The organism is Providencia huaxiensis (assembly GCF_002843235.3).
GTDB classification, from domain to species: domain Bacteria; phylum Pseudomonadota; class Gammaproteobacteria; order Enterobacterales; family Enterobacteriaceae; genus Providencia; species Providencia huaxiensis.
The window spans coordinates 3,460,293-3,575,635 of sequence record NZ_CP031123.2; the positions used below are offsets into that span (position 1 = coordinate 3,460,293).

The window sequence follows — 115,343 nt, forward strand, 5'->3', positions numbered from 1 at the left end:
ATCGATAGATACCGCTTCTAATAATACCGTTCGTACCGCTTGATAAATAAAATCATGTACCAGACGTGCTTGGTGAAAACGAACCTCATGTTTTGCAGGGTGTACGTTAACATCAACTTGTTTTGGGTCAATGGTTAGATACAAGACATAAGCAGGCTGCTGGTTTTCGTCTAAATGCCCTTCATAAGCTTGACGGATCGCATGATTAATCAGGCGGTCACGCATCATGCGGCCATTAACATAGCAATATTGTGTTTCGCTGCCCGATGTCATTGATGGAGAAACGACCCACCCTTTGATTGCAAGATCTCTATGTTCCCAAGACAACGCTAAAGCGCCTTGCATGAAGCCTGTCCCACAAATCGTACCGAGTCGTCTCTCTTGCTGTGCCTCATCATGAGCAGCACGGTATTGTTTCACCAATTTGCCATTATGAGTCAGATTGATAGCGACATCAGGACGAGACAGCGCAATTCGACGAACAATTTCATCAATGTGGCCGAATTCGGTTTTTTCTGTGCGCATAAATTTACGGCGAGCTGGCGTATTATAGAATAAATCTAATACCTCAACTGTTGTCCCATTGGGATGAGCGGCTGGTTTAACCATCACCTCCATCTCGCGCCCTTCTGCGTATGACTGCCACGCTTCGCTTTGCTCTGCTGGTTTTGATGTCAACGTTAAACGTGAAACGGAGCTAATACTCGCGAGTGCTTCACCGCGAAACCCCATACTCATGATGGCTTCAAGGTCATCCAATGTGGCAATTTTACTGGTCGCATGGCGAGCTAAAGCCAGAACAAGTTCATCTTTACCGATGCCACAGCCATTATCCCGAATACGGATCAGTTTTTCTCCACCACGTTCAATGTCGATATCAATACGAGTTGCCCCGGCATCAAGACTGTTCTCTACGAGCTCTTTAACCACTGACGCAGGCCTTTCGACCACTTCACCTGCCGCGATTTGGTTGGCTAGTTGTGGGGAGAGAATATGAATTGCCATGTCTCCCCCTTATTGTGGCGCTGCTTGTATTGGATTTGCCAAGAAATATTGACGTAATCCTAAATGAATTGCTTCTGCAACTTTGTCTTGGAATTCATTCGATTTTAGCAACTGCTCTTCTGCGGTATTACTAATAAACCCAGTTTCCACTAAAATCGATGGGATATCAGGGGAACGCAATACACCTAAGCTTGCATGTTCAGGTGTTTTTTTGTGAATATTACCGACTTTTCGCAGCTGTTCGATCACTTTAACCGCAACATCATACCCAACACGTTGAGAGTGACCGAATTGCAAATCTAAAACGGCTTGGCTCAAATAAGGGTCCGCACCACTGAGAACATCACCCGCCCCGCCTAATAATTCTGATTGTTTTTCACGTTGTTCAAGCCAACTACCCAGCTCACTATTTGCACGTCGATTAGACAATACCCACACTGATGCACCCCGTGCGCTGCTATTCGGGGCCGAGTCAGCGTGAATAGACACCAACATATTAGCCCCTTTCTTACGTGCCACATCAGAACGACCACTAACGGAAATAAAGTAGTCTCCGTCACGTGTCATCGCGGGCTTAAACATCGGATCGGCTTCAAGGCGTTGGTATAACTTACGTGCGACACTGAGAGTCACATCTTTTTCTTTATAGCCATTCTTACCTATCGCACCAGGGTCTTTACCACCGTGACCCGCATCAATGGCAATCACGACCTGCTTACTGCCTTTTGGCATACTCTTATATTTAGTCGGTGTTGGTGTAGCAACAGGCGCAGGCTCACTCATCTTCAACGGTTTATCTTGAGTGCTATTTGCTGCTGGTTTAACCGTATTATTAGTTCGATTAAAAGAGGTAGAACCGGATGAATTTCCAGTCGATATTGTTAACACCAACTGATATTCACCTGAAACCTGTTTAAGTACCGCTTTCGTTTTCGCCGCTCGAGATAGCTCTAAAACTAAGCGCTTGTGTTGGTTATCAGAAGGTTGGCTTGTTCGTACTAATTTCACAAGGTCCCCTGCAGGAACTTTAAGGGGTAACCCCATAATCTCACCTCGTTGTTTGATATCAACAACAAGGCGCTCAGGTGAATGCAATGGAAAATAGGCGTAATCGGGCTTTCCATCAATAAAGCTTAGCACCACTTCTGCTTGTGATGGGCTATTATTAACTTGAATATTCGATAATGTTGCCGCTTGTGCTTTTGCAGCAAACAGCCACATGACTGATACCATAAACAAGACGAAAACAGTAAAAAAACCCTTTTTTGTTATTCTGTGCATTGATGCATTCAACATGAGCAATAGCTTCCTTAGAGTAGGGGTAATGCTTCTAACAACGACTCCCCATTGGCAGAAAAAGCAACAAAGTGAGCCTGACGCCCTTCGCCTTGATAGGTCAGATGGAGCTCAAGATCCGCTTCAGGTAAAAAACCTTTACCTTGTTGCGGCCATTCGACCAAACAGATCGAATTTCCAGAAAAATAGTCACGAATTCCCATAAATTCAAGTTCTTCAGGATCGGCTAACCGATAGAGATCAAAGTGAAAAACTTGACGATCTGCTAATTCATAGGGTTCAACCAAGGTGTAAGTTGGACTTTTTACGTGACCTTGATGGCCCAGCGCTTGTAAGAAACCTCGGCTAAAGGTGGTTTTCCCTGCTCCGAGATCACCATATAAGTGAATAATTGTGCCTTGATGGCAAGCCTTAGCGATAGCATTACCTAACGCAACAGTTTGCGCTTCGTTGGCAAGTTGTATTGTACGTTCTTTCATATTGTTCTTTTATTATGTCATTAATAGGCAGTGTCGCCTGTTTATCCTTTAAATGCATAGTTTATATCGCTGTTCAAAATGCATAAAGAGATATCAACAAACATCAATATTGCCGTTTATCTTAACCTAAGATGGGGCTTTTTTCTTAATTAACATTACTTGAATGATGAGTTCAGAAATATCCTATAATTGCTCTCAATACTGAAGGCATTTTTCATCCGTTTTGATGAACAACGCTGGCCATGATAAAGTGCCTGCCGTTTTACCCTTTATCAATATAGGATCTGATGGCAAGATACCTCGATCTCGATCTTCTCGCTCAAAATATTAAACAATGGGGCGTTGACGCAGGCTTCCAGCAAGTCGGGATCTGCGATACTGACCTTTCCGCGGAAGAGCCGAAATTACAAGCGTGGCTAGATAAACAATTTCATGGCGAGATGGAATGGATGAGTCGCCATGGGATGATGCGAGCCAGACCACACGAACTGCACCCGGGCACGTTGCGTGTCATTAGCGTGCGCATGAATTACTTGCCAGCCAAAGCCGCATTTGCCAGCACACTAAATAACCCTGAATTAGGTTATATCAGCCGTTATGCGCTAGGACGAGACTATCACAAGCTGTTAAAAAAACGCCTAAAACAACTTTCAGATCGTATTTTAGACTATTGTCGTGAATTTAATGGGATGATACTGCCCGATGGTACCACCATCGATGATCTCAATTTTCGACCTTTTGTCGATTCCGCTCCAATCTTAGAGCGTCCTCTTGCGGTAAAAGCAGGTTTAGGATGGACAGGAAAACATTCATTGGTCTTAAATCGTGAAGCAGGATCTTGGTTTTTCCTTGGGGAATTATTGATTAATTTACCCGTTCCTGTCGATAAACCTATCGAAGAAGATTGTGGCCGCTGTGTTGCCTGTATGACAACTTGCCCAACAGGTGCAATTGTCGAACCTTACACTGTCGATGCAAGGCGCTGTATTTCTTATCTCACCATCGAGCTGGATAGCGCTATCCCTGAAGAATTTCGCCCGCTAATGGGAAATCGGATTTACGGTTGTGATGACTGCCAGCTCATTTGCCCGTGGAACCGTTTTTCCCAGCTCACTGATGAAGACGATTTCAGCCCAAGAAAGGAGTTGCATACACCAGAGCTGCTTGACTTGTTCTCATGGGACGAAAAAACCTTTTTGAAAGTTACCGAAGGCTCTGCGATCCGCCGCATTGGCTATATCAAGTGGTTGCGAAATATCAGTGTGGCGCTAGGCAACGCACCTTACCAAGATAGCATTGTTGTCGCATTACAAAACCGGCTTGGAATTAACGCTATGTTGGATGAACACTTCCAATGGTCTATACAACAACAGCTTAAGCAACGCAATACAAACCAAGTTACAATTCAAACTTCGCAACAAAAACGCCTTGTACGAGTTATTAACAAAGGTTTACCGAGAGACGCCTAGAAAAAAGCCTGCCATATATCTGAAATCAAGAATTGTCAAATCAATGTGAATAAAATAAAAAATGCTTAGCTGACAATAGGTAAAGAATTTGCAAGCTGTGCTAGCCTCATTTTGACAAAATAACCCACAAACTAAAAAAATCAACAAGTTACAATAATGCAACTTAAACGCTAGAATTAATTAGCACAACAGAAATTTGTTAATTACCCTGTGGATAACTCTGTGTAATAAGTTATTTCAAATCGCGATGAAAACCGAGGCTGATTAAGCCAGCTGTGGATAACTTTCTAATAGCATATTAACAAGAAAGGTACTGATTTTATATTAACTCGCAATATAAAAGTGACCAAAATGCAAGGTTAAAATGAAAAACTAATCGAAGTAAATAAAAATCATATTTTTGTTTATTATTTAAACTTCGTATTTTCATCTTAGAGACGGAAGTAAAACACCCTATTGCTAAGGGGTGGCTATTCTATGGTGCCCTGAAAATGAATGCAAGCACAAATCTGGATATGATCCAAAAAAGATCGCGAAGCCCGCACTGATCCTAGCATTCAAGGTAAAAAAAGATGAAAATAGTAAACAAGTACAATTTATATTCACTAAGTGAATTCACTTAATAAAATAAAATTAAAAGCTGCTATATGAGATTTAGTAAAAAAGGAAGATTAAGAGAAACTAAAAATATTGGAGCGGGAAACGAGACTCGAACTCGCGACCCCGACCTTGGCAAGGTCGTGCTCTACCAACTGAGCTATTCCCGCATTTGGTGGGTACTACTGCCTAGTCAGAATACTAAGGCATTTAACTAAAACACTAAGAAAGTTTGGAGCGGGAAACGAGACTCGAACTCGCGACCCCGACCTTGGCAAGGTCGTGCTCTACCAACTGAGCTATTCCCGCATCACGAAAATAGTGCTTTAGTTAAAACATCAAGAAAATTTGGAGCGGGAAACGAGACTCGAACTCGCGACCCCGACCTTGGCAAGGTCGTGCTCTACCAACTGAGCTATTCCCGCATCACATTTCTGGATGTTTCACGTGCCGACTCAATCACAAAAACTTCATCGGTACGGGGAGCGCATTATACGAAAAATTCAGATACTAGCAAGCCCTTGCGCTCAAAATTTTTATTTTTTTATCCGTTTGCCGACAAAACAATCACAATGGTGATTTTATCGACAGCCATTGTAATAAGCTGATTTCAATACGTTAACATTGTTAACTTATTGAGAAAAAACCGCGAATGAAAGTCGCCAATGGCGACTTTCATAACGAATCATTTATTCTTTAATAAATGTCTCTCGATAATAAGCCAGCTCAGCAACTGATTCACGAATGTCATCAAGAGCTTGGTGGGTATTTTTCTTCGAAAAACCCGCTAAAATTTCAGGTTTCCAGCGACGAGCGAGCTCTTTTAGTGTGCTAACATCAAGATAGCGATAATGAAAATAGTTTTCTAATTCAGGCATATAATTGAATAGAAAACGCCTATCTTGCCCAACACTATTCCCACAAATGGGTGATGCCCCCTGTGGAACCCATTGCTCTAAAAATTCAATAGTGGCTAACTCAGCTTCACGCTCACTTACGGTACTTTTGCGTACACGCTCAACTAAGCCGCTGTTGGTATGAGTGTTTACATTCCACTCATCCATTAAAGCGAGTTGTTCATCCGTTTGATGTACTGCAATTACAGGGCCTTCTGCTAAAATATTAAGATGACTATCTGTTACAATGGTCGCTATTTCAATAATACGATCACGAACAGGATCGAGCCCCGTCATTTCTAAATCGATCCAAATTAAATTATTCTCATTCTTTTGCATGATATACCCTAACCGCATTCTATGAAGTTAAGGTATGATAGCACTCTTCATGCCATCAGTGACAGGCGTGAGTAACCCTAAAATACCGCCCATAGTAAAGAGAGGACAGGTGGCTAAACAGAAACTTTCGAAAGGCCAACAGCGCCGAGTTCAAGAAAATCATCAAAAAAGGCTCAAAAAACAAAAAACAGTTGAGATTGATGATAGCCAATTAGGTGAAGCACTAGAAGGCTTAGTCATCAGCCGTTTTGGGCAACATGCTGATATTCAAGCAAGTGACGGGACTATCCAGCGCTGTAACTTACGCAGAACCATTTCTTCCCTCGTTACAGGGGATAACGTGGTGTGGCGGCCTGCCCTGAACACACAAAGCGATATCAAAGTAAATGGCATTGTTGAAGCGGTTCATGAACGCCACTCTGTTCTGACTCGTCCCGATTATTATGATGGCTTGAAACCGATTGCCGCTAATATTGACCAAATTGTCGTGGTTTCCGCTATTTTACCTGAGCTTTCGCTGAATATTATTGACCGTTATTTGGTTGCCTGTGAAACCACGGGGATTAAGCCTGTTATCGTTCTTAATAAAGTCGACTTACTCGACGACGAAAACCGCGAGTGGGTAAGCGATTTGATGACGATTTATAGTGATATTGGTTATCAAGTTCTCGAAGTTTCAAGCCATACCAATGAAGGCATGGAAGCACTTACTAACGCGCTAGCAGGTAAAGTGTCAGTGTTTGTTGGGCAGTCTGGTGTGGGTAAATCCAGTTTATTAAACGCATTGCTTCCACACAATGAAGAAGCCATTTTAGTCAATGACGTTTCAGACAACTCAGGGCTGGGGCAACACACAACAACAACAGCCCGCTTATACCATTTCCCATTGGGTGGTGATGTGATTGACTCCCCTGGTGTGCGTGAGTTTGGTTTGTGGCATTTAACCACGGAACAAGTGACCAAAGGATTTGTCGAATTTAAAGATTACCTTGGTGGCTGTAAATTCCGTGACTGTAAACATTTGGATGACCCAGGTTGCCTGTTACGTGAAGCCGTAGAAGCAAATAAAATTGCTGAATCACGTTTTGAAAACTACCATCGCATTTTAGAAAGCATGGAACAAATCAAACCTCGCGGCAATTTTACGGCAAAAGAGAAATAATGTTAGTGAGTACTTACAAAATAACTCACTAACGTTAAACCAGCTCTAAATAATTTAATCACGGTTAGTCAGTTACGCGACCGTTTGAAATATGACGAGTAAACTGTGTACAATAGCCGCCCTTTTGCTAACATACCTTTAAAAATCAGAGGTTAACGTGCTAGATAAAATTAAAATTCGCTTGCAATATATGCTTCCAAAACAATGTCTTACTGAATTTGCAGGCTGGTTCGCAAGTCGCAATGCGGGTTTCATGACGCAATGGGCAATTAAACTGTTCGCAAAAGTCTATAAAGTGAACATGAACGAAGCACAAAAAAGCGAGCTTACGGCTTATGCCACTTTTAATGATTTCTTTATCCGCCTGCTAAAAGAAGGCGCTCGCCCGATTGTCGAAAAAGAGCATCAACTTGCTCAACCTGCTGACGGTGCCGTGAGCCAATTAGGCCCGATTAATGATGACCTTATCTTCCAAGCTAAAGGCCATAATTACACCGTTGAAGCATTACTTGCTGGCCAATACCAATTAGCAGAACGTTTTCGTGGTGGTGACTTTATTACCACTTACCTCTCCCCTAGTGACTATCACCGTGTACACATGCCATGTGATGGCTTACTCAAAGAGATGATTTATGTGCCAGGTGATTTATTCTCTGTAAATCCATTAACGGCACAAAATGTTCCCAACCTGTTTGCACGAAATGAACGTTTGATTTGTGTCTTTGACACCCCTGTTGGCCTAATGGTACAAATCCTTGTAGGTGCAACCATCGTTGGTAGTATCGAGACAGTTTGGAGCGGTTGCGTTAACGCCACGCGTGAAGGTGTCATCAAGCGTTGGGTTTACCCTGAGCTGGATTCTGAAGGTGCTGTTTTCTTGAAAAAAGGTGAGGAAATGGGGCTGTTTAAACTGGGCTCAACGGTGATTAATTTATTTGAACCGAATAAAGTAACCTTTAATTCATCACTGATCCCTGGTTATGCAACTCGGATGGGTGAATTACTCGCTGAAACTGTTACAAGTACAGTGGCAGAAGAGTCCGTTGACGCTTAATTAAATTATTATCCCTTGAAGGAGCTCCTCACTGTGCGTGTGATTATCAGTTTTTTTCTTAGCCTGTTAATCGTTTTCTCTTCCGTTGCAGCGCCGACTGCAGCGCAGGACGAAGCACAGATTAAGCAGGAGCTCAAACAACTCGAGTCAAGCACCAATCCTAAAGATGCAGAGATAGCGCAAGCATTGCAAGGTGCGCTAAATTGGATGAGTGAGACACGCGATTCCGATGCAAAAGCCAAGTCTTATCAAGAAGCAATTGATAACTTCCCTAGAATTATCAAAGAAATAAGACAAAAAATACTCAATGAAAGTGATGAGCCCGCCCCTATACCGGTTGGTATCAGCTTAGGTGAACTTGAACAACGCATTATTCAGCTTAGCAGCCAATTACTTGATCAAAGCCGCTTAACTCAACAAGAGCAAGATAAAGGCCGCGAAATCAGTGAATCACTCAGTATTCTGCCACAACAACTTTCTGAAGCCAGACGTTTACTCACTGATGCCTCCTCGCGTTTTCAGTCTCTGAGTACACCATCAACGCCATTAGCCGATGCCCAATATACGTTGGCTCAAGCCGAAGTAAGCGCTCGCAAATCAACAGTTAATGAACTAGAGATGGCGCAGCTTTCGGCGAATAACCGCCAAGAAATCTCACGCCTTACGTTGGAATTATACAAAAAACGCTATCAACGTATGGAACTTGAGTTGCAAAACCTGCGTGATTTCCAAAATACCCAACGCCAACAAAAAGCAATTTTAGCGTTAGAACATACAGAAATGTTGGCTGCGCAAGGTGAGCTGACCCCATTTTTAACTGAGCAGCTTGATATTAATCGCAAAATGTCTCAGGAATTAACCGCTCAAGCACAGCGTATGAGCGCAATTACCAATAGCCAAGCCGAAATATCAACGAGTATCCGTGATGCTCGCCAAGCACTCACAACTATTCGCGAGCAAGCTCAGTGGATAAGCAGCTCAAGTACATTAGGGGAAGCACTCCGAACACAGCTTTCTCGTTTACCGGATATTCCAAAAAGTCAGCAACTTGATCGTGAAATGGCTGATTTACGTGTTCAGCGCTTAAATTATGAAGATAGCCTCGATAGACTAAGTAAAATAGATACAACCGAGCAAGAAACGGCTAATGAGCTCAATACAGCTCAAGTGCAAGTTTATCAGTCATTGATTAAAACTCGTCGTGAGCTGCTAACCTCTTTAATTTCGGGCCTCGATGCCGAAATGTTAGAGCTAACGAAACTCAATGTCGCTACAGGGCAATTGACCGATGCATTGAAAGAGGTCAAAGACGCTTCAAACCGTTATCTTTTCTGGGTTGCAGATGTTCCACCAATCAGCATCAGCTACCCGGTCATGTTAGTAACTGATATTACTCAATTACTCTCACTGGATACTTTATCTCAACTGGCTGGCGCACTGCGTATTATGGTAACGACCCAAGATACCTTTTTGTATCTTCTCGGTTCAATAGCCTTAGTCATTTTCAGTATCAGTACTCGCAAGCACTACCAAGCATTTCTTGACCGTTCCAGTTTACGTATTGGTAAGGTGACACAAGACCGGTTTTACTTAACCATTCGTACTATTTTCTGGTCAATTATTGTCGCACTTCCTCTCCCTATGATGTGGTCCGCCATCGGTTATGGCTTACAAAGTGCCTGGCAGTTCCCGATGGCCGCTGCCATTGGCTATGGCGTTAGCGCCACGACACCGTTGCTGTGGCTATTTATGATCAGCGAAACGTTCTCTCGCCCTACAGGGTTGTTTATTTCTCACTTCGGTTGGGATAGAGACTCTGTTAAACGTGCGATGCGCTATTACCGAATGGCTATTTTTGTCATCGTCCCATTAGTCATGGCAATTATTACTTTTGAACATTATAGCGACAGAGAATTTGCAGCCAGTATTGGCCGTTTCTGTTTTATCTTTTTATGTGTCGCACTTAGCTTAATTACCAATAACTTACGTCGCTCACAGATCCCTCTCTATTTAGATAGACATGGGTCCGGTGAAAATATTGTTAATAAAGCATTGTGGTGGATGATATTACTCGCACCTATTGTTGCTGGGTTTTTCTCCATTTTAGGTTATTTTTCAACCTCACAAGCCTTACTAGCGCGCTTAGAAACCTCTGTCGCCATTTGGTTTGTCATTCTTATCGTTTATCATACAATTCGCCGTTGGATGTCGATGCAGCGCCGTAAATTAGCCTTTGAGCGGGCAAAACAGCGTCGTGCTGAGATATTAGCGCAACGTGCTAAAGGTGAAGACGATAACCAGCAAGCAAACGCTAGTAGTGAAGGGAATATTGATATCGAAGAGCAGGTTATCGACTTAGATGCCATCAGTACCCAATCCGTTGGGTTAGTTCGTTCGATTTTAACTATGATTGCCTTGGTTTCATTGATTTGGCTGTGGTCCGAGCTACATACCGCATTCTCTTTCCTTGAAAATATTCGCTTATGGGATGTAACATCAACGGTTAATGGCGTTGATACCGTACAAGCTATCACCATGGGCTCTATTTTCATTGCCATTTTGACTATTATCGTTACCGCCCAATTAGTTCGTAACTTACCCGCTTTACTTGAGCTGGCCGTACTCCAACATTTGGATTTAACACCCGGTACCGGCTACGCCATCAGTACATTAACAAAATATACGATTACTATTATCGGAACCATTGTTGGCTTCTCTATGTTAGGGATTGAGTGGTCAAAACTACAATGGCTTGTTGCGGCAATGGGGGTCGGGCTTGGTTTCGGTTTACAAGAAATTTTCGCCAATATTATCTCAGGGTTGATGATCTTATTTGAAAAACCGATCCGAATTGGAGATACCGTAACTATCCGTAACTTAACGGGGAGTATTACCAAGATCAACACCCGTGCCACGACGCTGACAGACTGGGACAGAAAAGAAATTATTGTGCCAAATAAGGCGTTTATTACTGAACAGTTTATTAACTGGTCACTTTCTGACACGATCACTCGTATTGTAATGACCATTCCTGCCCCTTCTGACGCCAATAGTGAACTGGTAACAGATACCATTTTACGGGCAGCTAAACGCTCTACCATGATCTTAGATAACCCTGCACCAGAGGTTTATCTAGTTGATTTACAACAAGGTATTCAAATTTTCGAATTACGGGTCTATGCTGCTGAGATGGGCCACCGGTTACCTGCGCGCCATGAAATTCACCAAAACATCTTAGTTTCCTTTGCTGAACAAGGGATTACCTTGCCATTCCCACCATTCCAAGCAAGGGTGGATGTCCGTGATAATTCGCTACAAAGTGCGACAAACAATCTTTCAGGACGTAATCCAAGTCGTAAATCAGGGGAACTGTAAGCCGTATTATGCCATTAAAATCAGATGATAAAGATGAGTTAGTGATGTTAAAGATCACCCAACTTGAACGTGTTGGGTCGATTTTATTCTTTTTAATTCCATTAATTATCTTATTAATTGTTGGGAAAGCTTTTGCATTTAATACACTGTACCTCTGGCAAGTATATTGTGCAGTTTATATCGTTGGGTTTCGTGTACTTTGTGGCAAGCTATCATCGCAACAGCAACAGCTAGCTATTCGTCGAGGCTGGGGAAACAACCGTTTTTATCGGCTTTCTTGGTGCTATCTTGTACTGTCTGTTGTCATACTAGTGGGATACAAAATCGTATCCCACACATCCGCTTAATCATTAGCTGGCTTTAAAACCGTACGATTTAATATAATCTTCTGCTAACTTTTGTGCTTGCTGTAATTCTTCAGGACTTAACTGAGCCGCTATCTTATTTTGTAGACGATGACTTTCTGCGTTGCCACTGAACACTGCAGTTGCAAGCCATGCGTAGGCTTGCTGCAAGTTTTTCTTCACGCCGCGTCCTTCAGAGTACATGACGCCTAAGCGGTCTTGAGACTTCGCATCTTTTTGTTTTGCGGCTTTTCTAAACCAAAACACCGCCTTTTCATCATCTAAATCAACGCCACTGCCAATCGAGTACATTTGGCCTATTTGGAATTGAGCAAGTATATTTCCGCCTTGCGCTGCTTTTCTAAACCAAAATGCCGCTTTTTCTAAATTTTGAGTGACACCTAGGCCTTGCGCATACATCATCGCCATATTGGTTTCAGCTCGGGTATCACCTTGTTCTGCGGCTTGCTCATACCATAGCATCGCTTTGTCATAATCACGACGTACACCAAAACCATTTACAAACATAGTGCCAAGACGGAATTGCGCATCTGAATTCCCTTGGTTTCCTGCCTTGATAAACCACTCAGCCGCTGCTTTAGAGTCTTGAGAAACACCTAACCCTTTAAAATAACGTTCACCTAGCTGGAATTGGGCTTTAGGATCACCTTTTTGTGCTAACTGCGTAATTTGTTCAATCGAGGGTTCTTGTGCTGCTGTTGCCGGTGCTGGCACAGGGGTAGGTTTAGCGGTTAAAACGGAACTATAACAAATCGAGCCCAACAACAATACTAACGCAATTCTTTTCATCCTAAGGAACCCTCAACAGTGCAATATGCAAACTGTGAAAACAGTGCTATCCATTAATATCGACCTAAACACTCATCCCCCTAGTTTAAATTTACTTTTTGTCAGAAAAAATAGGAAAAATGGCCTAAATTTCACAAAAAGCACGTTTCGCTGCATTTTCGCTATGGGAACTTACGTTTTTCATCTAATTGAGATAATAAAAAACCAGATAAACATATTGCCTATCTGGTTTCTCTATTTCAAATAACAAAATAAATTATGCGTTATTAAGGTATTTATTTCTCAGATAACGAGCAACAGCATCATCACTATTCGAACCAATGACTTCCATGTGCGGTAACGCATCTTTTAGCAATTGATGAGCATTTTGCATGATGCAGCCTTTTCCAGCCATCGTCAGCATTTCTTTGTCATTCATGCCATCGCCAAAAGCAATACTATCACTCGGGGTATAGCCATGTAGTGCCGCAACTTGCTTCAGAGCCTCACCTTTAGAAACAGCACCAGCCATAACTTCTAAGCAGCTACGCAGTGAAAACGTGACATTCACTTTATCTTGCCAACGTGCTTGAATGCGCTGCTGTAAATCCACCAGCAAGTCATGGTCTTCACTAGTATAGTAAACCTTGCAGACCTCAGAAGTGACAAAGTCATGGCGCTCAAATAACTGATAGTTAAATACCGATTCTTTAAAAAATTCTTTTTGTTCAGGGCTTTCACGGTTGATAAACCAATCATCACCATGGTAGTAGTTAGTGATAAGTTCAGGGTTATCAAATTCCATCAAACACAACTCGTGAGCAATTTGAGGATCAACATTGTGCTCAAAAATTAAATCACCGCGAGTATTATGGATCCGGGCGCCGTTAGATGTGATCATATACGCGTCGATGCCTAAACCATCACGGATTTGAGCAACATCCACATGGTGACGGCCTGTTGCAAACACAAAATGCACATCTTGCGAAGTCACTAGTTGTTTCAAGGTGTCTTTTGTATAAGACGTTAAGTCATGATTGGGAGATAACAGTGTCCCATCTAAATCGGAAGCAACTACAGGATATTTCATATTCAAACCCTAACTAATACTGCTCAAAAAAATCACAGATAGCATTGAGCGCCATCGCTCTTAATGCATCCACTTCAAATAGGATTTCATGGTGTGCCCCTTCAATAATGAGAGGTAATTTTTCTTCTCGTCCTATTTGCGCTTTTTGCCTGCTTTGACAAAAAGCTTGTAGCTCTTTATTGCTGACCACTTTTTCTTCACTGGCTTCCAGCACCATCAGTGGTACATCAATTTCTCCCGCTTTCGCAATTAGCTCATCGCCAATCACAAAACTTTCACGTAACCAATGGTAAGTTGGCCCACCTAAGCGCAATTCGGGATAATCGGCATAATAGCGTAAGTAACGCCGATAACGCTCCGGGCTGTGTGTTAATACGTTGATTAAATAAGGTAACGGCTGCCATTTCCCCGTAGAAGCCGCATAGTCATTACGGACACTTTCGCGAGATTCGGCTCTATCAACAATAAAGCTCGCCATCCAACGAGGCATCGGTAGATTAATTCCAATCATCGGTGCACATAAAGTTGCTGCATCAAATGTGACGCTATCTCGCAATAAATACCCTGCTAAGATAGCGCTCCCCATTGAGTGAGCTAACGCGTAACATTTTGGATAATGCCGATATTTAACTTCAAGCTCAATGAACTTTTCAAAATCATCAATGTAATCAGTGAACTTTTCAACATGGCCTTTTTGAGGATCCGCTAACATTCGCCCTGATCGGCCTTGGCCACGATGATCAATAATAAAAACATCATAGCCTAAATGATAAAAATCATAAGCCACTTCCGGGTACTTTACATAGCTTTCACTGCGCCCTGGTGAAATGACAATTGCTTTGTGATGCTTGGGATGAATAAAACGGACATAGTGAATGGGAATATCATCAACACCTATAAATTGAGATTCTTCACGGTGTTGCCAGAAATCTAAAAGTGGGCCATTTGTAAAAGCAGAAAATTGAGTTTCTCGATTCAGCCAACTCTCTTTTAGGTATTCAGGCGTCATCCAACAGCTTCCTTATTTATTCATTCATAACCTTCAAGATGGTCTTGGATAAGTGCCATAAATGCCACCCCAAAACGTTCGAGTTTGCGTTCGCCAACACCATTAATTAACAATAATTCAGCTGGTGAAGTCGGAGTATGCTCAGCCATTTCAATCAATGTTGCATCATTAAACACCACAAATGGCGGAATATTTTCTTCATCTGCAATGGATTTACGCAGTTTACGCAGTTTCGCAAAGAGCTTTTTATCATAATTGCCATGATAGATTTTGTTTTGTTGATTACGGCTTTTTACCACTAAAACACGCGGAACGGCGAGTTTCAGTGTCGCCTCACCCCGTAAAATAGGCCTTGCAGCCTCAGTTAATTGAAGCGCTGAAAAATGCGTAATATTCTGGGTGATCATTCCCAAATGGATCAGTTGACGGATCACGCTGACCCAGTGCTCATTCGTTTGCTCTTTACCAATACCGTAAACAGGTAATTTATCATGACCTAATTCGCGGATACGCTGATTATTCGCACCACGCAATACCTCTACAATATAGCCGATACCAAAGCGCTGACCAACACGATAAATGCAAGACAGCGCTTTTTGCGCATCCACTAACCCATCGTACTGTTTTGGTGGATCTAAGCAAATATCACAGTTACCACAAGGTTGCTGGCGATTTTCACCAAAATAATTAAGTAGCACCAAACGACGGCAGGTTTGCGCTTCTGCAAAAGCCGCGATAGCATTCAGCTTATGTCGTTCAATATCTTGCTGCATACCCGCTGGTTTTTCTTCAAGACAACGACGTAACCATGCCATATCTGCTGGGTCATAAAATAAAATGGCTTCGGCTTCAACACCGTCGCGCCCTGCTCGCCCTGTTTCTTGATAATACGCTTCGATATTACGCGGAATATCGAAATGAGCGACAAAGCGAACGTTTGATTTGTTAATTCCCATTCCAAAAGCGACTGTCGCCACAACAACTTGTAAGTTATCTTTTAGAAATGCGTCTTGTACCCATTCACGTTGTGCAGCGTCTAACCCTGCATGGTAAGCTGCGACACTTAAGCCGCGTTTTTGCAAGCGCTCTGTCGTTTCTTCAACCTTATTGCGACTATTACAATAAACAATACCCGCTTTACCTTTTTGGCCTTTAATAAAAAACCAAAGTTGGTCTAACGGCTTATATTTTTCGACTAAGGTATAACGAATATTTGGCCTATCAAAGCTACTCACATGGACGAGTGGCTCATGTAGCTCTAATAAACGAATAATATCTGCACGAGTGGTTTCATCCGCAGTCGCGGTTAGCGCCATCACGGGTACATTGGGCAATGATTGCCGTAATTGGCCTAGTGCGCGATATTCAGGGCGAAAATCATGTCCCCATTGGGAAATACAGTGGGCTTCATCCACCGCTAGCAAGGTGATATTCCATCCTGCTAATTGGCTTAGAAAATAGTCAGTTAACAACCTTTCAGGGGCAACATACAGTAGTTTTATTTCCCCTTGGCTGCACATTTCCATGATTTGGCGCTGCTCTTGTGACGTTTGCGATGAATTTAAACACGCAGCATTAACCCCATGTAACCGCAATTGGTCAACTTGGTCTTTCATTAATGATATTAATGGCGAAACGACCAGTGTGACGCCCTCTTTAACTAAAGCAGGAACTTGATAGCAAAGGGATTTCCCGCCCCCAGTTGGCATTAACACTAAGCAATCACGGTTATCCAGGATAGCCCCAATGACGGCATCTTGCCCAGGGCGAAATGACTGATAACCAAATGTACTATTGAGCACATTTTCAGCCAATGAAAGTTGGTTAATGACGCAAGCAGTGGACACAAACTTCCTCAATCGATAAAACAAGTCGCTGCCCAATTGAGCAGCGAATTTGTTGATTTATGACTTGGTATACAACTCAGAACTGAATAGAGAACTGAGTTTTTCTTCCATTACAACATATCGTTTAGCATAACACCGATACCAAAACGTGTTTGGCGATAATTGTAGTCTATCATCGACTCGCCATATCCGCTAAACAACTGGGTATAAAAACGCACATGTTTACTAATTGGATAGCTCCACCCCAACTCGGCGCCACCATAACCCGTATTCCAGTTATAACGCCCAGTTGTAGTAAATACGCTGTCTCCCAATGCATACCCTACTTTTAAGCGATAGTAGCCCATATATTTGGTAATATCGGAATTATCATCTCGCCCTTCACTTTCATGAATGCGGTACCAAGGTTTAAGGTCAACTTGCCAGTTACCATTTTGCGCCATCGCTCTCACATATACTCGGTTCCAGCTGCGAGAGGTTGGTTCTGAACGCCCATTTGACTCGTGGTTAAAGCCCGTTTCAAACTCACGTAACGTCCAACCCGCAAATTGGTAATCGGTTAGCCAGCCAACAAACACTTGAGGCTCATAGTTGGTTTCTCTAAATGGTGAAGACTCTTTTTTATTACTTAACTGCCACCAAGAACGTTGAGTATAAGAAACGGCTAAAATAGAGTCATCACCAGCAATACCCGCCCATAAAGGAAAAGCTAAACTTAATTGAAATTTAACTTCATCCTTTAACGCATCATCACCCCAATTGTAGCTAGAAATCGCATTTTTATTCATCGATGAAGTATAGGTATAAATGATGTAATTCGATTCATACGGGTACAATACAAATGGGTTATCGTGGTGCTGTAGTAACCCTGAAATGATGCTACCACGAATTGGTAGGGTATTTTTTACATCGTCAACAGGCTGAATATCTGTATTTTCGGCTGCAAACAGTGAAGCAGACCAAAAGCTGAGCACTGCACTTAACAAAATCGGTAAAGCGCGCATTAGTCATTCCTATTTTCAACATCGTCCAAAAAAAAGTTTGTCCTATTTTACACACAAAACTAAATAACTGTTGAAAGATTATTCATTCGTTTGTTAGAGACATCATTTACACATAATGTTAACTTATTATTTACATATTTTTAAAGGATGAAAACGATGAATGACCGTACTTATACTTTAGAAGAAGCCAGTGAGTTAATGAGCCATGCTTTTATTTATAAAATGCCATTTAACCAGCTACTTGGTATTAAATTAATGAGTCTAAATGATGATTTTGTTCAGCTTAGCATTGAGAATCGTCAGCAATTAATTGGTAATTTCACTCAAAACATCCTACATGGCGGTGTGATCGCTTCGATTTTAGATGTTGCAGGGGGCATGGTGTGCATTAACCGTATTTTGCAGCGAATTAACCCATTAACCCATACTGAGATTGTCGACAAAATGTCCCGTATGGGGACAATTGACCTACGAGTTGATTATTTACGCCCCGGTCGAGGCCAACTTTTTACCGCCAGTGCCAGCTTATTAAGAGACGGTAATAAAATAGCCGTTACCCGCTGTGAGCTTCATAATGAAAATAATCAACATATTGCGACAGCAACGGCAACTTATCTAGTTGGGTAGAAATAGAATATAAATAATTAGTCACCTGCTAAACTAATAACTTGTAAAAAAACCTGAGCAATGTCACATTAGTGGTATCAAAAATCGAGCCGCTTAAGTCGGCTCGGTCTCTCTGTATAAGTTTCTTTTAGTCTTTAATTCAATTTCAGAGCCAACAATGAGCCAGCAAAATACTACCAAAGGCGTGTTATGTGCCTTAGGCGCCTATTTTATTTGGGGTGTCGCACCTATTTATTTTAAAAGCATCCAAGAAGTGCCCGCAGAAGAAATTCTGACTCATCGTATTATTTGGTCATTTTTCTTTATGATTTTATTATTAACCGTTTCAAGGCATTGGAGCTATGTCCGCCAAGTACTGAAGCAACCAAAGAAAATATTAGTTCTTGGTGTGACTGCAACGACGATTGCTTGTAACTGGTTAATTTATATTTGGTCAGTTAATAATGGTTATATGCTACAAGCTAGCTTAGGCTACTTTATCAACCCACTAGTTAACGTACTGTTTGGAATGTTATTCTTACAAGAACGTTTTCGTCGTATGCAGTGGATTGCTGTTGGTCTTGCATTAACGGGTGTCTTGATCCAGCTATGGCAATTTGGCTCAGTACCTGTGATAGGGCTAAGTTTGGCTGTTACATTTGCCACCTACGGCTTATTACGCAAAAAATTAGGTGTCGATGCACAAACAGGAATGACATTCGAAACACTTTGGCTTCTTCCTGTCGGTATAATCTTCTTATTATTTTTTGCAGATAGTCCAACTAGCGATATGGCAATGAATGATTGGCATTTGAATGCCCTGCTAATTGCCGCAGGGGTAATTACTACGGTGCCACTGTTACTCTTTACAGAAGCCGCTAACCATTTAAGACTTTCAACTCTAGGCTTTTTCCAATATATGGGGCCAAGTATTATGTTCTTACTTGCCGTCTTTGTGTACGGTGAAGTCATGACATCTGAATTGTTAGTCACTTTTGGGTTTATCTGGGTTGCATTAATTTTATTTACATTAGATGCTTTATATACTCAGCAAAAACTGAGAAGAAAATAACGGATAATGGTTTTCAGAAATTCAGATAGCCGATAAATAGCGCTAATATTAAATACCGACTCTCGTTTTATATTTTAAACGAAGTCGGTGTTTCATTATATGGAACTTAAATAGTTAAATTAATTAATGCAAACAGGCTATTTAATTAAATACTCAATTCCTCATCTACCTTGTACTAAATTAAGCTTAAATTAAATCTCTTTGTTCTTATCTATATATGTCATTGAAGATAAATAAATTTAGTCAAAATAATCAACAAGTTAAACAACAAAATTTCATCTTGATTTTCTATACATAATGGCTATCATTTAACTTATCTTAAATCCACTTCAATTAATAAACATATCCATCAAACAACCCTTTGAAATAAAAGTAGTTGTTTATTTTTTTCAATTAATGATTGCTTAATAGGAACTTGGTAATTATATTGTACGCCGCTTGTATTCACCCCAGCGGATGGTGATGGTCCGATTCATCACTGACGTTTCATTAAAGTGCGCACGATGACATTTCATTTGAAAAATGTCCTGGTGCGAGGTTTTCTGAAATTGAATGCAGACGGTTCTAAAATTTAATTTTATACAATCATGTAGCGTTAAGACTCTAAATAGTTCGAAAACATAACTAGGCGGCGAGCAAAGCCAACAACGTTGTAATTCGAAGTATGACGAGTACGGCTGCATTTTAGGTTCACTCGGCCTGAACATTCAGACAGAGTTGACGTTGTTAAAGGCTTTTGGGAAGGGCTTAAAAATGCAACAGAATACCGTTCAAATGAAACGCGTACTGACCGTGCCTGCGTTAGTTTTTTTCGGGCTGGCTTATATGGTGCCACTCGGAATTTTCACCACCTATGGACAAGTGACTGTATTAAGTGAAGGCCATCTGCCTATCGCTTATTTAATTACATTAGCTGCTGTCTTTTTCACTGCCATGAGCTATTGCCGCATGACAAGCGCACTTCCGCTTTCAGGATCTGCTTATTCATATGTGCAAAAAACCTTTGGCGGCACACTCGGTTTTTTAGTGGGTTGGGCACAACTGCTAGATTACCTCTTTCTACCTATTATTAACTACATTGCGATTGGGATCTTTGTTCACGAAGCGTTCCCTGATATCCCAATGTATGTGATTATTTGCAGCACAATTACAATTGTTAGCATTATGAATATTTTGGGAATTAAATTAGTTTCCTCAATGAATATGCTAATCATTTTAATGCAATTTATCTTTATTGCCGTGTTCCTATACTTGAGTTTCAAAACTTCATTTGTATTGGATACTGATGCTTTATTAGCACCGATTACGGTCATGTCAGAACAAGTATCTGGGTTATTTGCAGGTGCTGCGGTACTCTGTTTAGCCTTCCTTGGATTTGATGCGATCTCCACCATGGCAGAAGAAACCAAAGATGCGCGTAGTGCGTTACCCAAAGCTATCTTATACACCGTGTTTATCGCAGGTACCCTGTTTGTCGTCATCTCCTATGGTGCGCATCTGGTTTACCCAATGTGGCAGGATTTTATTCCTAATACCGATATTGCTAGCCTTGCGGTAATGAAACAAGTGGGTGGTGCGATGATGGCATCTAGCTTTATCACCGCTTATGTTATTGGTGTATTTGCCTCAGCAATGACCTCACAAGCCAGTATTGTGCGTATTTTCTATGCGATGGGCCGTGAAGGCGTGTTACCACGTTCGCTGTTTGCCTATTTGCATCCAAAACTCAACACACCGATTTACTCGATTATTTTTGTTGCGCTAGCGTCATTACTTTCATTGGTGCTTTCACTCAGTATGGTCGCCTCAATGATCAGTTTCGGGGCCTTAATTGCGTTTACTTTTGTGAATTTATCGGTCATTAAACATTTTTATATTGACCGTAAAGCACCGCTGGATAATACAAAAATTATCACTTGCCTGATTATGCCTTCTATTGGTGTTATCCTAACATTATGGTTATGGACAAGCCTTGATAGCGAAGCCTTTAAAGTGGGTTTATGGTGGCTAGCCGCAGGTGCAATTTACTTGGCACTGCTGACCCATGGTTTTACTCGTCGTCCACCTGCAATCTCTGACGATGAAACTGAAATGATTATTAACTAAGCATTTCAAGTCTTATAAATGATTACGGGGGAGCACTTGCCTTCCCCGTTGTTTTTTTAGCTCTGGTGCCACCAAAGCACCACTGATACAGACGGTTTACAATGAATAATCAATTAGCTGACGTTATTTATTTTAACGGTTATATATATACTGCGGATGATAAAAATCGCGTTGTCGATGCGGTTGCTGTTCGTGATGGTTACATTCTTGCCACAGGCACCTCTGATGAACTTCATCAGTATGTTGGCCCTGAAACAGAGAGTATCGATCTCGAAGGCAAAATGATGATGCCTGGCATCATTGATGGTCATATGCACCCTTTTTGGGGCGGTATTCAACTCTTCGGTTGTCATTTAAATTATGAATCGTTAACTATCGACCAAATTTTAGCGCGTGTACAAGATCACCTCGATAAAGACCCTCGTACAGGGGAAAATGATTGGCTCAAAGTCACAGCATGGCTACGCCAAGGTATGATCCCTGCGGGTGTTGATATGTACCGTGAAGATATGGACAAGCTCAATACAAAACGCCCTGTCGTATTATTTTCAAATGACTGCCATACATTGCTCGCAAATAGCCGTGCACTCGAATTATTTGGTATCACCAAAGATACGCCTGAGCCACCCGATGGTAAGATTGGTAAATACGAGAATGGCGAGTTGAACGGTATCCTTGAAGACGCGCCAGCTATGCGTGCTGCCGATAGCATTCCTTCAATTCGTGACGACCAAGCTATTGAAGTTGCTGAATTAGTACAGAAAGTACTTAATCAGCAAGGTGTGACTATGGTGATGGATGCCCGCGTTTCAGAACAACAGCTTGAAGCCTTTTCTCAATTACAGCAACGTGGCGACTTGACGATCCGCTTCCAAGCAGCTCGTGAAATTACCCCAGATGAAACACCTGATGTTGCCTCAGTAGCAGCAGCTGTGGATAAAGCCGTTGCATTTGCCAAAAAATGGCACCAAGCCGATTGGATACCAACCCCAGGTATTGGCTTAAATAATATTAAAATGTTTGTTGATGGTGTCATGCAATTTCCAACGATGACAGCGTCGTTATTGCAGCCATACCGCATCAATCAGGGCACGGATGACGCGCCAAATTGGGTAGAAACCGATAACTACGGTGATTTGTATTTCACGGCTGAGATTCTTGATGAATTAATGGAAAAAATTGCCGCAGCGGGCTATGACCCTCACTTGCATACTGTAGGTGAAGGCGCCGTTTCCATCGTTTTAGATGCGATAGAAAAAATGCGAGCTGCACACCCAGAAAAAGATATTCGCCCAGGACTCGCTCACAATGAATTAGTCCATGCCGATGACTATGCACGTTTTGCGCGTTTGAAAACCATCGCTTGCTTATCTTTCCAGTGGGCCGCTCCAACGCCAGAACTCGCCGCTTTTGAGAAAAAAATGCTCGGTGATGAACGTTTTGAGCAACTTGAACCCATCGCTAAATTTGTTGACGCGGGCGCGGTTGTTGCATTTGGTAGTGACTGGCCAATCGATGATTTCGACGAGTGGTATGACTTAAAAGTGGCAGCAACACGCCGTGGCCGTGATATTAATGGCCAAAAAGCACCGAGGCTGGATAATGACCGAGACTTAACGGTAATTGAAGTTTTGCGCTCTGCTACGATAGACTCCGCTTATGCACAACACCGTGAAGATGTACTTGGCTCATTAGAAGCTGGAAAATTTGCAGATATGATCGTGCTAGATCGTAATGTATTTGAGATCCCAGCTGATGATATTGAGAATGTAAAAGTATTACGCACAATTATTGGCGGAAAAACTGTACATATTGCTTAATAATTTAATTATTCAAATAATTAATTAAATAAACACCCCAAAGATTAAATAATATCTTGGGGTGTTTTTAATTGGGCACTTAATTCCAAACCTTAATACTCACAATTAAATCGGGAAATTACGAGGGAATAAATTCCCTCGTAAAGCAACATTACTCTTCGTAAGAAAACGTTGTTTGAACAACTGTATTTCCATGACTAATGACAATTAGACAAAGTCTGTCTCGCATTAGTACTGAAATACTAAACACGGTAATACACGCTGAAACAAACGCAATCACTGCGAACTTGCTCATTTCCCTTGACCTCTTAATGGTTAAGAGGCACAATCCTAACTGTCGGGTTAGGTTTGGGCCTCGTTGGTTAATAATAACTAACGGGGCTTTTCCATTTCTAATCCAAATATTTTATCCAACTTAATATGCTTGAACCAGAAAGGCTCAAGCACCCGCAAAAATAATAACAAACTTTTATATTTCACTCACGCTTAATTCCATTAAAATAAATAAAAATATAAATCTAATCATCTAATTATTTATTTGAAAATTATTAAATAAAATATCATTAATAGATTTAAATTATTTGTTTCTATATTGTTTTTATATATTAACTTCAGAAAAAGACTAAAAATCCGCAATTTTAAAAATTGCGCTTGCAAAAGAAAAAAGTTACCGTTAGTATCCGCAACGTTTTCTATTCATCTACTAACTGCAAGGAGGTTTACCATGACAACAACTAATCAAACTCTTTGCGGGCACACTCAGAAATAACCACTCTCGTTAGTTAATCTATTTTCTTAATTTTGCCTGCTAATTCACCTTATTTTTCAATTAAAAATGAGTTAATAGCTTATGGGCAATACCTTACATACTGTGGATCAGCAAGTTAGCTATATCGCCACAGGATCTACATGGATTGAAAGTAAAGCAATCCAACAATTACAAACAACTGCAAGCTTACCTGATATGGTATCTGTTGTCGGCATGCCTGATCTTCATCCAGGTCGAGGATACCCGATTGGCGCGGCATTTTTCTCTACCAAGCGCTTTTATCCCGCGTTAGTTGGCAATGACATCGGCTGCGGAATGGCGCTGTTCCAAACTGATCTTAAAAAATCGAAAGTTAACCTCGATAAGCTCGAAAAACAACTTTCTGAGATGCCAGATCATGCGCCTTTATCATGGCTTGAAGAGCATGTTCCAAATAACATGCAATCACATGATTTTATGTCATCATTAAGTTCTATTGGCGGTGGAAATCATTTTGCTGAATTTCAATCTGTTGACGAAATATTAAATACAGAATTATTCAGTATGAGTGGCTTAGATAAACAACAATTACTGTTATTAGTTCACAGTGGCTCTCGTGGTTTAGGCCAATCAATCCTTCGCCAGCATGTAGAAAGTCATAGCCATAATGGGCTTATAGACAGTACTCAAGATGCAAAAGATTATCTGGAAGCACATCAGAATGCCTTGAATTTTGCCCAGCTAAATCGTCAGATGATCGGTTTACGTATGCTGCAGCAAGTTAAATCTAAGGGTAAACGCATACTCGACCTCAATCATAACCTAGTTGAAGCTTGTAAAATTAATGGTATTGATGGATGGATACACCGAAAAGGCGCCACACCATCAGATCGCGGGCTAGTCGTTATCCCAGGTTCTCGAGGTGATTACAGTTATCTGGTTTCCCCACAGCCGAATGAAGTTTGTCTGAATTCTCTTGCTCACGGCGCTGGGCGTAAATGGATGCGAACTGAGTGTAAAGGGCGTTTATCGCATAAATATACACCAATTCAATTATCAAGAACGGCTCTAGGTAGTCGTGTTATCTGTGCAAACAAACAATTGATTTACGAAGAAGCACCACAATCTTATAAATCTATTGATACTGTCATTGAAAGTATGGTGAATATTGGTGTCATTCAAGTGGTTGCACGCCTTAGACCCATCATCACATACAAAACCAGTGGAGAATGTTAATGATCTTATTACAATTCTCCTCAGCTCAAGGGCCGGAAGAGTGCTGTATTGCTGTCGAAAAGGCTCTTGCCTGCTTTCTGCAAGAGGCTAAAAAATATCATGTCACTTATGATGTCTTAGAGTCTTTTCCATCTAAAAAAGGGCTGAGGTCTGCCCTAGTTTGCTTAGAGGGTGCAGGTGCTGAACCTTTAGCAAGCAATTGGTGTGGTACGATCCAGTGGCAATGCCAAAGCCCTATTCGGCCACGGCATAAACGAAAAAACTGGTTCTTAAGTGTAACTCAATTTTCCCCTGTTCAACCTATCGAAGAAAGTGAAATTGAATTTGAGTTTACCAAAGCGCAAGGGGCTGGGGGGCAGCATGTTAATAAAACGTCCTCTGCGGTTAGAGCGAAGCATGTAGCCACGGGGATCACTGTCAAAGTGCAATCTGAGCGTAGCCAACACGCTAACAAAAAGCTCGCAAAACAATTAATACAATGGAAACTGAATGAGCACCAGTCACAACAACTTAATGATCTGGATAAACAACGCCATCATTCTCATTATCAAATAGAAAGAGGAAACGCAGTAATTACTTTTTTAGGAAATGAATTCAAGCGATTGATGTAAAATTAGTGCCACCTCTTATTAGGGTGGCACATAATTTAATGCAATATTAGAGAATATTTAATTATTCGAATTCTAAAATAAACCTATTTAAAATCATAAAAAATCGAACTATTCAATTTAGATGAATAACCGCCTACTTCAATCACTGATAAATAGTCTTTTTGCGCTGGGAAATGATTTACATTTTGAATTAATGATGACATATCATTATTAGAATTAACTATCACAGTATCGCCTATATTTTTCTCACTTAATTCCTTCAATGCTTTTTCTAATTGGCGCTCATACTCTATAACGCTAACACCTTGTTGGGATTGTTTAGAACCATAACCAAATTTATCAGTATCGTTCATTTATAAACTCCTTTTATATAATTGATTAACAGAATAGAAAATACAGTCAATAATTGAATATTAAAACACTAAGACTCGAATAACTTTAATATCAAGAAAAACAAAAAATCAAATTAATATATTGAAACCGCTGTTATAAAATTTGTTGTATGTATAAATAATGAGAATACTTCTATCAGCCACCTCAGTCAGAGGTGGTAATAGCCTGAACGGATTAGAGTATTTTTTCTGTTAAAAACCAACCAGCAATGCTTTCTCGTTTTTGTTGAGTCGGTAACACTTCATGTGGAAATTCTTCAGACATGAAAAAAATCATTCGGCCAGCCCGAGGTTCTAGTTCAAACAGTTGATTGTTTTCTTTGTCGTAGACAACAAGTTCACCGCCATCTCCTGTTTGCCATGTTTCATTCATATATAAAACAGTAGTCACCTTACGACGCCCTTGTCCTCTTGGGTTATCAAGATGCTTTTTATAAAATCCACCATTAGGATAACGGCAGAAATGCGTTTCAAAATCACGTAGCCCTAGATAAAGCTGGCAGTTCAACTCTTGCCTTATCTGTTCCATTTTATCGAGATAATGGGTGATAGGCGCCCCCATTTCAGGCTCTAACCAAATAGTTTGATCAGCGCGAACAGCTTTATTACCTTGTAATGAATCTCTATGCCCAATACGTGCATCTTGCAATGTGTTTGGTATGCATTGTTTTATCGTTTTAATATCTGACAAGGTCAGAAAATCGTTCCACACATACCAACCTTGTGAGGAAAGTGAATCAATGAGTTTATTGATAGACATGATGAATATAAGAATGGTTATTAGGTAAGATTTTATACTTTATTGTCGGAAAAAATTAAAATAAAAAACGTGAATCTTGATGATTCAACAACTATATCGATAATTAATCCTAAAAGTAGGCGTTCTAAATGCAGGCTTTCGAGTGAAATCTACTATATTGATACTAAATGAATTCCCCCCTCGATAGGATATTAATTAAGGGGCCTCGCGGTAACCAGTGAGCCCCCCAACCAATTAGCAAGATGATATCTTTAGTGTGTTATTCCACACATTGCCGTTCTTCCGACACAACCTTTAATTTGAATGATGGGTTTTTGATCCAATATTGGTGAATCAATACTTGATGAAGCATTACTCTCATAAGCCGGTTTGAATCCTACAATTTGCTCAGCGAGTGTATCTGGCTGTTGGAGTTGAGTAGGCGATGATGTAGGTATTTTCATATCTTTAAAGAAATGTAATTCAATATTTAAACGCTCTCGATTCATTTCTTTCATTAACATTTCAACTTCATAAATCTCTTTAGCTAACTCATTACTTTTCCTATTGAAACTAGAAATAGGTGTGAAAATCATGCCCCGTAATCCGCCATGATTAATAAAATCTATTTTCTTGAAATTATTTTCTGGCTGATTCCAACTCTCATTATTTTGCAAATCTTGATTGACTTCCTTGATATATATATCAATTTCAAATTGACTATAATGCCAATTTTCTTCTTTCAAATCGGTAAGCATGGATTCTTGCTTTAATAACATATCAGAAATTTGTTTTACTTTATTATACTGCTCAGATAAATTTTTCATTATTTTAACTTCAACCGTATTCATGGTATTTTTAATTTTATCCGAATCACGCCTTTTAGATACTAACAAACCCTCACGAACAGAATCCATTCTCTCTATTGATTCATCAGCACTATTATTTACACTAATTAATAACTTATTAACTCTTTCTATTTTCAACCTAAGTAAATCTAGATTTTTATTTATATTTTCAAAAATTTCATTTTCCATATGAATAATCTCCATTAATTAATTAAATCAAAAATGAGAATAAAGATTATCGCAAGTTAAAATAAAAAACAAACAGTTTAAATATATCATTAATTTATAAAATAAAGGATACATTATTCAGTGTTATATAATTTCTATTATATTTATTTGTAGATTAGTACCGCAATTCTTCGCGGTACTATATTGAATTGAGATCTACAGCATTTCTAGCCGTGCATAAGAAGCCACCAGCCATTTAATCCCTTGCCCTTGGAAAGCGATTTGTAGACGACAGTGCTCGCCACTACCTTCTAAATTAATAATCGTGCCTTCACCAAATTTTGGGTGCATCACTCGTTGCCCTAATGAATAACCCGAATCATTTTGGCTAATCGGGGTTCCAAGACGCTGGTGGCTAACAGGCCGAGAAACTGTCGCTCTTAAACGTACTTCTTCCACACACTCGGTGGGTAATTCACCGATAAAACGTGAAGGACGGTGATAAACTTCTTTACCATATAACCGACGGCTTTCTGCGTAGGTGATCGTGAGTTTTTCCATTGCTCGGGTAATACCGACATAGGCAAGGCGACGCTCTTCTTCAAGGCGACCGCTTTCATCCATCGACATCTGGCTTGGGAACATACCTTCTTCCATTCCCACAATGAATACAACTGGAAACTCTAGACCTTTAGCTGAATGCAAAGTCATCAATTGAACCGCATCTTGACTGACATCCGCTTGCCCGTCCCCCGCTTCCAATGCCGCATGAGAAAGAAAAGCCTGCAGTGGCATTAAGTCTTGGTCTTCATCTTGATAACTAAAGTCACGAGTCGCGTTGACTAGCTCTTCCAAGTTTTCAATACGTGCCTGTGCTTTTTCACCTTTTTCTTGCTCATACATCGCTCGTAAGCCTGAGTCATTAATCACTCTATCAGCTTGAACGTGTAATGGCATGTCTTGGGTTTCTTTAGCTAATGCATCGACTAATTCTAAGAAACGCTCAATTGCAGCGGCTGCCCGCCCTCCCAAAACCTGCTCGCGAAGTAAGTACTCACAACTTTCCCATAAGGTCAGTTGTTGATCCCGTGCAGTTTGGCGAACAGTATCTAGTGTTCTGTCCCCAATCCCGCGTGTTGGTGTATTGACCACCCGTTCAAAAGAGGCATCATCATTGCGGTTTGCGATCAGCCTTAAATAAGAAAGCGCATCTTTGATTTCTTGGCGTTCAAAGAAACGTTGCCCACCATAGATACGATATGGCATAGCACTTTGGATGAGCGCTTCTTCCAATACACGAGACTGGGCATTACTACGGTACAGCATCGCGCAATCTTGTAAAGCTCCCCCATTTTCATGCCATTGCTTAATACGCCCAACCACATAGCGGGCTTCATCTAACTCATTAAAAGCACAATAGAGGGAAATTGGCTCGCCATCTCCACCTTCCGTCCATAAATTTTTTCCTAAGCGGTCACTATTATTCGCGATCAATGTATTCGCTGCTTTTAATATATTATTCGTTGAGCGGTAGTTTTGCTCAAGACGGATAGTTTCTGCACCAGGAAAATCATTAAGAAAGCGCTGGATATTTTCGACTTGAGCGCCACGCCAACCATAGATTGACTGGTCATCATCACCAACAATCATGACTTTGCCTGTATCCCCCGCGAGTACACGGATCCATGCATATTGAATATTATTGGTATCTTGGAATTCATCGACAAGAATATTGGTAAAACGCTCACGATAATGCTGCAATACATGAGGCTTGTTTAACCACAGTTCATGGGCACGTAATAATAGCTCAGCAAAATCCACGAGCCCGGCTCTATCACAGGCTTCTTGGTAAGCTTGGTATACTTTTAGCCATGTGGCTTCGACTGGGTTTCCGTAAGCTTCAATGTGCTGAGGACGCAGACCCTCATCTTTTTTACCATTGATGTACCACATCCCCTGACGTGGTGGCCATTGTTTTTCATCTAAATTCATCGCTTTAAGTAAACGACGAATTAAACGGTATTGGTCATCGCTATCGAGAATTTGGAAATCTTGGGGTAAATTGGCATCCATATAGTGTTGGCGCAATAAACGATGCGCTAAGCCGTGGAATGTTCCTATCCACATTCCGCCTTCACTGGTTCCAATCAATTGATTGATTCTGTGCCGCATCTCTGCCGCTGCTTTGTTCGTGAACGTCACTGCCATAATTGAAAATGGAGAAGCATTTTCCACAGACATCAGCCATGCGATTCGATGCACTAGCACCCGAGTTTTACCACTACCCGCCCCCGCAAGGACAAGTAAATTGGTACGCGGTGCGGCAACCGCTTCGCGCTGTTTGTCATTAAGACCTTCAAGCAGATAAGAGACGTCCATAGTTACCATCAAAGCAAAACAGTGGCTAACACCACTGTGAGGTTATTGACAATGGCGATTGCCACTGTTTTTTTATACAGTAAATGATTATACCAATGATAAGAGAGAATCCAACCGCGAAATTTCCACATGCGGTAATAAACGCACCTCTTTCTCTTCCATCAGTGTTTTTTGATTTGTGTTGATCCAGCAGGCTTGCATGCCGCTGTTAATTGCACCTTCAACATCCGTCAGCAAGTTATCCCCAACATGAAGAATAAACTGTGGCTCCATCTCAAGCCGCTTCGCAGCTAAACGGTACATATCACAAAATGGCTTTGAGCGGCCGTCGGGCCCTGCTTTCAATACAAATTGAAAATATTGGCCTAACCCACATGCTTCAGGTTCTGCATTTCCATTAGTAATCGCCACCAGCGGAACTTTCTCTGCGAGCTGACGCAGTGTTTCATGGGTGGATTGCGGGATATCGATTCTATTTCGCCAATATGTGAAGTGCGCCATGATATCATCCGCCCCTTTTTGTGCGGCGTCTTTCGAGTAACCATAATGGCAAAGCATCATTTTGGAAGAAAGCCAACGCCAGCGTGATATATCATGATAAATATCAGGCTCTTGTTCTTCAACAAGACGCCGAAAAGCATAAAGATCTTCATTATTAAAATGATTAAAGCGCGGGTCATATTCACGAACAAAACGTAAAACTTCTTCTTCCGTTTTATCAATAACGGGATGGTTATCGTAAAGCGTGTCATCCAAATCAAACGTGATCGCCAAAATGGGTGATAACGGACGGTAAAAATGCATTAAGGTTTCTCCCTCTTTGCTCTCGGATGAGCCACATCATAAACGTTTGCTAAGTGCTGAAAATCAAGGTGCGTATAGATTTGTGTCGTCGATAAATTTGCATGCCCAAGAAGTTCTTGCACTCCACGTAAATTCCCACTTGATTCAAGGATATGTGTCGCAAAAGAGTGGCGTAATTTATGGGGATTAATGTGGCTATTAACCCCTTGTTTTATTCCCCATTGCTCAAAACGTTTCTGTACGTTCCTATTCGAAATACGTTTACCGCTTTGGGTTGAGATAAAAACAGCGTCATCTTCTGGGTCATAGAGTTCTCGCATCTCAAGCCAACGCTGCAGCCAGCTCACCGCTGTTTTACCCATTGGCACTCTGCGCTCTTTGCTCCCTTTTCCCATCACCCACACTTCACCCGTATTTAAATCAAGATGACGAACGTCCAGCCCAACGAGCTCAGATAACCGTAACCCCGCACCGTACATCACTTCAAGCATTGTTCGGTCACGTACAACAAGGGGGTCGCCACTATCCATATTCAACAGTTGGGAAACTTCATCCACATCCATATTTTTAGGGAGACGCTTTTTAGATTTAGGGGCATGGATTGCTTTTGCCGGGTTTGCTGGTAGTTCCCCTTGATGAACCATCCAATCAAAAAAACTACGTAGCGATGATAACCGCAACGCCATACTTGCCGCTTGCAAGCCCGATTTACGACTTTTAGCGGCAACATTGCGCACAATAGTCGCATCCACTTTTTGCCATTCGTGGATATTTAAGGAGGCTAACATTTCCACGATAACGCTGAGTTGGCGGCGATAATTAGTGATAGTGACAGGGCTTAGCCGGCGTTCAACTCGCAAATAATGCAGAAAAGCTTCAATTTGGCTCATCAGCCCTTCTGGCTGATTTTTTACAGGCGTTCTATCCATTGGCATAATAACCTCGGTAGAATTTGAGCGACTTTTTCCAACATGACTGTTCCCATATCATGTTGATAGTGTTCACGATCCCGGCTAGTAAAAATGACCATACCTGATTCACCGTGATGACCAAACAGTGAAATAGCGACTGAGCCGACATTTAATGCATCTGGTAAAAGTAGTTGGATTTCAGGGCCATTTAGCCGACCGAGGTAGTTACGGTTATCGCCAAACCGTTGAATTCTTACGGGTTCAAAGACACGACGCGAAATAACTAATTGATGTGCATCCATAGGTGCGGACAAATGCCAGCTATCACTAAACAAGCGTACCTGAGCACCAGATAAACCCAGCCTTTTTGCCCAACGATTTAGTGCTAACAGCATTTGCTGTAAACTTTCTGCTGATGACATTTCAATCACCAACACTAACAACTCTTCAAAAAGCTCCACATTTTCATGGGCTTGTTCAACCATAAAACGAATATCTTGTTCGAGCTCTTTGATTTTCAACCGTTGACGGCTCATCACTAACTCAGGCAATGAAATCGCTTCCCGCACGACATGTGGGACTTTTAGTTGCTCCAACAGTTGTGCATTACGAAGAAAAAAATAGGGGTTTTCCGTTAAGTAGCGCACGACATCAAGCTCATCAATCTGATGAACCAACTCCTGTGCTTTTTTGGTTTTATCCATTTTTCCCTCTTCAGCTATTCAAAATTAGAGTTGAATGACTCCGTCATAAACATGCGTTGCAGGGCCTGTCATATAAAGTGGCGACCCTGGGCCTTCCCACGCGATATCTAATGAGCCCCCCGGCAAATCGACTTTGACCCGCTTCGCCAGTAGCCCTTGAGTAATTCCAACTGCGACAGCCGCGCATGCTCCGCTACCACAAGCTTGAGTTTCCCCAGCCCCGCGTTCATAAACACGCAAGCGAATGTGGTCAGCGCTGATAATTTCCATAAAACCAATATTGGCACGTTCTGGAAAACGCTCATGATTTTCTAAAGCGGGACCTAAAACTTCGACTTCTGCCGTATGAATACTTTCAACTTGAATCACACAATGCGGGTTACCCATTGAGACAACCCCACACAACACTGTACGTTCTTGTGCTCGAATAATATAGGTCTTTTCTTCTTTGACGGCGCGAAATGGTACTCTCTGCGGTTCAAAATCAGGTTCGCCCATATTAACGCTGACATCATCATTCTCATTTATGGTTAATGTCATACGGCCGGACTGAGTACTGACTTTAATTTTTTGCTTATTCGTTAAGCCTTTGAGCCTAACAAAACGAGCAAAACAACGGGCTCCATTGCCACATTGTGCAACTTCACTGCCATCCGCATTAAAAATACGATAATGAAAATCAAGGTCAGGGTCATAAGGAGCTTCAACTAATAGTAGTTGATCGAACCCAACGCCTGTGTGCCTATCTGCTAACCGACAAATCAATTCAGGCGAAAAATACACATTTTGTGTAACACCATCGACAACCATGAAGTCATTGCCTAAGCCATGCATTTTAGAAAATTGCATTTCACGCTCCATTGAGGCGACTTACTGATTATTTGTGGTTTGAGCCGGCTCTTTGGCAGTACTGTCTTGTGCGGTAGGTTGCACATCAGATGCCTTAGCCAGAGCTGCAGTTTCTTCCGGCGGAAAATACAACGGGCCTTTTAAGCCACAGCCAGAAAGGGTAAATAAAACAACTAGTGCACTAAGCCCAATTAAACTTTTTTTCATTCTTTTTCGCCCGTAATACTTACTTTTGACATCTGATATTTTACACAATAACAGGAGTGGCCTCGCAAATCACGCCTGTTTATCCAGCATGCTGATATTATATACTTTAGGCTAAATTTAGTCTGAAATTTTTAGTGGGTATGCTTAGATTGACCCCAATGTAGGTTCCCTCCTATAATTTCAATTAACAATAATAATTTCAATTAAACCATTGTGAGCAAACAGGAAATTAATCGTGAATGACAGCGAATTTCATCAGCTAGCCGAAACGCTACTAAGCAGCATCGAAGAGCATTTAGATAACTATGAGGGTGATGCCGATATTGATTGTGAAATCAATGGTGGTGTGATGACGCTTAGTTTTGAAGATGGCAGTAAAATTATTATCAACAAACAAGAGGCATTCCACCAAATATGGTTAGCAACTAAACAGGGTGGGTACCATTATGATTATAAACAAGGTCATTGGATTTGTGACCGCTCAGGGCATGAATTTAAGACTAAACTAGCCGAGGCAATTGCTTTTCAAAGCCAAGAGCCCTTTTCATTCTAAGCGTTACGAGTTTAGACGGTGGGCAGCGTTATACTGCCTACCATCAATAATAGTGCGCTTGTGGGTGCTGCGGTTGGCTCGAATGCATTTCATACCCAATGTCATCATCTTCTGCCGTAAATGGCCATGTCCCGCCAGAAAATGCAACAACTTGGTTTTTACCGTCTTGATTAATGATTTGGTAAAATTGCGGTAAATTGAAGTTGATAAAGTTTGCACCATAGGTAAACCGGTCGTGGGAAGAAGAATAGAATTTACTCACATCACGGACAAGATCTTCTTTCGACCCTTCACAGTGGGAATAAATTTCAACCCGATTCGCTTCATCTAAAACATAAATATTAAAACCGGTATTGTCTGCGGTATTTTCAAAGAAAAACTGTACAATCCCTTCACTCGCATAGCCATCAACAACGGCAGGCAAATGGTTGTCACTCTTCGCCTGAAGTTTAACTGGCCAGCCATGCAGCTTGTTATGGGAGATAGCCCCATAGAACTCAACCGCATTCTCAAGTTTTTGTACGGATACATTCAGGCGCTCAAAGAATAAACCCCACGTTTGCCCCGCGATACGTAATGCTTTAAAACGCCCAGGGTCATTTCGGTTGCTCGATAAACGTAATTCAACACACTCAGATATTAGCTGTTGTACACGGGTACGAATCAACCCACGTAAGTGCTCACTATAACAAAACACCTCGACCGCTTCAGGAGGCGATGCATCTTGATGCATTTTCCCTAAAATGGTCTTAAGTGCTTCTAACATGCACTGTTCTCCGCTGAAATGTAGCGTTCTTACCTCATTCCACGAATTGCGATATAACAAATCAATGCTACCGATCAGGCATTGTTGTGATTCGCCAAAACTGAAAATATCCAGTTTTCTAAAATCAACATGAACGACTTGCTCTGAATATACCTGTGTTGGGTCTTTTTCTAAATTAACAATGATTGCAAGATGGCGAATTTCACACGGGCTATAAAGCGCTTTTGGCGTTGGGGCGGGCAACCTGATAGGAAAATGACTTGAAACATCGTGCATTAGCTCAAGCAGTTTTCGTTCATCACACTGGGATTTCCCATTATGCATATAAACTTGGGTTGTCTCAGTCAGCAGACCATTAAAATACGCCCACGCCACTAATTTATTTAAATAGCGGTTATATTCAAGAGGTTGATGCCCAATAATAGCATCAATATTTGGTGCTTGGTTATACAGATACCAACCACTCCGGTTCGCGCGCCCTTCTGGTACATAAATAAAGGTGAGATGCGCTTCGCTTAAATCAGGTGAAATTTGGGGGTTAACTAATGTCACCTTACCAGGAAGGGCCTCAAAAGCCGCATATAATTTACGGGTTAATACCCCAATATCTTGTGGGCTTGCACTAACACTTAAATTATTTCTACGCGCAAAACGAATAAGATTACGATAACTTTGCATCATCGTGTCAAGTAACTCGTTATGCGCCTCACGGACACGCTCAATTTTCCACTGATTACGCGTATCGAGTATCGACAAACGCGCTGATCCCCACCCCCATGATTCAACCAACTGAGACAACACATCACGGCGCCAGCCTGAGCACGTGTTAGCGTCTTCTTCAGACAGTTTTTCACACACTTTCAAGTAGAAACAGCGACGGATAAGATCAAGGCGAGTTAAATCATTAATTTCAGTCAGGTAACGTGTCACTCGCTCTAACATTAAACAGTATGAATCCAAGCCGTAACACACGATTTCGCCAGCATGTAAATGACGCTTAAACTCCATCGCTAATAGTTTGCCATTGGGATAGTCCCATGAATAGGACTCCAGCAAGATACTCTTCAACACGGCTTTATAGGGGGAATCGACACTTTTGTACAACTGCCATAGGCTTGCACCGAAATATTCCGCAGCAGAAAGTTCGCTTAACCCGCCTAAATCAAGCCATTCATTAGGCGTTAGCACGCCTTGTGCATATAACCCCATAACATATTCATCGTAATGCTGCTCTTCTTCAACCGGTACCATGGTCCACAGCAAACGTTTACCCGCCATACGCACAGCAGTTCGATAAAATTCATCTAATAATAGAATGTGTTGCGTTGAACCACAGTTCTCCCCACCTATATGCCCACTGGCATGATGACGAAAACGATTTTCATCGATTAGAAAAACAGTGACATCAATGCCTAAAGACGCTGCCCACTGTTCAATTAAGGTGCACTTCTTTTGCAAAAAACGTTTTTCTTCGTGGTCTAACCAAGAAGGATGACAAACCCAAACGTCGATATCTGAACACTGACTTTGCCCAACAGATGAAGTACTCCCCATTGAGTAAATACCCGTAATCGGTAATTCACCATTCGTTTCGGTTTCAATCGTGGGCAGAAAACGCGCAAAAGGTTCCAACCATTTTTTTTGCTCTGTATCAGGAGAGAAAAAACAGACACCATGAGGCACATTACCTTCAATAAAACCAGGTATCATTGGATGATGATAATGAAACAAGACAGGCAGCAAGCTATAAACCTTCGAGAAGGCTTCACTCATAGAAGCTGTTGCACGTTCCAACCGTAATTGGTTTATCGCATCCAGTCTTTGTTTTAAGGTTTCAATATAGAGATACAAAGGTTACGCCTGATTGAATGAAAGTAATACAAACCGGAGAATTTCCCAGCACCCAACAGATAGAGATAGATTTAAAATAATTTTCAAATGGATTGTCGGAAACGTGATCAATTTAACACCTTGCATCAAAAGGGTAAAGTAGATCACATAATTTTACGCGCTTATTTTTGATACAAAATGCTTTTCAACATATTGTATAAAAAGGCTTTTTATTTTTTAATCTGTAAAATATCCCTTGTTTTTCAATGGAATAATTTCTTTTTACCCAGTTGTTTAGTAAAAAAGCAAAATAGAATGATATTAAGTACAATACGCACAGCGTCTGTGCTTACACGCTTCAACACGAATTAACAGAAAACACAGAATGTTCCACGCAAAAAATAGCACGATAAGCTAAAGAAATCACTTAATAGCAGTTCTAGGTCATCTCATTTTGAATCTCTTTCTTGCATCATGGTAGAAAAAGTGAATCGGTGATAAACGATTCAAAGAGGTTTTTTTCACCTAACTGGAAAAAATATCCTTAACATGTTAAAACTAATGCCAATTGTATGGTTAATCTGCGGCATTCTTCGCCAGAGAAAACAGTAAAAATGACATCAACAAATATCGTGCGTATTGCAACGCGCAAAAGTCCTCTAGCCCTATGGCAAGCACACTTTGTCAAAGACAAATTAGAGCAGCTTCACCCGGGCTTACAGGTTGAATTAGTCCCTATGGTGACAAAAGGCGACATCATCCTTGATACACCTCTCGCGAAAGTTGGCGGAAAAGGGCTGTTCGTCAAAGAGCTAGAACTTGCTTTATTGGAAGGGCGCGCTGACATTGCCGTTCACTCGATGAAAGATGTCCCTGTTGAATTTCCTGAAGGCTTAGGGTTAGTCACGATTTGTGAACGTGAAGACCCTCGAGATGCCTTTGTTTCAAACCACTACGATAGTCTTGATGCATTGCCAGAGGGCTGCATCGTCGGGACATCGAGTTTACGCCGTCAATGCCAATTAAGGGAACTCCGCCCTGATTTAGTCATTCGCGACTTACGCGGCAATGTAGGAACACGCCTATCAAAATTAGATAACGGTGAATATGACGCTATTATTTTGGCCGTTGCAGGGTTAAAACGTTTGGGGTTAGAAATGCGAATTAAAACCGCCCTCGCTCCAGAACAGTGCTTACCTGCGGTAGGCCAAGGAGCGGTCGGTATCGAATGCCGTTTAAATGACAGTAAAACCCGTGAGTTACTTGCGAAGCTAAATAATAACGCAACCTCAACCTGTGTCCTTGCTGAGCGTGCGATGAATATGCGCCTTGAAGGCGGTTGCCAAGTCCCCATTGGCAGTTATGCTATTTGGCAAGATGACAAAATATGGCTGCGTGCCTTGGTGGGAGCCCCAGACGGCAGCGTGATTATTCGTGGGGAACGGCTCGTTTCTCCAAGCGAAGCTAACCAAGCAGGGGTATCATTGGCTGAAGAATTACTTGAGCGTGGTGCAAGGGAAATTTTGGCGGATGTCTATCAAGGAAACCCGCCTGCATGAAAGTGCTTGTCACTCGCCCTGAGCCTGCAGGTTCAGAGCTGATCACGGCAATCACTGCCAAAGGGGGAGAAGCCTTCTCCTCCCCTTTAATTCACATTGGCCCCGGCGCTGAATTAAATACCCTTATTTCTCAACTTGATAGCCTTACTGTGAATGATTTAGTCTTTCTTTTATCTAAAAATGCAGTCGAATACGCAAATTTAACGCTTGAACAAATGGCCCGTAGCTGGTCAGATAAGTTATCTTACTATGCAATTGGTCGTTCTACAGGGCAGTTTTTTCAACGGATAACCGGTAAAAATGTACGTTGGGCAGAGCAAGGGGAAACTAGTGAAGTACTCCTAACCCATTCGGATTTGCAGTTTCTTGAAGAGAAAAAAGCCCTGTTATTGCGTGGAAATGGCGGAAGAGAACTGCTTGCATCGACATTAAGGTCTCGTGGCGCACAAGTCGATTATTGTGAATGTTATGCAAGGCACCCTGTTCATTATGATAAAACCCAGTTCAATGACCAATGGTTTCAAACCGGTATTACCGATGTTGTGATCACTAGTGGTCAAATGTTAGCCTTGTTAGAAGAATTAATCACTGAAGAATACCAAACTTGGTGGTTTTCCCGCCGCCTACTTGTCGTCAGTGAACGGATTGCAGACCAAGCCCGCAAAAGTGGATGGCAAAAGGTCTGTGTAGCTAATAGCGCAGATAATAATGCTTTATTAGAAGCATTAATTTCAATCGATATGGGATGCTAATTTATGACGGAACACGATAAAACAACCGAGACGGTTACCCCAGAAGCTGGCGCAGAACAACAGCGCCCAAAAACTAAACCTTCTTCGGAACAAAAACGTTCTGGTCTGATAGGCGGTGTAATTGCTATCGCTATTATCATCGCTATTGGCGGTGGGTTGTACTATTTCACCCAACAAAGCAATATTAATTTAGCTAATGAAAACAATGAATTAAAGCAAAAGCTAAGTGACTTAGTCGAACAACAAAACTCAGACAGGCAACGGTTAGACGCACTAATTGCGGCTAATTCTGAAATAAAAAGCCATTCTCGTGAATATGAAGAGAACCTCAACCGTCGCATGCAAGAGTTGCAAGCACACGTCACGGCATTGTCCAGCGCTGATGTGAAGAGTTGGCTACTGGCCCAAGCTGACTTTATGGTCAAAATGGCAGGAAGAAAGCTGTGGAATGACCGCGACCCAGTAACCGCAGCCGTTCTGTTAAAAAGTGCAGACTCAAGTCTGGCAGAAATGAATGACCCGAGCCTACTCGACATTCGTAGGTCAATTAACAGTGATATGGCTAAATTAGCTGCGATCAACCAAGTTGACTATGACGGTATTATTTTACGTTTAAACCAGCTAAGTAATGAAGTCGATAACTTACGATTAGCGGATTTAAACAGTGGCGACGCGAAAAGTGAAGACAACGCTGACGTTAGCGATGACATCTCAGATTGGAAACAAAATTTGGCGCGTAGCTGGAAAAGTTTTGCAAATGACTTTGTCACAGTACGAGCTCGTGATGGCTCAGAAGCCCCGCTTCTAGCCCCAAACCAAGATATTTACCTACGTGAAAACATTCGTTCTCAATTATTAATCGCAGCGCAAGCTGTACCCCGTTATCAAGAAGCCACTTACAAACAGTCATTAGAACAAGCTTCGACATGGGTAAGAGCCTATTTTGATACTGAAGCGCCTGAAACTAAAGCGTTCTTATCAACCATTGATGACTTAATCAATCAGCCGATTGACATTGAAATGCCTGACACCTTAGAAAGCCAAGAGAAGCTAGACAAAGTCATGCAAACTCGGGTTCGCAGCTTACTTTCTCAGTCGTCAGACAACACAAAAGTTAACGATGGTGCTGTTGATGCCGCAGCGGATGCGCCTGAAGTGTCAACAGAGGCGGCGGCCGATGCCGCAGTTCCTGCCACGGATACACAAAAAGCAGAATCAGCTGATAATCCTCACCCTTTTGAATCAGCAGAGCCTGCTGGCAATAGGGGGTAATTATGATAAAAGTCCTGATCCTATTTATAGTACTTATTGCCGGGGTGATCTTAGGCCCATTATTAGCAGGTCACCAAGGTTATGTTTTTATTCGTACTGACAATTATGACATCACAACCAGTGTAACCAGCCTCGTTTTAGGCTTTATCCTGCTCCAATTTGTGCTGTTGTTCCTCGGTTGGTGCTATCGTCGCTTTATCAGTACAACATCACGTACCAGAGGTTGGGTAAGTGGTCGTAAATACCACAAAGCACATACTCAAACACAAAAAGCGCTATTGAAATTAGCAGAAGGTGATTTCGAACAGGTTGAAAAGTTAATGAGCAAACATGCTGATTTCTCTCAACAACCCGTGATTAACTACCTAATGGCAGCTGAAGCCGCTCAACAACGTGGTGATGAATATCGCACTCACCAGTACTTAGATAGAGCCGCAGAAGCCGCGGGAAGTGACCAACTTCCCGTTGATATCAGCCGTGTCCGTATCCAATTAGCGGAAGGGGAAGTCCATGCTGCTCGTAATGGCATTGATAAACTTCTCGACAAAGCTCCAAGGCACCCCGAAGTACTGCGCCTCGCGGAACAAGCTTACTTACGTTCAGGCGCTTACCAGTCGCTGATTGAATTACTTCCGGTCATGGCCAAAGTACAGTTACACAATGAAGATGAGCTCGATGCACTGAAATTAAAGGCTTACAAAGGGCTGATGAACCAATATATGGCTGAAGGGGGTAGTGATGGGCTAAAAGCTTGGTGGAAAGCACAGCCTCGCCGAGTTCGTCATGAAACCGCATTGCAAGCTTTCTTAGCTGAACATTTAATTGAATGTGGTGATACTGCAAGTGCAGAAAAAATAATTATTGATGGCTTAAAACAGCAATATGATGAACGCTTGCTTCTGTTAGTACCGAAACTTAACAGTGAACGCCCTGAAGTTATCGAAAAAACCCTTTTACATCTGCAAAAACAAAACGGTGCCACCCCATTACTCAACAGTACATTGGGCGTTTTGTCGCTACAACACGCCCAATGGGACAAAGCAGAAACCTACTTTAAAGCTGCTTTGGCTCAACGTTTTGATGTGCAGGATGCATCATGGTTAGCCGATGCGTTTGACAAACAACATAAGCCTAGCGATGCGGCAAAAATTCGCCAAGACGCATTAAACCACTCATTAAAACAAGAACGAAACTAATACTCTTGTTTAGCCTCTTCTAAAAACTCCACTTATTTTAGTGGAGTTTTTTTATTCATAAGCTTAACTGCAACTACATTTACCTTCCCAAATAAAAACACAGAAAACAATTTAAATGCATTGCTTTAATCGCATTAAATCATCATAAAAAGAGAATATGAGGTTTATGATTGGCAACATTACAGATCAATAACTCAATGTTTAATCAATAATCGTTATTTAAGGATCAGCAAAACACACTTGGCTATGTTATAAAATAAACACATAGTGTATAAAGCTTTATATACATCTTTGTTTTGAATGAATTAGGGATATCGATATGAATGTAATTAAAACTATTTGGCGCTGGATTATTGCAACCCCAAACCGTTTACAAATATTCTTTGATCTTCTGCTGCTAGTATTATCACCTTTTGTTTTTATTATGGTTATTGGGTTTAACACCGAAGATCTTAGTAAAGACATTTTCATTATTACATTCATTATCCTCTGCTATACCTATATTACTCGCTGGTTCAGTAAGTGGTTTAGTAAAGGTAGAAGCTAATACCTGTTTTATTTTCAGCCTCTTAGTTATTTTCTAAGGGGCTAAGTATTTTGTATAGACAAAAAAAACACCTGCACAAGGCAGGTGTAAAATACAATCAGGTCTACAGACGGATGGTGCCTCACTCAACGTTTCGCCCGTTCGTTGATGGTAAGAGGATGAGCTCTTGATCATCTAAGTTGGACAATAGGCACCGATAATCGGCTTTGCGTCATCTCTGGGTTTATGAAGCTTCGCTGTCATAAGAAGTGAGATGAGCATCTACATATAGAATAATGCACAATGCATGCCAACTTTTTTTAAATGATATTTTTTAAGCTCGCTCTTTTAACTTCTCTCTCATCCCTCCGGTTTTACACATAATTTTTCTTCTTGGAAGTCAACCTCTCTAACATTAAAGAATGTACGCATCTGTTGCCCATATCTTGCTGTACTATTTTGTCGCAGTTTAGAGACACCATAAATGAGTTATTTATATTTTCTTATAAATCAATAGGTAATATGTCGCCTTTTGGCGACATCAATATAATGGATTGTATCTATTCTACGACACTAGCGAGATAGCCTGTTAAATTACAAATAAAAACAAGCAATTAACTATATCCAGTCACTAATTGAAAAACACCCTGAATATACTCTAGATAATTCTAGTTATGGCTAAACCGCAAATGAAGATATCCCGATGAACATACATAAGTATGTGACCTAGGTAGCTGAACATAGCCAACAACACACGGTTTGAAGTATGAAGTATGAAGTATGAAGTATGAAGTATGAAGTATGAAGTATGAAGTATGAAGTATGAAGTATGAAAGTATAAGAATAGAAAGCAAAAAACCCGTCGATTAAGACGGGTTTCTTTAAATTGGTCGGCGAGAGAGGATTCGAACCTCCGACCCACTGGTCCCAAACCAGTTGCGCTACCAAGCTGCGCTACTCGCCGAATTTTTTAGTACTCATTACATTTCTTCGTGGTGCGAAAGGGGGGACTTGAACCCCCACGTCCATAGGACACTAACACCTGAAGCTAGCGCGTCTACCAATTCCGCCACCCTCGCAATATCACAAAAAAATGGGGTGGCTAATGGGACTCGAACCCACGACAACTGGAATCACAATCCAGGGCTCTACCAACTGAGCTATAGCCACCATAACTTCACTTTTTTCAAAGCGTTGCTATATTACTACATACAACGTCATTTTGCCAACCGTAGCGAAGCGCTAAAACTGGTGCGCCCGACAGGATTCGAACCTGAGACCTCTGCCTCCGGAGGGCAGCGCTCTATCCAGCTGAGCTACGGGCGCTTAACGCCGTTGCGGGAGAGGATAGTACGGATTTATCCTCCTTCTGTCTAGTCCTTTTTGAAATAAAAATATCGATTGCTTGCCTTTTATCCATTTCGTCGAGAAAGAGAGCATATTTACCCTCTTTTCACTGTACCGCTAATAAAAATCAACCAAAATACGGCGATTAAACTTTTGCATTACGGTTATTGAACAGACGAATGATGAAATAAAGCAGGGAAACGCCCCCTAAAAAGATAGCTCCCACGATTAAAGATAAGCGAGTATCTGGGTTAATCGCCATTCCAACCAAAACGCAGGCTAAAAATAGTAAGGTTACATAGTTAACCCACGGAAAAAGAATCGATTTGAAAGGGTGTCCGATAAGTTTTTCTTTGTTTTGTTGTCGAAAACGGATTTGACTGGTCAATAGCACTAGCCAAGGCACCATTCCGGGTAACACACTCGCACTATAGACATACACAAAGACTTTCTCTGGATTCGGTATGATGTAATTCAGGCTTGATCCGGCCACTAAGCAAAGGATAGTAAAACCTACACAACGTGCCGGCACACCGTTCTTTGTTAATTTCAATAATGAGCGAGGCAACTGTTTATTTTGCGCTAAGGCATACAGCATCCGTCCACCACTATACATCCCGCTATTACAGCCAGATAACGCTGCGGTTAACACCACAAAGTTAATCACCGCTGCGGCAGATACAATACCGACTTTCGCAAAGGTGAGAACAAATGGACTACCTTGAGAACCCACTTCAGTCCACGGAAACAGCGTTACAACAATAAAGATAGCGCCCACATAAAAAATTAATATGCGCCATAAAATATTATTGATCGCCTTTCTTAACGTGACTTGAGGATTTTTCGCCTCACCCGCAGTGATCCCAACCAGCTCAACCCCTTGATAAGAGGCCACAACGATACACAAAGCAAATAAGAAGCCTTTCCAGCCCCCGGCAAAGAAACCACCATGTTCGGTAAGGTTCGCAAGCCCAATCGGCTCAAAGTTATTACCCAGACCAAAAAAAATCAGTCCTAAACCAATTAAAATCATCACCACAATCGTGGTCACTTTGATCATGGCAAACCAGAACTCAAGCTCTCCATACAGCCGTACAGCGGCTAAGTTAGCTAATGCCACTAATACCACTGCAATAATGGCAAAAATCCATTGCGGCACATCAGGGAACCAATATTCGGCATATACGCCAATGGCCGTGATCTCAGAAATACCGACAGCCACCCACATAAACCAGTAGCCCCATGCGGTGAGACATCCCCAAAATGGACTTAAATATTTATAACCAAACGAAGCAAAAGAACCCGTTACAGGCTCAAGAAATAGCATTTCCCCCATTGAGCGCATAATGAAGAAAACAAAAATTCCTGCGATGATATAAGCCAGTAAAACAGAAGGTCCCGCCCATTTTAGTGTACTGGCGGATCCCATAAATAACCCAACGCCAATAGTTCCACCGAGCGCAATCAGCTCGATATGGCGTGCTTCTAACCCACGTTGAAGCCCCTGCTGTGGATTTCCCATACATACCCCTGTCAAAGTTAGATATTTAAAATGCAGTTTTAATTGAAACTCAGTTAGTAATAATCACTGCAATTATTTGAAAAGCATTAATTAGGCGATTAAAAAAATGCCATAGCCGCAAGATTAAGCACAAACTGGTGCGAATATGATTATTTTTGAGGGATTATAGAAATATTTGAAGGAAGAGACCAGTAATTCGGAGAATTCAGACCGCAAGCAAAAGTTTAAGCCTACTTGCGGTCAGTAAAATACATCGATAATAACGATAAAAATCAAATAATTACAAAAATTACAGCTTGCCACCGTAATAGTAGCCTAAAAATTTCAGTAATTTAAACTGACGAGTAATACGAGAAGGTTGAGATAATAAGCGATACAACCATTCCAGACCTAAGTTTTGCCAAACTTTCGGGGCGCGTTTAACATGCCCTGTAAACACATCATAAGTCCCCCCAACACCCATATATAACGCATCAGGGTGGACTGTTCGGCAATCACGCATGAACAGTTCTTGTTTCGGGGAACCCATCGCAACAGTAACAATTTTGGCACCACTTGTACGAATACGTTCGAACAATGCACTTCGGTCTTCAGCAGTAAAATAACCGTTTTGCGAGCCAACAATGTTCACATTCCACTGCGAGCGCAGCTTGCTTTCGGTTTGTTCTAGGATTTCTGGTTTGCCACCCACTAAGAAAACCGGCGTACCTTCTTTACCGGCTCTTTCCATTAAGCCTTCCCATAAGTCAGCACCAGCCACGCGGGAAACTTCAGCTTGGGGATATTTACGGCGAATAGCACGGACAATACTAATTCCATCAGCATACAAATATTCGGCTTGGCCTAGTAATGTATTTAAAGCCGTATCTTGTTCAGCGATCATCACTTTTTCTGCATTAATCGCAACGAGTGTTCCCGTTTTCGTTTTCCCATCAGCAAATAAGTAGTCTAAAAAGTGGGCCATATCTTTAAAGCCCCAAATATTATGACCACGAATACTATATTGTGGAATAGATGATTGTGGAATAGATGACTGTGTAACTGATGAAGACTGAGTTGATGACGATTCCATGATACTCCTTTAGCGGCTTTCACGCTGTTGGCTTCTTAAAAAAGAAGCTGTTTTTGTGCGAATAAGCCCTGCACTTTCAAATAACCAATACAGTAATTTTGCTAACACCAGACACAGTCCGAATATTAAGCAAAAGAAAACCACCCGTGAGACGAAAGAATCCACGCCTTCACGCGCTAAAACAATAATGTTAAAAATGGCGCCAAAACAAAATGCCTGCATAATGGCGGCCTTATAGCGATTCGGTTCTTTCAGGCTCATGCCATAGATCCAATCAAACCATTTGATGATAAGCCCCACAACGATGGCTCCGAGTGGTATAAAAATTACCCCGCCCATCACCACTAATGAACCAATCAGTGTTGGCGAAATTGCCAGCCCAGAATGGTTGTTGAGCACTTCCCACGTAAAATAGTTGGCAGAATTCAATACCGTATCTGGACGTTCTGGCCAAACCCAAGAAGGAATAAAAACATAAAAGTCACGGATAATCGGCGCTAGGCCTTGAAAATCCATCTCATCGTAATGACTCAGCAGCAATGCTAAGTTTTCCCACGGGGAGAATGTGTCCCGCGTTAAGTACAAGAAAGTGTAATACGCTTCAGCACCACTGACATCTAGGCCATAGCGTTTTAAGGCTAACCAGAACATCCCTACAATACTGGCGACCCCAGCCGCGGCTAGCATCCACAGCGTAATCCAACCTCTGACAATCCCAATAAATAAGAACAGCGCGAAGGCAATAATGATGTTCGCTCTTGTTCCCCCGACGATAACATAGGTTAAGAAACCAAATGCGACGGTACTAACAAGAAAGAAAATCCAGCGTTTCTGTGTTGGCCGCAAGAAATAAACAATCAACATTGCAGGAATGAAGAAATAGAAAAAGCGTTTTAATGCCACGCCAGAAACTTGGCTGGAGAAAATTTGGCTATAGGATTTTAACTTAAACAGCAAAAAACCGTTCTGCATGAAAAAGATACCTACTGTCACGACAGCAATCAGAATCAATAACAGACAGGTTAAATTCGTTTCCACTTTGTTCATGCTAAACAACGCGCGGCGTGGTGCATCCGGTTGCCTAGAAAGCCGTGTTTTATAAGCGACATAATAAATCGCATAAAAACTAGTTGCCGCTAGTTGGGCGTAAAGTAAGTAATCCGCCTTAACAACCGCAACATCAAATTGAAACACTAACGCACAGGTTAATGGAAAACCAAAGTAAAACGTCAATAAATACAGCATTGAGAAGAAAATATTGAAGTTAAACCGAGCACGTAAAAACTCTTTGTATAGCAAAGTACCAATAAAAATAATTGATATCAGGTAGACCAGTGCTAAGCCGCCTAATTCCGTCAGCGTCATGCTCGCTCCTCCACGGCTCTGAGAACGGCTTTCCAGCCCTCAGTAAAGTTGGGAGCAAAAAATTCAATATGGTGTTTATCTAATAAACTCATTTGGCGCTGAGCTTCGTCCACCAGCGGTATCGTCAGGTTGTCACCATAGAAAAACACAGGGACATTTTGAGCAGTTAAATCCTGCCAGAACGTATTTTGACGGCTGATTACAAACGGAATGCCAAATTGGATCAGCAAACAAACCGTCCCCACCCCTTGTTGGCGATTAAAAATAAAATAGCCAAGATCACAGGATTTGAGCAAATTCAGGTACTCGCTAAATTCCATGCGCTCTTTCAGGATTTCGACTTGTCCTGAAGTAAACTCACTATTTGCAGCCTGTTCGACTTGTTCAATATAGCCTTGGTTATTGGCAGGATAGCCCATTGGGACAATCACCTTAACCTCATCACCAAATTGCTGTTTAATCGCACTCAGTGCCTCTACATGGCGATTCGAACGGTCACCTGAGTTACCCAACAAAATAGTCAGTTGAGCGCCTTCACGCACCTTAGGCTCGCTTATTGTTAATGCGGGGTCCATTCGTGTTGGAAAATACAACACTGTCGCAGGTACTTTCGGGTTCGACTGGTGGAAATAACACAAATCCCCGCGTGTAGCACACACGTGCCCTACTTTTTTCTGCGCTAGACGACGTAAGATATAGAATAACTTAAATTTTAATGAGCTAGACTCTTCATAGAGGTCAGCTCCCCATATATGCCACCAAAACTGATGGGATTTAATTTGGCCAAATAACAGCGCTAGCCAAATAGGCGCATTGAATTGCCCATGAAAGAAAAAGCGAGTACGGCGATTTGCCTTGGCACGCTGTATAACACTATTGGCAATAGCCTGTTTATTCGCAAAAACATCTATTTTTAGCTGAGGATAAGCGTCAGCAAGCTGCGCATCGTCGCTTACGACCATAAAATGCGGTGTTGATGACGGAGCGATTTCTGCTTGGCAAATGACGTCATTAAAAAACGTCAATACCGTCTGATTGTGGTGTGGGAGGTTCGATCCCAGTACATGTATTAAGGTTGTCATGCTCGCCTACGGTAAATCAAAAATACGCAACAACATAAGGTAAAATAGACAATATAAGTGGCCATATAAGCCTGAGTTGCACCTACTGCGCCATGTTCAGGGATTAGCCAATGCGCAAAACCCGTTAATAATATAAATTGACTCACTTCAGTAAGGACATAAAAACGCAATGCGGCTTTGGCAATAACCAAATAGCCAAATACGTAAGCCCCCACTTTCAATACATCGCCGACCAGCTGCCATGCAAACAGGTCTCGCATACCTGTAAATTCTTTTGAGAACAGCAACCAAATCGCAAAATCACGTAGTAACCAAACCGTAAAACTGACAACCGCAACGGCAGGTAAAACAAATTTCAATGCTTTAACAATTTCGGCTGAAATTTCATTTTTATGTTGCAAACGCGATAAAGTCGGCAACAAATACACTGAAAATGTCGCGGTAATAAACTGCAAATAGGCGTCTGAAATGGTGGTCACACCGGTCCATAACCCCACTTCATCCCAACTATAGGTTTGGGCGAGTAGGTTTCGCATCATGATATAAGCGACTGGCAACGTGACTGCTGTTAACATCGCCATGACCGTAAATTTGCCTAAATTAGTCGCAATCGCTTTGTCCCATGCGGGCTTCAATGACGATAACGCAAATTGCTTACGTTTAATTACCATCCCAGCCGCAGGCAGTACCACGAGTGCAGGCACTAATGCTAACCCTGCGAGAGCGCCTTCATACCCACCAACCAGATAGCATAAATAATAGGCAACAACTCCGATTATGCTACCCAAAATAATGGCTAATGCGTTTGCCGATGCGTCTCGGTAGCCCTTCAAAATAGCCAGGAAATAGTTCGCATACGCGATACCCATTTGAATTAAAGCGACTATTTGAATAACCGAGCTGTATTTTTCACTATCAAACAACGCTACGCTGATTGGCGCACTGCAAAGTAAAAAGATAAGCGCAAGTAGCGCTGAAAACCCTAGAATAATCGTCGATGACGTTCCCAGAACCGCACGTAATTTTTGTGGGTCTTGGTGGTGCTCTGCAACATATTTTGTGACACCATTGAAAATCCCTGCACCAGATAACACCCCTAGTACAGTAATCAATTGGCGGAAGTTACCCGCTAGCCCCACACCGCTGGGCCCAAATGAGACTGCAAACAACTTAACGATTAACAGGCCTACCCCGATTTTAATCAGGGTAGAGCCAGCAGTCCAAACCGATGCTTTAGCAAGAGACATTAGGCAAAGAACGCTTTGATTCGCTCAATGACTGTCTGCTGTTCATCATCAGTCATGTTGTAGAACATCGGTAAACGCACTAAGCGATCACTTTCTGATGTTGTATATTTATCTTCACCATGGAAACGGCCAAACTCGATACCCGCAGGGCTAGTATGCAATGCAACATAGTGGAATACCGTCAAAATACCATGGGATTTCATATAATCATTGAACTCGGTACGCTCGTCGATATCTTTAAGTTTGATATAGAACATATGGGCATTGTGTTTTAAGCCTTCTGGCACAGTTGCTAAGACTAAGCGTCCTGCATCAACCAATGGCTGCAACGCTTCATCATAACGTTTCCATAGTAGTAAACGGCGGTCGTTAATTTTGTCCGCTTCTTCTAACTGTGCCCATAGGTAAGCCGCTTGCAAATCAGACAACAAGTAGCTTGAGCCGATGTCACGCCATGTGTATTTATCCACTTGGCCGCGGAAAAATTGGCTACGATTCGTCCCTTTTTCACGGATCACTTCAGCACGGCTAATCAAGTCTTTATCATTAATCAGCGTTGCCCCACCTTCACCGCCTGAAGAGTAGTTTTTCGTTTCATGGAAGCTATAGCAACCAATGTGGCCGATGGTCCCCAGCGCTTTGCCTTTATAGGTCGACATCACACCTTGTGCCGCGTCTTCAATCACGAATAAATTGTGTTTTTTCGCAATGGCCATAATAGTGTCCATCTCACAAGCAACACCTGCATAGTGAACAGGAACGATGGCACGCGTACGTTCAGTGATTGCGGCTTCAATTTTAGTTTCATCAATATTCATGGTATCTGGGCGGATATCAACGAATACGATTTTCGCGCCACGTAACACGAATGCATTAGAGGTTGATACAAAAGTAAAGCTTGGCATGATAATTTCATCACCCGGCTTAGTATCAATCAGGATCGCCGCCATTTCTAATGAGGCCGTACAAGATGGCGTTAACTGCACTTTCGGGCAATTAAACCGTTTTTCCATCCATTCTTCACAACGTTTCGTGAAGCCACCGTCACCACACAGTTTGCCACTTTCCATGGCTTGTCTCATATACTCTAATTCAGTACCTACAACGGGTGGTTTATTAAATGGAATCATGTTGTCCCCTGTATAACCAATAGGCGGTACTGACAATTGCTGCACCGCTACGTGAATAAAGATTTAATGCCGCAACATTACTGATTTGCGTGGCCACATTTAACTGTCTTTTTTGGTGTTCCACACACCAATTAAATGCTGCTGACATCAACTTACGCCCCACACCTTGCCCTTTCGCTTCTGGCATTTTCGCTAGTAGGCCAACCCGCGCAGTTTCAGCATCCAGATGCCGTAAACTCACAAAGCCCAATATCGCACCAGACGCATCTTTAATCAGTAAACAAGTGTGGTCAAACGTGCCAAGTACTGATTTTTCTATCCACAACGCATAAAACTGACCGCTATCACCATCACGATACCAAGGTGCTCTAAAGCGGCTTTTGCTAAAGACAGACTCAGCGGCTTGTCGCAACGTAGGAATATCATCCACTTGTGCGACAACAATGCGATCTTCCGCTGTTAAACCTGCCTTTAAATAAGCATTTTCTGTGCCAATAGTCAGCGCGAAATCGATTTCACCTTCAACAAATGAAAAACCCATACCGGCTAAATCGTCAATCAGCTGCGTTTCAGACGCAGCGACTTTTGCTTGCACGATATCGTATTCATTTATTTGATAAGCAAGGAGGGTTTCGAGATTATCCCCCGTAAAATTCAACTTTGCCGTTGAGCGATGAAAAAATTCGCTCTCCCATGGCAAGCTCTCAATACTGGCGCGGACGGACACGTAATAAATCCTCTAAATATTGCCCATAACCTGTTTTTTTCAGCTGTTGTGCTGAAAAAGCGACTTGTTCATCTGTCAGCCAGCCGTTACGCCACGCGATTTCTTCCAAACAAGCAACTTTGAAACCTTGACGTTTTTCAACGGTTTGCACAAAGGTTCCCGCCTCAATGAGGCTATCGTGGGTGCCTGTATCTAACCAAGCAAAGCCGCGACCGAGCAATTCAACGTTTAGTTCGCCACGTTCTAAGTACATTTGGTTAATCGACGTAATTTCTAACTCGCCACGTTCAGAAGGTTTGACTTGTTTAGCAAATTCAACCACTTGTGAATCATAGAAATACAGCCCTGTCACCGCCCAATTCGATTTAGGCTTAACGGGTTTTTCTTCAATCGACAGTGCTTTAAAATTATCGTCAAATTCCACGACGCCAAAACGCTCAGGATCCATCACTTGGTAACCAAAAACCGTTGCGCCTTTTACTCGTTCAGCAACAGATTTCAATTTTGGGCTAAATGAATGGCCGAAAAAGATATTGTCGCCCAATACTAAACAGCACGAGTCACCATTGATGAACTCTTCACCGATGATAAACGCTTGCGCAAGGCCGTCTGGTGATGGCTGCTCCGCATAGCTCAGCTCAATCCCAAACTCGTGGCCATCCCCTAATAAACGCTTAAACATCGGCAAGTCGTCAGGGGTAGAGATGATTAAAATCTCACGGACTCCCGCTAACATCAGAACTGAAAGCGGGTAGTAAATCATCGGCTTATCGTAGATAGGCAATAACTGTTTAGAAATACCGCGAGTGATAGGATGCAAACGCGTCCCCGACCCTCCCGCTAATATAATACCTTTCATACTGTCACCTAATTTCCTAGACCTAAACGCTCGCCCGCATAAGAACCGTCTTGTACGCGGCGCCACCACGTTTCATTGTTCAAATACCACTGCACTGTTTTGCGGATACCTGATTCGAAGGTTTCTTGTGGCGTCCACCCCAATTCACGCTCAATTTTCGCGGCATCAATGGCATAACGCATATCGTGCCCCGGCCGGTCTTTCACATATGTGATTAAGTCACGGTAGTGCGCCACACCTTGTGGTTTTTGCGGGTGCAGCTCTTCAAGCAGCTCACAAATCGTTTCTACAACATCAATATTACGGCGCTCATTATGGCCACCAATATTATAGGTGGTGCCAGGTTGCGCGGTTGTCGCAACTAAATGCAGTGCGCGTGCATGGTCTTCAACAAACAGCCAGTCACGAATTTGCTCTCCTTTACCATAAACTGGCAGAGGTTTGCCTGCTAAGGCGTTCAAAATAATTAAAGGGATCAATTTCTCAGGAAAATGATACGGCCCGTAGTTATTTGAACAATTAGTGATCATCGTTGGCAGGCCATAGGTTCTTTGCCATGCACGAACTAAATGGTCACTCGATGCTTTCGATGCGGAATAAGGGCTACTTGGTGCATAAGGCGTGGTTTCTGTGAAGAAACCATCAGGCCCCTCGAGGTCACCATAAACTTCATCTGTTGAGATATGGTGAAAACGGAAAGCCGCTTTTTTCTCATCATTCAGTGCAGACCAGTAATGACGAGCCGCCTCTAACAGTGTGTAAGTCCCCACAATGTTAGTTTCGATAAATGCCGCAGGGCCATCAATTGAACGGTCAACATGGCTTTCTGCCGCTAAATGCATCACAGCATCGGGTTGATATTTTTCAAAAACAGCATCTAATGCAGCTCTATCACAAATATTCACCTGCTCAAAAGCATAGCGCGGGTTATTCGCAACCGTTGCAAGAGACTCTAAGTTACCTGCATAGGTTAAACAATCCAGAACCACTGCGCTGTCGTCAGTATTTTCAATAATATGACGAACAACAGCAGAGCCGATAAACCCGGCGCCTCCAGTGATTAAAATGCGTTTCAACGCCATACTCCTTTTGTATCCACGACCCATTTTTGTGGGATCGCAGAACCTTGGATGCCTTTGAACATATTGTGGTCAACTAACATTAAGATCACATCGGCTTCATTAACGGCTTGTTCAATCGAAACCAGCTCAGAAATACCTTTTAAAGAGGTCGGTAATTCATGGATGTGTGGCTCAACCGCATACGTTTTACCTGGGTTCCAGTTCGCCACCATTTTGGTGATGTGCATTGCTGGGCTTTCACGTAAATCATCAATATTCGGTTTAAATGACAGGCCGAAACAGGCAATTGTCACTTCACTGGCTTTTTTACCCGTTTCCACTAAGCAATCAGCCACTGCCGCTTTCACTTGGTCAACAACCCAAATTGGTTTGCCATCATTGACTAAACGAGCGGTATGAATAAGACGTGATTGTTTTGGATTTTGCGCAACAATAAACCATGGGTCAACCGCGATGCAGTGCCCACCAACACCCGGGCCTGGCTGCAAAATATTAACGCGTGGATGACGATTCGCGAGGCTGATTAACTCCCACACATTGATGTCTTGTTCAGCACAAATTAATGACAATTCATTCGCAAAAGCAATATTCACATCGCGGAAGCTATTTTCCGTTAACTTACACATTTCCGCGGTTCTTGAGTTAGTAATTACACACTCACCTTCAAGGAAAATATTGTATAACTCACTAGCACGCAGGGAGGATTTTGGTGTCATTCCACCAACAACGCGGTCATTTTTAATTAATTCGACCATCACTTGGCCTGGTAACACGCGCTCAGGGCAGTATGCGACATCGATATCGGCTTCTTCACCTGCTTGGTGGGGGAAAGTTAAATCAGGGCGAGCAGCTGCCATCCACTCTGCCATTTGCTCTGTTGTTCCTACTGGCGATGTAGACTCAAGGATGACTAAATCGCCTTTCTTCAATACTGGAGCAACTGACTCAGCGGCAGCACGTACATACGCGAGGTCAGGTTCGTGTTCGCCTTTAAATGGCGTAGGCACAGCAATCAGATAAGCATCCGCAGGTTGCGGCTTAGTAAAGGCTTTCAGGTGGCCTTCTTCAACTGCCTTTTTGACCACGATATCCAGTTCTGGCTCCACGATGTGGATTTTACCTTGATTAATAGTATCAACGGCATGTTGGTTAACATCGACACCAACCACTTGTTTTTTACGTGATGCAAAGGCTGCTGCTGTTGGTAAACCAATATAACCAAGGCCAATAACAGAAATAGTTTCAAAACTCATAATTTCACCTGATTACTTTTCAATGCTGCAAGAATACGCTGACAAGCATGACCATCCCCATAAGGGTTATGTGCGCGGCTCATTTCGTGATACTCCGCGTCATCTGTCAGTAACCGATTAACTTCTTTCACAATTTTTTGTGTGTCTGTTCCCACAAGACGAACCGTTCCTGCATCAACTGCTTCTGGTCGTTCTGTGGTATCTCTCATTACCAAAACAGGCTTACCGAGAGAAGGCGCTTCCTCTTGAATACCGCCTGAATCTGTTAAAATTAAATAAGCATGATTCATTAAATAAACAAATGGCAGGTAGTCTTGAGGGCTAATTAAAATAATATTATCAATATCATGCAGTATACGTTTAACAGGCTCACTCACATTTGGATTTAAGTGAACTGGGTAGACAACTTGCACATCTGGATGTGCTTGTGCAATTTCTGCCAGCGCATGACAAATCCGCTCAAAACCGCCACCAAAACTTTCACGACGGTGGCCTGTGACTAAAATCATTTTTTTATTTGGGTCGATAAACGGATAGTTTGCGGCCAGTTTTTCCATCATGTACTGGTCGCTCATGACTTTATCACGTACCCACAATAGCGCATCAATAACACTATTTCCGGTGACAAAAATATGGCTGTCAGGAATAGATTCTTTTAACAGATTTTGGCGTGAATTTTCAGTTGGGGCGAAGTGATACATTGCTAAATGCCCAGCAATCTTACGGTTTGCTTCCTCAGGCCATGGGGAATACAGGTCTCCTGTACGTAACCCAGCTTCAACGTGCCCTACAGGTATACGATGGTAAAATGCCGCAAGGCTAGTTGCCATCGTCGTTGCGGTGTCGCCATGAACAAGAACAACATCCGGTTGAAAATCAGCAAAAACGCTTTTCAACCCTTCAAGAATACGACATGTGATATCAGTTAAATCTTGCCCTGGTTTCATAATATTGAGATCGTAATCTGGAATGATCTCAAACAGTTTCAGTACTTGATCTAGCATTTCACGATGCTGTGCTGTAACACAAACTTTGGCTTCAAAGTCTGCATCTTCAGCTAATGCATGAACCAGTGGTGCCATTTTAATGGCTTCAGGTCGTGTGCCGAATACAGTCAATACTTTCACAGTGACTCTCTTATATTTATCTTTCGCAGTGAGCTGCTTTTGTAATCTTAATAACTTTATATGCCACTGGTAAATTCACCAGTGGCTTATCCCAAAATCAAGATGGGCGGCGGCGAGCAAGTACCACACCGGCACCTACTAGCATCCCTATGGCTCCCCATAGAACCATCATAAAGGCTCGACGAGGACTATCGCGTTTAACGGGCTCTTCAGGCGTTCGTAAATAGCGATATGCTTGAAAATTATCTTGGAGGGTAGGCCCTACGCTCAATGTTGATAACATGGCAATATTTTGATCGTAATCACTATCGTGATCGGGCCCAGTTGCTTTCAATGTTTCAATCTGTGCTTCTAATAAAGGGGCACCTAACATAAACATTTTAGAATCTGGAATTTCATCCACAGGCGTTGCACTTTGATTACGCACAATACCTTGTTTTTCAGCAACTTTTAGTGCTTGTTCTAAAGCATTCAAACGACGTTCATAAGCAGCCTTTGCCACCATGTCTTCGCGTTTAACCAATGCCTTCATAGATTGCATTTTCGTAGCCCAAGTGCCTTTAATTTCATCATTGAGATTCGTTGTCGCACGTTGGTTAGCGAACTGAGTATATTGACGCAGCAACTGGTTCGCATCAGCGGAAGTTTCCGCCACTAACTTAATGTTATCTGTTAAATTTTTGACTTCATCTGCTGGCGTAAACTCAATATCGTTGATGAGCTCATCCAATAATGCGGCATCTGCTTTAGGGTCATTCTCTAAACGCTGCTTATAGTAATCTGTATTTAGCCAAAACTGACGACGCGTATCATAAGAGCCGAGCTGCTTGGTGAATTCTTGATAAGCTTCTTTTGCGATTGTCGGTAATTGCCCTTCTACTCCCGTATTATTAATACGGGAATCGAGGTTGCGCAGAAATTGTTGCTGAGAATAGTAACTTCCCAGATTATTGACGGTTGGTAAATCCGTAATTGCTGTCGCACTCCACTTTGGCTGCATAAAATAGGACGCTCCCAAGGCAATTGCAGCAAAAATAACGGCAAATGCAACGATCCAAATTTTACCTTGCCACAGTGAGCGACATAAACCACGGATATCCAATTCCGGCTCTATTGGCGATTGATGCTGACTCGGTTGTGTTTCTGAGTTATTCACTGCACAGAACCTCTATTTTCGTTTTGTCGTTACCGTACTGCTCCTCTACGTGCTCTACGTCTTACTCGCTTAATAAAACGGGCGACTTTCCAAGCTCGTTTGATGCAGTAACCATACATCATAAATACAAGCAAAAATAATGCCAACATTACCCATTCAGGTACAAATGTTAAGTGTTCACCAATAATACCAACACACGCTAAAGCGGCTGCTGACAATGTAATCAGCACAAATGCCCCTTTTGGTGTAAAGCCAGAACGCATAATTAAATGGTGAATGTGTTGGCGATCTGGTGAAAATGGGCTCATTCCTTTACGAATACGTCGATACATAATGGCAACCATATCCATTAGAGGGATCGCAATAATCCATAAAGCGGTAACTGGGTTAATCGGATGTACTTCTTCTTGGGTCGAAGCCACAAGGATCCAAATAATAGTGAACCCAATCAGTGTACTTCCCGCATCTCCCATGAAAACTTTAAAACGACGGCCTAGCACACCTAAATTCAGAAGAATATAAGGAAGGATAGCTGCAATAAAGGCAAAACACCAAAATGCTAACGCGTAGTTACCGTTTTGATATAACAAAAAGCCAAGAGCACCAAAAGAAACAGACGATAAACCACCCAATAGTCCATCAATGCCATCAACCATGTTAAAAGCGTTAATTGCTGCCCATACCGCAAATAAAGTGACGATATAACCGAATGGACCCAGCACCAGTTCCCATGGGCCAAAGGCATGGCCAAGTGATTCAAGTTTCAACCCTGCCGCTGTCATCATCACAACTGCAACGATCGCTTGGATACCAGCCCTTAATTTCACACTGATATCAAACCTATCATCTAATGCGCCAATAAAGACGAGTAATCCTGCACAAGCGATATATAGCCACTTATGAGGAATGTATTCTCCGGTGATATAAAATGCAAAACAGATCCCAAAGAAAACGGAAATTCCCCCAACAAGAGGAACTAATCCTACGTGTTTCTTTCTGAAATTAGGTTTATCAACTAACCCGATTTTTATTGCAACAACTCGAGCCAGAAAAATAAAAACTAATGAAAACAAGAAAACGTAGAAGAGATTGGTTACAAAGTGTATGGTGTCCACTGTTCGACTCTCTTAATCTTTATATTTAACTTTCAAAACTAATTTTTTAGCGAATGCTGGTAAACAAGCATACGCCAATGCATTATCATCTTAGTACTGGAATCCGCTATAAGACGAATCTTTATTCATAAAGAGATCCCTGTAACATTATTAGTTTTCACACTTTATTAGTGTGTTTGATTTAATAACGAAACATCCCTTAATTTTATACTGAATAGCTGCAATATGCATGCCATAAAAGCAATACTCTAAAATTGCGTTAATCGATTGATGTTTAAATAAGCGCTTGATGATTAAATAATAAAGTGATGAAAATAAATTTAATGCTAATCACAAAATAAATATAAACATAGTATTTATCTTTTAATTCAGTTGGTTAACTTGCATGCATTGGTGTTTTTATCGTTTATCATTAATGTTCTAATAAAAATTTCGCCTATTTATTCAATGTTATTTATAAACAAAGCAATAAAACAGCATCTTAATCCATTGAACTCAATCAGCAAAATATTACCCCTTACTTAATATGATATGTTTTAATTTTTATACGCGACTACCGTGTATAAAAAACAAAAAAAGGTGCCATAACAGGCACCTTTTTTATAATACACAGAGAACCTTAACGGTTACGCTCTTTTCATAAAATCAAAGAACTCTTCGTTAGTTTTCGTCATCGCTAATTTACTGATGAGGAACTCCATTGCATCGATTTCGCCCATTGGGTGAATGATCTTACGCAGGATCCACATTTTTTGTAACTCATCTTGCGATGTCAGTAACTCTTCTTTACGCGTACCAGAACGGTTGTAGTCTATTGCAGGGAAAACACGTTTTTCTGCAATCTTACGAGACAGGTGCAGTTCCATGTTACCTGTACCTTTAAACTCTTCGTAAATAACTTCATCCATCTTAGAACCGGTATCAACCAGTGCAGTTGCAATGATTGTCAGGCTTCCACCTTCTTCAACATTACGAGCAGCACCGAAGAAACGTTTTGGACGGTGTAATGCGTTAGCATCCACACCACCGGTTAATACTTTCCCAGAGGAAGGTACAACGGTGTTGTATGCACGGGCCAGACGCGTAATAGAGTCGAGTAAAATGATAACGTCTTTTTTATGTTCAACTAGACGTTTCGCTTTCTCAATCACCATCTCAGCGACTTGAACGTGACGTGCTGCAGGCTCATCGAAAGTTGAAGCGATTACTTCACCTTTAACTAAACGCTGCATTTCTGTCACTTCCTCAGGACGTTCATCGATCAACAGAACCATCAGAACGCAATCAGGATAATTGTGTGCAATATTTGCTGCAATGTTTTGCAGCAACATTGTTTTACCCGCTTTCGGTGGAGCAACAATCAGACCACGTTGGCCACGACCGATTGGCGCCGCAAGATCCAGTACACGTGCAGTTAAATCTTCAGTTGAACCGTTACCACGTTCCATACGCAGACGACGGTTTGCATGCAATGGAGTTAGGTTTTCGAAAAGAATTTTACTGCGGGCATTTTCAGGTTTGTCGTAGTTAACTTCGTTGACTTTTAGGAGGGCAAAATAACGTTCACCTTCTTTAGGAGGACGAATTTTTCCTGAAATTGTGTCACCTGTACGTAAGTTAAAACGGCGGATTTGGCTAGGAGAAACGTAGATATCATCAGGACCTGCGAGGTAAGAACTGTCTGCTGAACGGAGGAAACCAAATCCATCCTGCAATATTTCCAGTACGCCATCGCCGAAAATATCTTCGCCACTTTTCGCATGCTGCTTCAAAATAGAGAAAATAATATCCTGCTTTCTCATACGGGCTAAGTTCTCTAGCCCCATGTTTTCGCCTAACGTAATCAATTCTGATACTGGCGTATTTTTTAATTCGGTAAGATTCATAATGGTGGGTTCTTTAACTCGGGGTAATTCTCGAACTATGAACGTAAATTGACGGCAGCTTATTATTAAGTGCCAGTTTAACTTTATACTGCCCTGCTGATCGCTAATTTTTACCAAAAGCAAACAGCAATGCAAAAAAATCTTGTGCTAGCCATTACTAAGATTACTCTAACATTTGACTGCAACCCATCTTGATGATGTGTGGCATATTATTAGAAACACGGACAATATTAGCAATAGTTTTTTGTACATTTAGGACAACATCCATCCCAATATCGCAAATTTAATGTCAGATTAGCATTAAAAAACACATAACAGCTCAATGCCAACCTTCTCCCACTTCATTTTTATATCCAAAAGATATAAAAATATTGAATTTCACTATGTTCGTTTATGCACTATCTTTAATTCATATGAAGGATACATTGAAACAGAAGATATTGAATACGGCTATAACTCAACGTCTAAACTTTCAATTTCATATTTAAAATCATTATGTCATCAGTTTTTTGATCAAAAAAGACATCACAATACTGAACTAACAAGCTAGATATGTAAGATAAGAGCAATGGAATACAAGGTAATTCATATGGGTGCTATACGAGGAATAAAGATAACTTATCATGCTTAAGTGAAGACGTCTAGCGGCTCTCTAGATAAAATAGATATACCGCTAAACGTTTTAGCTTACATATAACGATAACTTACAGATTTTCGTCTAAAAATTCTTTCAGTTGCGTTTTTGATAATGCACCGACTTTCGTTGCTGCGACTTCACCATTTTTGAATAAAAGCAAGGTCGGGATACCACGAATTCCATATTTTGGAGCAGTACCTGGGTTTTCATCAATATTCAGTTTTGTGATAGTCAGTTTGCCTGTATATTCTTCAGCAACTTCATCAAGAATAGGCGCGATCATTTTACAAGGACCACACCATGCTGCCCAAAAATCGACGAGAACAGGTGAACTTGCGTTCAAAACTTCAGTTGCAAAACTTGCATCAGTTATATGTATAATTTTATCGCTCATGTTGTACTCCAAGGGGTCATCTTTTGCAGACTTAGTGTAACATTATTGGCAGCAGTATGCTTTATTTCAAAAGATACACTTTCGTAAACCAACCGTTAACTGATATTCTAACATACTATGAGTAAAGCACACTTGACAGAAAAGAAGTTTTCCGACTTCGCATTGCACCCTAAAGTCATTGAAGCTCTAAATAAAAAAGGCTTCAATTTTTGCACGCCTATCCAGGCGTCCACCTTGCCTTTTACTGTCGAAGGCAAAGACGTGGCGGGTCAAGCGCAAACCGGTACAGGGAAAACGTTAGCTTTTTTAACGTCTACATTCCATTATTTATTAACTCACCCTGCGATTGAGGGTAAAAAAGCGAATCAGCCTCGTGCTCTCATTATGGCGCCGACACGCGAACTCGCTGTACAAATCTATTCAGATGCTAAAGATCTCGCTGAGTACACTGGCCTGAAAATGGGCTTAGCATACGGTGGTGACGGCTATGATGAGCAACTGAAGGTTTTACAAAACGGTGTTGATATCCTTATTGGTACAACTGGCCGTTTAATCGACTACGCAAAACAAGGCCATGTCGACTTAAGTGCGATTCAAGTTGTGGTCCTCGATGAAGCCGACCGTATGTATGACCTTGGTTTCATTAAAGATATCCGCTGGATTTTCCGTCGCATGCCAGGTGCGGCAGACAGGCTTAATTTGCTGTTTTCTGCAACTTTATCTTACCGAGTAAGAGAATTAGCTTTCGAACAAATGAATAACCCTGAATATGTTGAGGTCGAACCTTTACAAAAAACAGGTCATCGTATTAAAGAAGAGTTATTTTACCCTTCTAATGAAGAGAAAATGCGCTTGCTCCAAACGCTACTTGAAGAAGAGTGGCCAGAGCGTTGTATTATTTTCGCCAATACCAAACACCGTTGTGATGATATTTGGGCGCATTTAGCTGCCGATGGTCATCGTGTAGGCTTGCTAACTGGCGATGTCGCACAGAAAAAACGACTGCGTATATTAGAGCAATTCACACAAGGCCATTTAGATATTTTAGTGGCAACTGATGTTGCTGCACGTGGTTTACATATTCCATCAGTAACTCATGTCTTTAACTACGACTTACCTGATGACTGTGAAGATTATGTACACCGTATTGGCCGTACTGGCCGTGCTGGCGAAAGCGGAAACTCAATTAGCTTAGCCTGTGAAGAATATGCACTTAACCTGCCAGCTATTGAAGAATATATCCAACACTCAATCCCTGTGAGTAAATATAACAGTGATGCATTATTGAGCGATTTACCTGCGCCAAAACGCCGTCATCGCCCACGTCCTGGAGGCCCTCGCCGTAATTCGAATTCGCAGCGTCGCCACAATGGCCCACGTAACAACCATAAACGTCCAGGCTGAGTAAAAACGATATGCTGAAATCTTCTTCTCTTTATGCCGCCATCGATTTAGGCTCAAACAGTTTTCATATGCTCGTTGTACGTGAGACTGCTGGCAGCATTCAGGTCATCTCTAGGGTTAAACGCAAAGTTCGTCTTGCAGCAGGGTTAGATAACAACAACCTGCTTTCTGAGCAAGCAATGGAGCGAGGCTGGCAATGCTTGCGCCTGTTTTCGGAACACTTACAAGATATTCCGAATACACAAATTCGTGTTGTCGCAACAGCGACTTTGCGTCTAGCTAAAAATGCCGATATTTTCATCGAAAAAGCCAGCCAAATTTTAGGAAACCCTGTTAAAGTCATTCAAGGGGAAGAAGAAGCTCGTTTGATTTATCAAGGTGTTGCACATACAACTGGCGGGCCAGATCAACGCTTAGTGGTTGATATTGGAGGGGGAAGCACTGAGCTAGTTACGGGTACAGGCGCAAAAGCAGAGCAACTCTACAGCCTTGAAATGGGGTGTGTAACTTGGCTTGAGCGCTACTTTGGCGATAGAAGTTTAACCGAAGAAAACTTCGCAGCGGCTCAAACCGCTGCCCATAATGTCATCGCCCCTATTGCTGATGCACTAAAGACACATGGGTGGAAGATATGTGTTGGTGCATCCGGTACTGTACAAGCCATTCAGGAAATCATGATTGCCCAAGGCATGGATGAACTGATCACTCTTTCTAAATTACAACAGCTTAAGCGCAAAGCCATTCAATGCCAAAAACTTGAAGAGCTTGAAATTGACGGCTTAACCTTCGAACGCGCTCTGGTTTTTCCAAGCGGCTTGTCTATTTTGATTGCTATCTTTGAAGCATTAAACATTGATAACATGACACTGGCTGGCGGCGCACTTCGTGAAGGTCTTGTCTATGGTATGCTACAGCTTCCTATTGAGCAGGATATTCGCGCTCGTACCGTTCGCAATATTCAACGGCGCTTCCAAGTCGATATCGAACAAGCTGGCCGAGTTCGTCAACTTGCAGAATATTTTTACTTGCAAGTCGCGAAAGATTGGGGCTTAGATACTCGCTGTCGTGATTTACTATCAAGTGCATGCGCCTTACATGAAATCGGCTTGAGTGTTGATTTCCGTAAAGGCCCCGAGCACGCTAGCTACCTCATAACACACCTTGATTTACCTGGCTTCACTCCAGCTCAAAAACGGTTACTTGCTGCATTATTGATAAACCAGCAAGGCCCTGTTGATTTAACGCCATTAAGCCAACAAAATGCGTTACCCATGCAGCATGCATATGATTTATGTCGTTTACTTCGTCTTGCCATTATTTTTGCGAGCCGTAGACGGGATGATACCTTGCCTGCTCTTAGGCTTAATGTGAATGCACAAAGGTTAACCATTACATTGCCTTATCGTTGGTTATCTTCTCACCCTCTACGAGCTGAAAATTTACAGCAAGAAGTCCAATGGCAGGGCTATGTAAATTGGGTTTTAGAGTTGGAAGAACGTAATAGTTCAAATTGATAATATTTTCCACACTAGGCCGACTCTAGTGTGGAAATTCAACTAGTTACCGTTACTCGCTTTTTTTATTTAACCCTAAACGGGCTTTAATATCAGCTAACGCTGATTGCCCTTTCTGCATACGCTCCTGCGCACTAACCACTTTACGCTCCTGCTCCCATTGCAAATCATCTTGAGGTAATTCAAGAAGAAAACGGCTTAATTCAGGGCGGATTAATTCACCATATTGGCGGCGCTCACGACAATGAGAAAAAAACAGCTCTCTTTGTGCCCGCGTAATTCCCACATAGGCTAAACGGCGTTCTTCATCAATATTGTTTTCATCAATACTACTTTGGTGTGGCAATAGCCCCTCTTCCATACCAACCAAAAAAACATAAGGGAATTCAAGACCTTTAGAGGCATGCAACGTCATGAGTTGAACTTGGTCTGATTCTTCATCATCCTCACCACGCTCCATCATATCGCGCAGCGTAAAGCGGGTAACCACTTGGCTCAATGTCATTGGGTCATTGAGCTCATCACCTTCCACCATTTCACTCATCCATGTGAACAATTGGTTGACGTTTTTCATTCGCATTTCAGCCGCTTTAGTACTGGTCGACGTTTCATATAACCAGCTTTCATAATCCATTTCGCGCAGCAAATCACGCACCGCAATTAAAGGTTCACGTTCCGACGTTCGAACAATACTGTCCATCCAATGAGTGAAACGCTGTAATGCTTCTAATCCTTTGCCTTTTAAGCTTTGTTCAAGCCCTAGATCAAAACTGGCTTGATACAAGCTTTTGCCCCGCTGGTTTGCCCATTCCCCCAATTTTTGGATAGTTTTGGGGCCAATCTCTCGACGTGGAGTATTGACGATACGTAAAAAAGCACTGTCATCTTCAGGGTTCGTCAATACTCGCAAATAAGCTAATAAGTCTTTGATTTCAGGGCGAGAGAAAAACGAAGTCCCCCCCGAAATACGATACGGAATGCGGTTTTGCATCAACATTTTTTCAAAAATACGCGATTGATGGTTACCGCGATACAAAATGGCGTAATCTTTATATTCCGTCTTATTAATAAAGTGGTGTGCAATAAGCTCCCCAATCACTCTTTCGGCTTCGTGATCTTCATTATTTGCGGTAAGAACCCGAATTGGCGCACCATACCCCAGCTCTGAAAATAGTTTTTTTTCAAATACATGAGGGTTATTGGCAATTAAAATATTCGCAGCCTTTAAAATTCGTTCGGATGAACGGTAATTTTGCTCAAGCTTAATAACATTTAACTTAGGGAAGTCCTGATTCAATAAAACTAAATTTTGCGGCCTTGCTCCACGCCATGAATAGATTGACTGGTCGTCATCACCCACAACCGTAAACCTTGCCCGCTGCCCCACAAGCAATTTAACCAACTGATACTGACTCGTATTGGTATCTTGGTACTCATCCACCAGCAAGTAACGAATTTTTTGCTGCCAGCGCTCGCGAACTTCTTCATTCTGATATAACAACATGGTAGGTTTGCTGATTAAGTCATCAAAATCCAGCACATTGCAACTTTTCAGATGAAGTTCATAGCGACGATAACACTCGGCAAAGTGATGCTCTTTTTCACTCCGTGCTTGGCCTATAACCTGTTGTGGCGAGATAAGATCATTTTTCCAATTTGAGATCGCTGAGATCAATTCCTTGAGTAAGTCTTTATCTTCTTCTAGCAAGTCAAAAGTGAGCTCTTTCAACAATGCCATCTGGTCTTGGTCGTCAAATAGCGAAAAGTTGGCTTTAATACCCAGCGCTTTATATTCACGCTTAATAATTTCCAACCCTAATGTATGGAAGGTGGATATGATCAAACCACGCGCTTCTTTCTTACCCAAGGTTTGTGCCACGCGTTCTTTCATTTCCCGCGCTGCTTTATTGGTGAAAGTCACCGCTGCAATTTGCCTAGGCTGATAACCACATTGGCGAATTAAATGCGCAATTTTATTGGTAATAACACGTGTTTTGCCTGACCCCGCTCCCGCCAATACAAGGCACGGGCCATCGACAAATTCAACTGCCTGCTGTTGGCTTGGGTTTAATCGCATGGCTTCTCTACATCACTCAGTTATTCAAAAAGGAATTCGCTACAGATTGTAGCAGAAACCGAGCCAACTCTTGAGCAACGATCTTCTCTATTTATAAAAAACAAAAAACCACATCATTCATCAGAAAGATGTGGTTTTGTTCTTTTTCTTTTATATCATTAATGCATTTTTCTAAACTATTCGCGTTAGAGGAAGGTAACAGAGTGTAGCCAACGCACCTATCACGCGAAGAGTGACGAAAAATTAGCCGACCGCAATCTTCTTCATATCCGTCATATAACCCCGTAAAGTCTTACCGATCTTCTCAATCGGATGATTACGGATAGCTTCGTTGATATCACGTAACTGCGCGTTATCAGTACCATTATCTGCAACTGATTTCGCTAAATCCCCTGCTTGTAATTTCGTCATGAAATCCTTCAGCATTGGTACAACTGCGAATGAAAACAGATAGTTACCATATTCTGCAGTATCAGAGATAACCACGTTCATTTCATATAAACGTTTACGAGCAATAGTGTTCGCAATCAGTGGTAATTCATGCAGTGACTCATAGTAAGCCGATTCTTCTAAGATACCCGCTTCTAACATCGTATCGAACGCTAACTCAACGCCTGCTTTAACCATTGCAACTAACAGAACACCGTGGTCGAAGTACTCTTGTTCCGCAATTTTCTCGTTATATTCAGGGTAATTTTCGAATGCCGTTTTGCCTGTCTCTTCACGCCATGTCAGCAAGTTTTTATCATCATTTGCCCAGTCTGCCATCATTGTTGCAGAAAATTCACCTGAAATGATGTCATCCATATGTTTGTGGAACAATGGCGCCATGATAGTTTTCAGTTGCTCAGATAACGCATAAGCACGCACTTTCGCAGGGTTAGATAAGCGATCCATCATCAGCGTGATACCGCCTTGTTTCAGCGCTTCAGTGATAGTTTCCCAACCAAACTGAATTAATTTACCTGCGTAGCCTGGCTCAACACCGTCTGCGACCATTTTGTCGTAGCTCAGTAATGCACCCGCTTGCAACATACCACACAGAATCGTTTGCTCACCCATCAGGTCAGACTTAACTTCTGCAACAAATGAGGATTCCAGAACACCTGCACGGTGACCGCCAGTCGCTGCCGCCCACGCTTTAGCAATCGCCATACCCTCACCTTTCGGGTCATTTTCTGGGTGTACTGCAATCAGCGTTGGAACACCAAAACCACGCTTGTATTCTTCACGTACTTCAGTACCTGGACATTTTGGAGCAACCATCACAACAGTAATGTCTTTACGGATTTCTTCGCCAACTTCAACAATGTTGAAGCCATGTGAATAACCCAGTGCTGCGCCTTGTTTCATCATAGGCTGAACAGCACGAACAACGGCTGAATGCTGTTTGTCTGGCGTTAAGTTAACAACCAAATCAGCAGTAGGGATCAATTCTTTATAAGTCCCAACTTTGAAACCATTTTCTGTCGCTTTGCGCCATGAAGCACGTTTCTCTGCAATTGCTTCATCACGTAATGCATAAGCAATATCTAAACCTGAGTCACGCATATTCAGGCCTTGGTTCAGCCCTTGTGCTCCACAACCGACGATGACGATTTTTTTACCTTTCAGAAAGCCCGCTTCATCCGCAAATTCTTCGCGCTGCATAAAACGGCACTTACCTAATTGAGCTAACTGCTCACGTAAATTCAATGTGTTAAAATAATTCGCCATTGTCATACTCCATTGTTCTGTTGTGTTCGTTATGTCAGGCAGTCTGCCTGTCGCTCATTTTTGAGCGTTTATGGATTTACTATATGCGATGTTTCGCATTGCTTAAATTGATATATTAACAATACAATGTTGCAATATCTGCAACGTCATTAATTATGTTATTAGAGGGCAAAATGGACATTCGCGATCTCAAGCTTTTTTTGCATTTAGCACAAAGTTGCCACTTCGGGCGCACATCTAAAGCGATGCATGTCAGCCCTTCCACATTGTCTAGACAAATACAACGCCTCGAAGAACAGCTGGGTCACCCATTATTTGTGCGCGATAACCGCTCAGTCAAATTGACCCAAGCAGGGGAGCATCTTAAGCAATTTGCCCAACAAACATTATTGCAATATCAACAACTGCAACATGCTCTCAACCAGCAAAGCCCATCGCTCAGTGGAGAACTGCATCTTTTCTGTTCTGTTACGGCAGCCTATAGTCATTTACCCGAAGTGTTAGATAAATTCCGTGCGCTGCACCCATTAGTTGAAATTAAGCTCACGACAGGGGACGCAGCTGATGCCGTTGAAAAAGTGGAAACTCATGAGGCTGACCTTGGTATCGCAGGCAAACCCGAGCGCTTACCTGATAACGTCCGTTTTGCAAAAATCGGCGAAATCCCTCTCGTTTTGATTGCTCCATCACTACCCTGTGCAGTACGAAGCATGGTAACAGAGGCTGAACCTGATTGGTCTACCGTCCCCTTCATCCTGCCTGAGCATGGCCCATCACGTAAACGTATCGAACTTTGGTTCCGTCGCCATAATATCAATAACCCCGTCATTTATGCGACGGTATCGGGCCATGAGGCTATTGTGTCAATGGTGGCTTTGGGATGTGGCATTGCCTTGATCCCCAGCGTGGTCGTTGATAACAGCCCAGAGCCCGTACGTAGCCGTATTTCACAGCTCGATAATATTTCAATGGTTGAACCTTTTGAACTCGGCGTTTGCCTATTAAGCAAACGCCTGAGTGAACCATTAATTAAAGCGTTCTGGGAGTTACTCCCGGACAACTCAGTCTAAGGTTCTTTGGTTATCTTGTGGCGCTAAGAAAAAACGGAAAGAGGGGTTTCCTGTTTCATCGTGATATTCATAACCTAGCGCATCAAGGTGCCTATCAAAACGTACTTCTGGCCCAGCCAGTTCAAATGCCGCCAGCACTCGTCCATAATCCGTACCATGGCTGCGATAATGAAATAACGTAATATTCCAATGAGTCCCAAGAGTCTCTAAGAATCTCAGTAATGCACCTGGAGACTCTGGAAATTCAAAGCTATACAATCTTTCATCTAATGGCTTTGATGGGCGGCCACCAATCATGTAACGCACATGGAGTTTGGCCATTTCATCATCAGATAAATCATCGACTTCATAGCCGTTACTTTTGAGCTCTTGAATAATCTCCGAGCGCTCGCCATCACGGCCACTTAAACGCACCCCAACAAAAATACAAGCACGGTCAGGATCGGCATCCGTATATCGATAGTTAAACTCCGTAATTGCTCGATGACCTAATAACTGGCAAAAGCGTAAAAAACTCCCTTTTTGCTCAGGAATGGTCACTGCCAGCAAAGCTTCTCGTTGTTCACCAATTTCACAGCGCTCAGAAACATAACGCAGCCCGTGGAAATTCATATTCGCACCGGACAAAATATGTGCTAAACGTTCGCCTTTGATGTTGTGCTGCTGTACATATTTTTTCAATCCGGCCAGTGCCAAAGCGCCTGAAGGTTCTGCTATCGCACGAACATCTTCAAAAATATCTTTCAGTGCTGCACAAATGGAATCGCTATCAACAGTAATAACATCATCAACATATTGCTGGCACAACCTGAAGGTTTCGTCTCCGATGCGTTTTACTGCCACACCTTCTGCAAATAAGCCAACACGCGGTAAATCAACAGGGTGTCCCGCCTCTAATGCCGCTTTTAAACAAGCAGCATCTTCCGACTCTACACCAATGATTTTAATTTCAGGCATTAATTGCTTGATAATCACAGCGACGCCCGCAATTAACCCACCGCCACCTACTGGGATAAAAATTCGGTCTAAATGAACATCTTGTTGCAATAGTTCAAGTGCTATCGTGGCTTGCCCTGCAATGACTGAAGGGTGATCAAAAGGTGGAACGAAGGTGTAACCATCCTCTTCTGCCATTGCAATGGCTTTCGCTTTCGCTTCATCAAAATTGGCACCATGTAAAATAGCTTCGCCACCGAAACTACGTACGGCATCCACTTTGATATCCGCTGTCGCAACTGGCATGACGATTTTTGCTTTCACACCCACACGATTTGCCGATAACGCAACGCCTTGAGCGTGATTCCCTGCAGAAGCGGTCACCACACCTTTGCTTTTTTGTTCTTCAGTTAAACTCGCAATCATGGCGTAAGCACCACGGAGCTTAAAGCTATGTACTGGCTGCCTATCTTCACGCTTGACTAAAATGGTATTGCCCAAGCGTGAAGATATTTTATCCATCTGTTGAAGAGGCGTTACTTGTGCAGCTTCATAAACCGGCGCACTCAGCGCCGCTTTTAAGTAATCTGCTCCGGTTGGGGCAACCGGTAATGGTTTTGCTGCCGCCACAATTAGCCCCCTAATTTCGACTTGTCACGAACAGCACCTTTGTCTGCGCTCGTCGCCAAAGAAGCGTAAGCACGCAGAGCAAAAGAAACCTCACGCTGACGATTACGCGGAGTATAAGCTTTATCACCTCGAGCCAATTCAGCTTCACGACGTTGATTCAATTCGCTTTCACTAACATCCAGCACAATCGTTCTTTTTGGAATATCAATATCAATAATATCGCCATCTTGAACTAATGCTAATAAGCCACCACTCGCGGCTTCTGGCGAAATATGGCCGATAGAAAGCCCAGAGCTACCACCTGAAAAGCGGCCATCCGTTATCAATGCACAGCTTTTGCCTAACCCCATTGATTTCAGATATGAGGTTGGATACAGCATTTCTTGCATGCCTGGGCCACCTTTAGGCCCTTCATAACGAATAACAACCACATCACCTTCAACAACTTTTCCACCGAGGATCGACTCAACGGCATCATCTTGGCTTTCAAACACTTTGGCTGGGCCACGGAATGTTAAGCTACCTTCATCAACCCCTGCTGTTTTAACAATACAGCCATCCTCTGCAATATTTCCAGACAGGACAGCAAGGCCCCCATCCAAACTATACGCATGCTCAATACTACGGATACACCCATTTTCACGGTCAGTATCCAATGACGGCCAACGGCAATTCTGCGAAAAAGCTTTTGTCGTGCGGATCCCGGCAGGGCCTGCGGAAAACATCGATTTGACAGACTCGTCCTTTGTTAACATCACATCATATTGCGCTAGTGTTTCTTGGAAGCTAAGGCCTAAAATATTAGTCACATTTTCTTGCAGCAAACCTGCACGGCTCAGCTCACCTAAAATACCGATAACACCACCAGCACGGTGAACATCTTCCATATGGTATTTTTGCGTACTCGGTGCAACCTTACAGAGGTGTGGAACTTTACGTGATAAGCGGTCGATATCATCCATGGTGAAATCGATCTCTGCTTCCTGAGCGGCTGCCAGTAAGTGCAGGACGGTGTTAGTTGAACCACCCATGGCAATATCCAACGTCATCGCATTTTCAAATGCGGATTTATTAGCAATATTACGTGGTAACGCACTGTCATCATCTTGTTCGTAATAGCGTTTGGTTAATTCAACAATGCGCTTACCTGCATTAATAAATAACGTTTCGCGATCTGCGTGAGTCGCCAACAATGAGCCATTTCCTGGCTGAGATAACCCAAGCGCCTCAGTTAAGCAGTTCATTGAGTTTGCAGTAAACATTCCTGAGCAAGAACCACACGTTGGGCATGCTGAACGTTCTATTTGCTCGCTATCTGCATCGCTCACATTTGGGTTCGCTCCTTGGATCATGGCATCAACCAAATCGAGCTTGATAATTTGGTCTGAAAGCTTGGTTTTACCCGCTTCCATCGGGCCACCCGAAACAAAAATAACTGGAATATTGAGGCGCAATGACGCCATCAACATGCCTGGGGTGATCTTATCGCAGTTTGAAATACATACCATGGCATCCGCACAGTGTGCATTCACCATATATTCAACCGAGTCTGCAATTAATTCACGAGAAGGTAAGGAATACAGCATTCCGCCATGTCCCATGGCAATCCCATCGTCAACTGCGATTGTATTAAACTCTTTCGCAACACCACCTGCATTTTCAATTTGCTCTGCAACTAATTTACCTAAATCACGTAGATGTACGTGACCAGGAACAAACTGTGTGAATGAGTTAACAACAGCAATAATGGGCTTTCCAAAATCAGCATCGGTCATGCCTGTTGCACGCCATAATGCACGAGCCCCAGCCATATTACGACCATGAGTTGTTGTTGCTGAACGGTACTTAGGCATATCTTTAACTCCCGTGTTTAAAACAGGCGGGGAACGTCCGCCTGTAACATCTATTTCAATTTAGTTATTAAGGGTTTACTGGATCTAACCAGCCCCATTTATCTTCTGTTGTGCCATCAAATAAGCCAAAGAATGCTTGCTGAATTTTCTTGGTTACTGGGCCACAACGACCAATGCCGACTTGGATACCATCAACGCTACGTACTGGCGTAATTTCGGCAGCTGTGCCTGTCATAAAGACTTCATCAGCAAGATAGAGAGATTCACGTGATAGTGTTTGCTCACGAACTTCAATACCCATATCTTTTGCTAAGGTTAAAATTGCATCACGTGTAATACCCGGTAATGCAGATGATGTGAACGGAGGCGTATACAGGATGCCATCTTTCACCTCAAAAATATTTTCCCCTGCGCCTTCTGAAAGATACCCATGAACATCTAGTGCAATCCCTTCTTGGTAACCATGGCGACGCGCTTCACTACCAACCAGTAATGAAGACAGGTAGTTACCACCTGCTTTTGCCCCTGTAGGAATGGTGTTTGGTGCAACACGATTCCAAGAAGACACCATCGCATCAATGCCTTGGTCTAACGCTTCTTCACCTAAATAAGCACCCCATGGGAACGCAGCTAAAATCACATCGGTGTTATAACCGTCTGGTGGGTTAACACCCATACCAACATCACCAATAAATACTAATGGGCGAATATATGCACTGACTAAGTTATTTTTACGCAGAGTTGCACGACATGCTTCCATTAACTCTTCCACACTGTAGCTGACAGGCATACGGTAAATTTTCGCTGAATCATGCAAACGTTGCATATGCTCACGGTGGCGGAAGACCACGGGACCTTTGTGTGAGTCATAACAACGGACGCCTTCAAACACTGATGTACCATAGTGCAGAGCATGAGACATAACATGAACCTTTGCATCAGCCCATGGCGTCATTTCACCGTTAAACCAAATAAAGTCAGCTTTCTTAGTCATTTGTATATTCCTTACATTGCACTTTGTGTGCGTAATAGTCGTGATTCTTGTTGTCGTACTTCAACTTCTGTAATGTCTGAAAGCTTGGTTAACTGTGCACAAAGCTGGGTTAATGGCCTTTGACTACTTACAGTAAGTTCAATATTAACATTGTCGCCGTCTGTCGATTGCCCCATATTCATGGCATTAATACGAAATCCACGATGGCGAGTGACCCTTAATATACGCTCTAAAACCTCAGGACGGAAACGGGCCAATATCGAGATTTGATGTTGCATCATAATGGTTTCTCCATCATTTTTTCATTACTAGCCCCAGGTGGAACCAACGGCCAGACATTTTCTAATTCATTAATTGATACCTGTAATAAATAGGCACCTTCACTATTAAGTAATTCATCTAATGCAGAGTTAACTTCCGACTTGTCCGTGATCCGTTGGCCTTTGATACCAAACGCACTGGCTAATGCCACAAAATCAGGGTTATCTGTTAAAATTGTTTCGCTATAGCGCTGTTCAAAAAACAGTTCTTGCCACTGACGGACCATGCCTAATCGTTGGTTATCGATCAAAAGGATTTTTACAGGAAGTTGCTTACGTTTGATGGTTCCCAGCTCTTGGACATTCATCATAAATGAGCCATCCCCAGAGACACAAACAACGGTATCTTCAGGCCTAGCAACCTGTGCACCAATTGCTGCAGGGATACCAAACCCCATGGTTCCAAGCCCACTTGAAGTTAAGAAGTTTTCAGGCGCATCAACGGTGATATGTTGCGCTGACCACATTTGGTGTTGCCCTACATCAGTGGTAACAACGGTATTTGGCTTCATTTTATCCGACAGCTGTTTCAGTAATAATGGCGCATAAATAGGCTCACCAGGATGGTCATAACGCCAACCGAATTCTTTTTTAAGTTGCTGAACTTCCTGCTGCCAAAGCGCAATTGATTTTTTAAGCATTAATTCAGGCAGTAATACCTTTGCATCACCATGCAGCGCAACATGAGTTTGACGTAATTTATCCAGTTCTACGTGATCTATATCGATATGAATCACTTTGGCGTTCGGTGCAAAAGTATTTAACTTACCTGTTACCCTATCATCAAAACGAGCACCAACAGCGATGAGTAAGTCACAACGTTGTACTGAGATATTGGCTGCCTTAGTGCCATGCATCCCTAACATACCTAAATAGTTTTCATCTAAAGGACTCACAGCACCAAGGCCTTTTAATGTTGCAACTGAAGGAATGCCTGTAAACTCAATAAATTCACGCAATTCTGTAACCGCACCAGACATTCCAACACCACCGCCAACATACAACATAGGCTTTTCTGATTGTTCTAATAACATTCTAGCTTGTTGAATTTCAGATAAAGGCGAGGTAACTTCCTGCTCTACTGGCATTAAAAACGGAGACAGCTCAGCTTGTTGTAGCTGAATATCTTTCGGAATATCAATCAGTACAGGGCCAGGACGCCCACTATTTGCGATTGCGAAAGCCTCAGCAAGAATGCGAGGTAAATCTTCGATATCTTCAACTAAAAAGCTATGTTTAGTACAAGCTAAAGACAACCCTAAGACATCGATTTCCTGAAAGGCATCGGTTCCGATAAACTCAGAGGCGACTTGCCCGGTAATCGCGACAACAGGGACGGAGTCTAATAATGCGTCAGCTAATCCCGTGATAACATTTGTTGCACCAGGGCCAGATGTTGCGATACATACCCCTGTTTTTCCTGTTGAACGTGCATAGCCAATCGCAGCGATTACAGCACCTTGCTCATGTCGACACAACAAATGCTCAACTCCACCATCATACAATGCATCATAAACTGGCATTATTGCGCCACCAGGATAACCAAATACGGTATCAACCCCCTGTGCTCGCAATGCTTGAACTAACCATTGTGCTCCGTTCATGCTTTATCTCCTGTCCATCTACTTTATCTATTTGTATTTGTTATGTTTTATTTTGTGTATTTGCATTAATCAACATTTATGTCAAAAAAAACCCCGCGCCTTTCGGTGCGGGGTTCTCGTAAGATCTGGCTGTTATTTTAGCCTTCGTCGTCCAAGTGCAGCCCCGCACGGTGGGATAATAATCACCACCACGCTAATAATAATTAGGCTAACTGCTTGGATAAATGCGTTCATGTATTTTACTTTTTCAATATTCTTAATTATCTATTATTTAGAGTTATCATTTTAAAATTGTTTTGACAACTTTTATTTAATTTATTTATTTTCAAAACATTAAATCACTTCAAAATCACATACCTATGAGATAATTAGCATTATAAACTACTTAAACACCCATTCATCAGTAATATTCAACAAAATACCCAGCATGATCAGCTATATCATCCATAACAATCATCTAGCGCCATTAAAACTCACACAGAGAAATTAATTATTTTTTCTTACTAATCTCCAAGCTCAGAATAGTCTCCATGCTTTATAACATCCTCGCAACCCCAATTATAACAAGACTTCGAAGCTGCTCGCAGTAAATTGAAACAGTCCAGTAACTAAGTAATTAAATTGTCGAGCAGCTTCGCAAACATATTATCTACCCAAGATAAGTAAACTTACTTTCAGCAGAATATTACTCTGTAAATGATATTGGAGGGCTTATGACATTAGCGATTGTTTACACTAGAGCATCAATTGGGTTAGAAGCACCTCTTGTTACTGTTGAAGCACATATTAGTAATGGGCTTCCAGGTTTAACACTTGTTGGGCTACCAGAAACAGCAGTAAAAGAAGCAAGAGATAGAGTTCGAAGCGCTCTACTAAACAGTGGATTTGAATATCCAGCTAAAAAAATGACGGTTAATTTAGCGCCAGCCGATTTACCAAAAGAAAGCGGTCGGTATGACCTCGCAATTGCGATAGCCATACTCGCATCATCAGGCCAACTCCCCCACGAGCCATTAAGACAATATGAATTTTTAGGCGAACTCGCTTTGTCTGGCGATGTTCGTTATGTCAATAGCGCTATTCCTGCAGCTCAATCAGCATTAAAACAACAGCGTTCTTTGATACTATCCATGGAGAATCAACACCAATTAGGTTTACTCCCAAATAATAGCGTTTATTTTGCGACATCCTTATTAGAGCTTTGTCATTTTTTACATAACAAACATACATTACTTTGTAATCAACAAATTCATCAACCGCCTATCTCAATCAAGCAAGAGAGTGATATTAACGATATTATCGGCCAAGAACATGGGAAACGGGCATTAGAAATTTGTGCTGCTGGTGGGCATAATTTACTCTTACTGGGTCCTCCGGGAACAGGAAAAACGATGTTAGCAAGCCGGCTAATGACTTTACTTCCCCCTTTAACCCCTCAGGAAGCATTAGAAGTGGCTTCATTGCATAGTTTGAGTGAAAACACAAAAGAAGATATGAACTGGCCAATAAGGCCTTTTAGAGCGCCTCATCATAGCGCATCAATTGCGGCTTTAATTGGGGGAGGCTCGCTTCCCAAACCTGGCGAAATTTCACTTGCACATCATGGTGTGTTATTTTTAGATGAATTACCAGAATTTAGCCGTTCAGTACTTGATTCTTTACGAGAACCATTAGAATCTAGAAAAATTAGCATTTCTCGAGCAAAAGCAAAAGTTTGCTATCCTGCAAGCTTCCAGCTGATCGCAGCCTTAAATCCTAGTCCAACAGGGCACTACCAAGGAGAAATGAGCCGTTCAGTCCCTTCTCGTATCCTACGTTACCTTTCACGCATATCAGGGCCTTTTATTGATCGATTTGACCTCTCAATAGAAATTCCATTGTTGCCTCTCGGCTCATTGAGTAATCAAACAAATCAAGGTGAAACAAGTGAACACGTTAGACAAAGAGTCATCGAAGCTAGAAATAGACAACTTAGGCGAGCTGGAAAAATTAATAGTTTACTAACGCCAAGAGAAACCACACAATTTTGCCTACTAACAACAAAAGATGCGTTATTCTTAGAACATGCATTAAATAAGTTAGGTCTTTCCATCCGAGCCTGGCATAGAATTTTAAGGGTTGCTAGAACAATAGCCGACCTTAATGCCGCAGAAACTATTGAGCGTTCCGATTTATTAGAAGCGCTGGGGTATCGAGCGATGGATAAGTTATTGCTTCATTTGCAAAAACAAGTAAGCTGAGAAGGGTGGACAGACAAGTACTTATTATCTCGTAAAAATAAAGGGACCGGAGTCCCTCTTATCATACGACGACGATATTAATCATCTGTATCAGTGTAGTCTTCCGATGGGTCTATCTGCGGTTTACCGCCAGATAAAGTATGGAAGCGTTTAGGGCGGTTAATACGGCTAGAATATTTTACCCAAACTTTTTCTTCTGGGGTAGCTGGTTCACGTTCACCACGGCATACAGCGACGAAAAGTTTTTCTTCTTCTGTCTGCGGTGCTCGTTTACCTGCATCAAGCTCATTAAAAGCTTGGCCGAGACGTTCTAGCAACTGAGCTTCTTTGATGGTGAAATCACCATGACGAGAAAAGCCACGTGGGTAATGTTTATTATCAAAAAAACGATTAGTCGTGATGAAGCTATCTGCCATCTGACACACTCCTAACTTATTACAGTCAAACTCTATATGGCGCGGAGTATTAGACAGCATTGACAATCTGTAAAACAAAACATTTAAATCATCACGACAAAAATAATTGGAGATGCGTGTGGACAGCGAGTTATTGAGAACTTTTTTAGAGGTTAGTAAAACTAGGCACTTTGGTAGAGCCGCAGAATCACTCTATTTAACGCAATCAGCGGTTAGCTTCCGTATTAGGCAATTAGAAACACAACTAGGTACAAGCCTATTTACGAGACATAGAAATAATATCCGGTTAACCGCTGCCGGTGAAAGGCTTGTTCCATATGCTGAATCACTAATGAATACCTGGTTGCAAGCTAAAAAAGAGATATCTCATGCCTCACAACACACAGAACTTTCTATTGGTGCAACCGCTTCACTTTGGGAAGGCTATCTAACTGACTGGGCAGAAGAACTTTATAATCAACATGATGAACTACGACTCGAAGCTAGAGTTTCAACGCGTCAGTCCCTCGTTAAGCAATTACATTCTAGAGAATTAGATTTATTAATTGCAACTGAGCCACCCAAAATGGATGAGTTTGAAAGCACAATCATCGGTACTATTGACTTACAACTTATGGCTTCCCAAAAAAATATTGCACTCACAAGATATAATTTTATAAAGCTTGAATGGGGGGCTGATTTTCATCCAAAAAATGAACCAGCACTAACTCAAGATGATACACCCGTAATGATCACTACTTCAGCCCATATTACCCGTCAATTACTTCCTGTATCGCTTTCAGCGGCATTTTTGCCTGCACATTGGGCATATCAATACCCAGGCTTAAAAACGCTCTCAGAAACCTCAATAAGCAAACCCTTGTATGCTGTCTGGCTCCAAAAAAATGATCAACAAGCTCTTATCAATCAATTGATTAAGACGCCAATAAAAAATGCGCCTTTAAGTGAATAATCATAGCCACCCTCATAACGGGTGGTTTGGCATATCTTTATACTAGTGAAAGACTCATAACCCTCACCTATAATTGAACGAATATTATTAAAAGCTAATTTTTGTCTGAGTTTTAGCAAAAGGCGAGATAATATTTACATAGCCACTTTGTATGCTCTGAGCTTTATTCTTTAATTCCTATAAACATCTTTTCATACTTAGCTTACGAATATTAACCTAAGCATCAACCTCTGACATGAAGGTCCTATTATTGAATTAATAGTCTGATTTATAAATAGAATTTAATAACCTCATGTTTAATGACGCTAACGCAACTTAATATAATAAAAAAATGAATAAGTAAATTATATGCCGCTATTAAATAGTCTTAACTAATATTTTCTTTTATATATCAATAAGTATATCAATCACGAAGAACTCATCGGCATTTATTTTTATAAAACAATAATACAACAATATATTACTTCTTTAGCAAAGTGATTTTTTGAAATTAGTGAAAGTTAATATAGTATGTGGGGGAAAAAAGTGAATTAAAGATTAACTGAAGGGGGTTAAGAAAATAACTCTATATTTACAATTGTACGGATAAAGAAAAACCCGATTAAGCTAATCGGGTTATCAATAGATACTTCTTTTATTATTACTTAATTGGTAACTGGCAGGGGCGGAGAGACTCGAACTCCCAACACCCGGTTTTGGAGACCGGTGCTCTACCAATTGAACTACGCCCCTAAATTAAGTGGCGGAACGGACGGGACTCGAACCCGCGACCCCCTGCGTGACAGGCAGGTATTCTAACCAACTGAACTACCGCTCCACTTATTCTTTTGCCTTTCGGCTGTTTACTGCTAATTGAGCAATAAACCTTTAATTAATGTCTGGCAGTTCCCTACTCTCACATGGGGAGACCCCACACTACCATCGGCGCTACGGCGTTTCACTGCTGAGTTCGGCATGGGGTCAGGTGGGACCACCGCGCTATTGCCGCCAGACAAATTCTATTTGTTCCCGTTTAATGTCACTTTCGTGCACTAAACCAGAACATCAATCTCAAACAAGCTGCGTGTCCTTCGCCTCTCGGCTTCTCACTCTTTCTTGAAAAACAACTCTATCTCTCAATCCCTAAAACACCTTCGGTGTTGTCAGGTTAAGCCTCACGGTTCATTAGTATTGGTTAGCTCAACATATCGCTATGCTTACACACCCAACCTATCAACGTCTTAGTCTTAAACGTTCCTTTAGGACCCTTAAAGGGTCAGGGAAGACTCATCTCAAGGCAAGTTTCCCGCTTAGATGCTTTCAGCGGTTATCTCTTCCGCACTTAGCTACCGGGCAATGCCATTGGCATGACAACCCGAACACCAGTGGTGCGTCCACTCCGGTCCTCTCGTACTAGGAGCAGCCCCTTTCAATCTTCCAACGCCCACGGCAGATAGGGACCGAACTGTCTCACGACGTTCTAAACCCAGCTCGCGTACCACTTTAAACGGCGAACAGCCGTACCCTTGGGACCTACTTCAGCCCCAGGATGTGATGAGCCGACATCGAGGTGCCAAACACCGCCGTCGATATGAACTCTTGGGCGGTATCAGCCTGTTATCCCCGGAGTACCTTTTATCCGTTGAGCGATGGCCCTTCCATTCAGAACCACCGGATCACTAAGACCTACTTTCGTACCTGCTCGAGCCGTCACTCTCGCAGTCAAGCTGGCTTATGCCTTTGCACTAACCGCATGATGTCCGACCATGCTTAGCCAACCTTCGTGCTCCTCCGTTACTCTTTGGGAGGAGACCGCCCCAGTCAAACTACCCACCAGACACTGTCCGCACCCCAGATAATGGGGCAACGTTAGAACATCAAACATTAAAGGGTGGTATTTCAAGGTTGGCTCCACGCAGACTGGCGTCCACGCTTCGAAGCCTCCCACCTATCCTACACATCAAGGCTCAATGTTCAGTGTCAAGCTATAGTAAAGGTTCACGGGGTCTTTCCGTCTTGCCGCGGGTACACTGCATCTTCACAGCGAGTTCAATTTCACTGAGTCTCGGGTGGAGACAGCCTGGCCATCATTACGCCATTCGTGCAGGTCGGAACTTACCCGACAAGGAATTTCGCTACCTTAGGACCGTTATAGTTACGGCCGCCGTTTACTGGGGCTTCGATCAAGAGCTTCTCCTTACGGATAACCCCATCAATTAACCTTCCAGCACCGGGCAGGCGTCACACCGTATACGTCCACTTTCGTGTTTGCACAGTGCTGTGTTTTTAATAAACAGTTGCAGCCAGCTGGTATCTGCGACTGGCTTCAGCTCCATCCGCGAGGGACTTCACCTAGCGCCAGCGTGCCTTCTCCCGAAGTTACGGCACCATTTTGCCTAGTTCCTTCACCCGAGTTCTCTCAAGCGCCTGAGTATTCTCTACCTGACCACCTGTGTCGGTTTGGGGTACGATTAATGATAATCTAGAGCTTAGAGGCTTTTCCTGGAAGCGGGGCATGAGCTACTTCATCACCGTAGTGACTCGTCATCGAACCTCAGCATGTAGTGAACCGGATTTGCCTAATTCACCTGCCTACATTCTTAAACCGGGACAACCGTCGCCCGGATAGCCTAGCCTTCTCCGTCCCCCCATCGCAATTATCACCAGTACGGGAATATTAACCCGTTTCCCATCGACTACGCATTTCTGCCTCGCCTTAGGGGTCGACTCACCCTGCCCCGATTAACGTTGGACAGGAACCCTTGGTCTTCCGGCGTGCGGGTTTTTCACCCGCATTATCGTTACTTATGTCAGCATTCGCACTTCTGATACCTCCAGCATACCTCACAGTACACCTTCACAGGCTTACAGAACGCTCCCCTACCCAACAATATCTAAATATCGCTGCCGCAGCTTCGGTGCATAGTTTAGCCCCGTTACATCTTCCGCGCAGGCCGACTCGACCAGTGAGCTATTACGCTTTCTTTAAATGATGGCTGCTTCTAAGCCAACATCCTGGCTGTCTGAGCCTTCCCACTTCGTTTCCCACTTAACTATGACTTTGGGACCTTAGCTGGCGGTCTGGGTTGTTTCCCTCTTCACGACGAACGTTAGCACCCGCCGTGTGTCTCCCGTGATAACATTCTTCGGTATTCGTAGTTTGCATCGAGTTGGTAAGTCGGGATGACCCCCTAGTCGAAACAGTGCTCTACCCCCGAAGATGAGTTCACGAGGCGCTACCTAAATAGCTTTCGGGGAGAACCAGCTATCTCCCGGTTTGATTGGCCTTTCACCCCCAGCCACAAGTCATCCGCTAATTTTTCAACATTAGTCGGTTCGGTCCTCCAGTTAGTGTTACCCAACCTTCAACCTGCCCATGGCTAGATCACCGGGTTTCGGGTCTATACCCTGCAACTCATTCGCCCAGTTAAGACTCGGTTTCCCTACGGCTCCCCTATACGGTTAACCTTGCTACAGAATATAAGTCGCTGACCCATTATACAAAAGGTACGCAGTCACCCCACCCCAAAGCACATTCACTGCTTGTTTTGTGTGTTGGACGTCGCAAAAAGCGCTCCGTCAACGCGTGTTGAATGCCACTTCAAAGTTGTCCTCAACACCAGAAAATGCTTTGGTGGTGGGGCTCCCACTGCTTGTACGTACACGGTTTCAGGTTCTATTTCACTCCCCTCGCCGGGGTTCTTTTCGCCTTTCCCTCACGGTACTGGTTCACTATCGGTCAATCAGGAGTATTTAGCCTTGGAGGATGGTCCCCCCATATTCAGACAGGATAACACGTGTCCCGCCCTACTCGTCGAGTTCACAACACTAACACCTTCGGATACGGGGCTATCACCCTTTACTGCCGGACTTTCCAGACCGTTCTCCTGATGCTAATGCTGATTAAGACTCTGGGCTGCTCCCCGTTCGCTCGCCGCTACTAGGGGAATCTCGGTTGATTTCTTTTCCTCGGGGTACTGAGATGTTTCAGTTCCCCCGGTTCGCTTCGTTTGACTATGTATTCATCAAACGATAGTGCAACGAATTGCACTGGGTTTCCCCATTCGGAAATCGTCGGTTGTAACGGTTCATATCACCTTACCGACGCTTATCGCAGATTAGCACGTCCTTCATCGCCTCTGATTGCCTAGGCATCCACCGTGTACGCTTAGTCGCTTAACCTCACAACCCGAAGGTGTCTTTTTTGTCACTCGACACAAAACCCGACGGCTTCTGTCTGTTGACGACATCTTCAAGTTGAGATTTTTGAGAGACTCTCACATTGTTTAAGCGATAAACAATGTGCGTTGTTTTCAATTTTCAGCTTGTTCCAGATTGTTAAAGAGCATAATTGTTAAACCAACTATCGAAATAATTGGCTTAATCATTATTGGGGACATCGTCTTTCACTCGATATCGGCGCAATTGGCGTCCCCTAGGGGATTCGAACCCCTGTTACCGCCGTGAAAGGGCGGTGTCCTAGGCCTCTAGACGAAGGGGACACAAGATATTGCACATACTGCTGCGGTATCTCATGTAAGTCCTATTCTCTCGAATAAGTCTCCCACGTATAGCCTATTGCTCTACTTTCTATCAGACAATCTGTGTGAGCACTTCACAAAAACACTTCAATGGTAAGGAGGTGATCCAACCGCAGGTTCCCCTACGGTTACCTTGTTACGACTTCACCCCAGTCATGAATCACAAAGTGGTAAGCGCCCTCCCGAAGGTTAAGCTACCTACTTCTTTTGCAACCCACTCCCATGGTGTGACGGGCGGTGTGTACAAGGCCCGGGAACGTATTCACCGTAGCATTCTGATCTACGATTACTAGCGATTCCGACTTCATGGAGTCGAGTTGCAGACTCCAATCCGGACTACGACGTACTTTATGAGTTCCGCTTGCTCTCGCGAGGTCGCTTCTCTTTGTATACGCCATTGTAGCACGTGTGTAGCCCTACTCGTAAGGGCCATGATGACTTGACGTCATCCCCACCTTCCTCCGGTTTATCACCGGCAGTCTCCTTTGAGTTCCCGACCGAATCGCTGGCAACAAAGGATAAGGGTTGCGCTCGTTGCGGGACTTAACCCAACATTTCACAACACGAGCTGACGACAGCCATGCAGCACCTGTCTCAGAGTTCCCGAAGGCACCAAAGCATCTCTGCTAAGTTCTCTGGATGTCAAGAGTAGGTAAGGTTCTTCGCGTTGCATCGAATTAAACCACATGCTCCACCGCTTGTGCGGGCCCCCGTCAATTCATTTGAGTTTTAACCTTGCGGCCGTACTCCCCAGGCGGTCGATTTAACGCGTTAGCTCCGAAAGCCACTCCTCTAGGGAACAACCTTCAAATCGACATCGTTTACAGCGTGGACTACCAGGGTATCTAATCCTGTTTGCTCCCCACGCTTTCGCACCTGAGCGTCAGTCTTTGTCCAGGGGGCCGCCTTCGCCACCGGTATTCCTCCACATCTCTACGCATTTCACCGCTACACATGGAATTCTACCCCCCTCTACAAGACTCTAGCTGACCAGTCTTAGATGCCATTCCCAGGTTAAGCCCGGGGATTTCACATCTAACTTAATCAACCGCCTGCGTGCGCTTTACGCCCAGTAATTCCGATTAACGCTTGCACCCTCCGTATTACCGCGGCTGCTGGCACGGAGTTAGCCGGTGCTTCTTCTGTCGGTAACGTCAATCGTTGATGATATTAGCATCAACGCCTTCCTCCCGACTGAAAGTACTTTACAACCCTAGGGCCTTCTTCATACACGCGGCATGGCTGCATCAGGCTTGCGCCCATTGTGCAATATTCCCCACTGCTGCCTCCCGTAGGAGTCTGGGCCGTGTCTCAGTCCCAGTGTGGCTGATCATCCTCTCAGACCAGCTAGAGATCGTCGCCTTGGTGAGCCATTACCTCACCAACTAGCTAATCCCATATGGGTTCATCCGATAGCGCAAGGACCGAAGTTCCCCTGCTTTGCTCCTAAGAGATTATGCGGTATTAGCTACCGTTTCCAGTAGTTATCCCCCTCTATCGGGCAGATCCCCATACATTACTCACCCGTCCGCCGCTCGTCAGCGAGAAGCAAGCTTCCCCTGTTACCGCTCGACTTGCATGTGTTAGGCCTGCCGCCAGCGTTCAATCTGAGCCATGATCAAACTCTTCAATTAAAAGTAGCTTGATGCTCAAAGAATGTTTACTGTCGTTTGATTTCCGAAGAAACCAAATTACCTATTAGTTCATATATATGAATTAACGTGTTAGTCACTCTTCAAGACTTAAAATCAAATATTTTTTTGATAGTGTCCTGTGAGTGCCCACACAGATTGTCTGATAAATTGTTAAAGAGCGCTGCGACATTTCTTTTGGAAATTTGACTCAGTTTTTATTAACTTAGGTCGTTGTCGCGAGGTGTCGTATATTACGTTTTTTATTTAGAAAGTCAAGCGTTTATTTTCAACTTTTTTCTTTCTCACCTCTGTTATCACTGGGTTATGAAGTTTTCTTCTAACCGGTTTGTCGTGATAACGGATGCGCATTATAGGGAGCCTTCAGAATTACACAACCTTTTTTTTTAAAAAAAACTCCGTTTGCGGATAAAATAGCCACCTTGTACTTTTTCACTGCATAACGATTATAAAAAGAACGACTTCATGACTATAATTCTAGCTTTAGCAACCTACTTGGCTCATAAATTCATAATGAACTAACGAGTTATTTAACAGTTATCCTTTATTTCTTTTTATGGTTATCACTATGAATACACTTTTACGTCCTTATTTAGGTATTTACCCTTCGATTAATGCACGCGTTTTCATTGACCCATCTTCAGTTGTAATTGGGGATGTTCGCGTAGCTGATGATGTCAGTATTTGGCCTCTCAGTGTTTTGCGTGGTGATGTTAACTATATTTCTATTGGCGCGCGCACCAATATTCAAGATGGCTCAGTTCTACATGTCACACATAAGTCGGCAAGTAATCCAGAGGGGAACCCGTTAATCATTGGAGAAGATGTCACCATTGGCCATAAAGTTATGTTACATGGCTGCACCATAGGAAATAGAGTTCTCGTGGGAATGGGTTCAATTGTCATTGATGGGGCTATAGTCGAGGATGATGTTATTATTGGAGCTAATAGTTTAGTGACCCAAGGAAAAAGGCTCGAATCCGGTTACTTATATACAGGGAGCCCAGCAAAAGCCATACGAAAATTGACTGATGCTGAGTTAGGCCATTTATGTTATTCAGCGAATAACTATGTTGAATGGAAAAATAACTATTTAGCTTCTGATAATACGTAAAGCCCATCTTCACTATCGAGGCCTTGTTCAATCAAGGCTTCAAACTCTTCTTCTATATCCCATCGATATTGCTGAAATAACCTCAGAGGTGTTTCTTCTTTACCATAACGTTGAAATAACAATGACTGAGGAATTGCACATTCAGCAAGCATTCCGCTGATCAATACAGGAAAACGTACTTGTTTGGATAGCTCATCCCACGCTTCTCTATCAGGAAATTGAATCTGCTGATTCATCCTTTCAATTCCTTATATAAGGTAGATAGAACAGGTGCGATTTCGGGAAGAATTCCATGCCATAGTTTAAAAGAAAACGCGGCTTGCCCTACTAGCATACCTAGGCCATCGGCTATTTTAGTCACTTGATGTTGAGTCGCAAACTCAAGGAAGGGCGTTAATGATGATTGATAAAACATGTCATAGCATGCAACTTGATCGCTAAACACATTTGGATTGATTGCAGGAACCTCTCCACTTACACCAGATGAAGTCGCATTGATGACCAGATCAAAATCAGCAGATACGATCTGTGAGATCTCTTTCCCACACATTTTACCTAGTGCTGAAAATTCATTAACTAATAATTCAACCTTAGAAAAGGTTCTATTCGCCAAAGTGATATCACAACCATATTCTAAAAGTGGCAATAATGCTCCACGTGTCGCACCACCAGCACCAATCATTAATATTCGGCTATTTGGATGAATAAACTTTAAACGTTGCAAATCTAACAAAAGCCCCATTCCATCTGTGTTGTCCCCCAGCAATCGATTATCATCAAGCTTCATAACCGTATTAACTGCACCACAAGTTTGAGCTCTTGTCGTTAATTCAGAAACAACCTGAAAAGCACGCTCTTTAAATGGCAATGTAATGTTTGCGCCCTTTCCACCTTGTGAAAAAAAACCTATTAGGCTTTGTTCGAATCCCTCTACAGGCGCTAGAATTTTTTCATATTCAAGGGCAATCCCTGTTTGCTCTGCAAACATTTTATGTATAACAGGTGATTTACTGTGTTGAATTGGATTACCAAAAACCGCAAACATTTCCATAGTATATTATCCTTTACGATATAACTGCCCGGTTTTGGCATCTCTTATTTCAGATGGATTTTGACGGCCACCAACTATTCCATCAAGGACAGGAATACTTCCATCAAACTGCTCCATAACTTCTTCCGTTGTTCTACATGGCTCTAATCCACTTAAATTAGCACTTGTAGATACCAGAGGCTTGCCATAATGACGACACAAATTTTTTACTAATTCATGGTCTGTAACTCGCACTGCGATGGTATCAAACTGACCAGTCAACCATTTTGGCGTCGTTACTTTTGCGGGGATCACCCATGTTACTGGCCCCGGCCATGTTGCAAACATCGCTTGTTTCTGATCTTCCGTTAACTGCTCATCATCTATATAGTTTTTTAATTGTTCGTAACTATCAGCTATAAGGATTAATCCTTTTTCCCAAGGGCGTTGCTTCAATTCTAATAACTTACGTACTGCCGTTTCGCTATCAGGGTCACAGCCTAGTCCAAATACTGCTTCTGTTGGGTAGGCTATAACCTCCTCGTGCTGTAATGAACTTATGATACTTTCAATTGCAGGTGTAGATATATTTGACATAGTTTTAACTCATTGTTCTTCTTGTTGCTTACCGCAGCGTTTGCTGGCACAAAATAATCTTACTCCCTGTCCCCCCCTTTTTTCCATAAGTAATGGATACTCACAATACTCACATTTACCAGTAATAGGCTTATTATTTAATATAAACTGACAGTTAGGGTAATTATCGCAAGCATAAAAAGTCTTACCGAAACGTGATTTTCTCTGTAATAAATTCCCTTTTTGGCATTGCGGACACGAAATTTTAGTTTCATCCGGTTTATCAATTAGCTCAATGTGTTCACATTCAGGATAATTACTACACCCAATAAACATGCCAAATCGCCCTTGTTTCAGCACTAAGTCATAATTACATTTCGGACAATGTTGACCTTCTAATACTTTAACAATATGACTTTCTACCGTAGGCCTTAGCGGCCTCATATAATGGCATTGTGGATAACTTGAACAGCCTAAAAACGGCCCATGTGAACTATTGCGAATAACAAGCAAAGAATCGCATTCTGGACAATGTTCATTTTTTTCTGTATCGAAGGGCAGTTGCTTAGACATGTTTTTCTCTACTGTTGCTTTTAACTAAGTTAATCTGGTATACCCACCAGCCCCCGAGCTAACTACCCCATTAATTTCCATCTCAGTTAATATGGTAATAATTTGAGTAACTGGAATTTGGGTTTGTTCTGCAATAACATCAACGGGTGTCGCTTGGTACCCCACCATACCTAAAATTTTATTTTCTACCACATTAAACTCAAGTGGTGTCTCTTCTATAGGTAATTCTGTTTGTATCCAATTTAACCCATCACCGATATGCCGCAAAATATCCTCAGGTTCAGCTAATAGATAAGCTCCTTGCTGCAATAGCCAATGGTTACCATGAAATGCAGGATTGCCCAATGGAGCAGGTAATGTAAATAAATCACGATTTTGCTCTAATGCATATCTAGCAGTTATCAGTGAGCCACTTTTCATTCCTGCTTCGATTACAATAACTGCTTTACTTAACCCACTAATAATACGGTTTCTCTTGGGAAATTGCTTAGGTAATGGCGGTGCATCTGGCCAATATTCTGAAACCAAAGCACCATAGTTTTTTATTTTTTCAGCTAATTCAGTATGTTGTCGCGGGTAAATATTCGCTAATCCGCTACCTAAAACCGCAATTGTCTCACCTCGATTATCAAGAGCAGCTTTATGACTTATACCGTCAATACCTAATGCAAGCCCACTTGTGATAGTTATACCATGGCGCACGAAACTCTTTACAAATAGGTTAGTCCATGTTCTGCCGTATTCACTTGCTCTACGACTTCCGACTATAGCAATTTGGGGTGTTACCAATAATTCACTTTTGCCCACGACAAAAAATAAAAGAGGGGGCGGTAGATTTGCTTTAATAAAAAAGGGTAATGTGGATCACAAAAAGTAACCATTTGATGATGTTTACTTGAAAGCCATGCCTGTACTTTCTCAAGCCGGTGCATGGACACATTCATAAATTGCAATTGTTGTATTTCATTCAAGCCATGATGATGTAAGGCCTGATAACTAATTTTATTTAATTGTTTTAGCTCATTAATTATTCTTACTGCATGTAAAGGTAATAGCCTTTTAACCTGCGACATCCTTAACCAAATCTCTTGGGTATTCATTATTGTCATCCTGACTCATTAACAGATAGGTTATTCAGTGAACAAATCGTAACCAATACTGTCAATATGAAGGAGAAATGTCTAGAATAGTCATTAATTCCCTTTCACATTTTGGAAACCGCTCGAAAAATTTATGTCAGTCTTAAACGTATTACATTACCCAGACGAACGCTTACGCACAATCGCTAAGCCAGTAGACAAAGTTGATGCTTCTATACAGCGTATCGTTGATGATATGTTCGATACCATGTATGAAGAAGAAGGTATTGGCCTTGCAGCAACACAAGTCGATATCCATCAGAGAATCATCGTCATTGATGTGTCCGAAACCCGTGATGAGCGTTTGGTTCTTATTAACCCTGAATTACTTGATAAATCTGGGGAAACGGGTATCGAAGAAGGTTGCTTATCTATTCCAGAACAACATGGTTTCGTCCCTCGCGCTGAACAAGTAAAAGTTCGCGCACTAAACTATAACGGTGAGTCTTTTGAACTAGAGGCTGATGGTTTATTAGCTATCTGTATCCAACATGAAATGGACCACCTTGTTGGTAAGCTATTTGTTGACTACTTATCACCTTTAAAACGTCAGCGCATCCGCCAGAAAGTTGAAAAATTAGACAGACTAAGAGCAAAAGAAGCCAAAAATAGCTAATTCGCTACATATAAATAGGGAAATTAACGTGTCAGAGCCATTGAAAATTATTTTTGCAGGTACACCAGATTTTGCGGCCAAACACTTAGCTGCTCTCTTAGATACCAGACACAAAGTCGTTGGCGTCCTCACTCGCCATGACAAACCTGCTGGAAGAGGCAAAAAGTTAACACCGAGTCCTGTCAAGGTTCTCGCTGAAGAACACCAACTACCTGTTTTTCAGCCAGTTTCTCTTAAGGATAGCGAAAACCAGCAGTGGATAAAAAACCAAAATGCTGACCTAATGATAGTTGTTGCCTACGGTTTGATTTTACCGCAAGCAGTTCTCGATATCCCTCGCTTAGGTTGCTTGAATGTTCACGGCTCTTTACTACCTCGCTGGAGAGGAGCTGCACCTATTCAACGTTCTATTTGGGCTGGTGATACGGAAACTGGTGTGACTATTATGCAAATGGACGCAGGTTTAGATACTGGTGATATGCTTTACAAAGCAATCTGTCCAATTACCCCTAGTGATACTAGCGCCTCGTTATATGCTAAATTAGCAATAACAGGCCCTGAAGCATTAATTCATACTGTTGAAATGCTATCTTCAGGCCAATGCATTGCTGAAAAACAAGACGAGTCATTAGCAAATTACGCAGAAAAATTATCGAAAGAAGAAGCTCGTATTAATTGGCAAGATGATGCTGTACATATTGAGCGTTGCATTCGTGCTTTCAATCCTTGGCCAATGAGCTATTTCATAGTTGAAGAACAACTCATTAAAGTTTGGCAAGCTGAAGTACTCACAGAAGCCCATGATAAGCAACCAGGAACAATTATTAGCGCTGATAAAAAAGGTATATCCATTGCCACAGGAAATGGCATACTAAATATTATTCAGCTACAACCGCCTGGCAAGAAAGCAATGAGTGCACAAGATATCCTAAACTCTCGTCGCGAATGGTTTATCCCAGAGCAAATTCTAGCATAACGAACTTGTAAACAGCCTGATGCCTTCAGGCTGTTTTATTTCAGTCACTAATGAATTCATCTTCTCTATATGAAAAATACATATAATTTACGCAGTATTGCGGCAACAGCAATTAACCAAGTCCTTGATAATGGCCAATCATTAAGTACTGTACTGCCTGACTTACAGCGTAATATCAATGATAAAGACAAAGCATTATTACAAGAAATTTGCTTTGGTGTTCTACGTTATTTACCTAAGCTTGAATGGTTTATTAACCAGCTAATGGAAAAACCATTAACGGGTAAACAAAGAATTCTACATTACTTAATCATGGTTGGTATCTACCAGCTCCTTTATACTCGCATTCCCCCTCATGCGGCATTAGCTGAAACAGTAGATGGAGCGGTTGCACTGAAAAAGCCCCAATTAAAAGGGCTTATTAATGGCGTGTTACGTTCATTTCAGCGCCAGCAAGCACAGCTAGAAGAGAGAATAGCTAACAACACTAGCCAATATTTGCATCCGAGCTGGTTATTAAAACGCCTACAAACAGCCTATCCAGATGATTGGCAATCTATTATTGAGGCAAATAACCAACGACCACCTATGTGGTTAAGAGTAAATTCTCAACATCACACTGCTGCACAGTATCTCAACTTATTAGAGCAGTCTGAGATAACCGCACATTTGCACCCTTTACACCCAAATGCTATTCGGTTAGATGAACCCACCGCAGTATCTCGTCTTCCGGGCTTTGAAGATGGCTGGTCTACAGTACAAGATGTCTCGGCTCAAGGCTGTGCTGAATTGCTAGAACCTCAAAATGGGGAAAGTATTTTAGATTTATGTGCTGCACCCGGTGGAAAAACAACCCATATTTTGGAGCTAGCTCCTAAAGCGAATGTTATTGCTGTAGATATCGATGAACATCGCCTTAAAAGAGTAAAAGAAAATCTGATTCGCCTTAAGCAACACGCTGTTGTTATACAAGGAGACGGTACACTCCCCGAAACATGGGCTAAAGATCAGCGATTTGATCGTATTTTACTTGATGCTCCTTGTTCTGCTACAGGCGTTATTAGGCGTCATCCTGATATCAAATGGCTACGTCGTGACTCAGACATAAATGAATTAGCGCAGCTACAAGCTCAAATTCTTGAAGCTATCTGGCCTTATTTAAAACCGGGCGGCACGCTAGTCTATGCGACTTGCTCAATTATGCCCGAAGAAAATGGAAAGCAAATACAATATTTCCTATCTAAACATAATGATGCCAGTCTAAATGATGGAACCGATGCTGGGTTACAAGTATTACCAAGTACTCATGGTGGTGATGGTTTCTTTTATGCACGCTTAGTCAAAAAAGTGTAGTAAATTGTAGCCAGCTCTCTGATATAGGAAGATGTAATGAAGATCATTATTCTAGGTGCTGGGCAAGTTGGCGGAACACTTGCTGAAAATTTAGTTGATGAGAACAATGATATTACCGTCGTTGATACCGATGCTGATCGGTTACGTCAATTACAGGATCAATTCGATCTTCGAGTGGTAAATGGTCATGGTTCTCACCCTAGAGTGCTTCGAGATGCAGGCGCAGAAGATGCGGATATGTTGGTAGCGGTCACCAATTCCGATGAAACTAACATGATTGCTTGCCAAATTGCGTATAGCCTATTTAATACCCCAAATAAGATAGCGCGTATCAGGGCGACTGAATATATCCGTGAAGCCGACAAATTGTTTCTACCTGAACAAATCCCGATTGACTATTTAATATCGCCAGAACAATTAGTTATCGACTATATCTATAAATTAATTCAATACCCTGGCGCGCTTCAGGTTGTAAACTTTGCAGAAGGCAAAGTCAGCATAGTTGCTGTAAAAGCTTATTACGGCGGTTCACTCGTTGGTAATGCGCTATCGAGCTTGCGCGAACACATGCCACATATTGATACTCGTGTTGTCGCTATTTTCCGCCAAGATAGGCCTATTCGCCCACAAGGCTCAACAATCATTGAAGCAGGTGATGAGGTTTTTTTTGTTGCTTCAACGCAACATATCCGAGCTGTAATGAGTGAGCTGCAAAGACTAGAAAAACCCTACAAACGTTTGATGATAGTGGGTGGTGGTAACGTCGGAGCCGGCCTAGCAAGGCGACTAGAAAAAGATTACAGCGTGAAACTTATTGAGCGCAACCAGAAGCGCGCAACAGAACTTGCTGAGTTACTGCATGATACCATTGTATTTTATGGCGATGCATCCGACCAAGAGTTACTCACAGAAGAACATATTGAGCAAATGGATGTTTTTATTGCCCTAACAAATGATGATGAAGCTAATATTATGTCTGCAATGTTAGCAAAAAAAATGGGCGCTAAAAAAGCAATGGTCCTTATACAACGCTCTGCATATGTTGAACTCGTTCAAGGAGGGGTAATTGATATTGCGATTTCACCTCAACAGGCAACAATTTCTGCTTTATTAAGCCATGTTAGAAAAGCGGATATAGTCAATGTTTCATCTTTAAGAAGAGGCGTAGCGGAAGCTATTGAAGCAATTGCACACGGTGATGAAAATACGTCAAAAGTGGTTGGTAAAAAAATATCTGAAATTAAACTTCCTCCAGGAACTATTATTGGTGCAATTGTTCGTGAAGAAGAAGTCATTATAGCTAGTGATTACCATACCATTGAACAAGGCGACCATGTCATTATGTTTATTACAGATAAAAAATATGTACCCGAAGTTGAAAAATTATTCCAACCAAGTCCATTCTTCTTATAAAAATAAACATAGTAAATATTTGTAGCTTAATAATTTTAGCGACTATAATTTGTTAACCTAATACACGTTTTGTTTCAATTGAATTATTTATTAAGGGGTCGTCTAATGAGCTTTTTAAAAGATTTCCGCGAATTTGCTATGAAGGGCAATGTAGTGGATATGGCAGTTGGTATTATTATTGGTGCTGCATTTGGTAAAATTGTATCTTCATTAGTTGCTGATATCATCATGCCTCCGCTAGGTTTACTGATCGGAGGTGTTGATTTCAAATCATTCAGCGTGGTATTAAAGGAAGCACAAGGGGATTTACCTGCAGTAGTACTAAATTATGGTATGTTTATACAAACCGTTTTTGACTTCGTTATTGTTGCGTTCGCTATCTTTATGGCAATTAAGATCATGAATAAAGTTCGCCGTGAAAAAGAAGCAGCACCAGCTGAACCAGCTCCACCATCTAAAGAAGAAGTCCTGTTATCAGAAATACGTGATCTTTTAAAAGAACAAAATAAAAATTAACTAAAAGGCCAGTGGTAATAAGTAAATAAACCTATTACCACTGGCCTCCCAATTAACTGAATTCTTATTCTTTTCCTTTCTTGTATAACTTCCTTTCCCTTTTTTATTTTTTTCAACTCTTTGACGAAATAGTGGGTCATGGAGTAATGCTTCAATCGCATTATCTTTAATCTCACCACGTTTATGTTGATATTTGCTCATAACATACCTTTATATAGTTAACAGATTATAGAATTAATAAACTTTAGACGCCCCTTTTTCTAATATCTCCATAATAGAGCAATAGGTTGTCGCATGTTCTTCACCACAACATGCCGAGCTTAACATTTTCAGTGAATCACGCATAATAATAAGCTCTTGTATCTTTTTTTCAACTTCAAGTAATCTGAGATCAACAATCTGTTTAGATTCTTGACAGGTATGATGTTCTGGATCCACTCGAATTGAAAGCAGTTCAGTGATAGCTTCTAAAGTAAAGCCTAGCTGCTTTGCATAACGAATAAAACGTAATCGCTGGAGGTCTTTCTCAGTAAATAACCGATACCCACCTTCAGTTCTCTCTTTATGCCCCATCAAACCTTGTTTTTCATAAAAACGGATCGTATCAGGCGTCACATCTGCGAGCCTAGCAATTTCACCTATCTTATACATGCTCATCGTACTCACCTGTAAATAAGGGTTAATCACGAAAAATCCAAGGGAAAAAATTATTTGGAAAGATAAGAATAGCAGGTACAAAAAAACCGGGCAAATATACCCGGTTTTCTTGAAAGCGACGGCAGATTACTCTGCTGCTGCTTCTTGAGACTCAACAGCACGGTCAACAAGCTCGATGTAAGCCATCGGAGCGTTGTCACCTGTACGGTAGCCACACTTAAGAATACGAGTGTAACCACCTGCACGAGCTGCGAAACGAGGTCCCAGTTCATTAAATAATTTTGCAACGATCTCGTTATCACGAGTACGTGCGAATGCCAGACGACGATTAGCTACGCTGTCGGTCTTGGCAAGAGTAATCAGCGGCTCAACGACGCGACGCAGTTCTTTCGCTTTAGGCAGAGTCGTCTTGATGATCTCATGACGAACTAAAGAACCTGCCATGTTACGGAACATAGCTTGGCGGTGGCTGCTGTTGCGGTTCAATTGACGACCACTCTTACGATGGCGCATGACCTTATCCTTCTCAGTAAAACCTTAACCTGTGATCTTAATCATCAGCAATACTTGCTGGTGGCCAATTTTCTAGACGCATGCCCAGAGAAAGACCACGAGATGCCAAGACGTCCTTAATTTCAGTAAGAGATTTCTTACCAAGGTTCGGAGTTTTGAGCAACTCAACTTCTGTACGCTGTACCAGATCACCGATGTAGTGGATAGCTTCTGCTTTGAGGCAGTTAGCAGAGCGGACAGTCAATTCCAGATCGTCAACTGGGCGCAATAAGATAGGATCGAATTCTGGTTTCTCTTCTTTAACTTCAGGCTGACGAACATCACGTAAGTCAACAAAAGCTTCAAGTTGTTCAGCCAGAATGGTTGCCGCACGGCGAATCGCCTCTTCAGGATCGATTGTACCGTTAGTTTCCATTTCAATAACTAACTTATCCAAGTCTGTACGTTGCTCAACACGAGCTGCTTCAACATTGTAGGCAATACGCTCTACTGGGCTGTAGCAAGCATCGACTAACAAACGACCGATTGGGCGCTCATCTTCTTCCGAATGAACTCGGGCAGAAGCCGGCACATAACCACGACCACGCTGTACTTTAATTCGCATATTAATAGATGCGCTTTCGTCAGTAAGGTGGCAGATGATGTGCTGTGGCTTGACGATTTCGACATCACCATCATGGATGATGTCGGCTGCAGTCACAGGGCCAATGCCAGATTTATTCAAGGTTAAAATAACTTCATCTTTCCCCTGAACTTTTACCGCCAGCCCTTTCAGGTTGAGGAGAATCTCCAGGATATCTTCCTGTACACCTTCTTTGGTGCTGTACTCATGCAGTACACCATCAATCTCAACCTCTGTCACCGCACAACCCGGCATAGACGAAAGCAGAATACGGCGCAGTGCGTTACCAAGAGTATGGCCAAAGCCACGCTCTAAAGGCTCAAGGGTCACCTTAGCGTGCGTCGAACTCACTTGCTCGATATCTACCAGGCGCGGTTTTAGAAACTCTGTCACAGAACCCTGCATTGTGTCCTCTCTTTGGTGCTAAGCTTTACTTGGAGTAAAGCTCGACGATCAGGTGTTCGTTAATGTCCGCAGACAAGTCAGTACGTTCAGGAATACGTTTGAACACACCTTCCATTTTAGCAGCATCAACTTCCAGCCAAGTTGGCTTCTCACGCTGTTCAGCCAGCTCTAAAGCAGCCTTAATACGAGACTGTTTTTTAGCTTTCTCACGAACGCTGATAACGTCATTCGGGGAAACCTGATAAGAAGCGATATTAACTACACGGCCATTTACCATGATAGCTTTATGGCTAACCATTTGACGTGCTTCTGCGCGAGTTGCGCCAAAGCCCATACGGTAAACGACGTTATCAAGACGACCTTCAAGCAAAGTCAGCAGGTTTTCACCTGTGTTGCCTTTCAGACGTGTTGCTTCTTTGTAATAGTTACGGAATTGACGTTCCAGAACACCGTAGATACGACGAACTTTTTGTTTTTCACGTAACTGGACGCCATAGTCAGACAGACGCGGTTTACGCGCACCGTGCTGGCCTGGAGCCTGTTCTAATTTACACTTGGTGTCAATCGCGCGAACACCAGACTTCAGGAAGAGGTCTGTTCCTTCGCGACGGCTCAGCTTGAGCTTAGGACCCAAATATCTAGCCATTTTCTTTCTCCAACAGTCCTAAAAAAAACGAAACGTATTAAACGCGACGTTTTTTCGGTGGGCGACAACCGTTATGAGGGATAGGAGTCACATCAGTAATATTAGTGATGCGAAAACCAGCGGCGTTCAGAGCACGAATTGTTGATTCGCGACCCGGACCCGGTCCCTTAACCATAACTTCCAGGTTTTTGATTCCGTATTCTTTCACAGCTTCTGCGCAACGCTCTGCTGCAACCTGAGCTGCGAACGGAGTAGATTTGCGAGAACCACGGAAACCGGAACCACCGGCAGTTGCCCAACCTAATGCGTTACCTTGACGGTCAGTAATAGTAACGATTGTGTTGTTGAAAGAAGCATGGATATGAGCCACACCGTCTGAGACTTGTTTTCTTACACGCTTACGTGCACGAATTGGTGCTTTTGCCATTATTCAATACCCCGACTTATTTCTTGATCGGCTTACGCGGACCCTTACGGGTACGAGCGTTAGTCTTAGTACGCTGTCCGCGTACAGGAAGACCACGACGATGACGTAAACCACGGTAACATCCAAGGTCCATCAGACGCTTGATGCTCAGGGTAATTTCACGACGTAAGTCACCTTCTACAACGTATTTAGCAACTTCGTCACGCAGCTTGTCGATTTGTTCTTCAGACAGCTCACTGATCTTAACATTTTCAGCAATACCAGTTGCTTCACAGATAGCCTGTGAACGGGTCTTGCCGATGCCGAAAATCGATGTTAAAGCGATTACGGTATGTTTATGATCAGGAATGTTAATGCCTGCTATACGGGCCACTATGCACTCCTAAGTTAAAATATACATTACTGTGCTGAAAAGCCCGTTTTCAGGATACTCAAACAATAATGTATCTTAGATAAAAAAGATTGGCTGGCTAATTTAGCCAGCTCAACCCAACTTTGCAAGAAAAAAATGCTTTTTCTTAACCTTGACGTTGTTTATGTCTTGGTTCAACACTGCAAATTACACGAACGCTACCATTGCGACGAATAATTTTGCAGTTACGGCATAATTTCTTGACGGAAGCACGAACTTTCATTTTTACTCTCCGTAACTTCTAAGCAAACCATAACCACACTAAGTGATTACTTACCTTTCAGGTTTGCTTTCTTCAATGCAGACTCATACTGACTTGACATCATTAGAGTTTGCACTTGAGCCATAAAGTCCATGATAACGACAACCACGATTAAGAGGGAAGTACCACCAAAATAGAAAGGTACTTTCATTGCGTCACGCATGAACTCCGGGATTAGGCAGATGAAGGTAATATATAATGCGCCAACTAGTGTTAAGCGAGTCATTACCTTATCAATGTACTTGGCCGTTTGCTCTCCCGGACGAATTCCTGGTACAAATGCACCGGACTTCTTCAGGTTATCTGCCGTTTCTCTTGGGTTGAAAACCAACGCCGTATAGAAGAAACAGAAGAAGATGATCGCAGATGCATAAAGTAGCACATATAACGGTTGACCAGGCTGCAAATACATAGAAATAGTCGTCAGCCAGTCCCAGCCAGTTCCATCACCAAACCAAGATGCTATTGTACCCGGGAATAGTATGATACTGGAAGCAAAAATTGCAGGAATTACACCCGCCATATTCACTTTTAACGGTAAATGTGTACTTTGTGCTGCATAAACACGGCGACCTTGCTGACGTTTAGCGTAGTTAACGACGATTCGGCGTTGTCCACGTTCCATAAACACAACAAAGAAAGTAACCGCGAATACTAACACCGCAACCAACAGCAACAGGAGGAAGTGCAGATCGCCCTGCCGAGCTTGCTCGATGGTATGGCCAATGGCCGGCGGTAATCCCGCAACAATACCAGCGAAGATAATGATAGAAATACCGTTACCGATACCTCTTTCAGTTATCTGTTCACCCAACCACATTAGGAACATTGTTCCTGTGACTAAGCTAACAACTGCCGTAAAGTAGAACGGGAGGCCTGGATCAATAACTAACCCTTGCATCCCTGGCATATTCGGTAGACCCATTGCAATACCAATAGATTGGAATATTGCTAATACCAGAGTACCCCAGCGAGTATATTGGCTTATCTTCCGACGACCTGCTTCTCCTTCCTTCTTGATCTCTGCTAATCGTGGATTAACCACAGATAATAATTGGATAATAATCGATGCCGAAATATACGGCATGATACCCAAAGCAAAGATAGAAGCACGGCTAAGAGCACCACCAGAGAACATGTTAAACATTTCAATGATGGTGCCTTGTTGCTGTTCGAGCAATTTGGCAAGCACAGTGGCATCAATACCAGGGATTGGAATAAAAGAACCAATTCGGAAAACAATTAGCGCACCAATTACAAACAAAAGTCTGCGTTTAAGTTCGCCAGCTCCACCTTTGGCACTTTGAAAATCTAATCCTGGTTGTTTAGCCATCTGTCACTTATTCCTCAATTTTACCGCCGGCAGCTTCGATTGCAGCGCGAGCACCTTTAGTAACACGAAGGCCACGTACAGTAACTGCACGGTTCACTTCGCCAGACAGAATAACTTTAGCGTATTCAATCTGGATGCCAACAACGTTCGCGGCTTTCAGTGCGTTCAGATCAATAACATCGCCTTCAACAGCAGCAAAATCAGACAGACGAATCTCTGCAGTGATCATTGCTTTACGTGAAGTGAAGCCGAATTTCGGCAAACGACGGTATAAAGGCATCTGGCCACCTTCGAAACCACGACGTACGCCACCGCCAGAACGAGATTTCTGACCTTTGTGACCACGGCCGCCGGTTTTACCCAGACCAGAACCGATACCACGACCTACGCGTTTAGGCGCGTGCTTGGCACCTTCAGCCGGAGACAGAGTATTTAAACGCATCTCTTACTCCTCAACTTTAACCATGTAGGAAACCAAGTTGACCATACCACGTACAGCAGGAGTATCCTCGCGCTCTACTGTATGACCAATGCGACGCAGACCTAAACCGACCAGTGTTGCCTTATGCTTAGGCAGACGACCGATTGAACTGCGAACTTGTGTAATTTTAATAGTCTTAGCCATAGCCGATTACCCCAGAATTTCTTCGACGGATTTTCCACGCTTAGCTGCGACCATTTCTGGAGACTTCATGCTGTCTAAAGCATCCAGTGTTGCACGAACCACGTTGATTGGGTTTGTGGAACCATAGGTTTTAGCCAGTACGTTGCGAACTCCAGCTACTTCTAAAACAGCACGCATTGCACCGCCGGCAATGATACCGGTACCTTCGTGAGCAGGTTGCATAAACACACGAGAACCAGTGTGTGTACCTTTCACAGGGTGGAACAATGTGCCGTTGTTTAGAGCAACGGTTTTCATACTGCGACGGGCTTTTTCCATCGCTTTCTGGATTGCTGCCGGAACTTCGCGCGCTTTGCCGTAGCCAAAACCAACGCGACCGTTACCATCACCAACTACAGTCAGTGCGGTAAAGCTGAAAATACGGCCACCTTTAACGGTTTTTGCTACGCGGTTTACCGCGATCAGCTTTTCCTGCAGTTCGCCAGCTTGTTTTTCGATGTGAGACATCTTACACCTCTACCTTAGAACTGAAGGCCAGCTTCACGGGCAGCATCTGCCAGTGCCTGGACTCTACCATGATATTGGAAACCAGAACGGTCAAAAGCAACAACAGTGATGCCTTTTTCCAGTGCGCGTTCAGCAACTAACTTACCAACAATTGCTGCTGCGTCTTTGTTTCCAGTAAACTTAACTTGTTCATTGATAGCTTTTTCTGTAGTAGAAGCTGCAACCAATGTTTCAGAACCGTTCGGTGCGATAACCTGCGCATAAATATGGCGTGGAGTACGATGTACCACCAGGCGAGTCGCACCCAACTCTTGGATCTTACGGCGTGCGCGGGTCGCACGACGGATACGAGCTGCTTTCTTATCCATAGTGTTACCTTACTTCTTCTTAGCCTCTTTGGTACGCACGATTTCATCGGCGTAACGAACACCTTTACCTTTATAAGGCTCAGGACGACGGTAAGCACGCAGTTCTGCTGCAACTTGACCAATCACTTGCTTATCCGCACCTTTCAGTACGATTTCAGTTTGTGTTGGGCATTCAGCAGTAATGCCTGCTGGCAGTGCGTGTTCAACCGGATGCGAAAAACCTAAAGACAAGCTTACAGCATTGCCTTTGATTGCTGCACGGTAACCAACACCGACCAGTTGAAGCTTTTTAGTGAAGCCTTCGGTAACACCAACAACCATTGCATTGCACAGTGAACGAGTCGTACCCGCTTGTGCCCATGCATCTTCAAAACCTTCACGAGGAGCGAAAGTCAGTTGGTTGTCTTCGTTTTTAACTTCAACTGCATTATGGATAGTACGAGTAAGCTCGCCGTTTTTACCCTTAATCGAAATAACCTGACCGTTGAGTTTTACCTCTACGCCGGCAGGAATGACGACGGGTGCTTTTGCCACACGAGACATTCTTTCCTCCCGAATTAAGCTACGTAGCAGAGAATCTCGCCACCAAGACCAGCTTGGCGAGCTGCACGATCAGTCATGACACCTTTAGAGGTAGAAATAACAGCGATACCTAAACCAGCCATAACTTGTGGCAGCTCATCTTTTTTCTTATAGATGCGCAGACTTGGGCGGCTTACACGCTGAATGCTTTCTACAACAGCCTTACCTTGGAAATAACGTAAAGTCAGTTCCAGTTCTGGCTTGATGTCGCCTTCAATTTTAAAATCTTCAATATAACCTTCTTCCTTCAGCACTTTGGCAATTGCCACTTTCAGCTTGGAGGAAGGCATGGTGACCGCAACTTTGTTCGCGGCCTGACCGTTACGGATACGGGTCAGCATATCCGCGATGGGATCTTGCATGCTCATCTGTCTTTACTCCCGTGATTCAAATGGAATTACCAACTTGCCTTTTTAAGGCCCGGGATTTCACCGCGCATAGCGGCTTCACGGACTTTAATACGGCTCAGACCAAACTTCCGCAGGAAACCGTGCGGACGCCCTGTTTGACGGCAGCGATTACGCTGACGAGAAGGACTTGAATCACGTGGCAGTGTTTGCAGCTTGAGAACAGCGTCCCAGCGATCTTCATCAGATGCTTTAACATCAGAGATGATAGCTTTCAGTTCTACGCGTTTTGCGAAGAATTTCTCAGCTAATTTAGCACGTTTAACATCACGCGCTTTCATAGATTTCTTAGCCATGAGTACCCTGCCTTACTTGCGGAACGGGAAGTTGAACGCTGCTAACAGTGCGCGACCTTCGTCATCTGATTTCGCAGTAGTGGTGATAGTAATATCTAAACCACGTACGCGATCCACTTTATCGTAATCGATTTCAGGGAAGATGATTTGTTCACGAACACCCATGCTGTAGTTACCGCGACCATCGAAAGACTTAGCGGGCAAGCCACGGAAGTCACGAATACGTGGTACAGCAATAGAAATCAGACGCTCAAGGAACTCCCACATGCGTTCGCCACGCAGGGTTACTTTACAGCCGATTGGATAGCCCTGACGGATTTTGAAGCCTGCAACAGATTTGCGTGCTTTGGTGATCAAAGGTTTTTGACCTGAGATTGCTGTTAAATCAGCTGCTGCGTTATCCAGCAGTTTTTTATCAGCAATCGCTTCACCAACACCCATATTCAGGGTGATCTTCTCGACCCGAGGGACTTGCATGACAGAAGTGTAATTAAACTCAGTCATGAGCTTATTAACTACTTCGTCTTTATAGTAATCATGCAGTTTCGCCATCGTATACTCCAAAAATTACTTGATAGTTTCACTGTTAGACTTGAAGAAACGGACTTTTTTGCCGTCTTCGAATCTAAAGCCTACACGGTCAGCCTTGCCAGTTGCCGCGTTAAAGATTGCAACGTTAGAAACTTGAATAGCCGCTTCTTTTTCAACGATGCCACCTGGTTGGTTCAGAGCCGGTACAGGCTTCTGATGTTTTTTAACCAAATTGATACCTTCAACGATAACTTTACTAGAAGAAATAACCTGTTTTACTTTACCGCGCTTACCTTTGTCTTTCCCAGTTAGCACGATAACTTCGTCATCACGACGGATTTTCGCTGCCATAGTTCGCTCCTTAGAGTACTTCAGGTGCCAGAGAGATAATTTTCATAAACTTCTCATTACGAAGTTCACGAGTTACCGGCCCAAAAATACGCGTACCGATTACTTGCTCGCTGTTGTTATTTAATAACACACAAGCATTACCATCGAAGCGAATGACAGAACCGTCAGGGCGACGTACACCCTTCTTGGTGCGCACCACTACCGCTTTCAGGACATCACCCTTTTTAACTTTACCGCGTGGAATTGCTTCTTTAACAGTAATTTTAATGATGTCGCCTACATGTGCATAGCGACGGTGCGAGCCACCTAGAACCTTGATACACATTACGCGACGTGCACCGGAGTTGTCGGCCACGTTCAGCATAGTCTGTTCTTGGATCATTTTAGTGCTCCGCTAAATGTCAACTACTACTGAGCCACCTCATTATGAAGAGGCCGTTCAAATATACCCATACTACGAGGGCGCGGCATTATAACACCACATCATCGTGTTGGACAGAAAAAAATAAACGGCTCAGTCAAAAAAGAGCCGTTTATTCATCAGGAAAAGTTATTCTATTACAGAACAGCTTTTTCTACAACGCGAACTAAGGCCCAAGACTTAGTCTTAGACAGTGGACGAGTTTCGCGGATTTCTACCACGTCACCGATTCCACATTCATTGTTCTCGTCATGTACGTGCAATTTAGTCGTACGACGGATGAATTTACCATACAGAGGGTGTTTCACCATACGCTCGATAGCAACAACAATAGATTTCTCCATTTTATCGCTAACTACACGACCTTGCAGAGTACGGATTTTATCGCTCATTACGCACCTGCCTTCTCAGTCAGTAAAGTCTTCACACGTGCGATATCGCGACGCACTTGTTTCAACAGATGAGACTGTTGCAGCTGACCACTTGCAGCCTGCATACGTAAATTAAATTGTTCACGTAACAGGTTCAAAAGTTCAGCATTCAGCTCTTCAACGCTTTTTTCGCGCAGCTCTTGTGCTTTCATTACATCACCGTCTTAGTTACAAAGGTGGTTTTGATAGGCAGTTTCGCTGCTGCCAAAGAGAATGCCTCACGAGCCAGCTCTTCAGGCACACCGTCCATTTCGTATAGAACTTTACCAGGCTGGATTAAGGCAACCCAATATTCTACGTTACCTTTACCTTTACCCATACGAACTTCGAGTGGTTTCTCAGTGATTGGTTTGTCTGGGAACACACGGATCCAGATTTTACCTTGACGCTTAATAGCACGGGTCATAGCACGACGTGCCGCTTCGATCTGACGTGCAGTCAGACGACCACGGCCAACAGCTTTAAGACCGAAAGTGCCGAAGCTAACATCCGTACCTTGCGCTAGACCACGGTTGCGGCCTTTGTGCACCTTACGGAATTTTGTACGCTTTGGTTGTAACATCAGCGACTCTCCTTACTTGCGGCCTTTACGCTGCTGCTTTTTAGGTTGAGCAGCTGGTTTCTCAGCTTGTTCAACAGCAGCCATACCACCCAGAATCTCACCTTTGAAGATCCATACCTTAACGCCGAGAACACCGTAAGTGGTGTGCGCTTCTGAAGTGTTGTAATCGATATCAGCACGTAATGTGTGCAGTGGCACACGGCCTTCACGATACCACTCGGTACGAGCGATTTCAGCACCGCCTAAACGGCCACTGACTTCAACTTTAATACCTTTAGCGCCCAGACGCATTGCGTTCTGTACTGCACGCTTCATAGCACGACGGAACATAACACGACGTTCCAGCTGTGAAGAAATGCTGTCAGCAACTAATTTAGCGTCTAGTTCTGGTTTACGAACTTCGGCGATATTGATTTGCGCAGGAACACCAGCGATATCCGCTACTGTTTTACGCAGTTTTTCAACGTCTTCACCTTTCTTACCGATAACGATACCTGGGCGAGCAGTGTGAATAGTCACACGGATGCTTTTCGCAGGACGTTCGATAACGATGCGAGAGATTGACGCTTTTGCCAGTTCTTTATTCAAGTACTGACGTACTTTAAAATCGCTGTCTAGGTTGTCAGCGAATTCATTGGTGTTCGCATACCAGGTAGAGTTCCAAGGTTTGACAATACCCAGGCGAATACCATTAGGATGTACTTTCTGACCCATTGCTAGTCTCCAGAGTCTCAGCGATCGGACACAACCACAGTAATGTGGCTGGTGCGCTTAAGAATACGATCTGCACGGCCTTTCGCACGCGGCATGATGCGTTTCATGGTTGGACCTTCGTCTACGAAAATTTTCGCAACTTTCAGGTCATCAATGTCAGCGCCATCGTTTTGCTCTGCGTTAGCAATTGCAGATTCAAGTACTTTCTTCACTAAACCAGCAGCTTTCTTGTTGGTGTAGGTCAGAATTTCCAGAGCTTGCGACACTTTCTTACCGCGAATCAGGTCGGCAACTAAGCGAACCTTCTGGGCAGAAGAACGAGCGTGGCGATGCATAGCTAAAGTTTCCATCTCTTCCTCCTATCCTTAACGTTTCTTAGCTTTCTTATCTGCCGCGTGGCCGCGATAAGTGCGAGTCGGTGCGAATTCACCCAGTTTGTGACCAACCATTTCGTCGGTTACAAAAACTGGAACATGCTGACGACCATTATGGACAGCGATGGTCAATCCGATCATATTAGGAAAGATCGTTGAACGACGGGACCAAGTCTTAAGAGGCTTCTTGTCTCCGCTTTCCACCGCTTTCTCTACCTTCTTCAGCAAGTGCAGGTCAATAAAAGGACCTTTCTTGAGAGAACGTGGCATGGTTTATCCTCTAATTATTTTTTAGAACGATGACGTACGATGAATTGATCAGTACGCTTGTTGCTACGAGTTTTCTTACCTTTGGTTTGAACGCCCCATGGTGTTACTGGGTGTTTACCAAAGTTACGGCCTTCACCACCACCATGTGGATGGTCTACTGGGTTCATCGCAGTACCGCGAACGGTAGGACGAACACCACGCCAGCGGCTAGCACCAGCTTTACCGAGAACACGTAACATATGTTCAGCGTTACCAACTTCACCAAGAGTTGCACGGCAATCAGCTAAAACTTTACGCATTTCACCAGAACGCAGACGTAATGTGACATAAGCACCATCACGAGCAACGATTTGAGCGTAAGTACCTGCTGAACGCGCTAACTGTCCACCTTTACCTGGCTTCAGTTCGATGTTATGAACTGTAGAACCAACAGGGATGTTGCGCATCGGCAGTGCGTTACCAGCTTTGATTGCTGAATCAACACCAGATTGAATCTGGTCGCCAGCTTTCAGGCCTTTTGGTGCAAGAATATAACGACGTTCACCGTCTTTATATAGAACCAGTGCAATGTTCGCAGAACGATTTGGATCATACTCCAAACGCTCAACAACTGCAGGAACACCGTCTTTGTTACGTTTGAAGTCAACTAAACGATAATGCTGCTTATGGCCACCACCGATATGACGGGTAGTGATACGGCCATTGTTGTTACGACCACCGGATTTGCTGTTTTTTTCTAACAGCGGAGCATAAGGTTTACCCTTATGCAGCTCAGGGTTAACCACTTTAACTACGTGGCGACGGCCCGGAGACGTAGGTTTACATTTAACAACTGCCATTGTTCTTTACTCCTCCGACTTACTCAGCACCGCTAATGAAGTCCAAATTTTGGCCTTCTTTCAGCGTGACGTAAGCTTTTTTCCAGTCGCTACGACGACCGAAACGCTGACCGTGGCGTTTAGTTTTGCCTTTAACTAGCAAAGTGTTAACACCTTCAACTTCAACTTCAAACAGTTTCTGTACAGCAGCTTTGATTTCTGCTTTAGTCGCGTCTTTCGCAACTTTGAGAACGATGGTATTGCTTTTTTCCATCGCTGTAGAAGCTTTTTCAGATACATGCGGCGCGCGCAGTACTTTTAGCAGACGTTCTTCACGGATCATGCCAGCATCTCCTCAACTTGCTTCACAGCATCAGCAGTCATAACCACTTTGTCGAAGGCGATCAGGCTAACTGGATCAATACCTGCTGCATCACGAACGTCAACCTTATACAGGTTGCGCGCTGCTAAAAACAGATTTTCATCTAATTCAGCAGTGATGATCAGAACATCTTCCAGAGCCATATCTTTCAGTTTCTGTGCCAGCAACTTAGTTTTAGGTGCTTCAACAGAGAACTTCTCGACAACGATCAGACGATCTTGACGTACCAACTCAGAGAGGATGCTTTTTAAAGCACCACGGTACATCTTCTTATTTACTTTTTGACTGTGGTCCTGTGGTTTAGCTGCGAAGCTAACACCACCAGAGCGCCAAATTGGGCTCTTTACTGAACCAGAACGTGCACGGCCAGTACCTTTTTGACGCCATGGTTTTTTACCAGAACCAGAAACTTCAGCACGAGTTTTCTGAGCACGAGTACCTTGACGAGCACCAGCTGCATACGCAACAACTACTTGGTGAACAAGCGCTTCATTGAAATCACGCCCGAAGGTAGTTTCGGAAACAGTCAGCGCGCTTTGCGCGTCTTTCATTACCAATTCCATTCCTATCTCCTCGACGTTAAGCCTTGACAGCCGGTTTTACGATCAGGTTGCTACCAGTTGCTCCTGGAACAGCACCTTTGACCAGCAGCAGGTTGCGCTCAGCGTCAACACGTACTACATCTAAGCTTTGAACGGTTACACGCTCATTACCCAGTTGGCCTGCCATTTTCTTGCCTTTAAACACTTTGCCCGGAGTCTGGTTTTGACCGATAGAACCCGGAACACGGTGAGACAAGGAGTTACCGTGAGTAGCATCTTGAGTACGGAAATTCCAGCGCTTAACTGTGCCGGCAAAACCTTTACCTTTAGATGTACCAGTAACGTCGACTTTTTTAACGTCAGCGAAAATTTCAACGCTAATGCTTTGACCTACTGTGTATTCTGCACTATCTTCAATGCGGAATTCACGCAGGATACGGCCAGCTTCGACGCCAGCTTTAGCGAAATGACCTGCTTCAGGCTTAGTTACACGATTAGCTTTTTTGCTACCAGTAGTAACCTGAATTGCATTATAACCGTCAGTTTCTGCAGTTTTAACCTGAGTAACACGGTTATTTTCAATTTCGATAACAGTTACAGGTATAGAAACGCCATCTTCAGTGAAGATACGAGTCATACCGACTTTCTTACCGACTAAACCTTTCATTGTTTCAACCTCTCAATCGTTCGACGACCTGATTAACCCAGGCTGATCTGCACGTCAACGCCGGCAGCCAGGTCCAGACGCATCAGAGCATCAACGGTCTTTTCGGTTGGCTCAACGATGTCAACCAGACGCTTGTGAGTGCGAATTTCGTACTGATCACGCGCATCTTTGTTAACGTGCGGAGAAATCAGAACGGTAAAACGCTCTTTACGTGTCGGCAGCGGGATAGGACCACGAACTTGCGCACCAGTGCGCTTAGCAGTCTCTACGATTTCCGCAGTTGATTGATCGATTAAACGATGATCAAAAGCTTTCAGGCGGATACGGATTCTTTGGTTCTGCATGAGACCAGAGCTCCAACTATTTATAAACGTAAAATGATTACTCCTCGTACCCATTTCGATTGATGGGAGAGTGTAATCGTTCTTGATGTAACTTCCAAATCGGAAGTATTGTCTAAATGAGCAACAAATCGTTGACTCAATACTGATATTTCAGTCCTAAAATATAGGGCTTACTCATCAGTAAGCCCGCGCATTATACGTAAATTATAGGGAAACACAAGTAATCGAGGAAAATATGTGCGTTTTTTTTGAAGAGAATTATCGAAAAGCCCCCTCAATCTTGAAAAGAGAGATAACTGGGGGGCTTTTTATACAAATTTACTTAGTTAATGACCGTAGGAATACTATGTTATTCTTCTTTAACCTGCGCTTGTAGGTAATTTTGGAGCCCCAAACGGCTAATTAGCCCCAATTGGGTTTCTATCCAATCAATATGGTTTTCTTCATCAGCTAAAATTTCAATCATCAGATCTCGACTGACATAATCATGAACCGAGTCCGCATATTTAATAGCTTCTTTTAGATTCTTTGCTCCATCGATTTCAAGCTGCAAATCTGATTTCAACATCTCTTCAACATCTTCACCGATATTTAACTTACCAAGGTCTTGTAAGTTAGGAATACCGTCGAGAAACAAAATTCGCTCTATATATTTATCTGCGTGTTTCATTTCATCGATTGATTCGTGATATTCCATCTCATTGAGGCGGGTAAGTCCCCAATTTTTAAACATACGTGCATGCAAAAAATATTGGTTGATTGCAACTAGCTCATTGCCCAGTAGTTTATTTAGGTGGGCTATCATTTTTTTATCACCTTTCATTTCTACCTCCATCGCTTCCAGTCTTTTAAGTGTAGTACTGAAATTGATGTTAGTATAATTTTCACTCAATGCATTTAAACAAAAATATTGTTAAACAAAAGATGGTAGGTTTCGAGGGAATAAATTTGAATGGTATTAAAGACTATGCAACCTCAGTGGCACACGCATCCTCAAAAATCATTTGTTCTTCATATAAAATTGCCTTTGTTTGTCTAATACACTTTCCACATTCTAAGCCTACAGGCAAAATTTGCCGTAGGCCCTTCAACGAGGTCACTTGATATTTTCTTGCGGCATTTCTGATCTGTTTATCAGTAATGGCTTCACAAAGGCAGATGTACATGATGCTTACCTGTATAAATCACATACAGATAGTTTAAATAAAAATGATTTGCATTTCAATTATCATTACCAGTGATTTACAAAGACCCTTAATTAGTAATAAGTCTGTTTTCAAGTAATTTAAATTAAAAGAAGAAGTTACTTACGATATGAACAATTCAACATATAAAACAATGCCACCCGATAATGGTGTTATATAGGCTAAATTTTTCTCACAGAAAATAAAAAGGGCACCTTATTTAGGTACCCTTCTTTAAAGCTAAATGAAGCTATGTATTATGCAATAATTTTTGCAACAACACCCGCACCTACAGTACGGCCACCTTCACGGATTGCGAAACGTAAACCGTCGTCCATCGCGATTGGGTGGATCAGGGTAACGATCATGTTGATGTTATCACCTGGCATTACCATCTCTACGCCTTCTGGCAGTTCGATAGTACCTGTTACGTCAGTTGTACGGAAGTAGAACTGTGGACGGTAACCTTTGAAGAATGGAGTGTGACGACCACCTTCATCTTTGCTCAGAATATAGACTTCTGATTCGAATTTAGTGTGTGGCTTGATTGAACCTGGTTTTGCCAGTACTTGACCACGTTGAATTTCTTCACGTTTAGTACCACGCAGCAGAACACCAACGTTCTCACCCGCACGACCTTCGTCCAGCAGTTTACGGAACATTTCAACGCCAGTACAAGTTGTTTTAACCGTGTCTTGGATACCAACGATTTCAACTTCTTCACCAACTTTGATGATACCACGCTCAACACGGCCTGTTACTACTGTACCACGACCAGAGATTGAGAATACGTCTTCGATTGGCAGCAGGAATGGTTTGTCAATTGCACGCTCTGGTTCTGGGATGTAAGAATCCAAGTGACCTGCTAATTCAACAATTTTCGCTTCCCACTCTGGGTTGCCTTCCAGCGCTTTCAGAGCTGAACCACGGACAACTGGAGTGTCGTCGCCTGGGAAATCGTATTGAGACAGAAGTTCACGAACTTCCATTTCAACTAATTCTAACAGTTCTTCGTCGTCTACCATGTCACATTTGTTCAGGAAAACGATGATGTAAGGAACACCTACTTGGCGGCCTAACAGGATGTGCTCACGAGTTTGTGGCATTGGGCCATCAGTCGCAGCAACAACCAGGATTGCACCGTCCATCTGAGCAGCACCAGTGATCATGTTTTTAACATAGTCGGCGTGTCCTGGGCAGTCTACGTGTGCGTAGTGGCGAGTTGGAGTATCGTATTCTACGTGTGAAGTAGAGATGGTGATACCACGCGCTTTTTCTTCTGGTGCGTTATCGATTTGGTCGAATGCACGAGCAGAACCGCCGTAAGTTTTAGCCAGAACAGTAGTGATAGCTGCTGTCAGAGTAGTTTTACCGTGGTCAACGTGGCCGATAGTACCAACGTTAACGTGCGGTTTTGAACGTTCAAATTTTTCTTTAGACATTAGATTGTCCCTCTAAGACACGGAATCGGTGGTTAAACCACATCAACCAAGCAAGAATTTATTTTCGCTTGTTTTTTTCAGGAGACAAATCAGGGAGATAATTGAGAACATGAAGGAAGTGGTGCTGATAGGCAGATTCGAACTGCCGACCTCACCCTTACCAAGGGTGTGCTCTACCAACTGAGCCATATCAGCACATCTTGGAGCGGGCAGCGGGAATCGAACCCGCATCATCAGCTTGGAAGGCTGAGGTAATAGCCATTATACGATGCCCGCAATGAACTCGGCTACCTGAGTTATCAGCTGTTAAACTGTTCCTCAAAATTTTCATTGAAGAAAATTTCTTGGAGATGGTGGTGGGAGAAGGATTCGAACCTTCGAAGTCTGTGACGGCAGATTTACAGTCTGCTCCCTTTGGCCGCTTGGGTATCCCACCTATCCAAATTTTTAATGGTGCCGGCACCAAGAGTCGAACTCGGGACCTACTGATTACAAGTCAGTTGCTCTACCAACTGAGCTATGCCGGCATCAAGTGCTGCGCATTCTAGGTAGAGTCGGCGCAGGTTGCAACAAAAAAATTAACTTTTTTGTTTGTTCGCTCACATTTTGTTCGCTTTTTGCATTTTTGTTGATTTTTTAACTATTTTAAGCTTAAAACATCAACAACAGCTGTTAACTATAGTCCATTACCATTTAGTCAGTAAAGGGAGAAAAAGACTTAAAATTTTTAAAATTATTATTTTTTATTCGATATCATAATTTTACCCTTTCATTTTTAGGTGTTTTTTTCGTCACTCAGTATCATTTTTTCTGCGTATATCAAAAAAAACTCATAAAAAATAGAAAAAAACCTACGCCTACCCACTTTCACTCGCTATGATGCTAGCAAATTTTATGGATACGGGTGTTTAGGCAACCTGTCCAACCTGCACAAAATAGGCAGATGTTGGTTTATGAAAAAGAAAGAAAATTTTATTACTACGCCATACTTAGAGTTTGATAGAGAACACTGGGCAACTTTACGTGATTCAGTTCCACTTACATTAACATCGAGCGAACTCCTAGAGTTAAAAGGGATTAACGAAGAGCTCTCTATGGAAGATGTTATAGAGATTTATCTACCTTTATCGCGTTTATTGAATTTTTATATCAGTTCAAACTTACGTCGTCAGGCTGTCTTAGAGCAGTTTCTTGGAACTAATGGCGCAAAAGTGCCTTATATTATTGGTATAGCGGGTAGCGTAGCTGTTGGTAAAAGTACAACGGCACGTTTGCTACAAGCACTACTCACTCGTTGGCCAGAACACCGTAAAGTTGACTTAATTACGACTGATGGTTTTTTACATCCTAATCAAGTATTGAAAGATAGGAATATCATGAAGAAAAAAGGGTTTCCGCAGTCTTATGATATGCGAAAACTTGTCAACTTCGTGTCCCAAATAAAATCAGGTGCACGTAACGTTAAAGCACCAGTTTATTCACATTTAACGTATGATATCGTTCCTGACCAGGAACAAATCATTGATCAACCTGATATTTTAATACTTGAAGGGCTGAATGTCTTACAAAGTGATATGGATTACCCACAAGATCCTCATCATGTCTTTGTATCTGACTTTGTTGATTTTTCTATTTATGTTGATGCTGCACCTGAATTATTAAAACAGTGGTATATCGGCCGGTTTCTTAAATTTAGGCAAGGTGCATTCTCAGATCCTGATTCTTATTTCCATAATTATTCTAAACTAAGGGAAGAAGAAGCAATTAATATTGCAGGCTCTATCTGGGATGAAATTAACGGATTAAATCTTGAAGAAAATATATTACCAACAAAGGAAAGAGCAAGTTTAATTATGACTAAAGGTGAAAACCATTCTATTCAGAGTGTTAGACTAAGAAAGTAATTATTTATATTGGCCGGCTTATTGCCGGCCAATAATATATAATCAATTAGGCCGCAATGATATTTCACCACCTATATACGGTATTATTTCATCATTATCTTTTTGTAATAACAAAGCACCTTGATCATTAATACCACGTTCAACACCCGTTATTATATCATTACCTATCAATAGCTTAACAGGTCTATTAAGAAAGTTGTCTAATTTAAACCACCGTTCTAAAAATGGTTTCAGCCCTTCTCGCTCAAATATAACCAAGGATTTTCTTAATGACTTAATAATATTTGCAGATAATTCATTACGCTCTATATTCTCAACTTCATCTCTTAGTGATGACCATTCTTGTGTTATTGTATTAGCGTTTTCAATATTGTTTTTATTCATACCAATATTAATTCCAATCCCAATAATAATGTGAGCGGCATCTCCTGTTTTACCTGTTAATTCAACTAGAATTCCGGCAAGTTTTTTATCATTCATATATAAATCATTAGGCCATTTTACTTTTACTTTATCTTGGCTTATTTTGTTCAATGCTTCCGCAATGACGATACCGACAACAAGGCTTAGTCCTACTGCAGCGGCAGGGCCTTGATCTAATTTCCAATACATAGAAAGGTAGAGATTACAGCCAAATGGTGAAATCCACTGGCGCCCTCTTCTACCACGCCCAGCACTTTGATATTCGGCTAAGCAAGTATCCCCTGACTTCAGGCTATTAATACGCTCTAACATGTATTGATTCGTTGAATCAATAACTGGCTCAACAATAATATTCACGCCATCAACTTGTTTTTTAATAGCTTCTTTGCTTAATAAATTGATTTGATATGGTAGCTTATAGCCTTTGCCAGCTATTGTTTCTATGTTTAGTCCCCAAGAGCGCAATGTTTTGATATGTTTATTAATTGCAGATCTTGTCATTCCTAATTGTTCACCGAGTTGCTCCCCCGAATGGACCTGAGCATCAGCTAAGATATCAATTAGCTGTAAAGGAATATTAGTTTCTTTCATCGAATATAATCCATTGCATTAACTTCACCCCTTCTGCCTATAAACCTGACTTCTGGCTCTAAGATAATATCAAAACGCTTTGCTACCGTTTGACTCACATATTTCGCCAAGTTAGCAATATCTTGCCCTGTTGCGTGGTGCTTATTAATTAGCACCAACGCCTGTTGGGTGTGAACGGCAGCACCACCGATTTGATGACCTTTTAAACCACACTGGTCAATTAGCCAGCCTGCGGCTAATTTAATACTGCCATCAGCTTGTTCATATTGGGGACAATTAGGATAAGCTATTTTTATGGCCTGTGCCTTTTCTGCCGAAATAACGGGATTCTTAAAGAAACTCCCCGCATTGCCTGTTACTGTTGGGTCAGGTAATTTACTTCTACGTGTTTGGCATACAGAGTTGAATACTTGTTCTGGCGTTACTGTATTGGGGTCAAGTTGAGCAAGGTCACCATACATAAGCTTAGGTGCCCATTCTTTAGCAAGTTTTAACCCAACACTGATAATGACATGGCCATATTGATATTCATGCTTAAAAATACTATCACGATAGCCAAACTGGCACTCAGCAGCGGTTAGCCGAGCTACTTTACCTGTTTCTAGAGAAAGTACATCAACATACTCACATATATCTTTCAGCTCTATACCATAAGCTCCAATATTTTGAATAGGAGCAGAGCCAACACAACCCGGGATCAACGCTAAATTTTCTGC

113 protein-coding genes, 14 tRNA genes and 3 rRNA genes (2 of these 130 cut by a window edge) are annotated in these 115,343 nt (G+C 42.5%); 29 read left to right on the forward strand and 101 right to left on the reverse strand.

Annotated features, from left to right (window positions below; all coding sequences use genetic code 11):
• The 3 genes in view from mutL to tsaE are tightly spaced (at most 14 nt apart) and all read right to left on the reverse strand, a layout consistent with a single transcriptional unit that may run on beyond the window.
• Nucleotides 1–1,005: the 5' portion of a DNA mismatch repair endonuclease MutL gene (gene mutL, locus CYG50_RS17620; RefSeq protein WP_102138249.1), read on the reverse strand. 984 nt of this gene lie to the left of the window's left edge; 1,005 of the gene's 1,989 nt are visible here — the first part of the coding sequence; it begins with the start codon at nucleotides 1,003–1,005; its stop codon lies off the left edge, out of view.
• 9 nt (nucleotides 1,006–1,014) lie between these two features.
• Nucleotides 1,015–2,301, reverse strand: a complete 1,287-nt coding sequence (gene amiB, locus CYG50_RS17625) for an N-acetylmuramoyl-L-alanine amidase AmiB (protein WP_102138250.1) — start codon at nucleotides 2,299–2,301, stop codon at nucleotides 1,015–1,017.
• Nucleotides 2,302–2,315: 14 nt separating this feature from the next.
• A complete protein-coding gene (gene tsaE / locus CYG50_RS17630) occupies nucleotides 2,316–2,780 on the reverse strand; it encodes a tRNA (adenosine(37)-N6)-threonylcarbamoyltransferase complex ATPase subunit type 1 TsaE (RefSeq protein WP_004906013.1) in 465 nt (154 codons plus the stop codon).
• Between the two features lie 287 nt (nucleotides 2,781–3,067).
• On the opposite strand from tsaE, the gene queG reads away from it, so the two are divergent.
• On the forward strand, nucleotides 3,068–4,249 hold the full coding sequence (queG, locus tag CYG50_RS17635) for a tRNA epoxyqueuosine(34) reductase QueG (RefSeq protein WP_102138251.1): 1,182 nt from the start codon (nucleotides 3,068–3,070) through the stop codon (nucleotides 4,247–4,249).
• Between the two features lie 691 nt (nucleotides 4,250–4,940).
• Here queG and CYG50_RS17640 read toward each other — a convergent pair.
• The 4 genes from CYG50_RS17640 to orn all read right to left on the reverse strand — a co-directional run bounded on the left by CYG50_RS17640 (nucleotide 4,941) and on the right by orn (nucleotide 6,081).
• Nucleotides 4,941–5,016, reverse strand: a tRNA-Gly gene (locus tag CYG50_RS17640).
• Nucleotides 5,017–5,079: 63 nt separating this feature from the next.
• Nucleotides 5,080–5,155, reverse strand: a tRNA-Gly gene (locus CYG50_RS17645).
• 40 nt (nucleotides 5,156–5,195) lie between these two features.
• Nucleotides 5,196–5,271 (reverse strand) — tRNA-Gly (locus CYG50_RS17650).
• Between the two features lie 264 nt (nucleotides 5,272–5,535).
• Nucleotides 5,536–6,081: an oligoribonuclease gene (orn, locus tag CYG50_RS17660; RefSeq protein ID WP_102139907.1), complete on the reverse strand. Its 546-nt coding sequence runs from the start codon at nucleotides 6,079–6,081 to the stop codon at nucleotides 5,536–5,538.
• Nucleotides 6,082–6,190: 109 nt separating this feature from the next.
• Here orn and rsgA point away from each other — a divergent pair, with 109 nt between their 5' ends.
• From rsgA to CYG50_RS17680, 4 genes are all read left to right on the forward strand, one after another.
• Nucleotides 6,191–7,243, forward strand: coding sequence for a small ribosomal subunit biogenesis GTPase RsgA (gene rsgA, locus CYG50_RS17665; RefSeq protein ID WP_102139906.1), 1,053 nt, complete (start codon nucleotides 6,191–6,193; stop codon nucleotides 7,241–7,243).
• Nucleotides 7,244–7,400: 157 nt separating this feature from the next.
• Nucleotides 7,401–8,297: an archaetidylserine decarboxylase gene (gene asd, locus CYG50_RS17670; RefSeq protein WP_102139905.1), complete on the forward strand. Its 897-nt coding sequence runs from the start codon at nucleotides 7,401–7,403 to the stop codon at nucleotides 8,295–8,297.
• A 33-nt stretch (nucleotides 8,298–8,330) separates the two neighbouring features.
• The gene (gene mscM, locus CYG50_RS17675) at nucleotides 8,331–11,672 is read left to right on the forward strand and encodes a miniconductance mechanosensitive channel MscM (protein WP_102139904.1); all 3,342 of its coding nucleotides are present in this window, start codon (nucleotides 8,331–8,333) and stop codon (nucleotides 11,670–11,672) included.
• An 8-nt stretch (nucleotides 11,673–11,680) separates the two neighbouring features.
• On the forward strand, nucleotides 11,681–12,019 hold the full coding sequence (locus CYG50_RS17680) for a hypothetical protein (RefSeq protein ID WP_102139903.1): 339 nt from the start codon (nucleotides 11,681–11,683) through the stop codon (nucleotides 12,017–12,019).
• Nucleotides 12,020–12,022: 3 nt separating this feature from the next.
• Here CYG50_RS17680 and CYG50_RS17685 read toward each other — a convergent pair whose 3' ends face one another.
• The 5 genes from CYG50_RS17685 to pldA all read right to left on the reverse strand — a co-directional run bounded on the left by CYG50_RS17685 (nucleotide 12,023) and on the right by pldA (nucleotide 17,755).
• Nucleotides 12,023–12,826, reverse strand: coding sequence for an SEL1-like repeat protein (locus CYG50_RS17685; RefSeq protein WP_102139902.1), 804 nt, complete (start codon nucleotides 12,824–12,826; stop codon nucleotides 12,023–12,025).
• Nucleotides 12,827–13,082: 256 nt separating this feature from the next.
• Nucleotides 13,083–13,895: a sugar/pyridoxal phosphate phosphatase YigL gene (gene yigL / locus CYG50_RS17690; protein WP_102139900.1), complete on the reverse strand. Its 813-nt coding sequence runs from the start codon at nucleotides 13,893–13,895 to the stop codon at nucleotides 13,083–13,085.
• Nucleotides 13,896–13,908: 13 nt separating this feature from the next.
• On the reverse strand, nucleotides 13,909–14,904 hold the full coding sequence (pldB, locus tag CYG50_RS17695) for a lysophospholipase L2 (RefSeq protein WP_102139899.1): 996 nt from the start codon (nucleotides 14,902–14,904) through the stop codon (nucleotides 13,909–13,911).
• Between the two features lie 20 nt (nucleotides 14,905–14,924).
• Complete coding sequence (recQ, locus tag CYG50_RS17700; protein WP_102139898.1) at nucleotides 14,925–16,751, reverse strand: ATP-dependent DNA helicase RecQ; 1,827 nt, start codon at nucleotides 16,749–16,751, stop codon at nucleotides 14,925–14,927.
• A 110-nt stretch (nucleotides 16,752–16,861) separates the two neighbouring features.
• Entirely contained in the window at nucleotides 16,862–17,755 is an 894-nt protein-coding gene (gene pldA, locus CYG50_RS17705) for a phospholipase A (protein ID WP_102139897.1), read from the reverse strand.
• A 156-nt stretch (nucleotides 17,756–17,911) separates the two neighbouring features.
• Here pldA and CYG50_RS17710 point away from each other — a divergent pair, with 156 nt between their 5' ends.
• The 6 genes from CYG50_RS17710 to prfH all read left to right on the forward strand — a co-directional run bounded on the left by CYG50_RS17710 (nucleotide 17,912) and on the right by prfH (nucleotide 25,954).
• Nucleotides 17,912–18,382 (forward strand): thioesterase family protein, encoded by a 471-nt coding sequence (locus CYG50_RS17710; RefSeq protein WP_102139896.1) that lies wholly within the window; start codon nucleotides 17,912–17,914, stop codon nucleotides 18,380–18,382.
• 157 nt (nucleotides 18,383–18,539) lie between these two features.
• Nucleotides 18,540–19,433: an EamA family transporter RarD gene (gene rarD, locus CYG50_RS17715; RefSeq protein WP_102139895.1), complete on the forward strand. Its 894-nt coding sequence runs from the start codon at nucleotides 18,540–18,542 to the stop codon at nucleotides 19,431–19,433.
• A gap of 753 nt (nucleotides 19,434–20,186) precedes the next feature.
• Nucleotides 20,187–21,539, forward strand: a complete 1,353-nt coding sequence (locus CYG50_RS17720) for an APC family permease (protein WP_102139894.1) — start codon at nucleotides 20,187–20,189, stop codon at nucleotides 21,537–21,539.
• Between the two features lie 101 nt (nucleotides 21,540–21,640).
• Nucleotides 21,641–23,359, forward strand: coding sequence for an amidohydrolase (locus CYG50_RS17725; RefSeq protein WP_102139893.1), 1,719 nt, complete (start codon nucleotides 21,641–21,643; stop codon nucleotides 23,357–23,359).
• Nucleotides 23,360–24,209: 850 nt separating this feature from the next.
• A complete protein-coding gene (locus tag CYG50_RS17735; protein WP_102139892.1) occupies nucleotides 24,210–25,343 on the forward strand; it encodes an RNA ligase RtcB family protein in 1,134 nt (377 codons plus the stop codon).
• Nucleotides 25,343–25,954 (forward strand): peptide chain release factor H, encoded by a 612-nt coding sequence (gene prfH / locus CYG50_RS17740; protein WP_102139891.1) that lies wholly within the window; start codon nucleotides 25,343–25,345, stop codon nucleotides 25,952–25,954. The genes CYG50_RS17735 and prfH overlap by 1 nt, the downstream gene beginning before the upstream one ends.
• Before the next feature lie 83 nt (nucleotides 25,955–26,037).
• On the opposite strand, the gene CYG50_RS17745 is transcribed toward prfH, so the two are convergent.
• The 9 genes from CYG50_RS17745 to lptM all read right to left on the reverse strand — a co-directional run bounded on the left by CYG50_RS17745 (nucleotide 26,038) and on the right by lptM (nucleotide 33,955).
• A complete protein-coding gene (locus tag CYG50_RS17745) occupies nucleotides 26,038–26,307 on the reverse strand; it encodes a hypothetical protein (RefSeq protein WP_102139890.1) in 270 nt (89 codons plus the stop codon).
• Nucleotides 26,308–26,521: 214 nt separating this feature from the next.
• Nucleotides 26,522–27,106 (reverse strand): 2OG-Fe(II) oxygenase, encoded by a 585-nt coding sequence (locus CYG50_RS17750; RefSeq protein WP_102139889.1) that lies wholly within the window; start codon nucleotides 27,104–27,106, stop codon nucleotides 26,522–26,524.
• A 251-nt stretch (nucleotides 27,107–27,357) separates the two neighbouring features.
• Nucleotides 27,358–28,122, reverse strand: coding sequence for a hypothetical protein (locus tag CYG50_RS17755; protein ID WP_102139888.1), 765 nt, complete (start codon nucleotides 28,120–28,122; stop codon nucleotides 27,358–27,360).
• Nucleotides 28,123–28,317: 195 nt separating this feature from the next.
• The gene (gene uvrD / locus CYG50_RS17760) at nucleotides 28,318–30,480 is read right to left on the reverse strand and encodes a DNA helicase II (RefSeq protein WP_446000197.1); all 2,163 of its coding nucleotides are present in this window, start codon (nucleotides 30,478–30,480) and stop codon (nucleotides 28,318–28,320) included.
• An 87-nt stretch (nucleotides 30,481–30,567) separates the two neighbouring features.
• On the reverse strand, nucleotides 30,568–31,284 hold the full coding sequence (gene yigB, locus CYG50_RS17765; RefSeq protein WP_102139886.1) for a 5-amino-6-(5-phospho-D-ribitylamino)uracil phosphatase YigB: 717 nt from the start codon (nucleotides 31,282–31,284) through the stop codon (nucleotides 30,568–30,570).
• Entirely contained in the window at nucleotides 31,284–32,213 is a 930-nt protein-coding gene (gene xerC, locus CYG50_RS17770; protein WP_102139885.1) for a tyrosine recombinase XerC, read from the reverse strand. The genes yigB and xerC overlap by 1 nt, the downstream gene beginning before the upstream one ends.
• Nucleotides 32,195–32,899 carry a DUF484 family protein gene (locus CYG50_RS17775; protein ID WP_102139910.1) on the reverse strand — a complete coding sequence of 235 codons (705 nt, stop codon included), beginning with the start codon at nucleotides 32,897–32,899 and terminating at the stop codon, nucleotides 32,195–32,197. Before CYG50_RS17775 ends, xerC begins: the two co-directional genes overlap by 19 nt.
• A 24-nt stretch (nucleotides 32,900–32,923) precedes the next feature.
• Nucleotides 32,924–33,748, reverse strand: a complete 825-nt coding sequence (gene dapF / locus CYG50_RS17780; protein ID WP_102139884.1) for a diaminopimelate epimerase — start codon at nucleotides 33,746–33,748, stop codon at nucleotides 32,924–32,926.
• 21 nt (nucleotides 33,749–33,769) lie between these two features.
• On the reverse strand, nucleotides 33,770–33,955 hold the full coding sequence (gene lptM, locus CYG50_RS17785; RefSeq protein ID WP_102139883.1) for an LPS translocon maturation chaperone LptM: 186 nt from the start codon (nucleotides 33,953–33,955) through the stop codon (nucleotides 33,770–33,772).
• A 235-nt stretch (nucleotides 33,956–34,190) separates the two neighbouring features.
• Here lptM and cyaY point away from each other — a divergent pair, with 235 nt between their 5' ends.
• Nucleotides 34,191–34,508 (forward strand): iron donor protein CyaY, encoded by a 318-nt coding sequence (gene cyaY, locus CYG50_RS17790; protein WP_102139882.1) that lies wholly within the window; start codon nucleotides 34,191–34,193, stop codon nucleotides 34,506–34,508.
• 43 nt (nucleotides 34,509–34,551) lie between these two features.
• Here cyaY and CYG50_RS17795 read toward each other — a convergent pair whose 3' ends face one another.
• Nucleotides 34,552–37,125 carry a class I adenylate cyclase gene (locus CYG50_RS17795; RefSeq protein WP_102139881.1) on the reverse strand — a complete coding sequence of 858 codons (2,574 nt, stop codon included), beginning with the start codon at nucleotides 37,123–37,125 and terminating at the stop codon, nucleotides 34,552–34,554.
• 593 nt (nucleotides 37,126–37,718) lie between these two features.
• On the opposite strand from CYG50_RS17795, the gene hemC reads away from it, so the two are divergent.
• The 5 genes from hemC (at nucleotide 37,719) to CYG50_RS17820 (ending at nucleotide 42,430) form a co-directional block, all read left to right on the forward strand.
• Entirely contained in the window at nucleotides 37,719–38,663 is a 945-nt protein-coding gene (hemC, locus tag CYG50_RS17800) for a hydroxymethylbilane synthase (RefSeq protein WP_102139880.1), read from the forward strand.
• On the forward strand, nucleotides 38,660–39,415 hold the full coding sequence (locus tag CYG50_RS17805) for a uroporphyrinogen-III synthase (RefSeq protein ID WP_102139879.1): 756 nt from the start codon (nucleotides 38,660–38,662) through the stop codon (nucleotides 39,413–39,415). The genes hemC and CYG50_RS17805 overlap by 4 nt, the downstream gene beginning before the upstream one ends.
• 3 nt (nucleotides 39,416–39,418) lie before the next feature.
• Nucleotides 39,419–40,687: a uroporphyrinogen-III C-methyltransferase gene (gene hemX / locus CYG50_RS17810; RefSeq protein ID WP_102139878.1), complete on the forward strand. Its 1,269-nt coding sequence runs from the start codon at nucleotides 39,419–39,421 to the stop codon at nucleotides 40,685–40,687.
• 2 nt (nucleotides 40,688–40,689) lie between these two features.
• Nucleotides 40,690–41,883, forward strand: a complete 1,194-nt coding sequence (gene hemY / locus CYG50_RS17815) for a protoheme IX biogenesis protein HemY (RefSeq protein WP_102139877.1) — start codon at nucleotides 40,690–40,692, stop codon at nucleotides 41,881–41,883.
• Between the two features lie 319 nt (nucleotides 41,884–42,202).
• Nucleotides 42,203–42,430, forward strand: a complete 228-nt coding sequence (locus CYG50_RS17820) for a hypothetical protein (RefSeq protein WP_102139876.1) — start codon at nucleotides 42,203–42,205, stop codon at nucleotides 42,428–42,430.
• A gap of 866 nt (nucleotides 42,431–43,296) precedes the next feature.
• On the opposite strand, the gene CYG50_RS17825 is transcribed toward CYG50_RS17820, so the two are convergent.
• The 19 genes from CYG50_RS17825 to trxA all read right to left on the reverse strand — a co-directional run bounded on the left by CYG50_RS17825 (nucleotide 43,297) and on the right by trxA (nucleotide 61,410).
• A tRNA-Pro gene (locus tag CYG50_RS17825) sits at nucleotides 43,297–43,373 on the reverse strand.
• Between the two features lie 29 nt (nucleotides 43,374–43,402).
• A tRNA-Leu gene (locus CYG50_RS17830) sits at nucleotides 43,403–43,488 on the reverse strand.
• 15 nt (nucleotides 43,489–43,503) lie between these two features.
• Nucleotides 43,504–43,579: transfer RNA gene (locus CYG50_RS17835), tRNA-His, on the reverse strand.
• A gap of 79 nt (nucleotides 43,580–43,658) precedes the next feature.
• Nucleotides 43,659–43,735: transfer RNA gene (locus tag CYG50_RS17840), tRNA-Arg, on the reverse strand.
• A gap of 166 nt (nucleotides 43,736–43,901) precedes the next feature.
• Nucleotides 43,902–45,278 carry a bifunctional threonine/serine APC transporter ThrP gene (thrP, locus tag CYG50_RS17845; protein WP_102139875.1) on the reverse strand — a complete coding sequence of 459 codons (1,377 nt, stop codon included), beginning with the start codon at nucleotides 45,276–45,278 and terminating at the stop codon, nucleotides 43,902–43,904.
• A 289-nt stretch (nucleotides 45,279–45,567) separates the two neighbouring features.
• Nucleotides 45,568–46,305, reverse strand: a complete 738-nt coding sequence (gene wecG / locus CYG50_RS17850) for a lipopolysaccharide N-acetylmannosaminouronosyltransferase (protein WP_102139909.1) — start codon at nucleotides 46,303–46,305, stop codon at nucleotides 45,568–45,570.
• 54 nt (nucleotides 46,306–46,359) lie between these two features.
• Nucleotides 46,360–47,715, reverse strand: a complete 1,356-nt coding sequence (wzyE, locus tag CYG50_RS17855) for an ECA oligosaccharide polymerase (protein ID WP_094962456.1) — start codon at nucleotides 47,713–47,715, stop codon at nucleotides 46,360–46,362.
• Entirely contained in the window at nucleotides 47,712–48,797 is a 1,086-nt protein-coding gene (locus CYG50_RS17860) for a TDP-N-acetylfucosamine:lipid II N-acetylfucosaminyltransferase (protein WP_102139874.1), read from the reverse strand. The genes wzyE and CYG50_RS17860 overlap by 4 nt, the downstream gene beginning before the upstream one ends.
• Nucleotides 48,794–50,044 (reverse strand): lipid III flippase WzxE, encoded by a 1,251-nt coding sequence (wzxE, locus tag CYG50_RS17865; protein ID WP_102139873.1) that lies wholly within the window; start codon nucleotides 50,042–50,044, stop codon nucleotides 48,794–48,796. The genes CYG50_RS17860 and wzxE overlap by 4 nt, the downstream gene beginning before the upstream one ends.
• The gene (rffA, locus tag CYG50_RS17870; protein ID WP_102139872.1) at nucleotides 50,044–51,174 is read right to left on the reverse strand and encodes a dTDP-4-amino-4,6-dideoxygalactose transaminase; all 1,131 of its coding nucleotides are present in this window, start codon (nucleotides 51,172–51,174) and stop codon (nucleotides 50,044–50,046) included. Before rffA ends, wzxE begins: the two co-directional genes overlap by 1 nt.
• Complete coding sequence (rffC, locus tag CYG50_RS17875; protein ID WP_102139871.1) at nucleotides 51,161–51,901, reverse strand: dTDP-4-amino-4,6-dideoxy-D-galactose acyltransferase; 741 nt, start codon at nucleotides 51,899–51,901, stop codon at nucleotides 51,161–51,163. Before rffC ends, rffA begins: the two co-directional genes overlap by 14 nt.
• Nucleotides 51,879–52,760: a glucose-1-phosphate thymidylyltransferase RfbA gene (gene rfbA, locus CYG50_RS17880; protein WP_102139870.1), complete on the reverse strand. Its 882-nt coding sequence runs from the start codon at nucleotides 52,758–52,760 to the stop codon at nucleotides 51,879–51,881. Before rfbA ends, rffC begins: the two co-directional genes overlap by 23 nt.
• An 8-nt stretch (nucleotides 52,761–52,768) precedes the next feature.
• Nucleotides 52,769–53,842, reverse strand: coding sequence for a dTDP-glucose 4,6-dehydratase (rffG, locus tag CYG50_RS17885; protein ID WP_181489940.1), 1,074 nt, complete (start codon nucleotides 53,840–53,842; stop codon nucleotides 52,769–52,771).
• Entirely contained in the window at nucleotides 53,833–55,095 is a 1,263-nt protein-coding gene (gene wecC, locus CYG50_RS17890; protein ID WP_102139869.1) for a UDP-N-acetyl-D-mannosamine dehydrogenase, read from the reverse strand. Before wecC ends, rffG begins: the two co-directional genes overlap by 10 nt.
• Nucleotides 55,092–56,222: a non-hydrolyzing UDP-N-acetylglucosamine 2-epimerase gene (wecB, locus tag CYG50_RS17895; RefSeq protein WP_102139868.1), complete on the reverse strand. Its 1,131-nt coding sequence runs from the start codon at nucleotides 56,220–56,222 to the stop codon at nucleotides 55,092–55,094. The genes wecC and wecB overlap by 4 nt, the downstream gene beginning before the upstream one ends.
• 97 nt (nucleotides 56,223–56,319) lie before the next feature.
• Nucleotides 56,320–57,378, reverse strand: coding sequence for an ECA polysaccharide chain length modulation protein (gene wzzE / locus CYG50_RS17900; protein WP_102139867.1), 1,059 nt, complete (start codon nucleotides 57,376–57,378; stop codon nucleotides 56,320–56,322).
• 29 nt (nucleotides 57,379–57,407) lie between these two features.
• Nucleotides 57,408–58,493, reverse strand: coding sequence for a UDP-N-acetylglucosamine--undecaprenyl-phosphate N-acetylglucosaminephosphotransferase (gene wecA / locus CYG50_RS17905; RefSeq protein ID WP_102139866.1), 1,086 nt, complete (start codon nucleotides 58,491–58,493; stop codon nucleotides 57,408–57,410).
• 626 nt (nucleotides 58,494–59,119) lie between these two features.
• Nucleotides 59,120–60,379: a transcription termination factor Rho gene (gene rho, locus CYG50_RS17910; protein WP_004906109.1), complete on the reverse strand. Its 1,260-nt coding sequence runs from the start codon at nucleotides 60,377–60,379 to the stop codon at nucleotides 59,120–59,122.
• Nucleotides 60,380–61,083: 704 nt separating this feature from the next.
• Nucleotides 61,084–61,410, reverse strand: a complete 327-nt coding sequence (gene trxA / locus CYG50_RS17915) for a thioredoxin TrxA (protein WP_102139865.1) — start codon at nucleotides 61,408–61,410, stop codon at nucleotides 61,084–61,086.
• 117 nt (nucleotides 61,411–61,527) lie between these two features.
• Here trxA and rhlB point away from each other — a divergent pair, with 117 nt between their 5' ends.
• Entirely contained in the window at nucleotides 61,528–62,814 is a 1,287-nt protein-coding gene (gene rhlB / locus CYG50_RS17920) for an ATP-dependent RNA helicase RhlB (protein WP_102139864.1), read from the forward strand.
• A gap of 11 nt (nucleotides 62,815–62,825) precedes the next feature.
• Nucleotides 62,826–64,328 carry a guanosine-5'-triphosphate,3'-diphosphate diphosphatase gene (gppA, locus tag CYG50_RS17925; RefSeq protein ID WP_102139863.1) on the forward strand — a complete coding sequence of 501 codons (1,503 nt, stop codon included), beginning with the start codon at nucleotides 62,826–62,828 and terminating at the stop codon, nucleotides 64,326–64,328.
• Nucleotides 64,329–64,380: 52 nt separating this feature from the next.
• On the opposite strand, the gene rep is transcribed toward gppA, so the two are convergent.
• On the reverse strand, nucleotides 64,381–66,405 hold the full coding sequence (gene rep, locus CYG50_RS17930) for a DNA helicase Rep (protein WP_102139862.1): 2,025 nt from the start codon (nucleotides 66,403–66,405) through the stop codon (nucleotides 64,381–64,383).
• A 243-nt stretch (nucleotides 66,406–66,648) separates the two neighbouring features.
• Nucleotides 66,649–68,121, reverse strand: a complete 1,473-nt coding sequence (ilvC, locus tag CYG50_RS17935; RefSeq protein ID WP_102139861.1) for a ketol-acid reductoisomerase — start codon at nucleotides 68,119–68,121, stop codon at nucleotides 66,649–66,651.
• Nucleotides 68,122–68,294: 173 nt separating this feature from the next.
• On the opposite strand from ilvC, the gene ilvY reads away from it, so the two are divergent.
• On the forward strand, nucleotides 68,295–69,191 hold the full coding sequence (ilvY, locus tag CYG50_RS17940) for an HTH-type transcriptional activator IlvY (RefSeq protein ID WP_102139860.1): 897 nt from the start codon (nucleotides 68,295–68,297) through the stop codon (nucleotides 69,189–69,191).
• Here the strand turns inward: ilvY and ilvA are convergent.
• The 6 genes from ilvA to ilvL form a co-directional block, all read right to left on the reverse strand.
• A complete protein-coding gene (ilvA, locus tag CYG50_RS17945; RefSeq protein WP_102139859.1) occupies nucleotides 69,183–70,757 on the reverse strand; it encodes a threonine ammonia-lyase, biosynthetic in 1,575 nt (524 codons plus the stop codon). The two genes, ilvY and ilvA, sit on opposite strands and share 9 nt — an antisense overlap.
• Before the next feature lie 2 nt (nucleotides 70,758–70,759).
• A complete protein-coding gene (gene ilvD / locus CYG50_RS17950) occupies nucleotides 70,760–72,610 on the reverse strand; it encodes a dihydroxy-acid dehydratase (protein WP_102139858.1) in 1,851 nt (616 codons plus the stop codon).
• 67 nt (nucleotides 72,611–72,677) lie between these two features.
• Complete coding sequence (locus tag CYG50_RS17955) at nucleotides 72,678–73,604, reverse strand: branched-chain amino acid transaminase (protein ID WP_102139857.1); 927 nt, start codon at nucleotides 73,602–73,604, stop codon at nucleotides 72,678–72,680.
• Nucleotides 73,605–73,615: 11 nt separating this feature from the next.
• Nucleotides 73,616–73,885 (reverse strand): acetolactate synthase 2 small subunit, encoded by a 270-nt coding sequence (gene ilvM, locus CYG50_RS17960; protein WP_102139856.1) that lies wholly within the window; start codon nucleotides 73,883–73,885, stop codon nucleotides 73,616–73,618.
• The gene (ilvG, locus tag CYG50_RS17965) at nucleotides 73,882–75,528 is read right to left on the reverse strand and encodes an acetolactate synthase 2 catalytic subunit (RefSeq protein ID WP_102139855.1); all 1,647 of its coding nucleotides are present in this window, start codon (nucleotides 75,526–75,528) and stop codon (nucleotides 73,882–73,884) included. Before ilvG ends, ilvM begins: the two co-directional genes overlap by 4 nt.
• Nucleotides 75,529–75,660: 132 nt before the next feature.
• Nucleotides 75,661–75,762 carry an ilv operon leader peptide gene (gene ilvL / locus CYG50_RS17970; protein ID WP_071524553.1) on the reverse strand — a complete coding sequence of 34 codons (102 nt, stop codon included), beginning with the start codon at nucleotides 75,760–75,762 and terminating at the stop codon, nucleotides 75,661–75,663.
• 479 nt (nucleotides 75,763–76,241) lie between these two features.
• On the opposite strand from ilvL, the gene CYG50_RS17975 reads away from it, so the two are divergent.
• Nucleotides 76,242–77,768 (forward strand): YifB family Mg chelatase-like AAA ATPase, encoded by a 1,527-nt coding sequence (locus tag CYG50_RS17975; RefSeq protein WP_102139854.1) that lies wholly within the window; start codon nucleotides 76,242–76,244, stop codon nucleotides 77,766–77,768.
• Nucleotides 77,769–77,845: 77 nt separating this feature from the next.
• On the opposite strand, the gene CYG50_RS17980 is transcribed toward CYG50_RS17975, so the two are convergent.
• A complete protein-coding gene (locus tag CYG50_RS17980; protein ID WP_102139853.1) occupies nucleotides 77,846–78,184 on the reverse strand; it encodes a MaoP family protein in 339 nt (112 codons plus the stop codon).
• Nucleotides 78,185–78,296: 112 nt separating this feature from the next.
• On the opposite strand from CYG50_RS17980, the gene hdfR reads away from it, so the two are divergent.
• A complete protein-coding gene (hdfR, locus tag CYG50_RS17985; protein WP_102139852.1) occupies nucleotides 78,297–79,136 on the forward strand; it encodes an HTH-type transcriptional regulator HdfR in 840 nt (279 codons plus the stop codon).
• Nucleotides 79,137–79,792: 656 nt separating this feature from the next.
• Here the strand turns inward: hdfR and CYG50_RS17990 are convergent.
• From CYG50_RS17990 to CYG50_RS18015, 6 genes are all read right to left on the reverse strand, one after another.
• Nucleotides 79,793–79,868: transfer RNA gene (locus CYG50_RS17990), tRNA-Trp, on the reverse strand.
• 8 nt (nucleotides 79,869–79,876) lie between these two features.
• Nucleotides 79,877–79,953, reverse strand: a tRNA-Asp gene (locus CYG50_RS17995).
• Nucleotides 79,954–80,012: 59 nt separating this feature from the next.
• Nucleotides 80,013–80,128, reverse strand: a 5S ribosomal RNA gene (rrf, locus tag CYG50_RS18000).
• Nucleotides 80,129–80,279: 151 nt separating this feature from the next.
• Nucleotides 80,280–83,297: ribosomal RNA gene (locus CYG50_RS18005) — 23S ribosomal RNA — on the reverse strand.
• 244 nt (nucleotides 83,298–83,541) lie between these two features.
• Nucleotides 83,542–83,617: transfer RNA gene (locus CYG50_RS18010), tRNA-Glu, on the reverse strand.
• Between the two features lie 133 nt (nucleotides 83,618–83,750).
• Nucleotides 83,751–85,290: ribosomal RNA gene (locus tag CYG50_RS18015) — 16S ribosomal RNA — on the reverse strand.
• Together the 16S, 23S and 5S rRNA genes with 3 tRNA genes alongside form the textbook arrangement of a ribosomal RNA operon.
• 586 nt (nucleotides 85,291–85,876) lie before the next feature.
• Here CYG50_RS18015 and CYG50_RS18020 point away from each other — a divergent pair.
• Nucleotides 85,877–86,422, forward strand: coding sequence for a gamma carbonic anhydrase family protein (locus CYG50_RS18020; RefSeq protein ID WP_102140614.1), 546 nt, complete (start codon nucleotides 85,877–85,879; stop codon nucleotides 86,420–86,422).
• Here the strand turns inward: CYG50_RS18020 and CYG50_RS18025 are convergent.
• The 6 genes from CYG50_RS18025 to CYG50_RS23160 are packed head-to-tail and all read right to left on the reverse strand — an operon-like array spanning nucleotide 86,398 to nucleotide 89,701.
• Entirely contained in the window at nucleotides 86,398–86,658 is a 261-nt protein-coding gene (locus CYG50_RS18025; protein ID WP_102140613.1) for a DUF1488 family protein, read from the reverse strand. The genes CYG50_RS18020 and CYG50_RS18025 overlap by 25 nt on opposite strands.
• A complete protein-coding gene (aroE, locus tag CYG50_RS18030; protein WP_102140612.1) occupies nucleotides 86,655–87,473 on the reverse strand; it encodes a shikimate dehydrogenase in 819 nt (272 codons plus the stop codon). Before aroE ends, CYG50_RS18025 begins: the two co-directional genes overlap by 4 nt.
• 6 nt (nucleotides 87,474–87,479) lie before the next feature.
• Nucleotides 87,480–88,049, reverse strand: coding sequence for an L-threonylcarbamoyladenylate synthase type 1 TsaC (gene tsaC, locus CYG50_RS18035; RefSeq protein ID WP_102140611.1), 570 nt, complete (start codon nucleotides 88,047–88,049; stop codon nucleotides 87,480–87,482).
• Nucleotides 88,050–88,058: 9 nt separating this feature from the next.
• Nucleotides 88,059–88,601, reverse strand: coding sequence for a DNA topoisomerase family protein (locus CYG50_RS18040; RefSeq protein ID WP_102140610.1), 543 nt, complete (start codon nucleotides 88,599–88,601; stop codon nucleotides 88,059–88,061).
• A 24-nt stretch (nucleotides 88,602–88,625) separates the two neighbouring features.
• Complete coding sequence (gene dprA / locus CYG50_RS18045; protein WP_238706809.1) at nucleotides 88,626–89,408, reverse strand: DNA-processing protein DprA; 783 nt, start codon at nucleotides 89,406–89,408, stop codon at nucleotides 88,626–88,628.
• On the reverse strand, nucleotides 89,384–89,701 hold the full coding sequence (locus CYG50_RS23160; protein ID WP_238706810.1) for a hypothetical protein: 318 nt from the start codon (nucleotides 89,699–89,701) through the stop codon (nucleotides 89,384–89,386). The genes dprA and CYG50_RS23160 overlap by 25 nt, the downstream gene beginning before the upstream one ends.
• Before the next feature lie 133 nt (nucleotides 89,702–89,834).
• Between CYG50_RS23160 and def the strand changes: the two genes are divergently transcribed.
• The 5 genes from def (at nucleotide 89,835) to mscL (ending at nucleotide 94,614) form a co-directional block, all read left to right on the forward strand.
• A complete protein-coding gene (gene def, locus CYG50_RS18050; RefSeq protein ID WP_004907170.1) occupies nucleotides 89,835–90,356 on the forward strand; it encodes a peptide deformylase in 522 nt (173 codons plus the stop codon).
• 28 nt (nucleotides 90,357–90,384) lie between these two features.
• Complete coding sequence (fmt, locus tag CYG50_RS18055) at nucleotides 90,385–91,332, forward strand: methionyl-tRNA formyltransferase (protein WP_102140609.1); 948 nt, start codon at nucleotides 90,385–90,387, stop codon at nucleotides 91,330–91,332.
• Between the two features lie 69 nt (nucleotides 91,333–91,401).
• Nucleotides 91,402–92,685 carry a 16S rRNA (cytosine(967)-C(5))-methyltransferase RsmB gene (rsmB, locus tag CYG50_RS18060; RefSeq protein WP_102140608.1) on the forward strand — a complete coding sequence of 428 codons (1,284 nt, stop codon included), beginning with the start codon at nucleotides 91,402–91,404 and terminating at the stop codon, nucleotides 92,683–92,685.
• 36 nt (nucleotides 92,686–92,721) lie between these two features.
• The gene (trkA, locus tag CYG50_RS18065; RefSeq protein ID WP_102140607.1) at nucleotides 92,722–94,098 is read left to right on the forward strand and encodes a Trk system potassium transporter TrkA; all 1,377 of its coding nucleotides are present in this window, start codon (nucleotides 92,722–92,724) and stop codon (nucleotides 94,096–94,098) included.
• 105 nt (nucleotides 94,099–94,203) lie between these two features.
• On the forward strand, nucleotides 94,204–94,614 hold the full coding sequence (gene mscL / locus CYG50_RS18070) for a large-conductance mechanosensitive channel protein MscL (protein WP_102140606.1): 411 nt from the start codon (nucleotides 94,204–94,206) through the stop codon (nucleotides 94,612–94,614).
• Here mscL and CYG50_RS18075 read toward each other — a convergent pair whose 3' ends face one another.
• The 37 genes from CYG50_RS18075 to CYG50_RS18255 all read right to left on the reverse strand — a co-directional run bounded on the left by CYG50_RS18075 (nucleotide 94,615) and on the right by CYG50_RS18255 (nucleotide 112,236).
• The gene (locus CYG50_RS18075; protein ID WP_166268287.1) at nucleotides 94,615–94,815 is read right to left on the reverse strand and encodes an alternative ribosome-rescue factor A; all 201 of its coding nucleotides are present in this window, start codon (nucleotides 94,813–94,815) and stop codon (nucleotides 94,615–94,617) included.
• A gap of 33 nt (nucleotides 94,816–94,848) precedes the next feature.
• The gene (zntR, locus tag CYG50_RS18080; RefSeq protein WP_102140615.1) at nucleotides 94,849–95,265 is read right to left on the reverse strand and encodes a Zn(2+)-responsive transcriptional regulator; all 417 of its coding nucleotides are present in this window, start codon (nucleotides 95,263–95,265) and stop codon (nucleotides 94,849–94,851) included.
• A gap of 132 nt (nucleotides 95,266–95,397) precedes the next feature.
• Nucleotides 95,398–95,784 carry a 50S ribosomal protein L17 gene (rplQ, locus tag CYG50_RS18085; protein WP_004907152.1) on the reverse strand — a complete coding sequence of 129 codons (387 nt, stop codon included), beginning with the start codon at nucleotides 95,782–95,784 and terminating at the stop codon, nucleotides 95,398–95,400.
• Nucleotides 95,785–95,821: 37 nt separating this feature from the next.
• A complete protein-coding gene (locus CYG50_RS18090) occupies nucleotides 95,822–96,811 on the reverse strand; it encodes a DNA-directed RNA polymerase subunit alpha (protein ID WP_004265491.1) in 990 nt (329 codons plus the stop codon).
• Nucleotides 96,812–96,836: 25 nt separating this feature from the next.
• Entirely contained in the window at nucleotides 96,837–97,457 is a 621-nt protein-coding gene (gene rpsD / locus CYG50_RS18095; protein WP_004265487.1) for a 30S ribosomal protein S4, read from the reverse strand.
• Nucleotides 97,458–97,494: 37 nt separating this feature from the next.
• Nucleotides 97,495–97,884 carry a 30S ribosomal protein S11 gene (gene rpsK / locus CYG50_RS18100; RefSeq protein ID WP_002919257.1) on the reverse strand — a complete coding sequence of 130 codons (390 nt, stop codon included), beginning with the start codon at nucleotides 97,882–97,884 and terminating at the stop codon, nucleotides 97,495–97,497.
• 16 nt (nucleotides 97,885–97,900) lie between these two features.
• Entirely contained in the window at nucleotides 97,901–98,257 is a 357-nt protein-coding gene (rpsM, locus tag CYG50_RS18105; RefSeq protein ID WP_004907144.1) for a 30S ribosomal protein S13, read from the reverse strand.
• Nucleotides 98,258–98,402: 145 nt separating this feature from the next.
• The gene (gene rpmJ, locus CYG50_RS18110; protein ID WP_004265484.1) at nucleotides 98,403–98,519 is read right to left on the reverse strand and encodes a 50S ribosomal protein L36; all 117 of its coding nucleotides are present in this window, start codon (nucleotides 98,517–98,519) and stop codon (nucleotides 98,403–98,405) included.
• A 46-nt stretch (nucleotides 98,520–98,565) separates the two neighbouring features.
• On the reverse strand, nucleotides 98,566–99,891 hold the full coding sequence (secY, locus tag CYG50_RS18115; protein ID WP_004265481.1) for a preprotein translocase subunit SecY: 1,326 nt from the start codon (nucleotides 99,889–99,891) through the stop codon (nucleotides 98,566–98,568).
• A 7-nt stretch (nucleotides 99,892–99,898) separates the two neighbouring features.
• Nucleotides 99,899–100,333, reverse strand: coding sequence for a 50S ribosomal protein L15 (rplO, locus tag CYG50_RS18120; protein ID WP_004265478.1), 435 nt, complete (start codon nucleotides 100,331–100,333; stop codon nucleotides 99,899–99,901).
• A 3-nt stretch (nucleotides 100,334–100,336) separates the two neighbouring features.
• Complete coding sequence (gene rpmD, locus CYG50_RS18125; RefSeq protein ID WP_004265475.1) at nucleotides 100,337–100,516, reverse strand: 50S ribosomal protein L30; 180 nt, start codon at nucleotides 100,514–100,516, stop codon at nucleotides 100,337–100,339.
• Between the two features lie 6 nt (nucleotides 100,517–100,522).
• Complete coding sequence (rpsE, locus tag CYG50_RS18130) at nucleotides 100,523–101,023, reverse strand: 30S ribosomal protein S5 (RefSeq protein ID WP_006657022.1); 501 nt, start codon at nucleotides 101,021–101,023, stop codon at nucleotides 100,523–100,525.
• Between the two features lie 14 nt (nucleotides 101,024–101,037).
• Nucleotides 101,038–101,391: a 50S ribosomal protein L18 gene (rplR, locus tag CYG50_RS18135; RefSeq protein WP_004907138.1), complete on the reverse strand. Its 354-nt coding sequence runs from the start codon at nucleotides 101,389–101,391 to the stop codon at nucleotides 101,038–101,040.
• A gap of 9 nt (nucleotides 101,392–101,400) precedes the next feature.
• A complete protein-coding gene (rplF, locus tag CYG50_RS18140) occupies nucleotides 101,401–101,934 on the reverse strand; it encodes a 50S ribosomal protein L6 (RefSeq protein WP_102140605.1) in 534 nt (177 codons plus the stop codon).
• Between the two features lie 14 nt (nucleotides 101,935–101,948).
• Entirely contained in the window at nucleotides 101,949–102,341 is a 393-nt protein-coding gene (gene rpsH / locus CYG50_RS18145; protein ID WP_042847562.1) for a 30S ribosomal protein S8, read from the reverse strand.
• Between the two features lie 29 nt (nucleotides 102,342–102,370).
• The gene (gene rpsN, locus CYG50_RS18150; protein ID WP_004265458.1) at nucleotides 102,371–102,676 is read right to left on the reverse strand and encodes a 30S ribosomal protein S14; all 306 of its coding nucleotides are present in this window, start codon (nucleotides 102,674–102,676) and stop codon (nucleotides 102,371–102,373) included.
• Nucleotides 102,677–102,688: 12 nt separating this feature from the next.
• Nucleotides 102,689–103,228: a 50S ribosomal protein L5 gene (rplE, locus tag CYG50_RS18155; RefSeq protein ID WP_006816328.1), complete on the reverse strand. Its 540-nt coding sequence runs from the start codon at nucleotides 103,226–103,228 to the stop codon at nucleotides 102,689–102,691.
• A 15-nt stretch (nucleotides 103,229–103,243) separates the two neighbouring features.
• Nucleotides 103,244–103,558: a 50S ribosomal protein L24 gene (gene rplX, locus CYG50_RS18160; protein ID WP_004265452.1), complete on the reverse strand. Its 315-nt coding sequence runs from the start codon at nucleotides 103,556–103,558 to the stop codon at nucleotides 103,244–103,246.
• Nucleotides 103,559–103,568: 10 nt separating this feature from the next.
• Complete coding sequence (gene rplN, locus CYG50_RS18165; protein WP_004265449.1) at nucleotides 103,569–103,940, reverse strand: 50S ribosomal protein L14; 372 nt, start codon at nucleotides 103,938–103,940, stop codon at nucleotides 103,569–103,571.
• A gap of 176 nt (nucleotides 103,941–104,116) precedes the next feature.
• Nucleotides 104,117–104,371, reverse strand: a complete 255-nt coding sequence (gene rpsQ, locus CYG50_RS18170; RefSeq protein WP_042847566.1) for a 30S ribosomal protein S17 — start codon at nucleotides 104,369–104,371, stop codon at nucleotides 104,117–104,119.
• A complete protein-coding gene (rpmC, locus tag CYG50_RS18175; protein ID WP_004265442.1) occupies nucleotides 104,371–104,562 on the reverse strand; it encodes a 50S ribosomal protein L29 in 192 nt (63 codons plus the stop codon). Before rpmC ends, rpsQ begins: the two co-directional genes overlap by 1 nt.
• Entirely contained in the window at nucleotides 104,562–104,972 is a 411-nt protein-coding gene (gene rplP / locus CYG50_RS18180; protein WP_004265436.1) for a 50S ribosomal protein L16, read from the reverse strand. The genes rpmC and rplP overlap by 1 nt, the downstream gene beginning before the upstream one ends.
• A gap of 12 nt (nucleotides 104,973–104,984) precedes the next feature.
• Nucleotides 104,985–105,686, reverse strand: a complete 702-nt coding sequence (gene rpsC / locus CYG50_RS18185) for a 30S ribosomal protein S3 (RefSeq protein WP_004907131.1) — start codon at nucleotides 105,684–105,686, stop codon at nucleotides 104,985–104,987.
• Between the two features lie 17 nt (nucleotides 105,687–105,703).
• Nucleotides 105,704–106,036, reverse strand: a complete 333-nt coding sequence (gene rplV, locus CYG50_RS18190; RefSeq protein ID WP_004265430.1) for a 50S ribosomal protein L22 — start codon at nucleotides 106,034–106,036, stop codon at nucleotides 105,704–105,706.
• Between the two features lie 15 nt (nucleotides 106,037–106,051).
• Nucleotides 106,052–106,330: a 30S ribosomal protein S19 gene (gene rpsS / locus CYG50_RS18195; RefSeq protein WP_004265426.1), complete on the reverse strand. Its 279-nt coding sequence runs from the start codon at nucleotides 106,328–106,330 to the stop codon at nucleotides 106,052–106,054.
• A 14-nt stretch (nucleotides 106,331–106,344) separates the two neighbouring features.
• On the reverse strand, nucleotides 106,345–107,169 hold the full coding sequence (gene rplB / locus CYG50_RS18200) for a 50S ribosomal protein L2 (protein WP_004265422.1): 825 nt from the start codon (nucleotides 107,167–107,169) through the stop codon (nucleotides 106,345–106,347).
• 19 nt (nucleotides 107,170–107,188) lie between these two features.
• A complete protein-coding gene (rplW, locus tag CYG50_RS18205; RefSeq protein WP_004265420.1) occupies nucleotides 107,189–107,491 on the reverse strand; it encodes a 50S ribosomal protein L23 in 303 nt (100 codons plus the stop codon).
• On the reverse strand, nucleotides 107,488–108,093 hold the full coding sequence (gene rplD / locus CYG50_RS18210; RefSeq protein ID WP_004265418.1) for a 50S ribosomal protein L4: 606 nt from the start codon (nucleotides 108,091–108,093) through the stop codon (nucleotides 107,488–107,490). Before rplD ends, rplW begins: the two co-directional genes overlap by 4 nt.
• Nucleotides 108,094–108,109: 16 nt before the next feature.
• The gene (gene rplC / locus CYG50_RS18215; protein WP_004265414.1) at nucleotides 108,110–108,739 is read right to left on the reverse strand and encodes a 50S ribosomal protein L3; all 630 of its coding nucleotides are present in this window, start codon (nucleotides 108,737–108,739) and stop codon (nucleotides 108,110–108,112) included.
• A gap of 32 nt (nucleotides 108,740–108,771) precedes the next feature.
• Nucleotides 108,772–109,083 (reverse strand): 30S ribosomal protein S10, encoded by a 312-nt coding sequence (gene rpsJ / locus CYG50_RS18220; RefSeq protein ID WP_001181005.1) that lies wholly within the window; start codon nucleotides 109,081–109,083, stop codon nucleotides 108,772–108,774.
• A gap of 349 nt (nucleotides 109,084–109,432) precedes the next feature.
• Nucleotides 109,433–109,906, reverse strand: a complete 474-nt coding sequence (bfr, locus tag CYG50_RS18225; RefSeq protein ID WP_102140604.1) for a bacterioferritin — start codon at nucleotides 109,904–109,906, stop codon at nucleotides 109,433–109,435.
• Nucleotides 109,907–110,048: 142 nt separating this feature from the next.
• Nucleotides 110,049–110,249, reverse strand: a complete 201-nt coding sequence (gene bfd, locus CYG50_RS18230) for a bacterioferritin-associated ferredoxin (protein WP_004265412.1) — start codon at nucleotides 110,247–110,249, stop codon at nucleotides 110,049–110,051.
• Nucleotides 110,250–110,524: 275 nt separating this feature from the next.
• Nucleotides 110,525–111,709, reverse strand: a complete 1,185-nt coding sequence (gene tuf / locus CYG50_RS18235; RefSeq protein ID WP_116068795.1) for an elongation factor Tu — start codon at nucleotides 111,707–111,709, stop codon at nucleotides 110,525–110,527.
• 119 nt (nucleotides 111,710–111,828) lie between these two features.
• A tRNA-Thr gene (locus tag CYG50_RS18240) sits at nucleotides 111,829–111,904 on the reverse strand.
• Between the two features lie 6 nt (nucleotides 111,905–111,910).
• Nucleotides 111,911–111,985: transfer RNA gene (locus tag CYG50_RS18245), tRNA-Gly, on the reverse strand.
• Nucleotides 111,986–112,060: 75 nt separating this feature from the next.
• Nucleotides 112,061–112,145: transfer RNA gene (locus tag CYG50_RS18250), tRNA-Tyr, on the reverse strand.
• 15 nt (nucleotides 112,146–112,160) lie between these two features.
• Nucleotides 112,161–112,236, reverse strand: a tRNA-Thr gene (locus CYG50_RS18255).
• A gap of 426 nt (nucleotides 112,237–112,662) precedes the next feature.
• Between CYG50_RS18255 and coaA the strand changes: the two genes are divergently transcribed.
• Nucleotides 112,663–113,613, forward strand: coding sequence for a type I pantothenate kinase (coaA, locus tag CYG50_RS18265; protein ID WP_102140753.1), 951 nt, complete (start codon nucleotides 112,663–112,665; stop codon nucleotides 113,611–113,613).
• Between the two features lie 42 nt (nucleotides 113,614–113,655).
• Here coaA and birA read toward each other — a convergent pair whose 3' ends face one another.
• The gene (birA, locus tag CYG50_RS18270; RefSeq protein WP_102140754.1) at nucleotides 113,656–114,627 is read right to left on the reverse strand and encodes a bifunctional biotin--[acetyl-CoA-carboxylase] ligase/biotin operon repressor BirA; all 972 of its coding nucleotides are present in this window, start codon (nucleotides 114,625–114,627) and stop codon (nucleotides 113,656–113,658) included.
• Nucleotides 114,624–115,343: the 3' portion of a UDP-N-acetylmuramate dehydrogenase gene (murB, locus tag CYG50_RS18275; RefSeq protein WP_102140755.1), read on the reverse strand. 315 nt of this gene lie beyond the right edge of the window; 720 of the gene's 1,035 nt are visible here — the last part of the coding sequence; its start codon lies beyond the right edge, outside the window; the stop codon is at nucleotides 114,624–114,626. Before murB ends, birA begins: the two co-directional genes overlap by 4 nt.

Coding starts and splice junctions, on each gene's coding strand:
- CYG50_RS17745 (WP_102139890.1), bottom strand. CDS start 26,307: ATGAACGATACTGATAAATTTGGTTATGGTTCTAAACAATCCCAACAA.
- CYG50_RS17955 (WP_102139857.1), bottom strand. CDS start 73,604: ATGACTAAGAAAGCTGACTTTATTTGGTTTAACGGTGAAATGACGCCA.
- rplC (WP_004265414.1), bottom strand. CDS start 108,739: ATGAAAGGTTTAGTCGGTAAGAAAGTCGGTATGACTCGTATCTTCACT.
- tsaE (WP_004906013.1), bottom strand. CDS start 2,780: ATGAAAGAACGTACAATACAACTTGCCAACGAAGCGCAAACTGTTGCG.
- CYG50_RS17685 (WP_102139902.1), bottom strand. CDS start 12,826: ATGAAAAGAATTGCGTTAGTATTGTTGTTGGGCTCGATTTGTTATAGT.
- rplR (WP_004907138.1), bottom strand. CDS start 101,391: ATGGATAAGAAAGCAGCTCGTATCCGTCGTGCGACCCGCGCACGCCGT.
- hemC (WP_102139880.1), top strand. CDS start 37,719: ATGACATCAACAAATATCGTGCGTATTGCAACGCGCAAAAGTCCTCTA.
- rpmC (WP_004265442.1), bottom strand. CDS start 104,562: ATGAAAGCACAAGAGCTGCGCGAAAAAAGCGTTGAAGAGCTGAATGCT.
- thrP (WP_102139875.1), bottom strand. CDS start 45,278: ATGGGAAATCCACAGCAGGGGCTTCAACGTGGGTTAGAAGCACGCCAT.
- rpsK (WP_002919257.1), bottom strand. CDS start 97,884: ATGGCAAAAGCACCAATTCGTGCACGTAAGCGTGTAAGAAAACAAGTC.
- birA (WP_102140754.1), bottom strand. CDS start 114,627: ATGAAAGAAACTAATATTCCTTTACAGCTAATTGATATCTTAGCTGAT.
- aroE (WP_102140612.1), bottom strand. CDS start 87,473: ATGGAAATGTTTGCGGTTTTTGGTAATCCAATTCAACACAGTAAATCA.
- CYG50_RS18025 (WP_102140613.1), bottom strand. CDS start 86,658: ATGAATCAGCAGATTCAATTTCCTGATAGAGAAGCGTGGGATGAGCTA.
- hemY (WP_102139877.1), top strand. CDS start 40,690: ATGATAAAAGTCCTGATCCTATTTATAGTACTTATTGCCGGGGTGATC.
- xerC (WP_102139885.1), bottom strand. CDS start 32,213: ATGGATAGAACGCCTGTAAAAAATCAGCCAGAAGGGCTGATGAGCCAA.
- ilvL (WP_071524553.1), bottom strand. CDS start 75,762: ATGAACGCATTTATCCAAGCAGTTAGCCTAATTATTATTAGCGTGGTG.
- rpmJ (WP_004265484.1), bottom strand. CDS start 98,519: ATGAAAGTTCGTGCTTCCGTCAAGAAATTATGCCGTAACTGCAAAATT.
- rplN (WP_004265449.1), bottom strand. CDS start 103,940: ATGATCCAAGAACAGACTATGCTGAACGTGGCCGACAACTCCGGTGCA.
- prfH (WP_102139891.1), top strand. CDS start 25,343: ATGATCTTATTACAATTCTCCTCAGCTCAAGGGCCGGAAGAGTGCTGT.
- ilvG (WP_102139855.1), bottom strand. CDS start 75,528: ATGAACGGAGCACAATGGTTAGTTCAAGCATTGCGAGCACAGGGGGTT.
- gppA (WP_102139863.1), top strand. CDS start 62,826: ATGCTGAAATCTTCTTCTCTTTATGCCGCCATCGATTTAGGCTCAAAC.
- bfd (WP_004265412.1), bottom strand. CDS start 110,249: ATGTACATCTGCCTTTGTGAAGCCATTACTGATAAACAGATCAGAAAT.
- rpsH (WP_042847562.1), bottom strand. CDS start 102,341: ATGAGCATGCAAGATCCCATCGCGGATATGCTGACCCGTATCCGTAAC.
- CYG50_RS18020 (WP_102140614.1), top strand. CDS start 85,877: ATGAATACACTTTTACGTCCTTATTTAGGTATTTACCCTTCGATTAAT.
- CYG50_RS17710 (WP_102139896.1), top strand. CDS start 17,912: ATGAATGACCGTACTTATACTTTAGAAGAAGCCAGTGAGTTAATGAGC.
- rarD (WP_102139895.1), top strand. CDS start 18,540: ATGAGCCAGCAAAATACTACCAAAGGCGTGTTATGTGCCTTAGGCGCC.
- rplP (WP_004265436.1), bottom strand. CDS start 104,972: ATGTTACAACCAAAGCGTACAAAATTCCGTAAGGTGCACAAAGGCCGC.
- rpsC (WP_004907131.1), bottom strand. CDS start 105,686: ATGGGTCAGAAAGTACATCCTAATGGTATTCGCCTGGGTATTGTCAAA.
- rfbA (WP_102139870.1), bottom strand. CDS start 52,760: ATGAAAGGTATTATATTAGCGGGAGGGTCGGGGACGCGTTTGCATCCT.
- rhlB (WP_102139864.1), top strand. CDS start 61,528: ATGAGTAAAGCACACTTGACAGAAAAGAAGTTTTCCGACTTCGCATTG.
- CYG50_RS17975 (WP_102139854.1), top strand. CDS start 76,242: ATGACATTAGCGATTGTTTACACTAGAGCATCAATTGGGTTAGAAGCA.
- dapF (WP_102139884.1), bottom strand. CDS start 33,748: ATGCAATTTTCTAAAATGCATGGCTTAGGCAATGACTTCATGGTTGTC.
- CYG50_RS18040 (WP_102140610.1), bottom strand. CDS start 88,601: ATGTCTAAGCAACTGCCCTTCGATACAGAAAAAAATGAACATTGTCCA.
- CYG50_RS17860 (WP_102139874.1), bottom strand. CDS start 48,797: ATGACAACCTTAATACATGTACTGGGATCGAACCTCCCACACCACAAT.
- rep (WP_102139862.1), bottom strand. CDS start 66,405: ATGCGATTAAACCCAAGCCAACAGCAGGCAGTTGAATTTGTCGATGGC.
- CYG50_RS17680 (WP_102139903.1), top strand. CDS start 11,681: ATGCCATTAAAATCAGATGATAAAGATGAGTTAGTGATGTTAAAGATC.
- yigB (WP_102139886.1), bottom strand. CDS start 31,284: ATGCATTTTTACCGTCCGTTATCACCCATTTTGGCGATCACGTTTGAT.
- rplX (WP_004265452.1), bottom strand. CDS start 103,558: ATGGCAGCGAAAATCCGTCGTGATGACGAAGTTATCGTGCTAACTGGG.
- ilvY (WP_102139860.1), top strand. CDS start 68,295: ATGGACATTCGCGATCTCAAGCTTTTTTTGCATTTAGCACAAAGTTGC.
- uvrD (WP_446000197.1), bottom strand. CDS start 30,480: ATGGACGTCTCTTATCTGCTTGAAGGTCTTAATGACAAACAGCGCGAA.
- CYG50_RS17775 (WP_102139910.1), bottom strand. CDS start 32,899: ATGGATAAAACCAAAAAAGCACAGGAGTTGGTTCATCAGATTGATGAG.
- trxA (WP_102139865.1), bottom strand. CDS start 61,410: ATGAGCGATAAAATTATACATATAACTGATGCAAGTTTTGCAACTGAA.
- rpsJ (WP_001181005.1), bottom strand. CDS start 109,083: ATGCAGAACCAAAGAATCCGTATCCGCCTGAAAGCTTTTGATCATCGT.
- rplE (WP_006816328.1), bottom strand. CDS start 103,228: ATGGCGAAACTGCATGATTACTATAAAGACGAAGTAGTTAATAAGCTC.
- rplV (WP_004265430.1), bottom strand. CDS start 106,036: ATGGAAACTTTAGCTATGCATCGCCACGCTCGTTCTTCTGCCCAGAAG.
- trkA (WP_102140607.1), top strand. CDS start 92,722: ATGAAGATCATTATTCTAGGTGCTGGGCAAGTTGGCGGAACACTTGCT.
- pldA (WP_102139897.1), bottom strand. CDS start 17,755: ATGCGCGCTTTACCGATTTTGTTAAGTGCAGTGCTCAGCTTTTGGTCT.
- rpmD (WP_004265475.1), bottom strand. CDS start 100,516: ATGGCTAAGACTATTAAAATTACACAAGTTCGCAGTTCAATCGGTCGT.
- pldB (WP_102139899.1), bottom strand. CDS start 14,904: ATGACGCCTGAATACCTAAAAGAGAGTTGGCTGAATCGAGAAACTCAA.
- amiB (WP_102138250.1), bottom strand. CDS start 2,301: ATGTTGAATGCATCAATGCACAGAATAACAAAAAAGGGTTTTTTTACT.
- CYG50_RS17805 (WP_102139879.1), top strand. CDS start 38,660: ATGAAAGTGCTTGTCACTCGCCCTGAGCCTGCAGGTTCAGAGCTGATC.
- CYG50_RS17735 (WP_102139892.1), top strand. CDS start 24,210: ATGGGCAATACCTTACATACTGTGGATCAGCAAGTTAGCTATATCGCC.
- rplB (WP_004265422.1), bottom strand. CDS start 107,169: ATGGCAGTTGTTAAATGTAAACCTACGTCTCCGGGCCGTCGCCACGTA.
- CYG50_RS17725 (WP_102139893.1), top strand. CDS start 21,641: ATGAATAATCAATTAGCTGACGTTATTTATTTTAACGGTTATATATAT.
- rsmB (WP_102140608.1), top strand. CDS start 91,402: ATGAAAAATACATATAATTTACGCAGTATTGCGGCAACAGCAATTAAC.
- zntR (WP_102140615.1), bottom strand. CDS start 95,265: ATGTATAAGATAGGTGAAATTGCTAGGCTCGCAGATGTGACGCCTGAT.
- CYG50_RS18075 (WP_166268287.1), bottom strand. CDS start 94,815: ATGAGCAAATATCAACATAAACGTGGTGAGATTAAAGATAATGCGATT.
- secY (WP_004265481.1), bottom strand. CDS start 99,891: ATGGCTAAACAACCAGGATTAGATTTTCAAAGTGCCAAAGGTGGAGCT.
- rffG (WP_181489940.1), bottom strand. CDS start 53,842: ATGGCGTTGAAACGCATTTTAATCACTGGAGGCGCCGGGTTTATCGGC.
- hdfR (WP_102139852.1), top strand. CDS start 78,297: ATGCGTGTGGACAGCGAGTTATTGAGAACTTTTTTAGAGGTTAGTAAA.
- rplW (WP_004265420.1), bottom strand. CDS start 107,491: ATGATCCGTGAAGAACGTCTGCTAAAAGTACTGCGCGCGCCGCATGTA.
- hemX (WP_102139878.1), top strand. CDS start 39,419: ATGACGGAACACGATAAAACAACCGAGACGGTTACCCCAGAAGCTGGC.
- wecC (WP_102139869.1), bottom strand. CDS start 55,095: ATGAGTTTTGAAACTATTTCTGTTATTGGCCTTGGTTATATTGGTTTA.
- CYG50_RS17820 (WP_102139876.1), top strand. CDS start 42,203: ATGAATGTAATTAAAACTATTTGGCGCTGGATTATTGCAACCCCAAAC.
- tsaC (WP_102140611.1), bottom strand. CDS start 88,049: ATGTCAAATATATCTACACCTGCAATTGAAAGTATCATAAGTTCATTA.
- rplQ (WP_004907152.1), bottom strand. CDS start 95,784: ATGCGCCATCGTAAGAGTGGTCGTCAATTGAACCGCAACAGCAGCCAC.
- CYG50_RS18090 (WP_004265491.1), bottom strand. CDS start 96,811: ATGCAGGGTTCTGTGACAGAGTTTCTAAAACCGCGCCTGGTAGATATC.
- CYG50_RS17755 (WP_102139888.1), bottom strand. CDS start 28,122: ATGGAAAATGAAATTTTTGAAAATATAAATAAAAATCTAGATTTACTT.
- wzxE (WP_102139873.1), bottom strand. CDS start 50,044: ATGTCTCTTGCTAAAGCATCGGTTTGGACTGCTGGCTCTACCCTGATT.
- rpsN (WP_004265458.1), bottom strand. CDS start 102,676: ATGGCTAAGAAATCTATGAAAGCGCGTGATGTTAAACGTGCTAAATTA.
- bfr (WP_102140604.1), bottom strand. CDS start 109,906: ATGAAAGGTGATAAAAAAATGATAGCCCACCTAAATAAACTACTGGGC.
- rffA (WP_102139872.1), bottom strand. CDS start 51,174: ATGATTCCATTTAATAAACCACCCGTTGTAGGTACTGAATTAGAGTAT.
- orn (WP_102139907.1), bottom strand. CDS start 6,081: ATGCAAAAGAATGAGAATAATTTAATTTGGATCGATTTAGAAATGACG.
- CYG50_RS17980 (WP_102139853.1), bottom strand. CDS start 78,184: ATGGCAGATAGCTTCATCACGACTAATCGTTTTTTTGATAATAAACAT.
- rplD (WP_004265418.1), bottom strand. CDS start 108,093: ATGGAATTGGTAATGAAAGACGCGCAAAGCGCGCTGACTGTTTCCGAA.
- rplO (WP_004265478.1), bottom strand. CDS start 100,333: ATGCGTTTAAATACTCTGTCTCCGGCTGAAGGTGCCAAGCACGCGCCT.
- def (WP_004907170.1), top strand. CDS start 89,835: ATGTCAGTCTTAAACGTATTACATTACCCAGACGAACGCTTACGCACA.
- CYG50_RS23160 (WP_238706810.1), bottom strand. CDS start 89,701: ATGAATACCCAAGAGATTTGGTTAAGGATGTCGCAGGTTAAAAGGCTA.
- queG (WP_102138251.1), top strand. CDS start 3,068: ATGGCAAGATACCTCGATCTCGATCTTCTCGCTCAAAATATTAAACAA.
- rpsQ (WP_042847566.1), bottom strand. CDS start 104,371: ATGAGCGATAAAATCCGTACTCTGCAAGGTCGTGTAGTTAGCGATAAA.
- coaA (WP_102140753.1), top strand. CDS start 112,663: ATGAAAAAGAAAGAAAATTTTATTACTACGCCATACTTAGAGTTTGAT.
- rho (WP_004906109.1), bottom strand. CDS start 60,379: ATGAATCTTACCGAATTAAAAAATACGCCAGTATCAGAATTGATTACG.
- wzyE (WP_094962456.1), bottom strand. CDS start 47,715: ATGACGCTGACGGAATTAGGCGGCTTAGCACTGGTCTACCTGATATCA.
- ilvC (WP_102139861.1), bottom strand. CDS start 68,121: ATGGCGAATTATTTTAACACATTGAATTTACGTGAGCAGTTAGCTCAA.
- CYG50_RS17720 (WP_102139894.1), top strand. CDS start 20,187: ATGCAACAGAATACCGTTCAAATGAAACGCGTACTGACCGTGCCTGCG.
- yigL (WP_102139900.1), bottom strand. CDS start 13,895: ATGAAATATCCTGTAGTTGCTTCCGATTTAGATGGGACACTGTTATCT.
- ilvD (WP_102139858.1), bottom strand. CDS start 72,610: ATGCCTAAGTACCGTTCAGCAACAACAACTCATGGTCGTAATATGGCT.
- CYG50_RS17750 (WP_102139889.1), bottom strand. CDS start 27,106: ATGTCTATCAATAAACTCATTGATTCACTTTCCTCACAAGGTTGGTAT.
- mscL (WP_102140606.1), top strand. CDS start 94,204: ATGAGCTTTTTAAAAGATTTCCGCGAATTTGCTATGAAGGGCAATGTA.
- ilvM (WP_102139856.1), bottom strand. CDS start 73,885: ATGATGCAACATCAAATCTCGATATTGGCCCGTTTCCGTCCTGAGGTT.
- tuf (WP_116068795.1), bottom strand. CDS start 111,709: ATGTCTAAAGAAAAATTTGAACGTTCAAAACCGCACGTTAACGTTGGT.
- rpsD (WP_004265487.1), bottom strand. CDS start 97,457: ATGGCTAGATATTTGGGTCCTAAGCTCAAGCTGAGCCGTCGCGAAGGA.
- lptM (WP_102139883.1), bottom strand. CDS start 33,955: ATGAAAAAAAGTTTAATTGGGCTTAGTGCACTAGTTGTTTTATTTACC.
- rplF (WP_102140605.1), bottom strand. CDS start 101,934: ATGTCTCGTGTGGCAAAAGCACCCGTCGTCATTCCTGCCGGCGTAGAG.
- rpsS (WP_004265426.1), bottom strand. CDS start 106,330: ATGCCACGTTCTCTCAAGAAAGGTCCTTTTATTGACCTGCACTTGCTG.
- rpsE (WP_006657022.1), bottom strand. CDS start 101,023: ATGTCTCACATCGAAAAACAAGCTGGCGAACTGCAGGAAAAGCTGATC.